This window comes from Oculatella sp. FACHB-28 (assembly GCF_014696015.1).
Lineage (GTDB): Bacteria > Cyanobacteriota > Cyanobacteriia > Elainellales > Elainellaceae > JAAUTN01.
The window spans coordinates 230019-332464 of record NZ_JACJPJ010000035.1; the positions used below are offsets into that span (position 1 = coordinate 230019).

General features: G+C 50.0%; 87 protein-coding genes, 2 tRNA genes, 1 pseudogene and 1 riboswitch. Of the genes and pseudogenes, 44 read left to right on the forward strand and 46 right to left on the reverse strand.

All coding sequences use genetic code 11. The annotated features are described in order from the left end of the window. Positions 1 to 325 precede the first annotated feature (325 nt). Positions 326 to 946 (reverse strand): hypothetical protein, encoded by a 621-nt coding sequence (locus tag H6F88_RS03495; protein WP_190641342.1) that lies wholly within the window; start codon positions 944 to 946, stop codon positions 326 to 328. Positions 947 to 1175: 229 nt separating this feature from the next. On the opposite strand from H6F88_RS03495, the gene H6F88_RS03500 reads away from it, so the two are divergent. The 3 genes from H6F88_RS03500 to H6F88_RS03510 all read left to right on the forward strand — a co-directional run bounded on the left by H6F88_RS03500 (position 1176) and on the right by H6F88_RS03510 (position 2788). Continuing rightward, positions 1176 to 2042 carry an AraC family transcriptional regulator gene (locus H6F88_RS03500; RefSeq protein WP_190641343.1) on the forward strand — a complete coding sequence of 289 codons (867 nt, stop codon included), beginning with the start codon at positions 1176 to 1178 and terminating at the stop codon, positions 2040 to 2042. A gap of 35 nt (positions 2043 to 2077) precedes the next feature. Continuing rightward, positions 2078 to 2587: a DUF3291 domain-containing protein gene (locus H6F88_RS03505; RefSeq protein ID WP_190641344.1), complete on the forward strand. Its 510-nt coding sequence runs from the start codon at positions 2078 to 2080 to the stop codon at positions 2585 to 2587. A gap of 128 nt (positions 2588 to 2715) precedes the next feature. Next, positions 2716 to 2788 (forward strand) — tRNA-Glu (locus H6F88_RS03510). A gap of 134 nt (positions 2789 to 2922) precedes the next feature. Here H6F88_RS03510 and H6F88_RS33855 read toward each other — a convergent pair. Further along, entirely contained in the window at positions 2923 to 3054 is a 132-nt protein-coding gene (locus H6F88_RS33855) for a hypothetical protein (RefSeq protein ID WP_277882137.1), read from the reverse strand. Between the two features lie 81 nt (positions 3055 to 3135). Here H6F88_RS33855 and H6F88_RS03515 point away from each other — a divergent pair, with 81 nt between their 5' ends. The 3 genes from H6F88_RS03515 to H6F88_RS03525 are packed head-to-tail and all read left to right on the forward strand — an operon-like array spanning position 3136 to position 4390. Further along, positions 3136 to 3507, forward strand: a complete 372-nt coding sequence (locus tag H6F88_RS03515) for a response regulator (protein ID WP_190641345.1) — start codon at positions 3136 to 3138, stop codon at positions 3505 to 3507. Between the two features lie 11 nt (positions 3508 to 3518). Then, positions 3519 to 3959 (forward strand): NUDIX domain-containing protein, encoded by a 441-nt coding sequence (locus H6F88_RS03520; protein ID WP_190641346.1) that lies wholly within the window; start codon positions 3519 to 3521, stop codon positions 3957 to 3959. 41 nt (positions 3960 to 4000) lie between these two features. Next, the gene (locus tag H6F88_RS03525) at positions 4001 to 4390 is read left to right on the forward strand and encodes a RidA family protein (protein ID WP_190641347.1); all 390 of its coding nucleotides are present in this window, start codon (positions 4001 to 4003) and stop codon (positions 4388 to 4390) included. A gap of 15 nt (positions 4391 to 4405) precedes the next feature. Here the strand turns inward: H6F88_RS03525 and H6F88_RS03530 are convergent, their stop codons facing one another. Further along, a complete protein-coding gene (locus H6F88_RS03530) occupies positions 4406 to 5170 on the reverse strand; it encodes a YdcF family protein (RefSeq protein WP_190641348.1) in 765 nt (254 codons plus the stop codon). A gap of 356 nt (positions 5171 to 5526) precedes the next feature. Between H6F88_RS03530 and gyrA (H6F88_RS03535) the strand changes: the two genes are divergently transcribed. Together gyrA (H6F88_RS03535) and lnt are read left to right on the forward strand one after the other, a co-directional pair. Then, positions 5527 to 8118 carry a DNA gyrase subunit A gene (gene gyrA / locus H6F88_RS03535; protein ID WP_190641349.1) on the forward strand — a complete coding sequence of 864 codons (2592 nt, stop codon included), beginning with the start codon at positions 5527 to 5529 and terminating at the stop codon, positions 8116 to 8118. 140 nt (positions 8119 to 8258) lie between these two features. After that, complete coding sequence (lnt, locus tag H6F88_RS03540) at positions 8259 to 9794, forward strand: apolipoprotein N-acyltransferase (RefSeq protein WP_190641439.1); 1536 nt, start codon at positions 8259 to 8261, stop codon at positions 9792 to 9794. Between the two features lie 60 nt (positions 9795 to 9854). On the opposite strand, the gene H6F88_RS03545 is transcribed toward lnt, so the two are convergent. The 3 genes from H6F88_RS03545 to H6F88_RS03555 all read right to left on the reverse strand — a co-directional run bounded on the left by H6F88_RS03545 (position 9855) and on the right by H6F88_RS03555 (position 11972). Beyond that, on the reverse strand, positions 9855 to 10334 hold the full coding sequence (locus H6F88_RS03545) for a DUF4278 domain-containing protein (protein ID WP_190641350.1): 480 nt from the start codon (positions 10332 to 10334) through the stop codon (positions 9855 to 9857). 31 nt (positions 10335 to 10365) lie between these two features. Next, a riboswitch (Glutamine riboswitch) is annotated at positions 10366 to 10445 on the reverse strand. Between the two features lie 69 nt (positions 10446 to 10514). After that, the gene (locus H6F88_RS03550; protein ID WP_190641351.1) at positions 10515 to 11069 is read right to left on the reverse strand and encodes a 2'-5' RNA ligase family protein; all 555 of its coding nucleotides are present in this window, start codon (positions 11067 to 11069) and stop codon (positions 10515 to 10517) included. A 39-nt stretch (positions 11070 to 11108) separates the two neighbouring features. Continuing rightward, positions 11109 to 11972: an MnmC family methyltransferase gene (locus tag H6F88_RS03555; protein WP_190641352.1), complete on the reverse strand. Its 864-nt coding sequence runs from the start codon at positions 11970 to 11972 to the stop codon at positions 11109 to 11111. Positions 11973 to 12040: 68 nt separating this feature from the next. Between H6F88_RS03555 and H6F88_RS03560 the strand changes: the two genes are divergently transcribed. Continuing rightward, positions 12041 to 12919 (forward strand): sulfurtransferase, encoded by an 879-nt coding sequence (locus tag H6F88_RS03560; RefSeq protein WP_190641353.1) that lies wholly within the window; start codon positions 12041 to 12043, stop codon positions 12917 to 12919. A 656-nt stretch (positions 12920 to 13575) separates the two neighbouring features. Further along, on the forward strand, positions 13576 to 14094 hold the full coding sequence (locus H6F88_RS03565; protein ID WP_190641354.1) for an NYN domain-containing protein: 519 nt from the start codon (positions 13576 to 13578) through the stop codon (positions 14092 to 14094). A gap of 64 nt (positions 14095 to 14158) precedes the next feature. On the opposite strand, the gene gmk is transcribed toward H6F88_RS03565, so the two are convergent. Beyond that, complete coding sequence (gene gmk / locus H6F88_RS03570) at positions 14159 to 14722, reverse strand: guanylate kinase (RefSeq protein WP_190641355.1); 564 nt, start codon at positions 14720 to 14722, stop codon at positions 14159 to 14161. A gap of 238 nt (positions 14723 to 14960) precedes the next feature. On the opposite strand from gmk, the gene murF reads away from it, so the two are divergent. Beyond that, positions 14961 to 16343 (forward strand): UDP-N-acetylmuramoyl-tripeptide--D-alanyl-D-alanine ligase, encoded by a 1383-nt coding sequence (gene murF, locus H6F88_RS03575; RefSeq protein ID WP_190641356.1) that lies wholly within the window; start codon positions 14961 to 14963, stop codon positions 16341 to 16343. Positions 16344 to 16666: 323 nt separating this feature from the next. Next, the gene (locus H6F88_RS03580) at positions 16667 to 18067 is read left to right on the forward strand and encodes an IctB family putative bicarbonate transporter (protein WP_190641357.1); all 1401 of its coding nucleotides are present in this window, start codon (positions 16667 to 16669) and stop codon (positions 18065 to 18067) included. A gap of 3 nt (positions 18068 to 18070) precedes the next feature. Here the strand turns inward: H6F88_RS03580 and smpB are convergent, their stop codons facing one another. The 3 genes from smpB to H6F88_RS03595 are packed head-to-tail and all read right to left on the reverse strand — an operon-like array spanning position 18071 to position 19468. Further along, entirely contained in the window at positions 18071 to 18538 is a 468-nt protein-coding gene (gene smpB, locus H6F88_RS03585) for an SsrA-binding protein SmpB (RefSeq protein ID WP_190641358.1), read from the reverse strand. 24 nt (positions 18539 to 18562) lie between these two features. Next, a complete protein-coding gene (locus H6F88_RS03590) occupies positions 18563 to 18829 on the reverse strand; it encodes a YciI family protein (protein WP_190641359.1) in 267 nt (88 codons plus the stop codon). 45 nt (positions 18830 to 18874) lie between these two features. Continuing rightward, complete coding sequence (locus H6F88_RS03595) at positions 18875 to 19468, reverse strand: HD domain-containing protein (protein ID WP_190641360.1); 594 nt, start codon at positions 19466 to 19468, stop codon at positions 18875 to 18877. An 80-nt stretch (positions 19469 to 19548) separates the two neighbouring features. Between H6F88_RS03595 and H6F88_RS03600 the strand changes: the two genes are divergently transcribed. After that, a complete protein-coding gene (locus H6F88_RS03600; RefSeq protein ID WP_190641361.1) occupies positions 19549 to 20157 on the forward strand; it encodes an FAD-binding domain-containing protein in 609 nt (202 codons plus the stop codon). A gap of 6 nt (positions 20158 to 20163) precedes the next feature. Here the strand turns inward: H6F88_RS03600 and H6F88_RS03605 are convergent, their stop codons facing one another. The 3 genes from H6F88_RS03605 to rimO all read right to left on the reverse strand — a co-directional run bounded on the left by H6F88_RS03605 (position 20164) and on the right by rimO (position 23916). Then, a complete protein-coding gene (locus H6F88_RS03605; protein ID WP_190641362.1) occupies positions 20164 to 20952 on the reverse strand; it encodes an exonuclease domain-containing protein in 789 nt (262 codons plus the stop codon). A 138-nt stretch (positions 20953 to 21090) separates the two neighbouring features. Then, entirely contained in the window at positions 21091 to 22539 is a 1449-nt protein-coding gene (locus H6F88_RS03610) for a DEAD/DEAH box helicase (RefSeq protein WP_190641363.1), read from the reverse strand. 9 nt (positions 22540 to 22548) lie between these two features. Next, positions 22549 to 23916, reverse strand: a complete 1368-nt coding sequence (rimO, locus tag H6F88_RS03615) for a 30S ribosomal protein S12 methylthiotransferase RimO (RefSeq protein WP_190641364.1) — start codon at positions 23914 to 23916, stop codon at positions 22549 to 22551. A gap of 472 nt (positions 23917 to 24388) precedes the next feature. On the opposite strand from rimO, the gene btpA reads away from it, so the two are divergent. Together btpA and H6F88_RS03625 are read left to right on the forward strand one after the other, a co-directional pair. Further along, positions 24389 to 25246 carry a photosystem I biogenesis protein BtpA gene (gene btpA, locus H6F88_RS03620; protein ID WP_190641365.1) on the forward strand — a complete coding sequence of 286 codons (858 nt, stop codon included), beginning with the start codon at positions 24389 to 24391 and terminating at the stop codon, positions 25244 to 25246. A gap of 125 nt (positions 25247 to 25371) precedes the next feature. Next, complete coding sequence (locus H6F88_RS03625) at positions 25372 to 26304, forward strand: vitamin K epoxide reductase family protein (RefSeq protein ID WP_190641366.1); 933 nt, start codon at positions 25372 to 25374, stop codon at positions 26302 to 26304. A 68-nt stretch (positions 26305 to 26372) separates the two neighbouring features. Here the strand turns inward: H6F88_RS03625 and H6F88_RS03630 are convergent, their stop codons facing one another. After that, complete coding sequence (locus H6F88_RS03630; RefSeq protein WP_190641367.1) at positions 26373 to 28196, reverse strand: ABC transporter ATP-binding protein; 1824 nt, start codon at positions 28194 to 28196, stop codon at positions 26373 to 26375. Between the two features lie 174 nt (positions 28197 to 28370). On the opposite strand from H6F88_RS03630, the gene rpsB reads away from it, so the two are divergent. From rpsB to recG, 4 genes are all read left to right on the forward strand, one after another. Next, positions 28371 to 29162 carry a 30S ribosomal protein S2 gene (gene rpsB / locus H6F88_RS03635; protein WP_190641368.1) on the forward strand — a complete coding sequence of 264 codons (792 nt, stop codon included), beginning with the start codon at positions 28371 to 28373 and terminating at the stop codon, positions 29160 to 29162. 104 nt (positions 29163 to 29266) lie between these two features. After that, entirely contained in the window at positions 29267 to 29926 is a 660-nt protein-coding gene (gene tsf / locus H6F88_RS03640) for a translation elongation factor Ts (protein WP_190641369.1), read from the forward strand. 131 nt (positions 29927 to 30057) lie between these two features. After that, entirely contained in the window at positions 30058 to 31176 is a 1119-nt protein-coding gene (locus tag H6F88_RS03645) for a primosomal protein (protein WP_190641370.1), read from the forward strand. Positions 31177 to 31201: 25 nt separating this feature from the next. Next, a complete protein-coding gene (gene recG, locus H6F88_RS03650; RefSeq protein WP_190641371.1) occupies positions 31202 to 33718 on the forward strand; it encodes an ATP-dependent DNA helicase RecG in 2517 nt (838 codons plus the stop codon). A 200-nt stretch (positions 33719 to 33918) separates the two neighbouring features. Here the strand turns inward: recG and H6F88_RS03655 are convergent, their stop codons facing one another. Both H6F88_RS03655 and H6F88_RS03660 read right to left on the reverse strand, forming a co-directional pair. Then, entirely contained in the window at positions 33919 to 34338 is a 420-nt protein-coding gene (locus tag H6F88_RS03655) for a VOC family protein (protein WP_190641372.1), read from the reverse strand. A gap of 24 nt (positions 34339 to 34362) precedes the next feature. Continuing rightward, complete coding sequence (locus tag H6F88_RS03660) at positions 34363 to 34836, reverse strand: hypothetical protein (RefSeq protein ID WP_190641373.1); 474 nt, start codon at positions 34834 to 34836, stop codon at positions 34363 to 34365. A gap of 317 nt (positions 34837 to 35153) precedes the next feature. On the opposite strand from H6F88_RS03660, the gene hetZ reads away from it, so the two are divergent. The 3 genes from hetZ (at position 35154) to H6F88_RS03675 (ending at position 39741) form a co-directional block, all read left to right on the forward strand. Then, a complete protein-coding gene (gene hetZ / locus H6F88_RS03665; RefSeq protein ID WP_190641374.1) occupies positions 35154 to 36296 on the forward strand; it encodes a heterocyst differentiation protein HetZ in 1143 nt (380 codons plus the stop codon). A 268-nt stretch (positions 36297 to 36564) separates the two neighbouring features. Beyond that, complete coding sequence (locus H6F88_RS03670; RefSeq protein ID WP_199314063.1) at positions 36565 to 37347, forward strand: hypothetical protein; 783 nt, start codon at positions 36565 to 36567, stop codon at positions 37345 to 37347. 87 nt (positions 37348 to 37434) lie between these two features. Then, entirely contained in the window at positions 37435 to 39741 is a 2307-nt protein-coding gene (locus tag H6F88_RS03675; protein WP_190641376.1) for a DUF3488 and DUF4129 domain-containing transglutaminase family protein, read from the forward strand. A gap of 17 nt (positions 39742 to 39758) precedes the next feature. Here H6F88_RS03675 and H6F88_RS03680 read toward each other — a convergent pair whose 3' ends face one another. Next, positions 39759 to 40154 (reverse strand): response regulator, encoded by a 396-nt coding sequence (locus H6F88_RS03680; protein ID WP_190641377.1) that lies wholly within the window; start codon positions 40152 to 40154, stop codon positions 39759 to 39761. A 412-nt stretch (positions 40155 to 40566) separates the two neighbouring features. Here H6F88_RS03680 and H6F88_RS03685 point away from each other — a divergent pair, with 412 nt between their 5' ends. The 3 genes from H6F88_RS03685 to H6F88_RS03695 all read left to right on the forward strand — a co-directional run bounded on the left by H6F88_RS03685 (position 40567) and on the right by H6F88_RS03695 (position 41770). Beyond that, positions 40567 to 41232: a hypothetical protein gene (locus tag H6F88_RS03685; RefSeq protein WP_199333426.1), complete on the forward strand. Its 666-nt coding sequence runs from the start codon at positions 40567 to 40569 to the stop codon at positions 41230 to 41232. A 41-nt stretch (positions 41233 to 41273) separates the two neighbouring features. Continuing rightward, on the forward strand, positions 41274 to 41639 hold the full coding sequence (locus tag H6F88_RS03690; protein WP_190641378.1) for a DUF1818 family protein: 366 nt from the start codon (positions 41274 to 41276) through the stop codon (positions 41637 to 41639). 57 nt (positions 41640 to 41696) lie between these two features. Then, positions 41697 to 41770: transfer RNA gene (locus tag H6F88_RS03695), tRNA-Pro, on the forward strand. A 53-nt stretch (positions 41771 to 41823) separates the two neighbouring features. On the opposite strand, the gene H6F88_RS03700 is transcribed toward H6F88_RS03695, so the two are convergent. The 3 genes from H6F88_RS03700 to H6F88_RS03710 form a co-directional block, all read right to left on the reverse strand. Further along, positions 41824 to 43005, reverse strand: coding sequence for a GNAT family N-acetyltransferase (locus H6F88_RS03700; protein ID WP_190641379.1), 1182 nt, complete (start codon positions 43003 to 43005; stop codon positions 41824 to 41826). A gap of 108 nt (positions 43006 to 43113) precedes the next feature. Beyond that, positions 43114 to 45201, reverse strand: coding sequence for a M23 family metallopeptidase (locus H6F88_RS33100; RefSeq protein WP_242050368.1), 2088 nt, complete (start codon positions 45199 to 45201; stop codon positions 43114 to 43116). Beyond that, complete coding sequence (locus tag H6F88_RS03710; protein WP_190641380.1) at positions 45201 to 45392, reverse strand: hypothetical protein; 192 nt, start codon at positions 45390 to 45392, stop codon at positions 45201 to 45203. The genes H6F88_RS33100 and H6F88_RS03710 overlap by 1 nt, the downstream gene beginning before the upstream one ends. Positions 45393 to 45519: 127 nt before the next feature. Between H6F88_RS03710 and H6F88_RS03715 the strand changes: the two genes are divergently transcribed. Beyond that, complete coding sequence (locus H6F88_RS03715; protein WP_190641381.1) at positions 45520 to 46068, forward strand: GAF domain-containing protein; 549 nt, start codon at positions 45520 to 45522, stop codon at positions 46066 to 46068. Positions 46069 to 46109: 41 nt separating this feature from the next. Here the strand turns inward: H6F88_RS03715 and sds are convergent, their stop codons facing one another. From sds to H6F88_RS03735, 4 genes are all read right to left on the reverse strand, one after another. Next, positions 46110 to 47081, reverse strand: coding sequence for a solanesyl diphosphate synthase (gene sds, locus H6F88_RS03720; protein WP_190641382.1), 972 nt, complete (start codon positions 47079 to 47081; stop codon positions 46110 to 46112). Positions 47082 to 48232: 1151 nt separating this feature from the next. Further along, the gene (gene murI / locus H6F88_RS03725; RefSeq protein ID WP_190641442.1) at positions 48233 to 49048 is read right to left on the reverse strand and encodes a glutamate racemase; all 816 of its coding nucleotides are present in this window, start codon (positions 49046 to 49048) and stop codon (positions 48233 to 48235) included. Positions 49049 to 49223: 175 nt separating this feature from the next. Then, entirely contained in the window at positions 49224 to 51020 is a 1797-nt protein-coding gene (locus tag H6F88_RS03730; RefSeq protein ID WP_190641383.1) for an N-acetylmuramoyl-L-alanine amidase, read from the reverse strand. 616 nt (positions 51021 to 51636) lie between these two features. Next, complete coding sequence (locus H6F88_RS03735; protein WP_190641384.1) at positions 51637 to 52050, reverse strand: ketosteroid isomerase family protein; 414 nt, start codon at positions 52048 to 52050, stop codon at positions 51637 to 51639. 346 nt (positions 52051 to 52396) lie between these two features. On the opposite strand from H6F88_RS03735, the gene queG reads away from it, so the two are divergent. Together queG and H6F88_RS03745 are read left to right on the forward strand one after the other, a co-directional pair. Continuing rightward, positions 52397 to 53392 (forward strand): tRNA epoxyqueuosine(34) reductase QueG, encoded by a 996-nt coding sequence (gene queG / locus H6F88_RS03740; protein WP_190641385.1) that lies wholly within the window; start codon positions 52397 to 52399, stop codon positions 53390 to 53392. A gap of 107 nt (positions 53393 to 53499) precedes the next feature. After that, entirely contained in the window at positions 53500 to 54447 is a 948-nt protein-coding gene (locus H6F88_RS03745; protein ID WP_190641386.1) for a tetratricopeptide repeat protein, read from the forward strand. Between the two features lie 112 nt (positions 54448 to 54559). Here the strand turns inward: H6F88_RS03745 and H6F88_RS03750 are convergent, their stop codons facing one another. Together H6F88_RS03750 and H6F88_RS03755 are read right to left on the reverse strand one after the other, a co-directional pair. Then, positions 54560 to 55669: a glycoside hydrolase family 10 protein gene (locus H6F88_RS03750; protein WP_347277661.1), complete on the reverse strand. Its 1110-nt coding sequence runs from the start codon at positions 55667 to 55669 to the stop codon at positions 54560 to 54562. Between the two features lie 194 nt (positions 55670 to 55863). Then, positions 55864 to 56262: a response regulator gene (locus H6F88_RS03755; RefSeq protein ID WP_190641388.1), complete on the reverse strand. Its 399-nt coding sequence runs from the start codon at positions 56260 to 56262 to the stop codon at positions 55864 to 55866. A 245-nt stretch (positions 56263 to 56507) separates the two neighbouring features. Here H6F88_RS03755 and gyrA (H6F88_RS03760) point away from each other — a divergent pair, with 245 nt between their 5' ends. Then, positions 56508 to 59042 (forward strand): DNA gyrase subunit A, encoded by a 2535-nt coding sequence (gene gyrA / locus H6F88_RS03760; RefSeq protein ID WP_190641389.1) that lies wholly within the window; start codon positions 56508 to 56510, stop codon positions 59040 to 59042. Positions 59043 to 59094: 52 nt separating this feature from the next. Here the strand turns inward: gyrA (H6F88_RS03760) and H6F88_RS03765 are convergent, their stop codons facing one another. Then, positions 59095 to 59289: a hypothetical protein gene (locus H6F88_RS03765; RefSeq protein WP_206756421.1), complete on the reverse strand. Its 195-nt coding sequence runs from the start codon at positions 59287 to 59289 to the stop codon at positions 59095 to 59097. A gap of 509 nt (positions 59290 to 59798) precedes the next feature. Here H6F88_RS03765 and H6F88_RS03770 point away from each other — a divergent pair. After that, positions 59799 to 61121 (forward strand): ABC transporter ATP-binding protein, encoded by a 1323-nt coding sequence (locus H6F88_RS03770; protein WP_347277657.1) that lies wholly within the window; start codon positions 59799 to 59801, stop codon positions 61119 to 61121. 207 nt (positions 61122 to 61328) lie between these two features. Continuing rightward, the gene (locus tag H6F88_RS03775; protein WP_190641391.1) at positions 61329 to 61481 is read left to right on the forward strand and encodes a chlorophyll a/b-binding protein; all 153 of its coding nucleotides are present in this window, start codon (positions 61329 to 61331) and stop codon (positions 61479 to 61481) included. Between the two features lie 140 nt (positions 61482 to 61621). Here H6F88_RS03775 and rpoD read toward each other — a convergent pair whose 3' ends face one another. Beyond that, positions 61622 to 62743, reverse strand: a complete 1122-nt coding sequence (gene rpoD, locus H6F88_RS03780) for an RNA polymerase sigma factor RpoD (protein WP_190641392.1) — start codon at positions 62741 to 62743, stop codon at positions 61622 to 61624. Positions 62744 to 63314: 571 nt separating this feature from the next. Continuing rightward, the gene (locus tag H6F88_RS03785) at positions 63315 to 63872 is read right to left on the reverse strand and encodes a hypothetical protein (RefSeq protein WP_190641393.1); all 558 of its coding nucleotides are present in this window, start codon (positions 63870 to 63872) and stop codon (positions 63315 to 63317) included. 101 nt (positions 63873 to 63973) lie between these two features. Here H6F88_RS03785 and H6F88_RS03790 point away from each other — a divergent pair, with 101 nt between their 5' ends. Together H6F88_RS03790 and H6F88_RS03795 are read left to right on the forward strand one after the other, a co-directional pair. Beyond that, positions 63974 to 64231: a TIGR02450 family Trp-rich protein gene (locus tag H6F88_RS03790; RefSeq protein WP_190641394.1), complete on the forward strand. Its 258-nt coding sequence runs from the start codon at positions 63974 to 63976 to the stop codon at positions 64229 to 64231. Positions 64232 to 64350: 119 nt separating this feature from the next. After that, a complete protein-coding gene (locus H6F88_RS03795; RefSeq protein WP_190641395.1) occupies positions 64351 to 66783 on the forward strand; it encodes a GH116 family glycosyl hydrolase in 2433 nt (810 codons plus the stop codon). A gap of 6 nt (positions 66784 to 66789) precedes the next feature. Here the strand turns inward: H6F88_RS03795 and H6F88_RS03800 are convergent, their stop codons facing one another. After that, positions 66790 to 67395: a hypothetical protein gene (locus tag H6F88_RS03800; protein WP_199333427.1), complete on the reverse strand. Its 606-nt coding sequence runs from the start codon at positions 67393 to 67395 to the stop codon at positions 66790 to 66792. A gap of 256 nt (positions 67396 to 67651) precedes the next feature. Further along, complete coding sequence (locus tag H6F88_RS03805; protein ID WP_190641396.1) at positions 67652 to 70750, reverse strand: valine--tRNA ligase; 3099 nt, start codon at positions 70748 to 70750, stop codon at positions 67652 to 67654. A gap of 185 nt (positions 70751 to 70935) precedes the next feature. On the opposite strand from H6F88_RS03805, the gene H6F88_RS03810 reads away from it, so the two are divergent. Both H6F88_RS03810 and H6F88_RS03815 read left to right on the forward strand, forming a co-directional pair. After that, positions 70936 to 71568, forward strand: a complete 633-nt coding sequence (locus H6F88_RS03810; protein ID WP_199333428.1) for a TIGR04282 family arsenosugar biosynthesis glycosyltransferase — start codon at positions 70936 to 70938, stop codon at positions 71566 to 71568. Further along, positions 71565 to 72278: a TIGR04283 family arsenosugar biosynthesis glycosyltransferase gene (locus H6F88_RS03815; RefSeq protein WP_190641397.1), complete on the forward strand. Its 714-nt coding sequence runs from the start codon at positions 71565 to 71567 to the stop codon at positions 72276 to 72278. The genes H6F88_RS03810 and H6F88_RS03815 overlap by 4 nt, the downstream gene beginning before the upstream one ends. Positions 72279 to 72345: 67 nt before the next feature. Here the strand turns inward: H6F88_RS03815 and H6F88_RS03820 are convergent, their stop codons facing one another. The 3 genes from H6F88_RS03820 to H6F88_RS03830 form a co-directional block, all read right to left on the reverse strand. After that, positions 72346 to 73302 carry a DUF1517 domain-containing protein gene (locus H6F88_RS03820; protein WP_190641398.1) on the reverse strand — a complete coding sequence of 319 codons (957 nt, stop codon included), beginning with the start codon at positions 73300 to 73302 and terminating at the stop codon, positions 72346 to 72348. A 335-nt stretch (positions 73303 to 73637) separates the two neighbouring features. Next, positions 73638 to 73865: a sulfur carrier protein ThiS gene (gene thiS / locus H6F88_RS03825; RefSeq protein WP_190641399.1), complete on the reverse strand. Its 228-nt coding sequence runs from the start codon at positions 73863 to 73865 to the stop codon at positions 73638 to 73640. Positions 73866 to 73895: 30 nt separating this feature from the next. Further along, a complete protein-coding gene (locus tag H6F88_RS03830; RefSeq protein ID WP_190641400.1) occupies positions 73896 to 74978 on the reverse strand; it encodes a thiamine phosphate synthase in 1083 nt (360 codons plus the stop codon). A 200-nt stretch (positions 74979 to 75178) separates the two neighbouring features. Between H6F88_RS03830 and H6F88_RS03835 the strand changes: the two genes are divergently transcribed. From H6F88_RS03835 to H6F88_RS03860, 6 genes are all read left to right on the forward strand, one after another. Beyond that, complete coding sequence (locus H6F88_RS03835; protein ID WP_190641401.1) at positions 75179 to 77440, forward strand: DUF1565 domain-containing protein; 2262 nt, start codon at positions 75179 to 75181, stop codon at positions 77438 to 77440. A 73-nt stretch (positions 77441 to 77513) separates the two neighbouring features. Beyond that, positions 77514 to 78083, forward strand: a complete 570-nt coding sequence (locus tag H6F88_RS03840) for a L,D-transpeptidase family protein (protein ID WP_242050369.1) — start codon at positions 77514 to 77516, stop codon at positions 78081 to 78083. Between the two features lie 45 nt (positions 78084 to 78128). Then, complete coding sequence (gene purS, locus H6F88_RS03845; RefSeq protein WP_190641402.1) at positions 78129 to 78404, forward strand: phosphoribosylformylglycinamidine synthase subunit PurS; 276 nt, start codon at positions 78129 to 78131, stop codon at positions 78402 to 78404. Next, positions 78401 to 79108: a phosphoribosylformylglycinamidine synthase subunit PurQ gene (gene purQ, locus H6F88_RS03850; protein ID WP_190641403.1), complete on the forward strand. Its 708-nt coding sequence runs from the start codon at positions 78401 to 78403 to the stop codon at positions 79106 to 79108. Before purS ends, purQ begins: the two co-directional genes overlap by 4 nt. Positions 79109 to 79112: 4 nt before the next feature. After that, positions 79113 to 79886, forward strand: a complete 774-nt coding sequence (locus H6F88_RS03855) for an HAD family hydrolase (protein WP_190641404.1) — start codon at positions 79113 to 79115, stop codon at positions 79884 to 79886. 117 nt (positions 79887 to 80003) lie between these two features. Then, a complete protein-coding gene (locus H6F88_RS03860) occupies positions 80004 to 80462 on the forward strand; it encodes a GatB/YqeY domain-containing protein (protein ID WP_190641405.1) in 459 nt (152 codons plus the stop codon). On the opposite strand, the gene H6F88_RS03865 is transcribed toward H6F88_RS03860, so the two are convergent. The 5 genes from H6F88_RS03865 to H6F88_RS03885 form a co-directional block, all read right to left on the reverse strand. After that, positions 80459 to 81136 carry a PPC domain-containing protein gene (locus H6F88_RS03865; protein ID WP_190641406.1) on the reverse strand — a complete coding sequence of 226 codons (678 nt, stop codon included), beginning with the start codon at positions 81134 to 81136 and terminating at the stop codon, positions 80459 to 80461. The genes H6F88_RS03860 and H6F88_RS03865 overlap by 4 nt on opposite strands. A 59-nt stretch (positions 81137 to 81195) precedes the next feature. After that, positions 81196 to 81876, reverse strand: coding sequence for a tetratricopeptide repeat protein (locus H6F88_RS03870; RefSeq protein WP_190641407.1), 681 nt, complete (start codon positions 81874 to 81876; stop codon positions 81196 to 81198). A 377-nt stretch (positions 81877 to 82253) separates the two neighbouring features. Then, positions 82254 to 84221: a 5'-nucleotidase C-terminal domain-containing protein gene (locus H6F88_RS03875; protein WP_190641408.1), complete on the reverse strand. Its 1968-nt coding sequence runs from the start codon at positions 84219 to 84221 to the stop codon at positions 82254 to 82256. A 410-nt stretch (positions 84222 to 84631) separates the two neighbouring features. Next, positions 84632 to 84844: a DUF2839 domain-containing protein gene (locus tag H6F88_RS03880; protein ID WP_190641409.1), complete on the reverse strand. Its 213-nt coding sequence runs from the start codon at positions 84842 to 84844 to the stop codon at positions 84632 to 84634. A gap of 147 nt (positions 84845 to 84991) precedes the next feature. Beyond that, entirely contained in the window at positions 84992 to 86581 is a 1590-nt protein-coding gene (locus tag H6F88_RS03885) for a helicase C-terminal domain-containing protein (protein ID WP_190641410.1), read from the reverse strand. A 176-nt stretch (positions 86582 to 86757) separates the two neighbouring features. Here H6F88_RS03885 and H6F88_RS03890 point away from each other — a divergent pair, with 176 nt between their 5' ends. Further along, entirely contained in the window at positions 86758 to 87609 is an 852-nt protein-coding gene (locus H6F88_RS03890; protein ID WP_190641411.1) for a prephenate/arogenate dehydrogenase, read from the forward strand. A gap of 10 nt (positions 87610 to 87619) precedes the next feature. Here H6F88_RS03890 and H6F88_RS03895 read toward each other — a convergent pair whose 3' ends face one another. Then, positions 87620 to 88180 carry a peroxiredoxin gene (locus tag H6F88_RS03895; protein WP_190641412.1) on the reverse strand — a complete coding sequence of 187 codons (561 nt, stop codon included), beginning with the start codon at positions 88178 to 88180 and terminating at the stop codon, positions 87620 to 87622. A 675-nt stretch (positions 88181 to 88855) separates the two neighbouring features. Here H6F88_RS03895 and H6F88_RS03900 point away from each other — a divergent pair. Together H6F88_RS03900 and H6F88_RS03905 are read left to right on the forward strand one after the other, a co-directional pair. After that, a complete protein-coding gene (locus H6F88_RS03900) occupies positions 88856 to 95560 on the forward strand; it encodes a hypothetical protein (RefSeq protein WP_190641413.1) in 6705 nt (2234 codons plus the stop codon). 441 nt (positions 95561 to 96001) lie between these two features. Continuing rightward, a complete protein-coding gene (locus H6F88_RS03905) occupies positions 96002 to 96649 on the forward strand; it encodes a sugar transferase (RefSeq protein WP_242042499.1) in 648 nt (215 codons plus the stop codon). A 117-nt stretch (positions 96650 to 96766) separates the two neighbouring features. On the opposite strand, the gene H6F88_RS03910 is transcribed toward H6F88_RS03905, so the two are convergent. From H6F88_RS03910 to H6F88_RS03935, 6 genes and pseudogenes are all read right to left on the reverse strand, one after another. Further along, entirely contained in the window at positions 96767 to 97816 is a 1050-nt protein-coding gene (locus tag H6F88_RS03910; RefSeq protein ID WP_190641415.1) for a PRC-barrel domain-containing protein, read from the reverse strand. Between the two features lie 266 nt (positions 97817 to 98082). After that, positions 98083 to 99561: an aminobutyraldehyde dehydrogenase gene (locus H6F88_RS03915; RefSeq protein WP_190641416.1), complete on the reverse strand. Its 1479-nt coding sequence runs from the start codon at positions 99559 to 99561 to the stop codon at positions 98083 to 98085. A 173-nt stretch (positions 99562 to 99734) separates the two neighbouring features. Further along, positions 99735 to 100820 carry an ABC transporter ATP-binding protein gene (locus H6F88_RS03920; RefSeq protein WP_190641417.1) on the reverse strand — a complete coding sequence of 362 codons (1086 nt, stop codon included), beginning with the start codon at positions 100818 to 100820 and terminating at the stop codon, positions 99735 to 99737. Between the two features lie 3 nt (positions 100821 to 100823). Next, positions 100824 to 101636 (reverse strand): ABC transporter permease, encoded by an 813-nt coding sequence (locus H6F88_RS03925; protein WP_190641418.1) that lies wholly within the window; start codon positions 101634 to 101636, stop codon positions 100824 to 100826. Continuing rightward, positions 101636 to 102235, reverse strand: a pseudogene (locus H6F88_RS03930) (NAD(P)-binding protein); the annotation flags it as partial. The pseudogene H6F88_RS03930 and the gene H6F88_RS03925, both read right to left, overlap by 1 nt. 8 nt (positions 102236 to 102243) lie before the next feature. Further along, positions 102244 to 102446 (reverse strand): transposase (locus tag H6F88_RS03935; protein ID WP_242050370.1); only part of this gene is annotated, 203 nt, incomplete at its 5' end.

The following is a 102446-nucleotide window of genomic DNA, read 5'->3' on the forward strand; positions in this document are numbered from 1 at the left end:
AGACACTCTACCGGACAATCTTCTGCAAAATCTACCTGCTGAAGTGTGCCTCAAAGCTGGTGGAAGGGGTTGGATTTTTTGTGCGTTTCATCAAGAATCAACTTTTAGAGCAGACTCTAGATTGCTGCCAGGTGTTTCCTGTTGCTGTAGAAATGTAAAAATGTGAGAGACAAAAAGAGCGCTGTGCATCCCTTCCATCCCTCACAAAACTGAGTAATCTTGAAGAAAGTTCGTACCGCAGAAATTCTAATCCTAAAGGTTTTCACCTCTTCTGATGTAGGTTGGGTGGAGCAAAGCGAAACCCAACATTCAGGGCAAACGTAACTTAATTCAAGAACACTGAACCTGTTTCTTGAATCACCAGGGCAGTTTCATCTTCACCTAAATCTGTGGTTTCATCTAAAGTGACTTCCAACACGCCAGGCTCGGCGATCGCTACAGGAGTCACGGTCAACAGCCCTCTATCTTCTCGGTAAAACGTGATTGTGATCGGAGTCGCTAACTCTTGCAATGTCACATCTGAGTCGCCTGCAAGCGATCGCAACTCTGTGTCTTCAATCACCTGATAGCGGATTACAGCAGCCGTTGAATTGATCAGCCTGACGCTGACTGCTCCATTTACAGGAATGACTGCTGTCACAGGTTCTTCAATTTGCTCTGGCGTAGGAGGAAAACTCGTGGGGACACTGGGTACTGGAACTGCTTGGTTAGGAGTTACGGGAGTTTCAGGAGTTGCTGGCACTTGGCTGCTGGCAGCATTGGGAGGGCATCCTTGAGGTGGAGCAACGGTATTGTTGAAGGGCTCTTCGTAAAATACACCAGGGCAGCTATTGACTTGGGCAATCAACTCAGATGCTAGAGCCGGAGAAACTGCCCCGATTCCCGCTAACATGGCACTTGCAGCACCAAGCAACCGGAAATTAACACGTTGGCGATCGCACTGCATTGAAATCTCCTCCAGAACAATAAATATTATTAGCCTTGCTAACCTGTAACCATCTCACGAGTAGCGCTTAATCAATAAGAGAAATTTTTGATGCACCTATAGTAGGAAACTAAAACGACCACTGGAACTATCCCAAGAAGTAAATAGGAACACGCAAGCGGGGTTAGGGTATCTGTACTATTTCCTTGACGATGTGAAACTCTGAAACAGCCAACTTGTTCTTCTAGGTATGACTGACTTAACCCATCGGAAGACAAAATTTTGGATAGCTCCAGAGTTAGGTAACTTGGAGTTATTTCGAGCGACGGCGATTCACTACAGCTATGCTCGTCACTCTCATTCAAGTTATTCGATTGGTTTGATTGAGGCTGGAGTGGGTGGAAACTATTATCGTGGTTCCAGCTACCTTGCCCCTCCTAAAAGCATTGTTTTGATGAATCCAGAGGAGGTTCATACTGGCTATTCTGCTGAAGAACAACCGCTTTCTTATCGAATGCTGTATGCCAACATCGATAGTGTGCAGCAAATTGCGAGTGAGCTTCAGATAAAAGAATTTCCTCACTTTAGAGATGCAGTCATTAAAGATGAAACTTTAGCTAAACAGATTCTTGCGCTGCATATAGCATTGGAGCGATCGCCAGATCGATTAGAACAACAGTCTCTATTCGTAAAAGTTTTATCAGAAATTCTGGCTCACTATGCGGCTGTTAAAGTTCCGTCCTTTCGTGATCGGCAAGAGCATCGAGCTATTCAATTAGTAAAAGAATATTTGCATGACAATCTCAGTACCAATATTTCGCTAGAACAATTGGCAAACCTCACGGGCTTAAACCGTTCTTACTTAATTCGCATTTTTTGTCAGGCTATCGGAATGCCACCCTATACCTATTTGAATCAAGTGCGAGTAGAGAAGGCAAAACAGCTTTTAAGCCAGGAAATGACTCTTGCAGAAGTGGCGATCGCCGTTGGTATGTCTGATCAAAGTCATCTCAATCGTCACTTCAAGCGCATTGTAGGAGTCACCCCTGGTCAATACCGCCAGATAGCCACTGCTGGATGTCAATATCATTCAAGACAAACTAGCCCCAATTCTTAAATACTTGTGGTCAGGTGATTTCGAGGCGACAAACCATGACCACAGCAGAATCTAACGCATTCCAACAGCATCATCTCGCTCAGATCAATATTGCTTTGATGAAAGCGCCCCTCAATGACCCAATCATGGCTGAGTTTGCGACTGCACTAGATCAGGTGAATGCGATCGCCGATCAAAGCCCAGGTTTTGTTTGGCGGCTACAATCCTCATCCGGCAACGCAACTCAGATTCGAGCCTATCCTGACCCGAAAATGTTGATCAATCTCTCAGTCTGGCAAAGTGTAAACCAGCTAAAAACTTACGTTTATCAAAGTCTGCATAGTGAGTTTTTTGTGCGTCGCCGCCAGTGGTTTGAGAAATACCAGGGAGAACACTTCGCCATGTGGTGGGTTCCGGCAGGTCACCTGCCAACTGTAGAAGAAGGTAAAGCCAGGTTGGAGTACCTCTCGCAGCACGGAGATTCAGCCACAGCTTTCACCTTTGCAAAACCTTTCCCTTGCCCCACAGAAAGACCCAATCCTGTACAGCCTGTACAAATTGATTAGCGGCATCCAGCCACAGCGACTCGCAACCCAGGCAGGAAGGCTCCAGAAGCTTAATTCAATTAGTTTTAACTGGGGAGTTGACAGAATCAGTAACCTTCGTTATCTTAATTAAGGTTCACTTAAAGCAAGCCCCCATCGTCTAGAGGCCTAGGACACCTCCCTTTCACGGAGGCGACGGGGATTCGAATTCCCCTGGGGGTATCTTCTAAGTGAGCTTGAAAATCAGCCCTGCAAGCTTGAGAATGGCTTGCAGGGCTGATTTTTTATCAATGGTAAATGTGTGCTAGGGGCAAAGGGGATTGAGGCTTCGGTGGAACGGCTAACTGAAAGAAGGGTTAGTTGCTGAGCCGTAGTGTGCTGATGTGAGGCGATCGCCACTGGTGGTAGAGTAAGAGAGTATCCTGATCAAGAAATAGCTCTTTAAGCAGCAACTTTAGGAGATTTGCGGGAATACTATCGGGGGGCATCCCGGTACGCAGCTTTTGCTAAGAAGACTTTGCTGGGGATTACCCTCTTGATTCACGTATCCTAAAGCCAAGTAAGGATTTATGACTACAGTCCTGGTTGTGGACGATAGCCAAACGGTGCGCCATATGCTCTCAGAACTCCTCATCGACAGCGGTATGAGCGTACTTGAAGCGACTAATGGCTTAGAGGCAAAGCAGCAAATTCAGGCAAAGTTTCCAGACTTGGTCATCACAGATTTGATTATGCCGGAGATGAACGGCTATGAGCTTTGCCGCTGGATTAAGAATGGACCCAAAACACAAAGCATTCCAGTGTTAATTTGTTCCACCAAAAGCGAGGAATTTGACCGCTATTGGGGGATGAAGCAGGGCGCAGATGCCTACATCACCAAACCATTTCATCCGCCAGAAATGGTTCAAACGGTAAAGCGGTTGTTGCGCGCTGAACGTTAAAGGCAAGAACTGTGGCTTACAGAAATCCAACCCCCACCGTTGACATCATCATTGAGATGCGCGATCGCCCCTTTCGCCCCATCGTTTTAATCGAGCGGCTCAATCCCCCGCATGGTTGGGCAATCCCAGGTGGGTTCGTAGATTATGGAGAGTCAGTCGAGACGGCAGCTCAGCGCGAAGCCTTAGAAGAAACGGGTTTAGCAGTAGAGCTAATTGAGCAGTTTCAGGTGTATTCTGATCCAGGGCGCGATCCTCGTCAGCATACGCTAAGTATCGTGTTTATTGCGACTGCCAGTGGGGAGCCAACTGCCCAGGACGATGCTAAGAGCCTCAAGCTTTTTTTACCCTGGGAAGTTCCTCAGAATTTGTGCTTTGACCACGATCGCATCCTCAAAGACTACTGGAATTACCGTCTTTATCAGATACGTCCTCGGCTCCAAATTCCAGGTTGATCAACCTCGATCTCATCAAATCTCAAACTATTTTTGAATCTATGGCGCGAAAAATTATTCAAACGGATCAGGCTCCCGCTCCAGTTGGCCCTTACAATCAGGCGATCGCTGCAACGGGACAGCTAGTCTTTGTAGCTGGGCAAATTCCGCTTGATCCAGTAACAGGTCAAATTGTCGGGGAAGCAGTTGCCGAGCAGACCGAGCGGGCGATCACCAACCTGAAAGCAATTCTTGAAGCTGCCGGATCGACCCTTGAGGATGTGGTTAAAACCACCGTATTTCTGGCAGATATGAACGACTTTGCTGCAATGAATGCGGTCTACGCTCAACACTTTGATGAAGCAACAGCTCCCGCTCGTGCCTGCGTTGAAGTGTCCCGCTTGCCTAAAGACGTGCGGGTAGAAATTGAGTGCATCGCCGTTGTGCCGTAATCAGCGAAACCTGGCTCAGATGATGGGAATGAGTCTTTCTAGACTGGCTCTCGTTTCCGGTGGAAAGAACCGTCCCCTCAACCCGTAGGTGACAAGCCCTGCATATTCTCGTAAGACTAGCGTTGCTTTGCCGCGTCGCCCAACTTCTCTCGGTACAGGGCTAGGAATTGGGGTCACTTCAAATCCTACGCTTTGAAAGGTGAGAAGCGATCGCAGCATGTGAGGGGAGTCTGTAATCAGCAAAATGCGTGTAATTCCCTTGGGTCGGAGTGCTTCTACCGTAAATAGGGCGTTTTCTCGCGTGGTTTGAGAGCAGCCCTCTCCATCCAAGGCAGCATCTGGAATTCCTTGTTCCTCCAGCATTTTCAGCATTGCGGGGGAATCACCCATGCCGCTAGTAAAAATCAACGGCGCTCTGTCAGCCTGCCAGAGTTCGGCAGCCAGCTCAACTCGACTTGGACTGAGTACTGAACCCCTACCCAAAATCACAATCGCATCAGCGTTAGCTCCAGTGTCTTGAGGCAGTAAGCTTACCAGCACCTTCTCTGCCAGATTGACGCTAGGTGGGGCGATCGCCAGACCGTAGATTAGCAGGAGGGAGGCGATCGTCAGATTCAAGATGCGCCGTTGACGGCGACGCAACAGAAGTTGAGCGAATCCCAACAGAATCACCAACCCCAGGGTGATCCGCACAGGATGCATCAACCACTGCGAGATTAATTTAGTGAAGGCTATCCACGAACTGACGGGAAGCGCAGAGCAAACGGCTAAATCTAGCATGGGCAGAGCGGCTCCTTTCAGGAAAAAGTTTTAGATCAGCAAGCAGTTAGCAGCAGGATTCATGAACCTGCAACAAACCCTACAGGCAGTCCATCAAGCTATTGGAGCCTAGAGAATTTTAAGTCCTGTCCGAGTCGAGTCTAGCAAGACAGATAGCAATGTAGCCAGGTTCGCTAGACTTCCCAATTTGCAAGGCTTTTCGGTGTTGCTGTTGGACCCAGAAGGATATCAAAAATGTGCTAAAATTGTATAGCTAAGCAACAAAAATTGGCATTTATTCAGCACAAAGGCAGCCTTATCTTCACTTTTTCAGCTATTAGCTGCCGAAAGCTTACGTTTTTGGAGTTTTTTACCGTATGACCTTCTCCCAGGAGCCGACTCAGGAGCGGATTATTCCCACGGATCTGCGGATTGAGATGTCCCGGTCTTATTTGGAATACGCCATGAGCGTAATCGTAGGACGGGCGCTGCCAGATGCCAGGGATGGTCTTAAGCCTGTCCATCGTCGAATTCTCTATGCCATGCATGAGTTGGGTTTAACACCCGACCGACCGTTTCGGAAGTGCGCCCGTGTGGTTGGGGAAGTTTTAGGTAAATATCACCCGCATGGCGATACGGCGGTTTATGATGCGCTAGTGCGAATGGCGCAAAACTTTTCGATGCGATCGCCCTTGATCAACGGGCACGGCAACTTTGGCTCTATCGACAACGATCCGCCAGCGGCGATGCGATATACCGAGTGTCGCTTGCAGACGCTCACCACCAACGCGCTGCTGCGAGACATCGAGTCTGAAACGGTTGATTTCATTGACAACTTTGATGGCTCTCAGCAGGAGCCAATTGTGCTACCTGCCCGGATTCCTCAGCTTTTGCTCAATGGCTCCTCTGGGATCGCAGTGGGCATGGCGACCAATATTCCACCCCACAACCTGAGCGAACTGATCGACGGCGTGATTGCGCTAGTGCATGATCCTGACATCACTGATGTGGGGCTGATGCAATACATTCCTGGGCCTGATTTCCCAACGGGTGGTCAAATTTTGGGTACGACTGGCATTCGAGAAGCCTACACGACTGGGCGCGGCTCTGTCACGATGCGTGGCGTAGCCTCGATCGAGACGATTGAGCATCGAGGTCGTCCTGATCGCGAAGCAATTATCATCACCGAACTGCCTTTTCAAACCAATAAAGCAGCAATGATCGAAAGAATTGCTGAAATGGTGAACGAGCGCAGGCTAGAAGGCATTTCTGATATTCGGGATGAGAGCGATCGCGACGGCATGAGAATCGTCATTGAGCTAAAGCGTGACGCTTATCCTCGCGTCGTTCTCAACAACCTCTACAAGCAAACTCCGCTCCAGGCAAACTTTGGAGTGAACATGCTGGCGCTGGTGAACGGCGAACCGCAGCTTCTCAGTCTCAAGCAATTCCTTCAAGTATTCCTGGACTTTCGGATTGAGACGATTACCCGCCGCACTCAGTACGAACTCCGTAAGGCAGAAGAACGGGATCACTTGCTGCAAGGTTTGCTGATTGCGCTGGAAAACCTGGATGCAATCATCAACCTGATTCGTCATGCAGCCGATGCTCCAATGGCAAAACAGGAGTTGATCGACTCTTACGGGCTCTCAGAAGCACAGGCAGACGCAATTTTGCAGATGCAGTTGCGCCGATTGACTGCTTTGGAAGCCGAAAAGATCCAGCAGGAACACGACGACCTGCAATCCCGCATTGCTGACCTGCAAGACATCTTGGCGCGACGCGAACGCATTCTGCAAATCGTTGAAACTGAAGTTAATGAGCTAAAAGCAACCCACTCTTCCCCCCGTCGCACGGTGATTGAACGGGCAGATGGTGAAATTGGTGACATTGACTTAATTGCTAATGAGCAAGCGATCATTTTGCTCACCGAGCAGGGCTACATCAAGCGGATGCCTGTGAATACGTTTGAGGCGCAAAGTCGGGCGACTCGCGGTAAGTCAGGCACCCGGATGAAGGAAGACGATGGGGTTGAGCATTTCCTCACCTGCTGCGACCACGACAGCGTTTTGTTCTTTAGCGATCGCGGTGTTGCTTACTGCCTCAAGGCTTACCAAATTCCTACCGCATCTCGGACTGCACGAGGTGTTCCCGTGGTTCAAATGCTGCCGATCCCACGGAATGAAAAGATTACTTCTATCGTCCCGGTCACCGAGTTCAGCGATGACAATTATCTGGTGATGCTGACCCAGAATGGCTACATCAAAAAGACGCAGCTATCAGCATTTAGCAACATTCGAGCCAATGGCTTGATTGCTATTTCACTGGAGGAAGGCGACCAGTTGCGCTGGGTGCGTCGTGCTGGTGCTGCTGACAGCATCATTATCGGATCACGTCAGGGGATGGCGATTCACTTTCGCTCAGACCATGAACAGTTGCGCCCCTTGGGTAGACCCACGCGAGGTGTAAGGGCGATGTCGCTGCGTAAGGGCGATGAGCTGATCAGCATGGACATCCTGCCCAGTCAGGTGGTAGACAGCTTGGTTGAAACCGTTGCTGAATCTGCTGAAGCGATCGAGGTTGAGGCAGAGTTGGAAACGGAAGAACTGGATGTAGAGCTACCTCGCAACCAAGGACCTTGGGCACTGGTAATTACGATGGGTGGGTTAGGCAAACGGGTTCCTGTTTCGCAATTCCGCTTACAAAACCGTGCTGGAATGGGTTTGCGGGCAATCAAGTTCCGCAAGGCAGACGATCGCCTGGCTGCGCTGCAAGTCGTAGGTGAAGATGATGAGCTGATGATGGTGACGAGTCGCGGCATCATTATTCGTCAGGCGGTGAGTGCAATCCCACGTCAGTCGCGTATGGCAACTGGAGTGAGGGTGCAGCGTTTGGATGAAGAGGATGCGATCGCCGCTGTGGCATTGGTGCCACCTCTGAATGAAGCCGAGTTAGAGGAAGGAGAATAGGGATTGAGGATTGGGGGTTAGGAGCTAGGGAGTGACCTGTGTTTAGAGTTGGGAAGCTACGATTGAAGCCATTTCGATTCCTGATCCCCAAATTTCCCAGATACGGCCCAATTGCCTTTGCATTGATCGGTGGCGTTCTGATGGGGCTGACTCCTGCCCCAGTCAACGCTTGGTTCTTAGCTTGGGTTGCTCTGGTTCCTTTATGGGTTCTAGTTGCCAAGTCTTCCAGCCTTAAATCAAAACTTGCTCTTGGCTTTGTCTGGGGGCTTGGGTTTCATGGGCTGGCTTTGTCATGGATTACGGGGTTACATCCACTAACCTGGATGGGTGTTCCCTGGCTGGCAAGTTTGGCGATCGCCCTATTCTGCTGGCTTTTCATTACAGCTTGGGGGGCATTACTGGTTTTGATATGGGCAGGAAGCTTTAAGTTGCTTGAGCGGAGCAACCCGCGGGCAGCCAACGCTAGGTTCTTGCCACTTGTCCGCGTTTTAATGGGTGTCGCTGTTTGGTGTGTTTTAGAAGGCATCTGGAGTTCAGGAGCACTGTGGTGGACATCCCTTTCTTACACTCAAAGCCCACACAATCTGCTGATTCTGCATCTGGGACAACTTACAGGACCATCGGCAGCAACGGCTGCCATTGTTGCGGTTAATGGTTTGCTTGCTGAAGCATGGCTAGCCCGTTCTCACCCTCCTGAGCCGCTACCCTCCCACGCTCATACTTCATCCTCTGATACTTCTGCAAAGCTCTATCTGGCGATCGCTGCTACCCTCCTTCTCGGTCTGCACCTGCTTGGATTCGGCCTGTATAGCCGTCCCTTAACCCAACCCCCGGAAACTGCGGTGAGAGTTGGGCTGATTCAGGGCAACGTTCCTACGCGCATCAAGCTCTACGAAGAAGGAGTGCGCCGAGCTTTCAACGCTTACATGACGGGATATGACATCCTCGCCGACCAGAACGTCGATATTGTCTTCACCCCGGAGGGCGCTCTGCCGATTTACTGGATGCCGTCAATTTATCAAAGCAATCCCGTTTACCAGTCGTTGCTAAACCGGGGAGTGCCGTTGATTTTGGGCAGTTTTGGCAGGCAGGACGAGCAGATTACTCAAAGCTTATTTGCGATCGCAGGTAACGGCGAAATGGTCGGGCGTTACAACAAAGTCAAACTTGTGCCATTGGGTGAGTACATTCCCTTCGGGCAATTTTTGGGTAGCCTGATTAATCGCCTTTCGCCTGTAGAAGCCAGCATGATTCCAGGGGAGCTAGAGCAGCAGTTTGACACACCTGTCGGTAGGGCGATCGCAGGTATTTGTTATGAGTCCGCATTTTCCAAGCTGTTTCGAGTGCAGGCGGCAAACGGCGGAGAATTTATCTTAACGGCGTCCAACAACGATCCCTACAGCTCGACGATGATGTTTCAGCATCATGCACAGGATGTAATGCGGGCGATCGAAACCGATCGCTGGGCAGCAAGAGTGACTAACACGGGCTATTCCGGCATCGTCGATCCGCATGGTAAAACTCGCTGGCTCTCGGACAACAACATCTATGAAATTCATGCCGACACAATTTATCGTCGCCAAACGCGATCGCTCTATGTGCAATGGGGAGACTGGCTAACCCCACTCTTATTGATCTCAGCCCTAACTGTTGGGTTAGGAATACGAATCAACTAAAAAAAGCACCCCGGTTAGGGGTGCCTCATCAGCTTGTTGTTTGAGAGAATCTATCGGCACTTAGCTGAGTGCAGCATGGCTACGATCGTAAGTGGCGGAGAAGCCAGGGTGTACTTTGCCCTGGATGTGATTCCAGTAGTGGGATGCATCAGCCGCAGTCAGCCCAACTTCAGTAGCAAGACGGCTCAGCATTACTTGCTGACGTTGCTTGATCAAACGGTGATGACCCATCATCAAAGAACGAGCACGATCGTCAGTCGAAGCAACCGTAGCAGGAACTAGCTTGGAGTCAGCAGCAACAGCCGCCCCAACGGAAGCAACTGCCCGCTCTTCAGCGTGGTTGACTACAGGGGTAGATGGATTAGTTTGGTATGCAACGCCGCGATAAAACAGATCCAGCGTGGCTTGCAGAACAGGAACTTTTTTGGGATTGCGGAATCGAACGTCTAAACCGCGATACTTGCCAACCGTGTCACTGTGGCTAAACTCTACTGTAGGTGGGTTGTAGTCGTAGCTGACACCGCGATAGGTAAGTTTCATATAAGTCGCCTCCAAGTAGTTGTGGTGATGAGGCGCGTTCCTTCGGGATAAGTCCCTACTTCCGTCTCCCTAACTCAGCGTTTTCGACAAGCTTCGAGAGAGATGAACGATTTATTTCTGTATCTATTGTTACGGTTTTCAGTCTGAATGTCAACCTCTGTGGACAAAAAATTTCGGAAATTACAGATGAAACGGAAATTCTGACCGAATTTGCCAGCGTTGACCGTCGTGGATCAAAAGAGTAAGGCGATCGCCCACAAACTCAAACTCCACCTGGCGCATTTGCAACTCTGTCCAAGCTTGCTTAAACGTTTGTCGGGTGAGATTTCGAGAGGCAACGGTGAGATGGGGCGAAAAGGCGCGCTTGGATTTGGGATCAACAATTTCTAGCGTTTCCTCTAAATGGGTTGCCAAAGCTGTTTGTAGCGCCAGCAGTTCGACCGTCTTTAGCACGTTGATATAGAGAACTCGCGGTGCAAACGCTCCAAATCCAGACAGAGCAACTGGCACCTGCGACTGCTGGTTACCAAATTCGCTTAAAGCTTGTTCTAGCCGAGCAATGTGCTGGAGTTGCCATTGAAAAGGCGGTTGTAAAGTGACATGGGGCAGAGATTTAGAAGTGCGCGTCTGGTAGCGATCGCCCAACTCCTGAATCACCTGACTGGCATACTCCTGAACCTCCAACGGTGGCAATAGCGCAACAAAAAACCGGGGATTAGACGCATCAGATTTCATAGGGAATTGGCGAAGTGTATTATTTTTAATATCCTTCTTTCATTGCTCATCCTTTCCCCACCACCTTTTCTTCCACTGAGAGGTTGATTCTAATGAGCAGGTTTGTTGTTCGATTTGCCGCTGTTGCAGGATCTCTGACGCGGTGGCGGTAAGGGTTGGATCTCGATAGGGAATAGCAGCCCGCGTTAGCAGATGTTCCCGGTCTTGAACAGATAGGGTTGGCAGGGGGGCAAAACTGGCGAGGGTACCGGGCGATCGCCTTCCTACTCCTGGAGTTGAGCTAATTTGCAGACCTGACTCGACTAACGCAGTTCGCACGGCTGCTGCACAGGAGTAAGTTGCTAATTTTCCATCAGGCTTGAGACAGCCCGCGACATGCGCCAAAAATTCTACTGTCCAAAGCTGGGGACAGTGGGGTGGAGAGAAGGGATCAAGGAAAATTGCATCAGCGCGGAAACCAGCCTGACGAATTCGTTGAATCGTTTGGCGTGCATCACCCAGCAGCAGTTGAGCGTGCAGACGATCGCTTTTCCACTTCAGATCAGCGGCGATCGCATTCAACAGTTGCGGAATCGGATCAGCCCAACCCGCTAGCAAGTTGTGGGCGATCGCTGCTTTGGGAACCTCTGGGTTGAGTTCCAGTCCGACCCACTCTACCTGGCAAGCCGGATTGACTGCCCAAATGGTTTCTAACGCAGCCGCTGTGTTGTAGCCTAATCCATAACAAACATCGAGAATGCTGACCGTTGGCTGCTGTGCCTTTAGCGCTAATTGGGTCGGTTGAATAAACTTTTGCTCAGCTTCTAGTCTTGCCCCCTGACGACTGTGAAAGGCTTCGTCAAATTCGGCTGAAAAGAAGGTGAACGAACCGTCTGCCGTTAGTTGAGGCTGGAAATTTACCATCTTGCATCGCTGTTGTAACCGCAGCCATGCGGTTTAGAATATCAGCTTGGATTAAACGGTTATGAAATATGGATATTGATCACCGAGATCAGTTAGTGAGTGGGGTTGTTTCTGCGGAATGGCTATATGAGCATTTGGATGATCCTCAGGTGGCGATCGCTGACTGCCGATTCTCGCTAGCTGATCCAGAGTTAGGACAACGCCAGTACCAGGAAAGCCACATTCCGGGTGCATACTATTTTGACCTGAATCGGGATCTGTCTGGTCCCGTTGGTCAGCATGGTGGGCGGCATCCCCTACCCGATGTGGGCACTCTGACAGAAAAGCTGAGAGCGATTGGAGTCCATTCAAGCAATAGCAGTTTGGAAAATCCTGATTTGGAAAACTTAGGCGAACCAACCCTGGTGGTTGCTTACGATAATTCCCGCTTTGCCTTTGCTGCCCGTTTTTGGTGGCTATTACGCTACTTAGGACATGAGCATGTCGTAATTTTAGAGGGTGGCTTTAGCAATTGGCAGGCAAATTATCCGGTTAGCAATGCCATCCCAGAACCTAAAGTGGGAAGTTTTGTGCCCCATGTACAGGGCGATCGCATCCTCGACATTGAAGCTGTAAAATCGCGCAAAGATCGTCCCGGAGTTGTTTTGGTTGACTCTCGGGAGGGCGATCGCTATCGAGGAGAACGCGAACCGATTGACCCAATCGCAGGACATATTCCAGGAGCCGTCAACTATCCCTGGCAAATGGTGACAACGAGTGAGGGGCAAGTTCGTTCTCTGGCTGAGCAACAGCAGCACTGGGCAGAGCTAGCGCACGTAGAAGAGATCATTGTCTACTGCGGGTCGGGGGTCACCGCTTGTGTCAATTTGTTTTCCTTGGAGATGGCGGGTATTAGAGACGCAAAGCTTTATCCGGGTAGCTGGAGCGATTGGTGCTCTTATCTTTAAGGAAATTCTCCCGATGATCTGTAAGAGCGTTTGCATTTTGCTCAGAAAAGTCTTTGATTGCCCCCTTTTGGGAACTGAAAGCTAAATTTTCACATCTAAAAATAATCTAGTTTCATCATCAGTTGACTCCAATCCCAAAAAATTCCTGACTTTGAAGGAAGCAGGATAAAATACCTATAATAAAGGTGCGCTATAGCTACTTTTCTAGTAGCAGAATTTCTAGACCAATCTACTAACCTATCTCTTACAGATACTACAGATGGATATGGAAAATATCAGCAAACTTGTGTTCGTATGGGCGATCGCAAACGGCAGGAGCAATTTTTGTACATGACATAAATCGGCTCTGCTGTCCGAATTTAGGCAGACTTATTTTTAAATCAAGACTCAATAGATTGATCGATAGCTACAGTTAGCATCAATGGCTACAGTTAGCTCAAATAGGCTGCGAGCGCAGGGCAAAATCAGCTTTTAGTCAGATGCATCAAAAGGCTCAATAACCTTGAGTATCGATGGGCTAGAATACTTTGGTCATAGCCTGGTTATTTAACTCATAGAGCCAAAAGTATTAGATTTAGCAGGTTTCTAAAAGCGAACTGCTAGGACTGAACATTCTAGCCGAACTCTCCGCTATAAAATTTTAGGTCTAAGTTTCTATGTCTATTTCTATGAACCGTCTTTCGATCTTTGTGGACGGGAACAATATGTTCTACGCTCAACAAAAAAATGGTTGGTTTTTTGATCCCAGGAGGGTGTTATCGCATTTTACGAACGATCCTGATGTAATGCTAGTTAATGCCTTCTGGTATACCGGGCTAAAAGATCCGCAGGATCAACGGGGTTTTCGGGATGCTTTAATTAGCCTGGGATATACTGTCCGTTACAAAATTCTCAAAGAGTATTACGACGATAATTCCGGCCGCTATTCGCAAAAAGCAAATTTAGATATTGAAATTGTTGTAGACATGTTTAATACCGTCGATCAATATGATCGCGTCATTTTGTTTAGCGGCGATGGCGATTTTGAGCGAGCGATCGAGTTACTGCGTTCCAAGAATACACATATCACTGTAGTATCCACAGAAGGAATGATTGCTAGAGAACTCCGCAATGCTACGGATCGCTATATTGATTTAAATGATATTCGCAAGCATATTGAAAAGGTCGATAGCTGAAGAATTTTTCAATGAGTCATGGAGCACTGCGCTAATGGCAATGCCCTATGACTCACAACCAAAACTAAATTGCTGCTGCAGAAAATAGAGCAGCTTCCAGCCGATCCAACGCTTTTTCGAGGTTGTCGTTAACGACCTGAAAGTCAAATTCGTCTACTGCTTCCAGTTCTGCTTCTGCTCGTTTCAGCCGCCGCAAAATTGCCTGCTCTGAATCTTGGGCGCGATCGCGCAGGCGATTTTCTAATTCCTGCAATGAAGGCGGCAAGATAAAAATTCGCAGTGCATCAGGAAAGGTTTGGCGAATTTGCCTGGCCCCTTCTAGCTCGATTTCTAGCACGACCCAGCGCCCTTGCTGAATCTGTTGCTCAACTGGACGACGAGGAGTGCCGTAACAATTACCTGCAAACTCAGCCCACTCCAGCAATTCACCCTCTGCAACCATCTGGTCAAACTGAGGGCGGCTGACAAAGTAATAGTGTTGTCCATCTACCTCACCGGGACGCGGAGCACGAGTCGTGACGGAGATGGAAAAGTAAAGGTCGGGATGACGACGCAAAAGCGATCGCAGCAGCGTGCCTTTGCCTACGCCACTTGGTCCAGTGAAAACAACCAGTTTACCTGCTCTCATGTTTTAACCTATCCACTCGATCGCCGTTTTAGTATTTATCCATGTTCATGTAACTTTGGATAGTCTGACAACTCTACAACGCGATCTTTGCCCAAATTTATTTTTAGGGCTTCTCCTAGAAGCCTGCTTTTATCTGGGAAGGACTACGCTTCTTCCCAAATAAAACAGCTTCAAACCCAGGTCTTAGTGTGGCTGGGGGAGCGGTATGATCACAGCTAGCCGTTTTAGGATCTAGTGCATGTCTTTTGGTGCAAGTCTTGCTCAACTGGTTGAAGTTTTGGATGCAGAGCCGCTCAATCTAGCAGAGCCTGAACTAGCAAAAATTGCGATGGGAATTACAACCGACAGCCGCCATGTCGGAGCAGGAGAACTGTTTTTGGCGCTACGGGGCGAACAGTTTGACGGACACACATTCGTTGAGGCAGCCCTTCAGCAAGGCGCGATCGCCGCAGTTGTCGACCGGCAGTCGGTGACATCGGGATTAGGTACAGATACAGAAATACCGCTGCTAGTCGCTGAGGATACGCTGGCAGCTTATCAGGCGATCGCCCGCTGGTGGCGCGAGCAGTTCACGATCCCAGTGATTGCGGTAACTGGCTCTGTAGGCAAAACTACGACCAAAGAATTAATTGCGGCTGTCTTAGCGACTCAAGGATGCGTACTGAAAACTCAGGCAAACTACAACAATGAGATTGGGGTACCTAAAACGCTGCTTCAGCTTGGGCAAGACCATGATTATGCCGTCATCGAGATGGGAATGAGAGGCAGCGGCGAAATTGCTTTACTCACCCAGATTGCCCGACCTGATATTGCTGTAATTACTAACGTTGGCACTGCACACATTGAGCGGCTTGGTTCTGAGCAAGCGATCGCCAATGCAAAATGTGAACTGCTGGCAGAAATGCCCTCGACGGGGATCGCCATTCTCAACCACGACAATATCCGTTTGCTCGAAACAGCAGCACAGGTATGGCAAGGAAAAACAGTCACCTTTGGGCTGGAGGGAGGAGACGTACAGGGGCAACTACTCGACTCGCAAACCCTCCAAGTTGGTGAAATGGCATTCCCGCTGCCTCTGCCTGGTCGCCATAATGCGCTGAATTATTTAGCGGCACTGGCTGTTGCTCAGGTGCTTCAGGTCAACTGGACGCCACTGACCCAAGGGTTGACCCTGGAATTACCAAAAGGACGGGCACAGCGGTATAACTTGCCTAATGACATCGTCATCCTGGATGAAACATACAACGCAGGCGTGGAATCAATGACAGCAGCATTACACCTGCTGGCTCAAACACCAGGACAGCGTCATATCGCAGTTTTAGGCACGATGAAAGAACTGGGCGATCGCTCTCTAGAGCTGCACCATCAAGTTGGTACCGTTGTCCATCAGCTTCGTCTGGATCATCTGCTGATTTTGGCGGAAGAGGCAGAGTCTGAAGCAATGGCAGCAGGTGCAAAAACAGTGCCAGTGGAAAAATTTCTCAGTCATGCGGCACTTTTGGAGAGACTCAAGAGCTTTGTGAAACCGGGCGATCGCCTGCTATTTAAAGCATCCCGTGCTGTAGGGTTGGATCAAGTTGTGGATCAACTCAAATCAGTCACTCTGACTCAGCAAATCTAACTTGTGCTTTTACCCAGGGCTATTCTGCAATAGGAGAAGTTCTACCTCCAAAATAGTTCGGTTGGAAGTCGCGCTATTGCAGATTAATTACAAGGTGGACAAACTGCACCATCACCGCAGTCCTGATCGTCTTGTTTCAACGGTCGCCAGTTGCAGGTTAGCTAGTCATACACTGTGCCTCAATTGTCTGTTTGAACACGAGATCTCAAATCCACCTCGGGTCTCAAACGGTGATATATTCTCTAAAACACATGATGAAGAAGCTACAACAGCAAGTCTTTTGAGTTCAACGCCGCATCACGCAACACCTCACAACATCTTTTATGAATGTCTGGCAACAGATTACTTTGACAAATTTATCGCCTGCCCGTTGGGGCGATGCGAGCTATGCACATCGGCTAGTTGGGCTACTAAGAGAATGGCGGCGAAGTAGCTGGCTGATGCAGCAGGCAGACTTGATTGGGACGCTGTTGGCGATCGCCGTTCTTGCCTTCGCACCCTTCGTCTCAACTACACTCATTGGGGTTTTGCTGATCGCCTGTGCCGGATTTTGGGTGTTGTTAACCCTTTCCGATGAATCAGGAACGGGGTTGACCCCGATTCACCTGCTGGTATTGCTCTACTGGGGAATTGCAGTAATCGCCACAGCCATTTCACCCGTTAGAGCAGATGCTCTTTCAGGGCTAATTAAACTAACGCTGTATCTGCTGCTGTTTGTGTTGCTGGCAAAAGTGCTGCGATCACCCCGACTCCGTTCTTTGCTGATCACAGGCTACCTACTAACCGCTCTGGTAGTGGGTGTCGGCGGCATCCGGCAATGGTTTTTTGGAGCAGCAGCCCTGGCAACTTGGGTCGATGCCGAATCTACGCTAGCGGGCACAACTCGGGTCTACAGCTATCTAGGTAATCCAAACCTGTTAGCCGCTTATCTGTTGCCTGCCTCGATGCTTAGCGCCGCAGCAGTTTTTGCCTGGAAGGGCTGGCTGCCTAAGGCATTGGCAGTCGTGATGGCGCTGGTCAATTCCGCCTGTCTGGTTTTGACCTTTAGTCGGGGCGGATGGATCGGCTTTGTGATCGCTGGCTTTGTGCTGATGATCTTGCTGGTTTACTGGTACAGCGTCTATTTACCGCGAGTCTGGCGACCCTGGGCAATTCCGATTGTGTTGGGCGTTTCGACTGCGTTTGTAATTGTGTCCGTATTTTCGGTTCCTCAACTGCGCGATCGCTTCCTCAGCATCTTTGCCGGGCGGGAAGACAGCAGCAATAACTTCCGCCTCAATGTTTGGGCTGCGGTTCAGAATATGATTCGCGATCGCCCCATACTAGGAATTGGTCCTGGCAACGAAGCTTTTAATCGGGTTTATCCACGCTATCAGCGAGCAGGCTACACGGCTTTAAGTGCCTACTCCGTCTTCCTAGAAATTGCAGTCGAAACTGGTTTCATTGGACTGAGCTGCTTCATCTGGCTGCTGTTAGTCACGCTCAATCAGGGCTGGCTTCAACTTCGGCGACTCCGTAAATTCAACAGCCGTGAAGGATTCTGGTTAATGGCAGCAATCGCCACTCTCTGCGGAATGTTGGCCCACGGCTTAGTCGATACAGTTTGGTATCGTCCCCAAGTCAGCACCCTGTGGTGGTTGATGGTGGCGCTGATTGCTAGCTACTACATGCCGTCAAGGGCGATCGTTGAAGACCAAACTTTTGAGAATGCCGAAGCAGCCTAACGTCTAGTAATTCTTCACTGCCCGATCGATTTCGCGCTTCTCCTGCTTGCGTTTCAGGTCTTCGCGCTTGTCGTGCAGCTTCTTACCTCTGCCCAAGGCGATCGTTACCTTCAGCCAGCCCCGTTTGAGGTAAACCTTCAGCGGCACTAGAGTCAAGCCCTTTTGCTCAACCTGCCCAATCAGCTTACGAATCTCCTGCCCGTGCAGCAGTAGCTTCCGAGTGCGACGTGGATCATGATTGAATATCTGACTGGCACTTTCGTGCGGTGAAATATGCACGTTGTATAGCCATGCTTCACCATTACGAATCAACGCATAGCCATCTCGCAGGTTAATTTTGCCCTGCCGAATCGACTTAACTTCAGTTCCCCTTAGCTCAATCCCTGCTTCGTAAGTCTCTAAAATCTCATAGAGAAAACGGGCCTGGCGATTATCGCTAACAATTTTGTAACCGTCACTACTATCACTCATTACGCACGCTGTGGAGAGATAAATTTACTCAACTACAATGCGCCACTCGTGTAATTCATAAGCGACGCAACCATTTTGGACTAAGGGATCTTGAGCAACGATCGCCTTCGCCTGTTCTAGCGAATCTGCCTTAAATAACAGCATTCCACCGCCAAACTCCGCCCAATAGCCTGTCCGTGCTTTGTGTCCTTTGGCAATCAGGTCTTTGACGTAAGCTTTATGAGCGGGAACAGAGCAGTCAAAAGTGGATTTGTCTACGATACCCTTTTCAATTTTGACAAACCAAGGCATAAGATGGCTTTTTTCTACCGAAATCCAGGATAACCTGAACGGGACTCAGGCGGGGGAGAGATAGCCTGCTGCAACGCAGTCGTCCAACAACTTCTGCACAAATGGCCATAGCTCAGGTGCACCTGTTTCAATGGGGCTGACCCGCTGCTCAACCTGATCGCGATGAATGTTGTGGATTTGCCAGGTGCCCCCTCTCGTGTGCTGATTATGCAATACGGGCTGCAAGCGATCTAGAGCGGCTGCAAATTTCGCCGTAGCGGTTTCTTGCGCCTCAAATTCTTGCCAAATTTTCTTCAACTCAACGCCTTGTTCTGGTGGTAATAGCCCAAACAGCCGAGTCGCCGCCTGTATTTCTCGTTCTGCCTTAGTTTCGTTTCCCTGTAAGTCGTAGCAAAACGTATCTCCTGCATCGATTTCGACCAGATCGTGGATCAGCAGCATCTTGATCGCAGAGAGCAGGTCAACCCCCGCAGGCGCATACTCAATTAGCAAAACTGCCATCAGTGCCAGATGCCAGGAATGTTCTGCACTGTTTTCTCGCCGCGATTCATCAACTAATAAAGTCTGGCGCAAAATTCCCTTAAGCTTGTCAATTTCGATGATGAACTGGATTTGCTGAGAAAGTCGCTCGGTTTGCACGTTAAGCCTTTGGAATTCAACGCCATTAGAATATCAGAGTCGGTGGAGGGAGTTGGGAATGGGCGATCGCTTTGCTGGGCATGAACTGGCGGTTTGGCGCACTGCACTTTATGCATCATCTTATTGACGGCAATTGTCCGATTGACCCCTATCAATGGGCAATGCAAGCGGGTGTAACGCACTGCGTCAATAAAATCTGGACAAGAATTTACAACTCAGAGCAAGTTGTCGTTGATCGCTGTGCTCCCGAGGGTGCATTTATCAAACAATGGGTACCAGAACTGGCAAAGTTACCCGCTGCCGCGCTAGGTTCCCCTGCGGGGATCAAGGGTTATCCTGCTCCTATCCTGAAGTACAAAGCGGTTCGTCAGCGACGAGTACAGCAGCTTCAGCAACAGCGTCAGATTTCTATGAACCAGGAAAACGTGATCCCGCATTTGCCACGACTGCCCAAATCGGTGATCCCGTTCGGGGCAGAGCGATTTAATAGTGAGATCGGTTGGGCAAAGTTGCCGGATATTGACATGTTTCCGTCGCCGCTCGACTTGGATGCGTTGAATATGGAAGGGACGATCGCTCTTCGTACCTGGTTTGTGGCGCACGTGGAGATCAAGCCCCACCAATCTAAGAGGCGATCGAAGAAATCAAAAACATCAGATGGTGTAACTCAGCTGAGTCTGTTGCCTTGAAGTGGCTTACAGCATTGACAACTGACTATCTCCCTGCTGGTCGTAAAAAAACTGCTCCACCTCGCCTCGCTGATACATCGTTGTCACGTCTCTACTGCGCCCTACTTTACGAGAATGAATCCCAGCTGCTTCAAGTCGAGATTGAGCTGTTTTTGAGGAGCAGCCCAACAGTTTAGCGACGTACTTCAGAGGAATTCTCTGCTTAGCAAAACGAGCTAACAGCAACTCATCTGGCTCATTTACAATTTCGGTGAGCAACCGTTCTGCCAAAAGCCAGCAAGCAAGCGTATCTGCCTCAGCTCGATGAGATTTGCCGACCTTAAATTGAAAATATCTCACTAGGTTGGGCAAGCTGCGTGACGGCAAATCGGGCAGCATTAGACGCGAAAGCTGCACGGTACAGAGCTGCTGGTCTTCAGGACGGATAAAAGCTTTTCCCATTCGGGCAAACTCTGCCCGCAAAAATGGATAGTCAAACTCCAGGTTATGCGCCGTCAGGACTCCTTCACCTAGAAGAGGAAGATAGGATGGCAACACATCGGCTGCTACAGGAGCTTGACTGACCATTTCTTGAGTGATGCCCGTAAACTGAACGATTTTTTCGGGGATCGGAGTTTTAGGATTGATTAAATCAGTTTGTTGGTGCAAAACTCCTTCTGCCAGGGTTGCTTGCAAAACCGATATTTCAGTAATTCGATTTGCGGTGGCGATGCTTCCCGTCGTTTCCACATCAACTACTGTCAGCGTTTGCTGACTGACCTGACGATAGTAGCTAAGCAGTTCCTTTGAAAGCACCTGATCCCCATCTCCTTATTGCTGGAAGTTACTCAGTCCAATGAGCAATGCCTAGACCAATGTTTGTCACTCCTTACAAGTAATGGGTAATGGATCACAACAACCCATTACCCATTACCGGTTACCTATTATTCAATCTTACTTCTGAGGAGAAACAGAGGTATGCTGCGATCGCTTAATCGGCTTCGATTTGGGCTGATCTCTATCTCTGTCTCTATCTCCTCTATCTCTCGAACTGCGTCTTGGCTCGTCACTCATCACATCTTCAGAGAAGCCTTGATCAACACGCATCCAAGCAGGGCGAGTCTGGTCATAGGCCATCTGCAATGCAGCAGCAGCGATTGTATGGGGATCATACTCCTCACTCAGTTTTGCCACAATTGGCAAGAAGGATGCCATCCGTTCACCCGACAGTGCTTCCCGGACTTGAGCTTGCAATTTCTCCAGGTGTTGTGCTTCAATCTGAGCGCGAGTGGGGATCGTGCCAAGCTCAAGGCGTTGGCGAATGTGCCGCTCGATGTCTTTTAGCTTGCGCTTATCGAGGGGTTGAACGATCGAGATCGCGGTTCCCTCTTTACCAGCACGTCCAGTCCGACCGATGCGGTGGACATAGTTCTCGACGCTATCAGGTAGATCGTAGTTGACGACGTGAGTTAGGTCTTCCACATGTAAGCCCCGTGCAGCGATGTCGGTTGCAACCACCCAACGCACTTGGCGCTGACGGAAGCGCAGCAATAGCCGCTCTCGCTGAGACTGGCTGAGGTCGCCATGATATTCATCAACGCTGTGACCAGCAGCCTGTAGCTGGCGGGTCAACTCAGCAGCAGCACGACGAGTGCGGACGAAGATCAAAGCTGATTCGGGATCTTCCAGTTCCAAAATGGGCTGCAAAGCTCTCGCCTTTGTCCAGCCGCGTGGCACCATGTAGGCAATCTGGTTAATCCGGGTAGGGGCAGCTTTGGGCTGCTCGACGGTAACCGTAACGGGCGATCGCAAGAACTTAGTTGCCAGTTCCCGAATCGAGGGCTCCATTGTGGCTGAGAAAAACGCAGTCTGCCGCTCACCGGGAGCCTGACTGAGAATCTTCTCAACGTCTTGAATAAAACCCATGTTGAGCATTTCATCGGCTTCGTCCAGTACCAACCAGTTCAACTGGTTGAGCTTCAGGTCGCCCCGGCTAAGCAGGTCAAGTACTCGTCCGGGTGTACCGACAATGATTTGAACACCGCGATGAAGCCGTTGAATTTGGCGATCGATCGCTTGTCCGCCGTAGACAGCCATGATGTGAAGTCTACGGTCTTCCGAGAAACTGCGAATGGATTGGCAAACTTGAACTGCCAATTCACGAGTCGGGGTCAGAATCAGAGCCTGAGTTGCAGAATTGCTAACGTCAATCTGCTCTAGTAGTGGTAGGGAGAAGGCGGCAGTTTTGCCTGTGCCTGTCTGTGCCTGACCTACTACATCTCGACCTGAAAGAAGGTGGGGGATCGCTTGTGCCTGAATAGTAGTTGGGGCTGTGAAACCCAGCTTTTCGAGAAGACGCACACGCGCCTCAGACAGACCTAAGCTATTGAAGGAAAGGGTCATCGAGTCTCCTTAGAATGTACTTGTAGAGACACGGCTGAGCGCGCCTCTCAATTGCGTTTTGGTGTCAGCGACGTAACCGTAAAGGTCGTAGATATCAGCAGCGGTAACCGCTACTGGCACGATTGATCCCAACCGCGCTTCTCCCTGAACGTAAACCAATCCATCTACCTCTGGGGCAAATCGGGCAGACCGGCCAATGAGTTCTCCGGTTTGCGGATTTTCTTGTTCAATCAAGACATCAACAACTTTGTCAATCTCAGCCTGATTCCGTTGAAGAGAAATCGGCTGCTGAATTTGCATCAGCGCATCTCGCCTTGCCTCCATTACGGTTTGGGGCAGTTGGTTGGGCAGAGAATGTGCAGGCGTACCTTCTTCGGGAGAGAAGGTAAACACGCCAACATGGTCAAACTGATGCCGTTTGACGAACTGCATCAAATGTTCAAAATGCAGTTCAGTTTCGCCAGGGAAGCCCACAATGAAGGTCGTTCGTAAAACAGCTTGGGGCAATGCTGCTTTGATCCGTTCAATGATGACATCATTTACCTGTCCTTGCCAGGGGCGGTTCATTGCCCGCAGCACTTCTGGGTGAGAGTGCTGAAGCGGCAAGTCTAGATACGGAAGAACGTTGGGCGTTTCCTGGATTGCTTCAATGACTTTGGGGGTTAATCCGGTCGGATAGGCATAGTGCATCCGAATCCAGGGAACATCGACCTCGCCCAAAGCTCGCAATAACTCAGCAAGCTTGGGTTCGCCATAGAGGTCTAAACCGTAGTTGGTGGTAATTTGAGAAATCAGAATGATCTCCTGCACCCCTTCTGCGGCAAGCTGTTTGGCTTCTGCGACGATGGACTCAATGGAGCGCGATCGCTGCTTCCCCCTCAGGTGAGGAATGATGCAAAACGCACATCGATAGTCGCACCCTTCTGCTACACGCAGATAAGCAACTCCTTCGGTCGTTGTGCGATAGCGAGGAGTTGTTTCATCAGCAATGTAAACTGGCTCGGCAGAAACCTCTTTGACGCGCTCTCCGGCTTCAGCCCGTTGGAGCACCTCAACAATTTTGTGATAGTCTCCAGTCCCAACAACTGCAACGGCCTCAGGCAATTCATCCAACAGCTCTTGCTGAAAGTGCTGTGCCATGCAGCCTGTGATCACAATCTTTTTGTCTGCTTCTGCTAATTCTACCAGGGTGCGGACAGACTCTTCTCGTGCTGCCTGGATGAAGCTACAGGTGTTGACGATGACGAAATCCGCCAGTTCCTCATTGCTGTCTACTTCATAGCCTGCACCGACTAGCAGTCCCAGCATATGTTCGGTGTCTATTCTGTTTTTTTCGCAGCCCAAGTGGGAGACGGCGACGACTGGCTTGTTGCCCATGCAGTTAACGTTCAGTGATTAGGGGTGAATAAGAGTTTCAGGTGCGAGTATGTGGCGATCGCTCAATCTATAAACCAGCCCCTACATCGGGATATCTACATTTCTCAGTGTTAAACATTCAAGCTTAAACGCTCTTTGAAACACTCAGTGCTAAACAGATATCACTAAATCGCAATCGCATCTATCGAGGCTGCTGTTGCCATCTTAACGCAGATTGCACAACATAACTACACAAATCTCAAATTACTCAACCTTATTGTCTAACTCTGGGTGGGTGCAGTGCTTTAAGTCTATTGTCGTTTGGACATGACATTCTGAAAGAGTCGCAAATTTAGCAGCTTGCCGATTGAGGATGGACTATTTGCACGGGTGCATTCGCTGTTAGAGTAGGTTGTAAGCGCAAACGACCAAAGATCGTTCGTGCATCTTTTTTACCAACTGTTCAATAGCACTGAGTCCGAATTCTAGAAACGTGGACTTAAATCAGATTTTCAAGACCGCAAATCCTGTTATTGGTGTTGTTCACCTTTTGCCCCTACCCACTTCTCCTCGGTGGGGCGGGAGTCTCAAAGCCGTTATCGACCGAGCTGAGCAAGAAGCGACTGCACTTGCTTCGGGTGGGGTAGATGGCATCATCGTAGAAAACTTTTTTGATGCGCCATTTGCCAAGGATTGTGTTGATCCCGCAGTTGTGAGCGCCATGAGCTTGGTGGTGCAACGGCTGATGCACATGGTAACGCTGCCAATCGGGATTAATGTACTGCGAAATGATGCTCGAAGCGCACTGGCGATCGCCACTTGCGTCAATGCTCAATTTATCCGCGTCAACGTCCTGACCGGTGTTATGGCAACCGACCAGGGATTGATCGAGGGGCAAGCTCACCAACTGTTACGCTATCGACGTGAGTTGGGCAGTGATGTAAAAATTTTGGCAGACGTGCTGGTCAAACATGCCCGTCCGCTAGGTTCCCCCAACCTGACGACGGCTGTGCAGGAGACGATCGAGCGGGGGTTGGCAGATGGCGTGATTCTATCGGGCTGGGCAACAGGTAGCCCACCTAGCCTGGAAGATCTGGAGCTAGCCAGCGCTGCCGCCAATGGAACTCCTGTATTCATAGGCAGTGGGGCAACTTGGGAAAATATTCCACGACTAATTCAGGCGGCTAATGGTGTAATTGTCTCCAGTTCGCTCAAACGTCGTGGCAAGATCGAGCAGCCGATTGACCCGATTCGCGTTAGCCAGTTTGTTGAAGCGATGCGGCGCAGCGTTTCAGAGAAGGCTCAGTCTCAGCCAATTTCGTCGGTTGCAGTTCCGTCTTATTTGGAATAGGGTTATGCAGCCTTGGAGAGAATTGGTATTACGTACTGAGGCAGTTTGAGCCAGAATAGATCAGTCAGACTGGTTCAAATGTGGTCTTTAAGACAACCTTGACGCAAGTTTTAGAGTGAAACCTTATGAGTCGTACAAGCCGCCGACGTGAAGCCCCCTGGATTCAGCGCAATGCTCGGTACCTGATTGCGGCGATCGCCTCAGTGGGTGCGTTGGGAACAGCTTACCTTACTGCCCTCAAGCTGTTAGGCGATCCTGCTTCCTGTGCTGCTGGATGTGGTCAGGTGCTGTCCAGCCCTTACGCAACTGTTTTTGGGCTACCCCTAACCCTGTTTGGCTTCCTGGCATACACCAGCATGGGACTAATGGCGCTGGCTCCGCTCGTCATTAGTCCCGATAGAAATCGTGAACTTCGCCAAAACCTAGAGAACTGGACGTGGCAATTGCTGTTTGTGGGAGCGGCTGCCATGACAGTATTCAGCGCTTACCTGATGTATCTGTTGGCAGCGGAAATTCAGGCAGTTTGTCCATACTGCATTACCTCTGCTGTCCTTAGTGTTAGCTTGCTGGCACTGACGCTGTTGGGACGTTCCTGGGACGATGTAGGACAAGTCATGTTCACTGGAGTTCTGGTCAGTATGGTGACTCTGGTTGGAACGCTGGGAATTTACTCCGGTATTAACAATCCGGTGACCGCAGAAACATCGTCAGTTCCTGGCGAACCCGGAGACCCAATTACTACTACTTCTGGTCAATCTGAAATTGCTCTAGCTCAACATCTTACCAATATTGGAGCCAAGATGTATGGAGCTTGGTGGTGCCCTCACTGCAACGACCAAAAGCAACTGTTTGGGAAAGAGGCCGCCGCACAGATTACTTATATAGAATGCGATCCGGGCGGTCAAAATCCGCAGACTGCTCTTTGTCAAGCTAATTCTGATAATGTGGCAGGCTATCCCACTTGGGAAATCAACGGGGAGTACTACGGTGGTACCCAAACCCTGGAACAGCTAGCTGATGCATCTGGCTACCAAGGTTCACGAGATTTCAGAAACTAGTCGTTAAGCAGTTGAAAATTCTGCGTAGAGGGGCAAACGACTGTTTGCCCCTCTGTGCTTTCTGCCCATTATCCTTCTTGATAACTTGATGCCTGTAGGCTAAACATTTGCTCATAAAGTCCACCCTGTTCCATCAGTTCATCGTGACTGCCCATTTCGACAATTCGACCGTGTTCCAGGACAACGATGCGATCGGCCATGCGAACGGTGGAGAAACGGTGACTAACCAGGAAGGTCATTTTCCCTTGGGTGAGTTGGCGAAAGCGTTGAAATAGGTCGTATTCGGCGATCGCATCCAAAGCCGCTGTCGGTTCATCCAAGATCAAAATCTGTGCCGGGGTCATAAATGCCCGCGCCAATCCCACCTTTTGCCACTGACCACCTGAGAGATCGGTGCCATTCGGAAAGATTTTGCCCAGCATGGTCTGGTAGCCATAATCCAGCTTGTCAATAATCTCGGCGGCTCCAGCATCTTTAGCGGCTTGCTGAATGCGCGGTTGGTTGGTGTGTTCGCGCAAATCGCCAAAACCGATGTTGTCCTGCACACTCAGGTCGTAGCGGGCAAAGTCTTGAAAGATCACGCCGATGTTGCGCCGCAGGTCAGTCAAGTCAAATCTGGGAAGTGGAATGCCATCCACAGTGATTTCGCCAGAATCCAGATCATAGAATCGGGTTAAAAGCTTAAGCAGCGTGGTTTTACCTGCGCCATTGATCCCGACCAGGGCAATGCTTTCTCCAGGACTGACGGTTAAATTCAGGTTGCGTAATGTTGGTTCTGTTGCCCCTGGATAGGTGAAGGTAACGTTTCGTAATTGCAGCCCCTTCCGCATTGGGTTAGGAAAAGCGAGAGAATTTGGCGGGCTAACAACTTCGGGCTTGAGGTTGAGAAATTCAAAGAACTGCGACACGTAGAGGTTGTATTCGTAGGTCAGCGCCACATTTTCTAAAATGCCCTGAAGCAGAGTTTGCGCTTGCTGAAACGCCCCAGAGTACATGGTCAGATCGCCGACTGTAATCACTCCTCGCACCGTTTGAACAATCACCCAGGCGTAGGCTGCGTAAAAGCCCAGACTGGCGATCGCTCCAATTCCAAAGCGCACCGAGTTTTGCTTAGCTGCCAGTGCCCTCGACTCTTCATTAAAGCCAGCCCGAATCGTTTGCCACTGGTCAAGCAAATGTTGGCTCAGGTTAAACAGTCGCACTTCCTTCACATATTTCTGGTTGAGCAGCACCGTTTGCAGGTAGTCTGCTAATCGCCCGCTCTGGGTTTGGTGACGCAACATCCAAAATCGCCGTCCCGAAAAACTGATCCCCACCCAAAAGGCAGGCACCGAAGTGAGCAACAGCAGCAGCATAATTACTGGGCTAAAACTCAGCAGCAAGGTTAGCAGTCCGGCAAAGCTGACGACCTGCCCAATCAAGGAGTTCAGCGTTCCTAAAACGCGGACGGGGTAAGTGCTGCCGCTCTGCTGGGCACGACTGAGCGTGTCATAAAAATCCGGCAGTTCATAGTGTGCCAGGTCAAGCCGCACTGCTTGCTGGAGCAACACATGGTTGGCGTGAAGCGTAAACTCGTCATTCAAAATGCGAGACACATACTCTTTTGATTTGCTCAACCCCCCTTGCAGGCAGGCTAACCCTAAGCCCAATCCCACCAAGGTAATAAGCGGTATCCAGTCGGTGTCAGGTTTTCCCAGGCTACTAATTACCCGATCGACAATTAGCTTGCTGACGTAGAGTTGTGCGACTGGAATCAGGGCACCCAGTATAGTAATGGCTAAATTGAGCAACAGCCAGCGAGGAGCAGCATCCCAAACCAGGCGAACCAGGCGGGGCGTGTTGGCTACCATTTCCCAGAATCGAGTCTGGGGATCACGTCTAGAATCAGGCATTTAGGAAAGGGGGCGATCGCACTTATCTTTTCCAGCATAGACTTTCAGCCCGTTGGACTTTATGTGCTACCCTAGAACAGTTGTCTAAATTCGCACATCTGGGTTTTCGGGTGTTTCTGACTTTCAGAAATGCTCCCGGATGGAGGAATAACCCGAAAGGAGTTCGGAAAATTTATGCCAGTCGTTTCTTTGGCTCAACTTTTGGAGTCCGGAGTTCACTTTGGGCACCAGACTCGCCGTTGGAATCCCAAGATGTCGCCCTTCATCTACACGGCTCGAAATGGGGTTCACATCATTGACTTGGTGCAAACTGCCCAGTTAATGGAATCGGCCTACACCTACATGCGCACTGCCTCTGAGCAAGGCAAAAAAGTCTTATTTGTGGGCACCAAGCGCCAAGCAGCCGGGATCGTTGCTCAAGAAGCAGCCCGTTGCGGTTCCTACTATGTCAACCAGCGTTGGTTGGGTGGAATGTTAACCAACTGGGCGACGATTAAAACTCGCGTTGATCGGCTTAAGGAACTGGAGCGTCGGCAGGAAACCGGAGCGCTTGATCTTCTACCTAAAAAAGAAGCATCTGTGCTGCGCCGGGAGCTTGAGAAGCTGCAAAAGTATCTCGGCGGCATCAAGGCGATGCGGAAAGTTCCTGACATCGTACTGATCGTTGACCAAAAGCGGGAATACAACGCTGTCCAGGAATGCGAAAAACTAGGAATTCCCATTGTTTCGCTGTTAGACACCAATTGCGACCCTGATGTTGTAGATATTCCGATTCCCGCTAACGATGATGCAATCCGGTCCATTAAGCTAATAGTGGGTCGCTTAGCCGACGCAATCTATGAAGGTCGTCACGGTCAGCTAGAAGCTGAAGAAGACTTTGAGGATTACGAAGGTGCCGAGGGAGACTACGAATACGACGAAAGTGACTTCCCCGACGAAGAGGAAGAAGAGGAATCGCAAGATTAGTTCATGTAAGTTTTGAGTGATGAGTTTCGGGTTTTGATTTCACGCACTACTCGAAACTCAAAATTCAAAACTCAAAATTTTTAAAGTAGAGGGATCTAAGCACAATGGCGGAGATATCTGCAAAACTCGTCAAGGAACTGCGCGAAAAGACGGGCGCAGGCATGATGGACTGCAAAAAAGCCCTCCAAGAGACCGAGGGCGATATGACCAAAGCAGCGGAATGGCTCCGACAAAAGGGCATTACCTCCGCTGAGAAGAAAGCTGGAAAGGTTGCTGCAGAAGGACTGGTTGGCAGCTACATCCACACGGGCGGACGAGTCGGCGTTTTGGTAGAAGTAAACTGCCAGACCGACTTTGTAGCTCGGAACCAGGCTTTCAAAGAGCTAGTACAAAACATCGCAATGCAGATTGCCGCAACTCCTAACGTTGAATACGTCAAGGTAAGCGATATCCCGGCTGAAATTGCGGAAAAAGAAAAGGCGATTGAGATGGGCAGAGATGACCTATCTAATAAGCCAGCTAACATTCGCGAAAAGATTGTTCAGGGGCGGATTGAGAAGCGCCTGAAAGAGCTATCTCTGTTGGACCAGCCCTACATTAAAGATCAGAGCATCACGGTAGAAGAGCTAGTTAAGCAAAACGTAGCTCAACTGGGTGAAAACATTCAGGTACGCCGGTTTTCTCGTTTTGTGTTGGGTGAAGGGATTGAGAAGGAAGAAAGCGATTTTGCGGCTGAAGTTGCTGCCCAAACGGGTACTGCTTAACAGCTAGCTACGTTAGGTCAAGGGATTTGAGTTTGCATCCCAATCGTGAGTTGTAAAAAAGGCAGGTCTAGCGATGCTGATGACCTGTCTTTTTTGTAGTTTTTCTAGAAATGGTTTGAGAGCTTAGGGCTATGGCGGGAGCAGTTGAACGAATTGAGCAAGATATTGCTGCTTTAGATGAGAGGGTGAGGGCGATCGCCCAAGAATTTCACGACACCTACCATCAATATCTCACCAAATTAGGGCAGTCTGTGCGCCAGCAGCTAATCCTGGCTAGCTACCACATTTGCACTAAGGGCTATCCTGAGCGCTTTTTGAAACTGTCCTTTAGCCAGCGGCAAAATCTCCAGCAGTCGCTGCAAAAGCTAGTTCAGCAAGCCCAAGTTCAACTAATTGAGCTGATTGAAGCTGCCTATCTGGAAGTCGCTTCCTCAGATGAGGACGAAGATGAGATAGATGATGAGGTCGAGCCTGATGAAGTAGATGATGCTACGGAACCCGATGAGACGGAACCCGATGAGACGGAAGTAACAGACACACCTGACATTGCTCAAGCTTCGGTTTCAGAACTCCAAACTTCAGAATCCCAAACTTCAGAATCCCAAACCTTAGAATTTCAAGCTTCACAATCTCAGCCTTTAGAATCTCAGCCTTTGAAAGTTGAGTCGTCAGAACTACCTTTGGACCTGGCTTCAAAGGAACAGTCCGAATTTCAAGCTTATGTACCGCCTGAGGTAACGTCTGCTTCTGAAGAGGAATCACCGATCGCTGAAGAGCAGAAACCGACTGCAACGATTGACGTTCTGGATAGCCCAGAGGCAATTGCCTACTGGGAAGAGCGGATCGAAGAGGGTATCGTGGAAATGCTGCAAACCCTTTCTCACGCCGCAAATCGCCTGCTTCAAAAAGCCTCCATTCTGCCTGACAAGTTGCCTGAGCCTGTTCTGGAAGTGGCTGCCAAGTCAGGACTGGCGACAGAAGCCGTCTCCGGACCGCCAAACTTACTGAATCTGCTGGTAGAGACAGACGACGATGACGAGGAAGAATCTGCTGTCACTCACATTATTGCGATTCAACTAAGGTTATCAGAGATTGAATTTAGCGATGCGACCCTTTCGACTTGGCGCAGCAAAATTCGTAGCCTTTTGGCTCGACTGGTTCAGTTGGGGCGACAATATCAGAAAAAGCAGCGAGAACGGGCGATCGCCGAAGCAGAAGATGCCTGGAGATCAAGCTGGTTTGAGAAATAATTGCATTTGAGGAAGCATTGCACAAATGGATTGGCTGCGATTGCAAAAAGCTTTGTCCGTTGAAGCTGAACGAGGCTTCAATGACCTGGTGGGCAACCAGTACCGCTTCAGTGAATTTCTCAACCTCAGTCTGAATCGACCGCCCGTAGAGTTGCCTCCCGCCGAACAGCAGCGCTTGCAGGCGATCGCCACCCGCTTTGCCAGCTATTCAGACCTATCCTTTGCTCAACGCCAACATCTCGTTGCAGACACAAGGCGAACGCTATATCAGGTGCGGCGGGAATTAGAGTCGGGGAAGGGGGATCAGGGATTAGGGGAAGGGGAAGAAGCTTCGGCAGAGAATCTTCACAGCTCAAAATCTTCTGCAAGAACTTCTCAGGCAACCAAGACCAAAACTAAGCTACCTCGTACGGCTCCGCTAGTTGAGCCAAGAACCAAAATTGAGCTTGATCAGGCAGTTACTTACTTGCCGGGAATTGGTGCGAAGAACAGCGAGCGACTGGCAAAGCTAGAAATTTTTACTGTGCGGGATTTGCTCTACTATTACCCGCGTGACCATATTGACTACGCCCGCCAAGTCAACATTCGAGATGCGGCAGAGGGCGAAACGGTAACGCTGGTTGGCACGGTGAAGCGCTGCACCTGTTTCAACAGTCCGCGCAATGCCAAGTTGACCATTTTCGAGCTAATCGTGCGCGACCATACAGGACAAATTAAGCTCAGCAAATTTTTTGCCGGAACTCGTTACCGTAATCGCGGTTGGCAAGAGCAGCAAAAGCGGATGTATCCTCCTGGTGCGGTAGTTGCGGCATCCGGGCTAGTGAAAAAAAGTAAGTACGGCGTAACGCTGGATGACCCGCAAATTGAGGTGATTGACCATGCAGGCAGTTCCATCGAATCGATGAAGGTGGGGCGGGTTGTCCCCATTTACTCGTTGACGGAGGGAGTTGCAGTAGATCTAGTGAGACGAGCGGTGGTTGCAGCGATTCCAGCAGCGGCAAACCTGCAAGACCCGTTGCCAGAAGCATTGCGCGATAAGTATGGGCTGATTGGAGTGCAGGAGGCGATCGCCCACATTCACTTTCCCCCTAGCGGTGAAGCTTTGGATGCTGCCCGTCGCCGACTTGTGTTCGACGAATTCTTTTATCTGCAACTGGGTTTGCTCAAACGTCGAATGAATCAGCGTCAGGAGCAAACTACCGCTATTCTCGCGCCAACGGGTGAGCTAATTAACAATTTCTATCAGGTTTTGCCTTTCACTTTCACCGATGCTCAACAGCGCGTTGTCAACGATATCCTCAACGATCTGCAAAAGCCTGCTCCGATGAATCGTCTGGTGCAGGGAGATGTCGGCTCTGGCAAAACGGTAGTGGCAGTGGTGGCAATTTTGGCAGCAATTCAGTCGGGCTTCCAGGCAGCGCTGATGGCTCCTACGGAAGTTTTGGCAGAGCAGCACTACCGCAAGTTGGTCAGTTGGTTTAACCTGCTGCACCTGCCCGTAGAATTGCTCACTGGCTCTACTAAAACTGCCAAACGCAGGCAAATTCACGCAGATCTGGAAACTGGAGCGCTACCGCTATTGGTCGGCACTCATGCGCTAATTGAAGATCCGGTTCAGTTTCAGCAACTTGGGCTGGTCGTAATTGATGAACAGCATCGATTTGGCGTACAGCAGCGGGCTAGACTTCAGCAAAAGGGAGATCATCCTCACGTGTTGACGATGACAGCGACTCCGATTCCCCGAACGTTAGCACTGACAATGCATGGTGACCTGGATGTAAGCCAGATTGATGAACTGCCGCCCGGACGTAAGGCAATTCAGACAACTGTTTTGGGAGGAAGCGATCGCTCCCATGCCTACGACCTGATCCGCCGCGAAATCGCTCAGGGCAGGCAGGTCTACGTTGTACTGCCGTTGGTCGAAGAATCTGAAAAGCTAGACCTGCGCTCTGCGATCGACGAACATCAGCGGCTCCAGGAAACCATCTTCCCTGAATTTCAGGTCGGTCTGCTGCACGGACGCATGACTTCCGCTGAGAAGGACGAAGCAATCAACCAATTTCGGGACAACCACAGCCAAATTTTGGTTTCTACCACCGTTGTAGAAGTTGGCGTAGACGTTCCTAATGCCACCGTAATGCTGATTGAACACGCCGAGCGGTTCGGACTTTCCCAACTTCACCAACTGCGGGGGCGGGTCGGGCGAGGAGCAGCGCAGTCCTTTTGCCTGCTAATGAGCAGTTCTAAAAACGAAACAGCTCGTCAGCGGCTAAAAGTGCTAGAGCAATCCCAGGATGGCTTCTTTATCTCCGAAATGGATATGCGCTTTCGCGGACCCGGTGAAGTGTTGGGCACCCGCCAATCAGGTCTACCCGATTTTGCCTTGGCTAGTTTGGTCGAAGATCAGGAAGTGCTGGAACTTGCCAGAGAAGCCGCAGAGAAAGTGATTGAAAAAGACCCCACTTTGGATCGCTGGTCACTAATGAAAGCCGAACTCACCTACCGCTATCGTCGCCTTATGGGTGGGGCAATTCTGACTTGAAGAAGGTTAAATAGCAACCGCCTATTGTGGGGCGCAGCATTCGGCAGATAAACCTTGAAGCAAACCAAAGATTCTTGCCCGAATGCTACGCCCTTAGGGGGAATGAGCTGCAAACAGCTAATAGGAATGAAATACAGCAAAACTCACTATCGCAAGCATTTTGGCGTTGGGTTCCGCTTTGCTTCACCCAACCTACGATTTTAGGAGGCAAAAATTGATTCGTCGTGCTGGAAGGCTTTGAATTCTAACGCATTGCCACTGGGGTCAAGGAAAAACAGAGTAGCTTGCTCTCCTACTTCTCCCTTAAAACGAACGTAGGGTTCGATGACGAACTGAATGTTTTGCTGCTTCAGGCGTTCAGCCAGTTCCTTCCACTGCTCCATCTCAAGAATCACGCCCCAGTGACGCACAGGCACGTTCTTGTGATCAACCTGATTTGCCTGAGCATCCCTCACTTCACCAGGGCTAAGATGGGCGGTGACCTGATGTCCAAACAGGTTGAAGTCAATCCATTTATCAGAAGTCCTACCAATAGTGCAGCCCAAAACCTGCTCATAAAAAGTTCTAGTTGCTTCTAAATCTTTGACGGGAAATGCAAGATGGAAAGGTCGAATGGTCATTCTTTAAGCTACCTAGATAACTGGTTAAGCAATGTCAGGAGGCACTTGAGGGGCTGGTTGGGACTGCTGCCACTGCAATTGAATCACATTCTGTAAGTCTGTCCGCTTCACCTCAACGCCGCTAGCAAGATTGCCAGGTGTGTCAAAAAAGATGATGCTATCTGCTGACTTCATCGCCATCATCTGAAACAAAATATGCGTGACGGGCACGGGAATTACAATCACCTCTGGATTCTTGGGTGAGTTCGGACCAGAAGCCGCATCTTTAAGAGTAGGAAAAGCATAAATGACATTTTTCTCAACATCGGGCTGATTGCGGTTGCTCAACGTTGTCATTACCCAACCCTGATCAAGAGTTTGCAGAACGTAATATTCGAGGTGCTTAAGCTGGGCTGCAATCAGCTTGAGTGCAGGTGCAATGGTTTGAACAATTCCCGGAGTTGTGCCGTCAGGGGGCGCATGGTCAATCAGTTCCTGAAGTTGCTGGTCTAAGTCCATGATGACGGTGGCAAAAGGCTCCTGCCTTCCCAGTCTAGACTGATTCAGCCAGAAGCGAGCGCCTTTCTACAGCTGCACCTTTATCATTCAAACACATCCTTCCATAGACTATTCCCATCAAAAAAAGTTGGAGTAGTCTATACTTGCAACGGCTGATTAATCCTTGCCAATTGCTTGCAAGGCAGAATTAAGTGCCAAAAAATGTGCCGTTTAGTCCGGATTCTGGTGAATGAGGGGGATCAGATATAGTGGCGATCGCGTTTGATTGTGTTAGCTTCTTTGTAGCAATTTACCGTCAGGGGGAGAACGTCTAGAGCGTGGAGGCGATTTTTAACCTACTGTTTGATGAATTAAAACAGTCCACTCAAGCGTCTGAGCAGAACTGTCGAGATGTTGCCACCCGGCTCACGGGGGAAGTCACCCGTATTTGTTCAGAAAGTAGGCGTATTCAAGCCTCTGGAGAAGTAGAAACCTGGTCAGTCACATTAGCTCGACATCGCTCAAAGCAATGTTTGAAGTACTATCAGCTAGGCTCCCAGCGGGGACGGGTAGAACTGCACAGTACCCTGAGTGCAGTGATTTACCGCTACATTACCCCACCCCAGGTGCAGTCCAGCTACCAGGCTCGGCTAACGCTGATTGAAGACTTCCTCCAGGGTTTCTATATTGAAGCGCTGAATGCGTTTCGACGAGAAAACCAGATGCCCGCGACCTATCGGCCGCGATCGCTCCTGGAACTGTCTGAATACATGGCTTTCACCGAGCGCTATGGCAAACGGCGAATTCCATTGCCGGGTCGTCGCAGTCAGCAGCTCATCATTCTGCGGGCACAGACCTTCTCCCAGCAGCAGCCGCCCGAAACCTCCGTGGATATGGAGCAAGCCGCCGAAGGCATGTCCGGTGAAAATGAGCGGGGTTGGGGAACTGCCTCAGTGCAGCAGGTGCGAGAGCAAATGGTGGCTCAAGAACCTGAACCTGCGGAGGATGTGCTGCGTCATGCAGTCATTGCAGAATTGATGAACTACCTGGAAGAGCGGCAGCAGACCGACTGTGCAGACTACTTTGCGTTAAGATTACAAGATTTGCCTGCGAATGAAATTGAGGCAATTCTCAAGCTCACGCCCCGCCAGCGAGATTATCTTCAGCAGCGGTTTAAGTATCATCTGATCCGGTTTGCGCTCTCGCATCACTGGGAATTGGTGCATCAATGGCTAGAAGCCGACCTAGAACGTAACTTTGGTTTAACGCCACAGCAGTGGCAATTACTCCAGGATAGAATTACACCACAACAGCTTGAGCTTTTGCGCTTAAAGCAAAAGAGGTTAGCTGATGGGGCGATCGCCCAAGCCTTGGGCTGCACTGCCACACAGGTTCAGAAACAATGGTCGAAACTATTAGAGCAAGCTTGGGAAATACGAAATAATTTAGTATCCGGAGCAGGTGCATCAACCGATGAATAGGGATACAGAAGCCATAAAAAACTTGCTGGCTTGGCTGCTACAGGAACCTAATCCAAACTTTTCAAGGCCATCAGGGGATTCTAGTCAAGAGACTGGTTTAGATGAGTTTGGGGCAGTCGAGCAGCAATTAAATGACTCAGATCCACTCGATTCGGAAGAGGTTAGCATCCCGCCAAGCCAATTCAACGGATCGAATCGTTTTTTCTTTTCAGGGTACCCATTTTCCCCTGGAGAGAGTCAATTATTTGAATCGGGAGATAGACCTGCCGTGCAAGATCGTTTTCATGCTTTGATTCAGCGCCGTTTACGGGCTGAAATCGAACACAAGCCTCCTCTATTCCCCTGGGAGACAGAGGTTTGCGAGTACTTCGACTCAGCGACACCTGACGTAGTTCCGGCTTATTTTTGGACGACTCAGCTTCAAAATCTCAGCCTTCCCATTCCCATGCCTGAAACCATTCTGGCAAATTTGCTAGAGCAGTGCCAGGAAGTGGTGCAAACTTCACTGCGGGAAGGTGCAAAGTTAGTCCAGGCGGTAGAATCCCTGTTTCCAGGGCAGTCTAACGCGCTCAACCAGTTAGCCGGATTGGTACTTGCTTCGCCCAGCCGTTCTGCGGCTGTGGCTTCCCAACCGTCTCGCCTCCAGGAAGGTTTTCCGAGCGACTATGATGTTGCAACTCCGGCTCAACGCATGGCGTTGTCGCTGATTGCTGCTCGTGAAATTATCGAATCTCTGACGCTGACCGTGTCGCCCAGCCAGCCTCAAATAGAGCGCCAGTGGCAGACCGCAGCAGGAGCATTGACGCTCACGGCTGAGTACCAAATCAGCACAGGAAGACTGCGGGTACAAGGTGTGTTACCTTGCCCTGGTAGTCTTCAGTTTCAAGGTGCTGATGCCGAGGCGATCGCCCAGCGGTCTAACCCTGGCAGCCTCAGCGTTGAAATCCCTGACCCAGAACCAGGACAAACCAATCGCCTGGAAGTTCGCCTGGATGGGGCAAACCTGTCTCCGCTGGTCTTTGCCATTCGGTTTGTCACCGAAGCGGAGTAATGCAAGTGAGGGTTACAGGATATAGGGTGTAGGGTATAAAAGAGTTTTCTACTCCCAACCCCTCACACCCAATCCCTAATTCCCTCCATGCCTGCTACCGCTCCTCCTAAGCGATTGCCTCAAAAGTTAATTCGCGCTCAGTGGCAACGGCTGCGAGATTTACCTCTGCCAGAGCCAGAAGACTCAATCCCGCTGCGTGTATTGGTGCAGCTTTTAGTGACGGTTGGCATCATCGCCACAGATGTTGCCTCGCTGGATGTCGCAAACTGGGCGGGGTTGAGTCTTTGGGCTGTGCCGTTGAGTATTGTTGGCGCAACCTGGAGCTACTATCGTCGTCGCAGTCGCAACGTCCCGGTAAAGTTTTGCATTGCGATCGCCATGTTGGTTGCCCTGGCGGCCTTCTTTGTGCAGTTGCTTAATGAGCCAAACGATACCCGGTTGGCGCTGGCTGAGCTACTGATTCAGCTTCAGGTATTCCACAGCTTTGACTTGCCCAGACGCAAAGATCTGGGCTACTCGATGATGATTGGGCTGATCTTGATTGGGGTCGGCGGTACGCTCAGCCAAACTCTTGCCTTTGCCCCACTGCTGTTGCTGTTTTTGGCGATCGCTCTTCCAACACTTATTCTCGACTATCGCTCCCGTTTGGGATTGCAGCCCTCTCGCAGCTTTCGCCGGATTGGAATTGACCTTTCACTCAAGCGTCTCAGTCTATTTTTGCTGGTGACCGTTGCGCTGGGGTTAACAATTTTTGCCTTTTTACCGCGTCTTCCAGGCTATCAGCTGCGGACGTTTCCCGTTAGTTCCCTCATTGAATTTGACGGCGAATTTGACACAAGCAACATCATTAACCCTGGCTATGTTCGAGGCGGCAATGGAGAAGGTACGGGTGGCGGCACAGGAGAAGGTACTGGACAAGGGCCTGGAGAAATTGATGACAACCTTTACTACGGCTTTAACAGTCAAATTAATCAGAACCTGCGTGGGGAGCTAGAGCCTCAAGTTGTAATGCGGGTTCGCTCTCAAGCAGAAGGATTTTGGCGTGTATTGGCGTTTGATCGCTACACCGGGCAAGGTTGGGAAATTTCTCGTAACAGCGAAGAGGAGATCGAGACGCTCAGACGACCCGGTTGGTCGTTGCAGTTCTACATTCCCTGGTCTGTTGCACCCTGGTTGTCAGTCAACAGTCGCACTCGCGAAGTGATCCAAACTTACACAATCATTTCTGACCTGACGAATCTGGTTCCGGTGCTGCATGAACCTAGACAGATTTACTTTCCTACCGAAGAGTTGGCGATTGATGCAGAAGGAGGATTGCGATCGCCCGTTCAACTGGTAGAAGGGGTTACCTACACCGTAATCTCAGAGGTGCCTTATCGCGATCGCACTTTATTGCAAAAGGCATCCACCGATTATCCCAAAACCATTCGTGACTATTATCTAGAAGTGCCAGAGGCGATCGCCGACCGAGTTCGCCAACGCACCCAAGAAATTTTGGCAGCAGCCCCTAATACAGTTACTGCTCCATCTGAGCAAGCTCTTTATCTGGCTCAATACCTTAAGCAGAACTACACCGTTCAACCAGAGTTGCCGTTTCTAGAAGAAGATGAGGATTTGGTAGAAGCCTTCTTGTTTCGTTACCAGGGTGGCTACCCAGATCACTTTTCGACTACTTTAACGATGATGCTTCGATCGATTGGCATTCCAGCAAGACTGGCAGCCGGATTTGGTCCAGGAGAATACAACCCCTTTACTGGGTTTTACGTTATTCGCAACACTGATGCCTATACGGTCACGGAAGTTTTATTTCCAGGTTATGGCTGGTTTGCCTTTGACCCAATTCCCGGACATGAAGTGGTGCCGCCTTCGATCGAAGACTATCAAGTGTTTAGTGTTTTGAAGCAGTTTTGGAACTGGGTTGCCGGATGGCTACCCTCCCCAGTCTCAGGGTTGCTCAATCAACTGTTTGGTTGGATTGCCAGCAGCCTTGGTGGACTGATTCGCTGGGTCGTTTCGCTCTTTTCTAGAGGATGGGTGGGGCTGCTACTGGGATTGGCAGTAGTCACAGGACTCAGCTTCCTAGGCTGGCTCAGTTGGAGTGGTTGGCGGATGTTGCGCTACCGTTATTGGCTGACTCGGCTTCCGCCAATGGAGGCAATCTATCAACAAATGCTGCATTGGTTGGCGATTCAAGGTTTTCGCAAACCATCAACTCAAACTCCACTTGAGTATGCCCGTCAAATTCAACCTCACCATTCGCCTAACCATGCCACAGTGATTGAGGAAATTTCGGATGCTTACGTGAGCTGGCGCTATGGAGGGCGATCGCCTAACCTAACGCGATTGCGTCAGCAACTCAAAAATCTGAGAAGACGGGCACCAAAACGGAAGTAATTGCTTAAATAACGAGATTAAGGGTCAATTTCCTGTTCTATTGACTGTCTGAGATTCATCAAATTGAGGGGCTTAATAAAGTACTGTCGTGCGCCTAGTTCTAGGGCACGTTTTTGCTCTGCCCGAAAGGCAAAAGCTGATATGACAATGACTGGAATGCGCGAAAACATAGAGCTTGCCTGAAGTTGCTCCAGCAACAAATAGCCGCTGATATCAGGAAGTTTTAGATCCAGCAGAATCAGGTCAGGCTGAAAATCTATCACGATTTGTAAGAAATCAAGACCTGTGGCAATACTACTCACTACATAATCATGGTGATCAAGATAGTCCTCCATTAGTTGTCGATTTGCGTCGTCGTCCTCAACCAATAGAATCCGTTTGCCCTCAGCTTTTGGCATTTGAGGATTTGTCATCTTATTTGAAATAGGTGATAGCTTTTTCCTTAAGGGGTTTGTAAGGGGCAGCTTACATTCTCAAAATATTTAGAGAACAGCATTGCAGTTATCTTAAAAGATAGCTCTTAACTTGAAAACAGAATCACCTCTAAATGCTTAATTTAAGTAGAACACTCCACTTATTTAACCCTTTATTAACCTTAAAAGTTTAGCTAAAGAAAGTCCGAAAAGTGCAAATATCCCCTGGGAGGGCATAGCATTTAGTAGATCGAACTTGAAATAGATAGACTGAGAGTTCTTGTCTGATTGCTATTCACCTTACATACTTATAGGTTGCAAACTAGACTTCTCAAACATCCTCATCACCTTTAAAAGTCCAGACAGTTCTTGTAGTTCGACATAATAGAAGTTAGCAACTTCCATATCGGTCATGATGACTCAATCTAAAGTAGTTTCTAGGCGAGTAGTTAGGTTTGCGATCGCCCTGCTGACAACCGCAAGTTTGGTTAGTCTATTTGCCCTGATGCCTGCGCCAGAGTTTGCTGCTCAGCAGCGGCAGTGGTCAGCGCAATGGGGTGGACAACCTGCGATCGCCCAGCAAATTCCTGGTGGGTTACCTGGTGCAACTGAACCCTGGCAGCAGGTTTACCAACTCATCCCAGAGTTGCCACTAGAAAATCATTACGTCAATGCCCGCACGGGAGACCCTAGCCCTAACAATACGCTAGTCAGTCGATTGATTCGCTATCACCTCTATACCAAGAGCCGTCCACCCAACTATCGGCTTGATTGGAAACTGACAATGGCAGACTACTTGGGTGAAAATGACTGGGTACGAGCAGAACTGTACCCTGGTGGAGATACTCTAACCGTTAATCCAATGGAGGGTGATGTGGCTGTAATTCGCAGCCTCAATCGCGCTCAGAGAGACGCTTTGGTTAACGCATTGGTAACTATCTTTAGCAGTGAAGCGAGTACGACGACGGCTCCTGGGCTTCCTGCCGGTTCAGAAGAAGTGACTCCGACGCCTAACCCCAGCAATAACCCAACGATCCTTCAACCTCGTCCGGGAGATGCCCAGCTGTTGCTGCCCTAACCAACGAGTTGCTCAATACAGATACGTACAGTGCTATAACGATGGCCCGTCAAGTAAAAAGTGGCTCTGGCTGGCGGCTAGGCTGGGATGCTGATGCCTCTGAGTTTCGGGGTTTAGTTGGAGGAGATGATTGGGCAATTGAGTTGACTGAGGCAGAGCTAAATGATTTCTGTCGTCTGGCTGCAAAGTTAGCAGAAGCAGTGAGCCGCATTGCGGAAGAACTGATGGACGAGGAAAAGGTTAGCTGTGAGGTTGAAAGCGATTTGCTGTGGCTAGAGGCAGAGGGGTACCCTCAAGCTTTTAGTTTGCGTTTAATGTTGCTTTCGGGTCGTCGTGCAGAAGGATACTGGTCAGAGCAGGCTGTACCTGCACTACTTCAGGCAACTCAGGTCTTAAAAGTCTTTTGAAACTCTCCCTGAGCGCTGCCCAATGCCCATCATTATGCTATGCTTGTTAAGCGACATCGGGGCGTAGCGCAGCTTGGTAGCGCACTACTTTGGGGTAGTAGGGGTCGTGGGTTCAAATCCCGCCGCTCCGATCGCAAAAGAATCCATCCTCTGGGGTGGATTCTTTTTTGCGAAATTTTTCCCTCTAAAAGAAATCGCGCAGCCAGGGATGGGAGCCTGTAAATAGCTGGGTTGCGGTGGCGATCGCTTCCTCTGTTGCTTCTAACTGCCCTAAAAACTGTAGCTCGTGCGGCGAAAACAAGCCTGTGTAGAGGGGCGCTAAGCTGCGAATGTCTAACCGCAACTCCCCTTTGCCCCCTCGGGTGACAGTCCCTTGTCCATTGGCGACTGAAAGAATAAATTTGCCGCTGTTGTCCGGCAGCAATTCATCTTGAACGTCCAGATGCAGTTCAGCTTCAGCCGTAGGGGGATAACCCCGCTTCTCTAAGGCACTGGTTATATTCACAATCCGCAGCAGCCAGCGGTCAGACTCGTGCAGTTTGGCGAATTGTTCTGGCAGCAATAGGGTAAGCGGGTCAATAATAGAGCTGCGCCACCGCACTTTTTCAATCTGGGAACGGTGGTTGGCTAAAAACTTCCAGAAGCTGTACCCGGCCGATGGTGTGAGGACTGCCCAATCTAGCACCACTAGGGTAGCACTGTGGTTGATTTGCTTTTGACTAAAGATGATGTGGCCTTCAGGCTGAGCGGTTTCTCCAAACAGGTAGGCATAAACTGCTTCTGGGGCATCGGGTTTGAGAATTTCCTCCCAAACGGCAGGATGCCGATCCAGGTTACCGTTGTTTGTCTGGGATTGCTGCTGACTAAGCACTTGAAATACTTCAGCAGTTGGAGAATGAATTGGTTGAATGGGTAGCAGCGATCGCTCCTTCACCTGAATGGCTTTAGCCGGAATTTCCCAGGTGCAAAAGCTGCCACCTTGCTCATAGCCAGCTTTGCGGTAAAGCTGCTGAGCTGCTGGATACAGTGCCGAAAGAGCCGCTCCGTTAACATGCAGGTCTTGCAAAGTGTGCTGCATCAGGGCGATCGCTGCACCTGAGCCGCGATACTCCGGGGCAATGCCAACCGCCGCGATGCCAACCATTGGGACTCGCTGGTTGCCAAACCACTGTCCCATTGGCAGAGTTGCCAGTCCACCTGCTAGTTGCCCTGAAGCTCGCAAAGCGCGAAAGTTTTCTAGCCCAACTCGCTTGAAGTAAGTCTCACTGCTACCCGGTGGACTACTAAAGCACTGTTCTAAAATTGCTCCTAGCTGCTGAGCATCTTTGGAGTCAGTCAGAGTTCCGTATTCAAACTGCGATCGCATTAGAACGCCTCTTGAGTTCTACAGCCATCCAACTATAGCTGTAGCTACCAAAGCTACCAAGAAAAGAGGGAGTAGAGCTTTGTCCTGCTCCCTCTTTTCTTTAAGTTCTTACTGCTGTGCTCTGGCGACGGTGAGCGCTCCACTGGCTAGAGGGTCAACTGCAACCCAACCATTGGCAGTGAGTTGTTGCGCCTCAAAGTGTAAGTGTGGACCGGTGGAGTTACCTGTGCTGCCCACCCAACCAATGACGCTGCCTTGTTCAATCCAGGCTCCAGGTTGTACGGCAATGCCAGACAGGTGAGCATAGAGGTTGCGGAGTGCTACGTCCTGATTTTCTAGCACAACGGTTAGACCGTAGCCGCCCATGTAGTCGGCAACGGCAACCCGACCGGACACAGCAGCAACTACAGGAGTACCTTGTGGTGCGCCCAGGTCAACCCCTGCATGGAAGCGGCGATCGCCCGAAATGGGGTGGATGCGCCAGCCAAAGGCAGAAGTTAGTGCTGCCGGAATGGGGAGCGGAAACGCCAGCCCGATTCTACTGAATTGCTGACTCACGGCAGTGGTGACGGAATAGCCTGTGAAGCGTCCTGGTGCAACAGCACAGTTGATGCTGCCTGTAGACGCTGCCAGCACTGCAAAGGGATTTTCAGCTTCAGGTTTTTGCCAGTTTGCATACTGCAGAGGGGCGATCGCATTGACCTTGCCAAACCCTTTATCTACTCCTTCTAAGGGTGAGGACTGTCCCAGGGCGATCGCCCGTGTCGGGTCGGCGATAGACATGCTAGGAACAGTGATGTCTGGCAGGGCTGCTGAGTTAGCTTCTAGATTGGGTTCACCATTCAGTGATTCCATCCTTTCAGACGAAACCTCAGTTGAAGGCATTGGTATAGTCTGCTGGGCTTGCTCAAATTCGCTAGCAGACAGATAAGTCTGTCCTAGAAACATGGAGTCAAAAACAGCAGGAATGGTGGTAATGCCGACTTTATTCAGCAAGTTGTCTAAGGTCGAACCTACGACACGGTCTAGTTTAACCTCACCCCAGCGCTCAGCACTCGGCTTGTGGAGACCTACATCTGCAGATGCCGTTTCTTCAGACTCAATTTCTTGAGAGAAACTGTTCTCTGTCGAGAGAGCAATGGGTTCTTGAGAAACTTGACCCAGTTGCAGCTTCTCCACCTTGGAACTTTGAATCAAGTTGATGGTCTCGTTCGCCGCATTTGAGACGGTGAGCAGCGAAGCAAGCTGCTGGTCAGGTGTAAGGGTGGAGGGGGTAGCAGCAAGCTTGATTCCGCTCAGGTTGACGAAAATTTCCGTTGAGCTGTCTGCTGCCGGAGTCACAGCAGGAACCAGACAGCGATCGCCCTGATACCCAGCCAACCCAGGAGGCAGGGTCCGAGCGCCAATATTGGAATAGCCTGCAACTGGATAGCTTAAGGGGGCAAGGGTCGTGGGTGCTTGAGCGATCGCATCACTTTCCGCTGTTTCGGTCTGTGGCTGCTGAATCGCTACTGCTTCGATTTCTGCAATTTTGGTGAGAACTTGCGTTTGGATTTCTGTGGGTAGAGCAGGATGCTGGGCCACCTGACGCGCCTGGTCAAACTCCCCTACTTCAGCGTAGTGAAGTGCTGAGATAACTAGGTTTTGGCGAAATTCTGCCTCGCGTTCGGGTTTATCTTGCTCAACGATTGCTTCTAGTTTCCCTGCCAGTTCTTGTCTTGCGGTTTCTAGAGCTACAGCATTGGCGATCGTCTCTGCTTCTGCTGGCTCAGCAATTTGAGTTGTCTCAGCTTCTGCCGGTATAGAACCAGCATTTGTCTCTGTGTCAGTGCCAGAGTTGGTATCGCTCTGACTGCCGCCCGATTCTGCTGGTGAAGTTTCTCCAACAGTACTGTTCTGGTCAGCAGACGGTTCAGCTACAGGAGCTACATCTGCTGCACTTGCTGAAGTCGGTTCAACTCTGATTTCTGTCAAAGCAGGCGGTACGACTACTGTCTCTGGCGGTGCAACCACTTCAGGCTGAATCAGCGGTGCAGCATTAGTCTGAACTGTTGAGTCGCTACTTTCTGCAGGTTGAGGGGGAGAAAAGTTGGCATTTGGGTTAGCCAGAAGGGGTAACGCATAGCTTTCGAGCATCGCAGAGGTTACAACAGCCGTTGTAAGGCACTGCCCGATGGGTCTAAAAACTTGCTTCATTAAGAACAAAAAGTAACGCCGCACAGCAATACAAGGGGGGTGAGGGTTGCACTTGCTGACTCAAAGCCATTGCTCAAAGTTTCACAAGTCCTCAGAATGTCATTTCGGGGCTGAATGACCTGAATCCGGTTAATGTCAGCATTCAATTCTGAAAACCGTTGAGCAAAGAATTTGAACCGCAACGCTACCATAACTCTTCCGCCACACGATAGAGTTTGAAGTTTGAGTAAAGACGCTACGGTGTAAAGCGATCGCATCGTTTGAACAGCTGTTCAAACAGCTCGCCATTTCGCTTTTTACCCTGTCTCCTCATCACCTATGTCTAGCCCAACCATTCAAACTGACTTACAAGACGTGTGGCTCCCAGATGAGCCAGATGCCGTTTTCTCGGCTTTGCTACCCGCACTCGGAAAGGTCCTAGAGTGCGATCGCTGCTTTCTCTATCTCCGCAACCCAGAAAGCAAGATGGGCATGGTGCCTTACTGCTGGATTCGCAGCGACGAAATTCCCACCGTCCTAGACTCAGATTGGAAAGCTGAGCCAGAGTCTTTACCTGAAGAAGACCCGCTCTTTGCCGCGGCCCTCCGCACTGAAGCATCCGTTTTTGTCGAAGACGTAGAAACTGCTGACCCCAAAGTGGTTAATGTGGCATTTGAGCAGCGAGAATTTGGTCATCGCGCCCTGATTCACGCTCACCTTTGCCAGGATGGTCAGCTATGGGGCATTTTGCAGCCTTGCGTGTTTGGGCAGCCGAGAGTGTGGACAGATTTAGACCACACGGTGATCGATCAGGTTGTACAGAAAATTACGCCTCTGGCGATCGCCTACATCCAAACTGCTGCAACTGAGTCCGAAGCAGAGATTTGATATAGACGTAACATCCTGTATTGACCTAATACAGAATTGACCTAATACAAGCGGCTAAGAACGTAATCCGCTAGATTAATCAGTGTTTGGCGAGATTCTGAATGAGGCAAGTCACTCAAGTGTTGAACTGCCGCATGAGCGTGCTGAGCAGCTAATTCGCGAGAACGCTCAATTCCCTGGCTGTCTTTGATTAAGGCGATCGCCTGCTCTAAATCTCCATCCTGAGCAAACTCTCGCTCAATTAAGGACTCCAGATAGGGCTTTTCTTCCAAGGCATAGAGAGCAGGTGCAGTTAGATTGCCGCTCTTTAAATCAGACCCAGCAGGCTTACCCAAAGATTCTATCGAACCCGTGAAATCTAAAATATCATCCACAACTTGAAACGCCAAACCAATATGACGACCATAACTATATAGATGCATCGCTAGCTCAGCAGACACACCGCTCAACAGCCCCGCTGCTTTCGCGCTATTAGCAATCAGAGAAGCCGTTTTGTAATAGCTTTTCTCTAAATACGCCTCAATCGATAGGTTTGCTTCAAAGCAACTCAAGCCTTGGAGAATCTCACCCTCTGCCAAGTCCATGATTACTTCAGACAGCAGTTTCACAACTGCCAAATTATCCAAATTTGCCAGATACCAGGAAGACTGAGCAAACAGAAAATCTCCTGCAAGTACCGCAACTCGGTTGCCAAAACTACTGTGAACCGTCGGCACACCGCGTCTTACATCAGACTCATCTACCACATCATCATGTACCAGACTGGCAGTGTGAATCATCTCGGTAATTTCAGCCAACCGACGATGCTTAGGAGAAATATCTTGTTCAGGCATCGTAGCGCGAGAAATCAGCAGAACGATGGCGGGTCTGAGGCGCTTTCCTCCTGCCCCAAACAGGTGTTCTGCGGCAGCATACAAAATAGGATGACGTTCACCAACCAGGTTTTTCAAATTTTCTGTGAGCAGGCGCAGATCCGCTTCAACTGGTGAAAAGAGAGAGGTCGCTGAGGTCATGAATGAGCCGCTTCAGGCGTTAGATTACAAAATTTTACATATCTTAGCTCTATTCTAAGGCAAGCCTTCTGCATCTGAAAGAACAAAGTCTGGGTTCTAGAGTTTTCTATCTCCTGGAGGGGATTTCAGAATATTGATAGCAGTAAGAGTCTACCCTCAAACGGCTAATCAGGCTAATTAGAGTGTGTTACTAGTTCCCTTGCTCGGATTTAATCACATCTGAGTTAGCAGTGAGCTTTATATAAGTGCTCGTTATAAGCAGTTTGTTTTGTCCTAGTTCGATTGCGTCTTTTATTTCGGATTGGAGTTGATGTTCGACAGATGTTTTACAACTCCCCAAAGCAGTATTTTAATAAGCATAAGTACTTAGCAAAAATGTTCTTAGGAACCCGGCTGTCCCAGTCCAGTTTTGATTGTCTAACCTTGTGAAAAAGCCTATTCCAGCCTCATGTAGATTTATTAAGTCTATGAAAGAATGCCCTATTGAAAACCAAAATCCTGTGCTAGGATTTTTATAGAGATTTAAAAGTTTTCAAACTTAACGCGAATAGGGCTACGGCAATTTTGAAGTAGCGGCAAGGGTATAAGGAGTTCTAATTTTGCGCTCCTCTTGCTGTGCCTATCTACTTTCCAATTAAAGCTAGCCAGGTTAGTTCATCAATTATCCAGATTTGGATTGCTGCTGGCAGTCTGAAATGGCTGTTCTCTCGGAACGAGTCTCCTGTTAGATGTATCCTTTAGGTTGCATCCTGCATGGCATGGCTTTGGGAGGACGGAGACAAAATATCTAATTGAAAGCGCAGAGCTTAGGCTTTGGCTTAATTTTGTTTAGTTTGAACTCTGACTTTACTAGGCTGCTAATTATGACGTACAACGGTATTCCATTCATCATCCCAGTCTTGGCAGCAGGCTACCTTCTAGCGGTTTATCTGCTGCTGATGCTTGTACAACGCTTACAGGCTTGAGTACTCTGCTCATCTCAGCACTGCGCTGAGTAAGGGTTGTGCCGTGCATTCAGGAGGCGGGGCGATCGCCGTCACTCCTCTTAAGACTGGACATTTATCGCAACTATCTAGGGGTAGATTATACACCAATTTGTTCTCCTCGTACAGATGTACGATAGCGTTGCTTCAGCATCATGCTGACCTGCGTTAGACTCTGACTGTCTCAGTCAGGTTCACTTGCTCAACAAGAGGCGTACAGCCTAACCACTGAACTGAAACCTGCCTGAAATGATCGGGGTTGCCACTGACACAAAAGCGAGTTGGCAAAGGTGGGCGAGTGCTTTTTAGCCCTAACAGGTCTAGCTCTTGAGCGGCAGCAGCCACTACATGCACAGCCGGATCAACGAGCTGAACGGAGGGCGGCAGAAGAGTTCTTAAGATTGGCGAGAGATGAGGATAGTGGGTACAGCCGTACACGAGCGTGTCGATGTTTTGCTCTAGTAGGGGCGTGAGATATTCCAGTGCGATCGCTCTAGTGTAGGGAGTGTGAATCTGGTTTTGCTCAATCAGCGGCACAAACTCTGGACAACCTACTTGCCAGACTTGAACCGTGCTGTCTGCTTCTAAAATTGCCAGACGGTAGGCATTACTGGCTGTGGTTGCAGGTGTCGCAATTACGCCAACGCGCTTGCCTTGCTGAACAGCAGCCCGTGCCCCTGACAAAATTAGGCGCAGAATTGGCACTTCGATTTCAGCACAGAGCTGATCAATCGCGATCGCATCGCTGGTGTTGCAAGCGACGACGATCATTTTCACGCCTTGCTGACACAGCCAGGTCAGAATTTCTCGGGCAAACTGGAGAATTTCTGCCGCAGAGCGATTGCCGTAGGGCACTCTCGCAGTGTCGCCCACATACAAAATCGACTCGTTGGGCAACTGGCGATACATTTCTCTCAGGACAGTCAGCCCCCCTACCCCGCTGTCAAATACACCAATTCTGGCGCGTTGAGAATTGGTTCCCAGATTTGCTAGAGGGTCGATTGGAGAGCGCTTGGAACCAGCCAGAGAGTGAATGCCGAGTTGGGAGTCTGTTGCTTCAGAGCAAGGATGGGTTTTAGAAGAGTTAGACACAGGGAATTAAACACAGAAAAAGCTGTGAACACAGTAAAGCCTACAGTTAAAAGTTGTAAAGCTTTATCTAAAAGTTTTGCTGAACATAGAGAAGAATGCCACGGGCGATCGCTCCTGCCATCTGGCTACGGTATGCCGGATCACCTAGACGTGGGGCATCATCGCGCCCCGTCACAAACCCAGTTTCTAACAAAACTGCTGGCATAGAAGTATTTCGAATAACATAAAACCTCGCCTGCCGTACTCCTCGATCCGCTGAGCCTGTATTTTGCACCATACTCGCGTGAATAACTTGTGCGAGTCGCAAACCATTATTCGAGTAATAGTAAGTTTCTATGCCATTCACGTCAGGGCGGCTCATGCTGATGGCGTTAGCATGAATACTTACAAACAGGTTGGCGTTGGACCGTTCAGCAATCTGGACACGGGGTTCTAGATCCAGGTCACGATCATCCTGTCGAGTCAGCACAACTTGAATGCCTTGTTGCTCTAGCAGAGAGGCAACTTCCAGGGCGATCGGCAGCACAATATCTTTCTCGCGGATACCGTTAATGCCAATTGCACCTGGATCGGGACCGCCGTGTCCCGGATCGACTACCACGACAATGCGACTGTTGGGTACACCTGGCAAATCAGTGGGTGGATAGCCAGCACGGGGAGGCGTAACAGGAATTGGATTGCCACTAGGGGGGCGCTGACCTGCCCGTTGCAGTTCCAATGAAAGCAATTGTTGGCTGGGCTGATTGACTCCGCTAATGTTTACGCCAGCGGCAGGCTGCACCGAAATCACAACGGTGTCGTTGTCCTCTTGCCGTAGACGAACTCGTCGCAACGGGCTGCTCGCGTCTAATTGAGGACTGTCGACGTTATTAGCAAGTCTTGCATTCGGAATCGTAATTTGATAATCGGCCGTTGCTCGATCCCATCCGGATGTAAAAGTTAGTGGTTGATTCGCCTGAATCAACAGTTGAGAGTTGTTGCTTAGTTGAATGCCTTCGATAGTGGCAGGTTCTGCGGGAGCAGCTTGGGCAACGGGGGGGGCAACACTGGGGGGTTCGTCCTCTCTAGCAAAGCCGCTGGTCGGAATCAGCACAACTCCACCAAATTCGCTGGCTGTGGCTTCCCAATCGATGTTTGGATCGGATAGCTCAAGGGTGACTCTGGCAGTGGGTGGGTCAGATTCAAGTTGACTGATTTGAATTTGCTCTACGCCAAAACGACCTACCGGAATTTCGGCTGCCAGTTGAGATGAAACTGCCGTGTTTTCCAGGTCGAAATAGAGTTCGCGACGGTTACGACTGCGATCGACTTCAATTTCTGGTACTGCCCCGCTGGTGCGAAGGAAAAACCCATCAGGGGTCACTCGCACATTTTCTAGCTGAGTGGCTGCTCCTGAAACCGATGGAGAACTTTCTTGAGGGGTAGATTCACTGGGAGGCTGAGTGGTCACTGAGGGAGGAGATTCAACTCGCTCAGGTGTTGGCAGTTGCACGGTCCATTGGGTGGGTGTTGCTCCTCGTACCTGCACCTGCTGTGGGTCGAGCGTGTATCCAGGGTCAAGCTCAATCACAATACGGGCAGTCTGTGCATCAAATTGTCCAACGCGGACCTCGCGCACTCCACCGCCTACAAGCTGACTCAAGTTTGAGTTGCCCAGGGTGGTTCCTGGCAGGTCGATCACTAACCGAGTTGGGTTAGAAATAAGTTGCGCCCTGGGCTGCACGCCGCTATCTGTAGTGAAGACGAGCTGATTCTGACTTGGATTAAAGCGCCAGAATTGCAGTCGAGCCGCCTCTGCTGGAGAAGCGATAATCAAAGCGCCCACAATACCCAGAAGACTGGGAATTATTCGTTCAAATCTCACGGTCTCAGGTTCTCCTCGTTGCTCTAGTCTCGTCGCTTGGATAGAGACGGTCGGTGTCTTAATAGGTTATTTAACGGTTGCTAATTGTCGTTGTTGGGGGATCGCCTCCGCTAATGTGTAGGAGTAGCTGAGGAACGGTTTGTAGGGGCGTTGGTGAGGGGCTTGAGTTGGGCGATCGCTCTACCTTAGCAATTTCGCAATCAGATTCTGAACTATTTGGGATTTTAGAGTTTGGGATTTTAGAGTTACGATTTTCGATTGCAAAAGTTTTAATGAATTGGTGTTCTGACAATCTATCTGACGCACTGCTCTTTGACAAACTAGTCTGAAAGCGCAGTTTTCATCGTTAGAGTGAACTTAACCCGTAGCTAGCAATCGATTCATGTCGTAGCTGAATATACAGCATGAAACGGAGTTGGGAAACCGAATGCTAGAGTCTCGTCACTTCAACAGATAAATCAGTGCTGGCAAAACATTGCAATGATTGTGCTGCTAGCGTCAGGTGAGTCAAGGTAAGTCACTAGTATTCCCAAACCTATTTCCGCTCAATCCGGAAAAAGATTGCGACCCTTTAAGGATCGCAGTCTCTAAAAATCAGGTATTGCTATTGTTGCCTCTATTGCTTCATGCCCAATAGCTCTTGGGGCGATGCTAGCAGCTTGATTTTGACTGAGAGAATTTCTGACTGAGCGTTCAGCACAAATAGCCAGTTAACATTCACGCTAAACACAGGGGTTTGTACTTTGCCCGTGATTTTGTAGTGAGTTCCGTCCTCCAGGGTCTCGAAGATGCCCTGACGCGGATGAAACTTCATTCCTTTTGCTTCTGCTTGTAGATAATTGGCGATCGCCTCTCCTCCGACCTGGTCTTCATCAAACGGAGGATGCATCACCCCATCTATGGCAAATAAAGCAGCCGTTGCCTGAAAGTCTGTTGAATTTAGAGTCTCAAAATAGTGATAAATGACTGGTTCTGAGATACCTGAAATAGTTTGTTCAGTGGGTGAGATTGTCTCAGGCTTAACAGTCATTGCCAAGGCTCCTCAAAGTTTTTCCAGTTAGGGCTTTATATACAGCATCTTGGTGCTGAGCATTAAGGCAAAAATATCAGACGGAATAGGCGATCGCTTGCTCCATCCGAGAGATCTTGCTAAGAGATCTTGCTAATCTCACGACTCTTAACCGCATTTTGGTGTTGATGCGATCGCAGTTAAATCGAACCCTAATCAACCAACGGAGTGACAAACGCTAGCTTAGTATTAGCGCTGAGAATCCCATAGAAGTGGCTATTAGCGTTTAGCCAAGGGCATAACCTGAAGCTACTCGTTATGAAACATTTGCTTGCAACGTTACAGATCAGACGCGTCTAGAAGAATTATGGATTTAAACAGCCCTACTCCTGTCGCTCCCCCGGCTGTGGACTGCGCTTCCATCAAGCAAACAGCTCTGGATTTAGGCTTTCATAAGGTAGGAATTGCTGCTGTAGTGCTAGCACAAACCACCGACAGTCCAACGACAAAGCCTCTAGATGCTGCAAGTAATGAGGCTTTAGACCGCTGGTTAGCGCAAGGCTACCAGGCAGAGATGGACTGGATGAAAAATCCCAAACGGCAAGACATTCATCGGGTTATGCCCACCGCAAAGTCGGTCATCTGCGTGGCGCTGAACTATTACACTCCTCACGTCCGCCCGGACGGTGAGGAATATGCCAAAATTTCTCGCTATGGTTGGGGACGAGACTATCACAAGGTGATGCACAAAAAGTTGAAGGCGCTGGCCATCTGGCTAGAGGCTCAAGCTGAAGGGGTTCAGGCTCGACCTTACGCCGACACAGGTCCCGTTCAAGACAAGGTCTGGGCAGAAAGAGCCGGAATCGGCTGGATTGCCAAAAATAGCAATGTGATCACGCGGGAGTATGGCTCCTGGGTGTTTTTGGGAGAAGTGTTGACTAATCTGGAATTAGAAAGCGATCGCCCTCACACTCAGCACTGTGGCACCTGCACTCGATGTATTGAGGCTTGTCCTACGGGAGCGATCGCCCAACCTTTTGTCGTCGATGCCAACCGCTGCATTGCCTATCACACTATCGAAAACCGTGCTGAAGAATTGCCAGAGGCGATCGCGCCTCAACTCCAGGGCTGGGTTGCAGGTTGTGACATCTGCCAAGACGTTTGCCCCTGGAATCAGCGCTTTGCCCAACCTACAGATGTAACTGAATTCCAGCCATATCCCCAGAATGTATCTCCAAAACTGATAGAACTGGCTGAACTTTCTGACGAGGAATGGGATCAGCGTTTCCCCGCGTCTGCCCTCCGTCGCATCAAGCCTGCAATGTTGAGGCGGAATGCAAGAGCAAGTTTGGGAGACTATTGAAGTTGATTTTTGTGCGCTTTCACTAGTCTCCCATCTATGAATTTTCTTCCCCGATCGCAGGTAGATGATTTAAGCTAGCTGAAAACCCTCGTAATTCTAGTCAAATTGTGCTTAAGCGTATTTCTTTGCTTTCCTTCCTGGTTCTAGCTGGTCTGTGGGGCGCTGCTCGACCAGTATATGGACAGGCTTTAGTTCCCCACATTGTGCCTTTAGAGGTTGAGCAGCTTGAGCAGCAGGGCTTGAGCTTGGCTCAAGAAGCAGCACAGCTTGCACAGTTTCAGCAGTATGAACCAGCGTTGTCCAGAGCGCAGCTTGCCACTCAATTGGCTCCCGAAAATGCTCAGATCTGGTCATTGTTGGGAAGTCTCTACCTGACTCCCGAAACGCTAGATCTAAACAAGGGTATTTCGGCTTTGCAGCGGGCGCGGCGGCTGGACCCAGAGAATGCAGCAATTTTGTTTGCGCTTGGCTCAGCTTACTTTCAACTAGAAGACTACAACCGCTCGGTGGAATACCTGCGGTCGGGGTTGGCGCTTGACGCGGAAGTGCCAGGTGCGCTGTTTGACCTGGGCAATGCCTACTACAAGCTAAATCAGTTTGACCAGGCGATCGCCCAATACGAAAGAGCAGTAGAGCTAGACGAGGCTTTTTGGCCTGCTACAAATAACATTGGCTTGGTTCTGTATGAGATGGGCGATGTTGAAGGGGCGTTAGAAAAATGGCAGGCAGCCTTAGAAGTTGATGCAAACCAGCCAGAGCCTCAATTTGCGATCGCCGTCGTGACTTACGGTCAGGGCAATGTAGAAGCGGCCGTTCAGCAAGCAGAAACCGCTCTCCGCCAAGATGATCGATACGCCGATGTAGAATTTTTGCGAGAACAGCTTTGGGGCGATCGCTTGCTCAACGATACTCAAGCCCTCCTGCGACTGCCTCAACTTCAGGCGACTTTAGCTCAACTCAGCGGCACTAGTGCAACGACCGTCGAAATTGTGCCAGGTGGAGCTATTCCTGTACCCGACGGTACAGTGCCCAACCAGTCTACTCCTCCCCAGTAATACTATTCCTATAAGAAAGGGCATCCCGCGCTGCGGGATGCCCTTTCTTAAGAGCTATTTGTACAAAGAGAGGGCGTGGGCTTAGCCCACGCCCTCTCTTTGTAAGAGAACACTAGCCCACTCTCGGACGAGTTACAGGCTGGCGAAATAGTGAACGGAAGTCAGCATCGCGATCGCCCAGCGTTTCATAGAAAAAGAACGAAACGCCGGCAAACTGATGCTCTCGGACAGCCTGTACCTGAGTTTGAATTTGCTCCATGCTGACCGGACGATTTCTCAACCCAGTCAAAACGCCAATACCAACAGGAATGTGAGATTTGGCAAGCTGAATTTCTGGACGCTGTAGCTCACTCGTAAACCGCTCAAAATCATCTCGATAGACCTGAACGATTAGCTCTTCGATCAGCCCTCGCCGCTCCCAAGTGAACCAATCCTGCAAGTATGTTTCGTAGGCAAATTCCCAGGGGTTAGGCGACAAAGAAACGATAGCGCGTGGCTTTTGCGCTTTGACCGTGCGGAAAACCTCGGTCATCAAGCTAGTAATCTTATCTGCTCGCCATCTGACCCACTCTAAATCATGAGGATCATTAGGCGGCAAACTGCCCCCATGTTCCTGCTGGTAAAGCCGCACGGTGTAGGGGTCATACCCTAGCTCCACGGGCATACCAAAGTGATCATCAAACTGAATCCCGTCTACATCGTAGTTGGTGACAATTTCGTTAACCAGATCCAGCAGCATTTGCCGCACTTCTGGGTGAGTCGGGTTGAGCCAAACTCGCGGGTGAGTTCCTTCGTAGATGATTTGACTGCCATCTAGCCGATTTGTCACCCAATCAGGATGACGGCTAACCAAATCGGAGTCTGCGGGTGCCATCAGCCCAAACTCAATCCAGGGAATCACGGTCATTCCACGCCGATGACCCCGAATGACGGCTTCAGCCAACATGTCTCTTCTAGCAAGTCCTGGATGCGGATCAATCGATCGCCCCACGACTCGTTCTGCCACCCGACTGGGGTAAAGTGTGTAGCCCCAATTCCAAACGGTGGGATAGATCGTATTAAAGTTCAGCCGCTTCAATCGCTGAATTGCTCGCCCCAGGTTTTCTCTGGAGAACAAAACATCGCTGTCAATGTTGGTTAGCCAGACTCCGCGCAGTTCTGTTGTGGGAGAGGTGAACGGAAGGGTAGATTGAGCGCTAGCCGGGGGCAAAGAATGTCCAATCAGCGCCACTGCCAGTCCCACCCCTAAAAGAACTGTCAGCCACAGCCGGCGATACCCGTTCAAGTTGTCATCCTCACTCTTAAATCTGTCTCAAGTTTGTTGTATTACTCAAGCTGACTCACGCGATCGCTCTAGAGTTTCCTAAAGTTTTCTCAATAAGTTGCCAAAATCTTGGCAAAATAGTACAAGGGTACTTACTCGTTAGGTAGCAATGCCACGATCTGATCAACAAATTTCTGATGATCTACTACGGGTTTGGAGATGTAGTCATCAGCACCGCTCTGCTTTAAAAAGTTTTCGCGATCGCCCTCCATTGCGTGAGCAGTGACCAGAATGATTGGTAAGCTAGCGGTTTGAGGATCAGCCTTCAACATCTGGGTGATTTTAATACCATCTACAGGTTTACCCTGGTAAACACTGCGAGACAGAGAAACATCCATCAGAATAATATCTGCTCCCCTAGCGTGGGCAATTTCCATGACTTCATCCACGTTCTCTGTATGCTTAACCGCTAATCCACCGCGTTTGGTCAAAATCTTGGAGAAAACACGAGCATTGATCAAGTCATCCTCCACAATTAAAACAGTTTTCATGGCGCTTTCCTTTTTAGTTAATCTCAGGATGAAGCATGTTCAAGCCCTACGGTTTGATACTACTGCGAAATTTACCTTAAACCGCTCAGCCAAGTTAGTGAAACTAGCCAACCCTTTATACCTTAATCTCTATCTTTGCAAGATATTTACACAGACCTATTGTTTGCGATCGCCTAAATTAGCTTACTGAGCTTGTAGGACAGTTACAGGACAAGTGATTCGGAATTTCAGAAGGAAAAGAACTCATGGCTAAGCAGCTTGACATGCTCCCCTCAGGACAAGTAATTGCAACCGCACTGCATACGGAGGTGCAGCGGTCGTACTTAGAATACGCCATGAGTGTAATCGTAGGTCGTGCCCTGCCCGACGTGCGAGATGGGCTTAAACCCGTACATCGGCGCATTCTCTACGCTATGCACGAATTGGGTTTGACCCCCGATCGCCCCTACCGCAAATGTGCCCGCGTCGTTGGAGACGTGTTGGGTAAATATCACCCGCACGGCGACCAGGCTGTTTACGATGCCCTGGTGCGAATGGTGCAGGATTTCTCTAGTCGCTATCCGCTGCTGGCAGGTCACGGCAACTTTGGCTCGGTAGACAACGACCCGCCAGCCGCAATGCGCTACACCGAAACGCGGCTTGCCTCCATTGGCAACGAAGCGCTGCTGACGGAGATTGGGGAAGCAACCGTTAACTTTATTGGCAACTTCGACAACTCTCAACAAGAGCCCATTGTCCTGCCAGCCCAATTGCCTTTCCTGCTACTGAATGGCTCCTCTGGTATCGCAGTAGGCATGGCGACCAACATTCCGCCTCATAACTTGGGAGAGGTGATTGATGGTTTAATTGCGCTGATCGATCGCCCCGATTTATCGGACGAACAGTTGCTCTCGCTGATTCCCGGACCAGACTTTCCCACGGGTGGGGAAATTGTCGGTACTGAAGGCATTCGAGAAGCCTACCTGACCGGACGAGGCAGCATTCCCATTCGAGGAATTGCTCAGTTTGAAGATGTGCAGGTGGGTCGAGGGCGGCACCGCCGGAATGCGATCATCATCACGGAGCTACCCTACCAGGTGAATAAAGCTGCCTGGATTGAGAAAATTGCTGAGTTAGTTAACCAGGGCAGAATCGAGGGAATCGCCGACATTCGAGATGAGAGCGATCGCGACGGAATGCGCGTCGTAATTGAGCTCAAGCGTGAAGCACAAGCACAGCGAATTCTTGACAAACTCTACAAACTCACGCCGCTCCAGAGCAACTTTGGCGTAATTTTGCTGGCTCTGACGGACGGGCAGCCTCGCCAGATGACCCTGCGCGACTTGCTGCAGCACTTCCTCACTTTTCGGGAAGAAACGCTCACTCGTCAGTACACCTATGAGTTGCAAAAAGCTGAAAGCGAAGTTCACTTACTGGAAGGTTCGCTAACTGCTCTGGAGAATCTGGATGCAGTCATTGAAATTTTGCGGAACGCGCCGGACGGCAGTACAGCTAAGCTGACGCTTCAAGAGCGATTTGAGTTTAGCGATCGCCAAGCTGACGCAATTCTTGCCATGCCTCTACGCCGTCTCACCGGGCTAGAGCGGCAAAAACTGCAAGACAATTTTGACCAACTGACTCAGCGAATGCAAGAGCTACGCGAACTGCTCAACAATCGGCGAGAGTTACTCAAGGCGCTAAAAAAAGACCTGCGTACTCTCAAGCGCAAGTACACTGACCAACGCCGTACCCGCATTCAAACCGAAGCAGAACGAGCTAAAGAATCAAAGCGTCTGGCAGAAACGACAGTTGCAGAAGTCGAGACTGAGCAAGAAGTCGTTTTAGAATTTACCCACCGAGGCTATGTCCGTCGCTTGACTCCAAGAGCCTATAAGCGACAGCAGTCTCAGGAAACTCAGAATGGCGCAACGCTAATCGAGGGAGATTTTACCGTTAAGGTACAGACTGCAACGACCAAGCAAGAACTACTGATCCTGACTCGCAGCGGTAAAGCTTATACCACTCTAGTGGGCGACATTCCCCAAACGCCTAGAAACTCCAAGGGAACGCCACTGATTACGCTTTTGCCATCGGCAGCGCATGGTGATCCAGAAACCATCATTGATCAGTTTATTGTGTCTGATGCGATCGCCAATCACGACCTGATCATGCTGACCCGTCAAGGCAGAATCAAACGCCTGCCTCTATCGGAGTTTGCTAACCTGACTGGACGTGGACTGACTGCTCTCAAACTCAAAGAGGGCGACGAGCTACTGTACGTCATTCCCGTCGAAGCCGGAGAACATCTTGTTCTGGCAACGTCAGGTGGTCGAATGCTGCGATTTGAAGTGAGTGATCAGCAGATCCCAGTTCAAAGCCGTACTGCACAAGGCTCAGCCGCAATTCGATTAGGCAAGCAGGAAAGGTTGGTTGGCTGTGTAGCACTCCAAGTCAAGGATGAAGTCTTCCTGGTTTCGGCTAACGGCTATGGAAAACGAATGCCTGTTAGCGCCTTGCGGCTCGCTAACTGTGGAGATTTGGGACTTCAGGCAATCCAGTTTGCCACTAAGACCGATACGTTAGTCGGAATTACCCCTGCGCTACCGGGAACAGATGCAACGCTGCTAACAGACGCAGATCGATTGGTGCTGTTGCCTTTAGCAAAGGTTGCGGTACAGGGCAAAGATGGCGGGGGCGATCGCCTCTTTAAGTCCAACAAGCGTGAAAAAGTCGTGACCGCAACGATTGTGTCGTCCAGAACTGATGAGCAAAGCGATGGCATGGACTCCGAAGAGTCTTAGTGAAAAGCTCTAGATGAGAAATTCTAGTTAAAGCTGCGATCGCTCGAAATCATTACTTCTGGGAAATTTGGTGGCTTAGGTGCGGGTGCATTTGAGAATAGTAAGTGTAGAGGGCAACCGCCTCTTGCTTATTCTCAACGGCATACTGCACTCTAATTCCATCTCCAAGCTGAATCACCAGACACAAACCAGAACCTTCGTCCTCTGCTCTTGCGCCGGTAAGCAGTTTCTTTTCCATGAGAAGCATGGGTCACTCCTAAAAAGCGAATGTTAAACACCAAAGTGACACCCTGATCGGTAGCTTTTTACTCAAACAGCCGAATGAGAATGATTCTTTAGAATCTCCGCCTCAATTTCCGTCTGATCAGCAAAAAATGTAGAAGCACGTAATGAATTCGATCGCATTTTGAATGAAACTAGTGGTCGGTTTGCTCAAGTCTTGGCTGGCGTTAGACTCAATTTTTACCTGCCAGAACTGTGAGACTAACTCAACTAAATTAGATTCAGCCGCTTCGTAACGCTTTCCGTAACCGGCCTTATCAAGTTGCACCCTCACAATAGCTGAATCACCTCTCAGTGTAAGCACTCATTCAGGTGAACTCGTCCGGCCATGTGTATAAGGGTTGACCCCCCTAAAGAGAGGTTTTGTCAGGTTATTCAGATAGATGCCGCTACTACTTTTCAGACAGCAAGGCTATTTTTTGAAGCAATAGGGGAAAATAAGCTGAAACACTAAACACTAAGCGTGGGTTCACTGTGGCGCAGGTTGTTCTAGAGAACGTCTACAAAAGTTTTCTCCGGCATCAAAGCAGACAAACTAGCTTTGTGGCGGCAGGCGCTCTCGTGCCGCCTGTCGAAGAAGCACTGGCTGAAACGCCAACGACCGCTTCAATGGTGAATGTCTTACGACGCATCAACCTGGAGGTCAAGGATGGCGAATTTATGGTGTTGGTGGGACCATCCGGTTGTGGCAAAAGTACTCTACTGAGACTGATTGCCGGATTGGAGCAAGTAACGGGTGGCAATATCTGGGTAGGCGATCACCAGGTCAATGACCTGCCGCCCAAGCAACGCGACATCGCCATGGTGTTCCAAAACTATGCGCTCTATCCCCACATGACGGTTTACGACAACTTGGCATTTGGGCTACGCCGCACGAAGGCAGTGCACAACTCTGCTTCATCTCAAACTCTAAATGCCGAAGCTCAAACCAATCGCTTTGCCTGGACAGAAACTTTTTTGACCACGCTTACCCGTCCCCTGCCAAAACAATTGCGCTACTGGTCGCAGCAGGAGCGGGAAATTGATCGACGAATTCGCACCGTTGCCCAAATCTTGCAAATTGAACCGCTGCTCGATCGCCTGCCAAAACAGCTTTCAGGCGGACAAAAACAGCGGGTTGCTTTGGGACGGGCAATGGCACGAAACCCTCAAGTGTTTTTGATGGACGAGCCGTTGTCTAACCTGGATGCCAAGCTCCGTACCGAAACCCGTGCCCAAATCGTCAACCTTCAGCGCAAGCTGGGTACCACAACCATTTACGTCACCCACGACCAGGTTGAAGCCATGACGATGGGCGATCGCATTGCCGTGATGAACGCCGGGCAAATTCAGCAAATTGCTGCGCCGCTAGAACTCTACAACCGACCTGCCAATCGGTTTGTGGCAGAGTTCATCGGTTCACCGCAGATGAATTTTTTGCCCGTTCAGGTCAAGGCACCGCTCCTGATAACCCATCCGCAGTTTCGGCTAACTCTCCCTCAAAGCTGGGAAACTGCACTGAGTCAATATGATGGGCGATCGCTCACACTTGGCATCCGTCCCGAACACCTGAGCCTTAGCGTTGCCGCTCCCAAAAACATTCCCGTTCGAGTAGAGCGGCTTGAAGCGCTGGGTAATGAGACTCAACTGGTCTTAAATTTAATCGAATCTGCTACTCCATCTGAGCCAACCGTTTTAAGAGCGCGAGTCGAGCCAGACCGAAGGGTCAGGTTGGGAGAAGAACTATGGCTAGCGATCGCCACCGACAAAATCCACTTATTTGACGCCCGGACGGGAGAGGCGATCACTCACCATTAGGCTACTCCCGATTCAGTTCTCCGATTTTGCACTCTCCGATCTTGCACTCTCCGATCTTGCATACACTGCACCAAAGCGCCTTTTCATCTAAAGCACTTGTAGACGAAATATGCATGAAGCTGCCCGGTAGATTGTTGCGACTTACAAAGCTGGTGGTTACATTAGTTAACAAAGGTCGGCGAACTATTGCAAATTGGAGTTCAAGTTATGCAGAACGATAACCGCAACGCATGGAACTGGGGCTTCACTCGTGGAGCCGAAACTTGGAACGGTCGTCTAGCGATGATCGGCTTCGCTTCTGCTGTCATCCTTGAATATGTCTCTGGTCAAGGTGTGCTTCATTTTTGGGGACTGATGTAGTGTCTATCCAGGCGCTGCTTGCACTGCAAGTCAGGTAATTGCAAAGCTACAAGAAAAGTGCCCCTACATTCGTGGGGGCACTTTTTTATTCCTTGGAACGTCAAATAGGGAGGTACATCTCCCTACTTCCAGACAAGTTCTTAACGGATATATTCCTTCAAAACGCTGTTGCGGTTTGGATGACGTAACTTCCGAAGCGCTTTTGCTTCAATCTGACGAATCCGCTCACGGGTGACGTTGAAGATTTGACCGATTTCTTCCAGGGTCTTCATCCGTCCGTCGTCTAGACCATAACGTAGGCGCAACACATCACGCTCACGCGGGCTCAGGGTGCCCAAAACGCTTTCCAGGTCTTCCCGCAGCAAGTTCTTAGAAACTTGATCTTCAGGGGTTTCACCATCAGACTCGATAAAGTCGCCCAGGCGAGAATCTTCTTCCTTACCGATCGGAGTTTCTAGGGAGATGGGCAATTGAGCCGACTTAGCAATAAAGCGCAGTTTCTCAATCGTCATTTCCATCCGAGTTGCAATTTCTTCCTCGGTAGGTTTCCGTCCCATTTCTTGAGAAAGCAATTTTGTAGTTTTCTTAATTCGAGAAATGGTTTCGTAGAGGTGGACGGGAAGACGAATGGTACGAGATTGATCAGCGATCGCCCGTGTAATTGCCTGACGAATCCACCAAGTTGCATAGGTGGAAAACTTGTAACCCTTTTCATGGTCGAACTTTTCAGCCGCCCGAATCAAACCTAAGCTGCCTTCCTGAATTAAGTCCTGGAAGGAAAGACCCCGGTTCATGTACTTTTTGGCGATCGAAACCACCAATCGAAGGTTTGACTGAACCATCTTGTCCTTTGCCCGACGACCTACATGCAGGCGATGCCGAAAAGCAGGGAGAGGCATATCAACCGCGCTAGCCCATTCTTTGTCGAAAGGCTCACGCTCCAGATCCTGGACAAGCTGCTCACGAATTCTTTCAAGCTCAAGTAAATCTGCAATCTTACGAGCAAGTTCAATTTCTTCGTCTGCTCTCAGGAGTCGAATTCGACCGATTTCCTGTAAATAGAGCCGGATCGAATCCTCAGTGTAGTGTTTCTTTTTTGCTTGTGCCCGACGACGGTTGGTCTTTCCTTTAGTGACCTTTCCATCCTCTTCATCAGGCTGAGCATCAAAGATTTCGTCTCGATCATCTCCGTCCTCAATCAAAAGCTCTAGCTCGCTTTCGGGCTGGTCAATGGTTTCGAGTACGTCGTTAGCCTGGGTCATGCCGCGCTCCTCATGCTCCTTAGGTCAAAAGTCAAAGGCTTGTAAAAAACAGAAGGATAACATGAACTGCCTCTTTTGATGGAGGAATGTTCATGAATTTTCTTAGACGATAGTTTGGACTCTTGCTATTCAGATTTTTAATTTAGTGTAGGCGGAGATTTCGTTCTCGCCTATACCAATCAGCAAGAGAACCAGTGCTTTGGATTTAGCACACAGTAATCAACAAGGCATACTTCTCCCAAGACATTCAGCATCGGGTAGAGGCACCAAGATGTAATTTGCCCTGCGAGTTTCGCAAAGATGTCTCCGATTGTAGCTTTTCTCACAAAATTTGCACGCCTTGATCTGAATTCTTGTTGCGAAAGGTGCTAATTGGTATCGCCCTTTCTAGAAAAGTCAGCGTTTCATAATAGTCCAGCCAGGGTGGTGTCCTAAAAATTAAACGATACTTACAAGGTTAACGAGGTTTTAGGCGGAGTTTGTTGTGATAAATAGCCTAACCAGATTCAGCCATTCTAATGAATCTCGGCAAAAAAAGGACAATAGTCTACAAAAATGTCTCAACTTAAGCTTATTTCTGCTGAGTCGTACCTGTACTGGGTTGAAGCGCTTTAAGCTGCTTAGCAAAAAGTCCGGCTCCCGTCCCAATTACAGCTAGTGAAAAGCCAAAGGTGCCTGCCCAGGATTGGTTCTCAAGCTGTAGCTGCAACTTTACCCGCTCAGGAGTTTGGAGAAATCGGTTGATATCTTCCGTTACCTCAGTTTTCCAGTCTCGTTGTGTTGGGGAAGAGCTGGTCAAAGGAATTTCGCCTGCATGGGTAAGCAAAACAACTTGATAGCCAACGTGGTAATGATGGCGGTGTAGTTGTGCCAGCTTTGCTTCGTGTAAATCGGTTAGCGCTATTTCTTGAGTGGTAGAGGCGAGAGGTCTATAGGTTGTTAGCTTACAGACTCCGTCGGAAGTCGTGTCTGCCATAAGCGAAGCTTGACGGTGACAGGTTAAGGTTGTGAAGCCACCCACACCCATCAGTACAATACCTGTCATTGAAAGCAGAACACCCAGTAGCCATACTCCCCCTGGTCGAGGAACGGAATAGTTTTTAGACTTAATTGGTTCTAGAATGACCATATTTTGAAATTTTTGAGTCAATGTCTGCTGTTGACGCTTGCTCTCCTGCGTTCTCTAAATATGGCATTGTCACTGAGGGGGACATCACACTAAGTAGATAGATGCTTAAGAAACAGAAATTTCCTTACCTTGTAGGTTCTAGATGGACAGCCCAACAAACGACTTGGGGTTGGCGGCACTTTCAGGTGGTTAATCGTAAAAATGAGGGACGTTGGGTGTTTGCTGAGATGGTTGCAGCCTGTGACCCATCGGTTCGCTTTTGGCTGAATGCAAAACAGCTTAAGGATAGGGAGTTGTGGTTGGCGGGATGGCAATCGTTGCAGGAGAGGGGAGAGGAAGAGATAAGAGATGAAGGATGAGCAAGGCTTGCTTATTCTTGGGATGATTTTGAATGTAAACTTTCAGCTTTGCGTTCAAAGTCACTCAATTGTTAAGCAATGCTGAAGAGGAAGGGAAGGTTGGGCGGTAGAATTTTGGGATGAAAAATTTGCATTTGCCTGCTGAAATTCCTGGTTGTTCCTGGAAGCGTCCGATTGGTCAGGGGTGGAAATCGCCCTATAGGGTTCGCTATGAGAGTAATTTGGACGATGGTCCCTGGCACGGAATGCCTTTGGGTGGGTTTGGGGCTGGCTGTATTGGTCGTTCTTCCCGAGGAGATTTTAATCTCTGGCACATTGATGGCGGAGAGCATGTGTTTCAATCGATGCCCGCTTGCCAATTCAGTGTGTTTGAACAAGCAGAGGAGCGGGCTGCTGAGGCTTATGCGCTCTGTACTCAATTGCCTGACGATGGAAGTTTGAGCGCGTGGCAGTGGTATCCCGATCGGGCGGAAACTAGCACGACAGGGGAGTATCATGCGCTCTATCCACGAAGTTGGTTTGTTTATCAGAATGTGTTTCAGGCGACGCTGACTTGTGAGCAGTTTTCGCCAGTTTGGGCGAAGAATTATCAGGAGACGAGCTATCCGATCGCCATTTTTGAGTGGACGGCACACAATCCAACTGACCGACCGCTAACGCTGAGCATTATGCTGACCTGGCAAAACATGGCGGGTTGGTTTACAAATATGCTCAAGTCGCCCAAGGTGCAGGTGCGGGATGACGGTAGCCCAGTTTATCAATATCAGCCGCGTTTAGGTGAGAGCAACGGCAATTTTAACCAGTGGAAAAGCGATCGCCACTTTGCAGGCTGCTTGATGGATCAGTCCGATCGCCAGGAAACACCTCAAGAAGGTGATGGACAGTGGGCGATTGCTACCCTAACAAACCCTAATGCAGAAACCTTTTACAATACTCGCTGGAACCCGGCTGGAGATGGAGCAGAACTCTGGCAGTCATTCTCTAAGGATGGTTCGCTGCAAAGTGTAGATGATCCAACTCCGGCTGCTGATGGTGAGCAGGTTGGCGTGGCGATCGCCGTTCGTTTTACTCTGGCTCCGGGTGAAAACCGAAAAATTCCGTTTGTGTTGAGTTGGGATTTTCCGGTAACGGAGTTTGCCACTGGGATTAATTATTTTCGTCGCTACACAGACTTCTTTGGAACTAGCGGCAAGACTGCCTGGGCGATCGCTCAGACTGCTCTCGACTTATACCCCACTTGGCAGCAGCAAATTCAGACTTGGCAGCAGCCGATTTTGGATGACCAGGATTTGCCCGACTGGTTCAAGATGGCGCTGTTTAATGAGCTTTATGACTTGGCTAGCGGCGGGACGCTCTGGAGTGCAGCAAGCGATCGCGATCCAGTAGGTCAGTTTGCGGTGTTGGAATGTCTTGACTACCGTTGGTATGAAAGCCTGGATGTGAGGCTCTACGGTTCTTTTGCGCTAATGATGCTCTGGCCGGAGCTAGACAAATCGGTGCTGAGAGCTTTTGCGAGAGCTATTCCGGCAGCAGACGATACGCCGCGTGTGATTGGCTACTACTACACGAATGGGGCAGAAAGTCCGATCGCCGTTCGCAAAGCTGAAAACGCTACGCCCCATGACTTGGGCGCACCCAACGAACATCCTTGGGAAAAGACTAACTACACTAGCTATCAAGACTGCAACCTGTGGAAGGATTTGGGCTGTGACTTCGTTTTGCAGGTTTACCGAAATTTTGTTTTAACGGGTAGTACGGATTATGAATTTTTGATAGAGTGCTGGCCCGCAATTGAGCGGGCGCTCGCCTATCTTAAAACCTTTGACCTGGATAACGATGGCATTCCCGAGAACTCTGGTGCGCCCGACCAAACCTTTGATGACTGGCGGTTACAGGGAGTTAGCGCTTACTGTGGCGGACTGTGGATTGCGGCACTAGAGGCAGCGATCGCCATTGGTCAACTCTTGCAGCAATCAGATCCAGCCAATCCCCAATCCCTAGCCCCCAACTCCCAATCCCTAATTTCCACCTACCAGACTTGGCTTACCCAATCCCGCCCCCTCTATCAGGAGAAGCTCTGGAACGGACAGTACTACCGTCTCGATAGTGGCAGTGGTTCTGATGTCGTGATGGCAGATCAGCTTTGCGGACAGTTTTATGCCCGCCTGCTAAAACTGCCTGACGTTGTGCCTACCGATTGTGTGCGGTCTGCTTTAGAAGCAGTTTACGAGGCTTGCTTCCTCAAATTTCACGATGGCAAATTTGGCGCAGCGAATGGAGTCAGACCAGATGGTTCTCCCGTTAATCCCAAGGACACTCATCCGCTAGAAGTTTGGACAGGCATCAATTTTGGCTTGGCTGCCTTCCTGGTACAGATGGATATGAAAGATGAGGCGTTGCAAATTACCGAAGCTGTAGTCCGGCAAGTTTATGAAAACGGGCTACAGTTTCGCACACCAGAAGCGATCACCTCTGCTGGCACTTTTCGGGCTAGCCATTATCTCCGAGCAATGGCTATCTGGCTGATTTATGGAGTTTTGCGCCGCTTTTAGTTAGGCTTAGTTTGCTGAAGTATTGGTCTTGAGCTGAGCGGCTTTCAGCTCAAGCTGCTTTTTTTCAAGCTCAAGTTGGTTTTTTTCTTGCTTCAAAGTTTCTTCAAGCTCTAGAATTTGGTCACGCTGAGCTTTTAGTTCTAACAGGTCTTGAATTTGCTTTTTTTCAAGCTCAAGCTGCTTTTTTTCTCGCTTCAGGTTTTCTTCTAGCTCTTGAATCTGGTCACGCCGAGCTTCCATTTCTAGAGCACGTCGCCCAAGCTCCTGGCTCTGTAGCGTGAGTGATTGTCGCCACTGTTCGGCCCGCTGTACTTCCTGCTGCAAAATTTCTGGGGTTACACCCGTTGCTAGATATTGCTGAATGATTTCAGTCAGCCAGTCTGCTGCATCCTGGATGTTTTCAACTTGTCGCAAATCATTCAGCTGAACTAGTAAAAGTGCCCCTTTACCCAGATCACATCCCTCTGCATAGACAGTATTATCTTCTTCAGAGAAAATTGCCCAGGCATGTTCGGCTTTTTGGTATGCAAGCAGTTGCAGTTTCGTCTTGCCGACAGCGTCTTTTTCCTGCACCTGAGCCAAATAGAGCATTTCAGCAACAAGATTAACCAATTCTTGAATGACAGTATATCTTCATATCTTGTCTGACACCCAGCTAAAGATGTCTCGATTCTGTGAAGATATTCGAGTGGAGTCGAGGGAAGCCATTTATAAGAAGCAGGGGAATTACCTGATGCTTACAACCACCCTTTAACACCTTAGCGGGACCTGATCCGGATTAAATGGTGTGGCTTACTGAATTTATTAAGGGAGCCTGATGTTTTCTGAAGACTAACCCTACTCAGTGAAAGCCACAACCATCACAGGGTTAGAGACGGCTGATGCGATCGCGCAAAATCTCTGCCTGCTTCTCCGCCTCAGCGAGTGAATTCCTGGCTGCCTGAACCACATCTGCCGGAGCTTTATCAACAAATTTAGGATTGCTGAGGCGATCGCGCAGGATCTGGCTTTCGGACTCTGCTTTCGCTAAATCCTTTTTCAGCTTAGCTTGCAGCGCTTCTACATCCACTACGCCTTCCAGCGGAATGAGAACCTGCACCGTGCCCACGACTCCGGCGATCATCTGCTGCTGGGGCAGCTTTTCGACCGTCAGCGTTTGGGTGGGAGTTATGGGTTGTGGCAGAGGCTCTTGAGGATTGGAAGATGACGACATTTTGCCTGCAACTTGCGCTGTCACTGCGTCGAGTTGTTCGGCAAAGCCCTGACGGTCGGTCGCACGGATCAAGAAGCGGTAGATAAACCAGATGGTATACCCTAACCCAATCAGCTCCAGGAAGGGCGAGATCAGCAGCAGGCTATCTACAGCATCCAGCACACCCAGTGTAACTTTGACGACAATCAGCAGCGCCAGAATTAATCCCAGAGCGATCGCCGGTTTGCGGTACGGACTGAGTGTCTGGGTGCTAGGTTTGAGCGGACGTGGAACCACAGGACGTTCGATCGCTTCAATGGTCAAATTCTCAACTTTGGCTAGGTCTTTGATGTAGTCCTGCCCTGCGGTAAGGATTTGCTGTTCGCGATCGCTCTCTGTCTGCAAGTTCGTTTGAATCTTTACCCCTGGCTTGATGTCTGCCTCAGCCCGCAAGTTGCGAACCGTGCGAATGGTGCCAATTAATAGGTCAAACTGCGCTTCCAGATCAGCATCAATCAGGCTTTCGTCTACTTCAGGGTAAGCCTGAAGTGCCAAGTACCGATTTTCTTCAGCCTGCGTGAGCGTATGCCAAACTTCCTCGGTGATGTGCGGCATAAACGGATGCAGCAGCCGCAGGATGCCGTCTAGCACATGGGCCAGCGTCTGCTGAGCAATTTCCCTAGATTTCAGCTCGGCTGGGCTGACTTCTGCCGACTGTGCCTTGAACAGTCTGGACTTAACCAGCTCAATGTACCAGTCGCAGAAATCGCCCCAGATGAACTCATACAGTCCTTTGGCGGCTTCACCCAAACCGTAGTTGTCGATGTCGTCGCGAGTTTGGCGAACTACCTGGTTGTAGCGAGAGAGAATCCAGCGATCGCTCAATTCCAACTCATCCGCCTGAGGTTTGCCCAACTGCTTTGGCGTTTTGCCGTCCAGATTCATCATCACAAACCGAGAAGCATTCCACAGCTTGTTGGTAAAGTTGCGCGATGCTTCGACTGAAACCGATTCGTCGGTCTTGCGGTTATATTCTAGGCGAATATCTTGCCCTGCACCCGCTACTTCCCGAATCAGCGTGTAGCGCAGTGCGTCAGTGCCGTATTTGTCGATTAGAATCAGCGGGTCAATGCCGTTATTTGCTGACTTTGACATCTTTTTGTTGTTTTCATCCCGCACCAGACCGTGAATGTAAACCGTGCTGAACGGCATCTTTCCGGTAAAGTGCCCTGCCATCATCGTCATCCGCGCCACCCAGAAAAAGATGATGTCAAATCCTGTAACCAGCGTTGTGGTGGGGTAGTAGCGCTCTAGGTCGGGTGTTTGCTCAGGCCAGCCCATAGTTGAGAAGGGCCATAAACCGGATGAAAACCAGGTATCTAGCACATCAGGGTCTTGGGCAAGCTGAACGTCATCGCCAAATTGCTGTCGTGCTTGCTCCCAAGCATTTGCTTCGCTAGTGGCGACGACAAAGGGCGTGTCATCGGTAATCTGACCGTCAGTTCTATTGATTGCGTACCAGGCGGGAATTTGGTGCCCCCACCAGAGCTGGCGAGAAATGCACCAGTCTTTCAGGCTAACCAACCAATCCCGATACACCTTCGTCCAGCGTTCGGGTACGAAAACGGGATCGTCCTGCTGATCGAGAAATTCCAGCGCTCGGTCTGCCATAGGGCGAATTTTGACAAACCACTGGGTAGACAGCAGCGGCTCGATGGGGACTTTGCCGCGATCGCTATAGGGCACTGTGTGGCGATAGTCCTCTACTTTCACCAGGAAGCCTTCCTCTTCCAGGCGCTTCACCACGTTCTTCCTTGCCTCAAACCGATCCTGTCCCTCAAATGGGCCTGCGTTGGCGTTAAGTGACCCGTCCTTGTTCATGATGTTGATGAAAGACAGGTTGTGGCGTTTGCCCATCTCAAAGTCATTCAGGTCGTGGGCTGGTGTGATTTTCACACAGCCCGTACCAAAGCTGGAATCGACGTATTCATCTGCAATAATCGGAATTTCACGCCCCATAATTGGCAGTGTCAGCGTCTTGCCTACCAGATGCTTATAGCGCTCGTCCTTGGGATTGACCGCTACAGCAGTATCGCCCAGCATTGTCTCAGGGCGAGTGGTTGCCACTTCAACAGAACCGGAGCCGTCCGTCAGCGGATAGCGGAAATGCCAGAGGTGCCCGTTGACTTCCTGATTTTCCACCTCCAAGTCAGACACGGCAGATTGGCTGGCAGGACACCAGTTCACCAAATATTGGCCGCGATAGATTAGCCCTTCGTTGTAGAGACGTGAGAAGGCTTCCAGGACTGCTTTGGAAAGACCCTCATCCATCGTGAAGCGTTCGCGTGACCAATCTACGGAAACGCCTAGCCGCCGCAGTTGTCCCACGATGGTGCCGCCTGATTCTTTCTTCCATTCCCAAGCCCGTTCCAGGAAGGCTTCGCGTCCGACCTCGTCACGGGTTTTGCCTTGCGATCGCAACTCCCGCTCTAGGATTGTTTGCACCGCAATGCTGGCGTGGTCAGTTCCCGGTAGCCACAGAGTATTGCGCCCGATCATCCGGTGATAGCGCACCAGCGTATCGATCAGGGCATTTTCAAAGGCGTGACCCATGTGCAAGCTGCCTGTGACGTTGGGCGGCGGAATCACGACGCAATACGGCTCACCCGGTTGATTAGGGTCTGCTTTAAAGACCTGATCTTCCTCCCAGTGCTGTTGCCATTTAGCTTCAGTCAAGGAGGGGTCGTATTGGCTGGGCAAGTTGGTTGCAGTCATGAAGGAAGTGGGAAAGTAAAAGGGCAAGCTCTTCAGTTTACTTAAAATTTTGCCATGAGCGATCGCCAAGCTGCTCATCGAGAATTGTTTGGGTAAGCAGCGAAAAGGCGCAGACAGGGCTCATTTTCAGCTAAAACTCATCTAGGGTAAATACACTGCTGTTTAAGAATGAAATCAGGATTAAGTTGACAGAGACAAACCATCTGATAGTTTTTACCCGATATCCAGAAGTTGGCAAAACTAAAACTCGCTTAATTCCAGCCTTAGGGGCAGCGGGCGCGGCCGCACTTCAGCGGCAGATGACAGAATTCACTCTGAAACGGGTGGAGAAGCTAGCTCAGCAGCAGGACAGGTTAAATTCCCCTCTATCTGTGGAAATTAGATTTGCGGGAGGCGATCGCTCCCTCATGCAAGACTGGCTTGGTTCTCGCTGGAGCTATCAGCCCCAGGCTTCAGGTGATCTAGGAGAACGAATGCGGCTTGCGTTTCAGTCTGCATTTGAGACGGGTAGCAAGCATGTTGTGACGATTGGGATAGATTGTCCCGAACTGGATTCTGCCACGCTAGCACAAGCGTTTCAGGCATTGCAGGATCACGATTTGGTCTTAGGTCCAGCAACCGATGGGGGCTACTATTTGATTGGGCTGCGTTCCTTGATTCCAGAGCTATTTAGCGGAATTGACTGGGGAACTGACCAAGTTTTTCGGCAAACTATAGCAGTCGCGAAGGCAAAGGAATTGGCGATCGCGACTCTTGCCCCGCTCACGGATGTTGATCACCCAGAAGACCTACCCATCTGGGAGGCAACCCAAGCGTGAGGCATTCCCCCAAAATTTCTCCTTCCCCAAAAATCTCCATCATCATCCCAGTGCTGAATGAGGCAAATGTGATTCAGCAGATCCTCGACCAGATTCGCACTTCTGCCGTAGAAATCATCGTTGTGGACGGTGGCAGTCATGATCGAACCGTTGAAATTGTGAAATCTTTGGGCGATCGCGTCATTCACTCAAGACCAGGGCGAGCCTATCAAATGAACGCTGGGGCAAGAGCCGCAAGCGGGGAGATTTTGCTGTTTCTCCATGCCGATACTCGGTTGCCAAAGGAATTCGCTGGTCTGATCTGCCAAACGTTAGCTCAACCCAAAACGATCGCCGGGGCGTTCGCGCTGAGGATTGACGGGCAGAATCCAGGACTCAGGTTGGTGGAGTGGGGGGTAAATATGCGATCGCGCTACTTCCAAATGCCCTATGGCGATCAGGCACTATTTCTGAAAGCAGAAACCTTTCATCGCCTTGGCGGCTTTCCAGAACTACCAATCATGGAAGATTTTGAGTTAGTTCGGCGGCTGCGCCGAAAGGGGAAGGTAGCGATCGCCCCTGCCTCGGTCCTCACCTCAGCCCGACGCTGGGAAAAGCTAGGGGTTATGAGAACGACGCTGCTTAACCAGGTGATCATTGCAGCTTACTTGCTGGGAATTTCGCCAGAGAAGATTGTGAGATGGTATCGGGGCGATCGCCGCCCTCGCTAGATATAAAACCGGGGATTGTAGAAAGCTATAGCTCTACAATCCCCGGTTTTGCATTACCTGAACTAGATTAGATCAACTTCAGGTCAGGATATTCGGTCAACAGATCTTCAGAGGAGAGCGTATCGTTCTCGTCTTGAGGAGTCCAAAGTACCTCAACCGCCAAAAGCTGCTCACTAGGAATCGCTCCAATCTGGCTTAAGGCACGGCGCAGGTCTTGCGTGTTGTTCACAGCAGGGAGCTGCAACTTGTTCTGGGTAGCAACTAGGAGTGTGGCGACGATGTATTCGCCCGGTGCTGCCTGAACTAATTCGCCACCTGGTTCAGCCTTAACTAACGCACTTTGACTTGCTTGTCGAAGCTGGTTGTTAACGTTAGAGAGCGTTTCCTCGCTAAACTTGCTGCGCTCTGCCAGAGCCAAGCGATTGAACTGAGCCTCAGCTGCTTCCAGACGTGCCTGCTGATTTTCAGCCGCACCATAAACCCAGTATTCGGGATGGCGCATGAGAGACAGGGTTGTCTCTTGAAGAACTTGAGCTAAGCCCTCAGAGGAGCCTGTGTCGGCTGATCTGGCAATGCGATCGAAGTCAGTTTGCAGGGTTCGAGCATTTGCTAGGAGACCCACCTGCACCCGTGCGACCGAGATTGAGGGACTGCTGCTGCTATAGCCTATTCCGTCTTCACCACCCTGAATTTGACGGAAGCTGCGAACCAGGAAGCTGGCAACTGACAGGAAAATCAAAATTGAGAACAAACCGCCAAAACCACCGCCCACGCCAAAGAAGGGGATGATGAAAGGGAAGCCAAAACCGCCACCAGGATAGTATCCACCACCTGGAGGAGCATAGGTGCGGCTAGGGGGTGCATAGGTGCGGCTCGGTGCAGCTCTAAAACTACCGCCGCCAATACGACCACCTCTAGCTGCTAGGGCACCATCTGCCTGACTGAAAACCAGGGTAATGACTAAGCTAGCGAGGAGTAACGGTTTGAGAAGGGGTTTGATCAGTGCAAACAGTTTCTTGTACATAAGACTGTGCCTATCCAAGCTGAATTTAAAACTATATTTGGCTCTGGCTCTTCCAGTGGTTTTCTTAGGTGTTCTTTATGTTTTCGCAACTTATCGAGACAACTAGCAACGGGCTAGAAACTCTTGTTCACGGTTACCTGGAAGAATCCAGCTCCACCACCCAAGGGTGAGCGACCCATTTAATGAACTGCTTGTTAAGCAATCGTTACAAGTCACCACCTCTTTACTGTATCGCCTTCTAAGCCTTACAGGAAGCAAGCTTAAGGCAGATTTTAGGTGGATAACCGTACCCGTATAGACTGAGGAATCTCTAGGAAAATTTGCTGGTTTTGCATTTAGCCACCGCCAACGATGGTGACAATCTCAAGGCGATCGCCCTCTTGAATTTCCGTTTCCTGCCAAAACTGGCGGTGCAAAATCTCGCCGTTATACTCCACTGCTACCAGGCGCGGATTCATGTTTAACTGTTCCAAAAATTGGGGCAACGGAGTATGAGGCGCACAGGCTTTCGGCTCCCCATTCACTTGCAGCGAAATAGAGTTTGAATTAGAAGCGTTAGACATGGCCTAAATCAATGCCTGAATAATTCTGAATCAATGAACATGACTACGGGTATCGCTTTCTCGAATTGTTTGGATTCGGGCTAGCTGGGAGACAAAGTATTGGGTGATTAAGGTGGGCTGCTCTGCCTGCATGATGGAACGAACTACAGCAACTCGTTCTGCACGGGCAGACAGCACTTCACTCAAGTTGTCAGTGTCAATGCCGCCGATCGCAAACCAGGGAATGCGAGCATGTTCAGCTGCGTAGCGAACGTATTCCGGACCTGCGGCAGCTTTACCCGCTTTAGTAGGAGTCTCGTAAACTGGCCCAACGCCAACATAGTCTGCGCCTTCTCGCAATGCCCGATGCAGTTCATCTGGATTGGTCGTAGAACGTCCTACTAGGCGCTGCGGCCCTAAAATTTGTCGAGCTAATGAAATGGGAATGTCTTGTTGTCCTAAATGCACTCCGTCTGCGTCTACAGCTAAAGCTAAGTCAACCCGATCATTCATGATGAACAGGGCGTCGTAACGGTGACAGATTTGCTTCAGCTTTTCGGCGGTGTGAATGCGGGTGGTGTCATCTGCGTTTTTATCGCGGTACTGCACCAGGCTTAGCCCACCCTGAAGGGCAGCTTCAACGACTGAGAAGAGATTGTCAGCGGGAGAGGTGACGAGGTAGAGGTGCGATCGCCTCAATTTCTGATGTCGCTGATGTCCCATCAGGTCGCTTTCGAGTGTGTAGACCCGATAGCGAATCTGCTTACAGGCGGCTGACAGGTCAGCATGATAGACCTTGCCATATTCCTCCAGTACCCGTAGGGCTTCCTGAATACGGCAGAAATTAGCCACCAATACGTCTCGCAAGCTAGAACGCTGTTCTTCTTGCGGGTGGGTTAGTTCTGTTCCTGGGTCGCCTGGGGTGTCTCGTGCCGTGCGAATTTCAAAACTGTGCCAGCGTGCTAACTCCTGCCGCAGATGCTTACACTCGTCGGTGAATTTGGTGCTATTTAACCCAAATCGACACCATTCTTCAACGATTCTCAACCCTTCACGGGCGCGGTCTAAATTGGCATCTAAAATTCGGTAGATCGCAGACTCCGAGAGCTTTTGCTGGCTATGTGTCTCACCCATCACAACATTCCTATTAATTACTCATCCTAACAGCCGAACGGAATTTGCTAATTGATGGTGATTGTTTCTAGTTGCAAAAAAGTTACAAAAACCTCTAGCTGATTGGCGCTGAATGTATTAAAACTGTTGCAATCGTGATCAGATGGTAAGTCTGCCGTTTGTTGTGGTGCCGATGGTTCCTGGTGTCGGGAGGACAGTTAATGAGCGTTGTTTGTTGCCCCAATCCGCAAGATATGTTCTTTAGCGTATCGATGTTGCCCGTTCGAGCGCTGGTGCAGTTAGGGTGGGTTGCCGCAGTTGTAGTTAGCATGGGAGGTATGAGTGCGGTCGCTCCCCTCAGCACTCAAGCCCAAACCATTCCCCAGACCCAACCAAACTCGATTGAGATTGCTCAAGCATCGGCTCCAAGCTCAGCGAATCTGTTATTCGTCAACCCGACTTTGGGCAACGATAGCAATAACGGCAGCAGCCAGCAAAACGCCCTGCGAACGATTACCCAGGCACTTCAGAATGCACAATCTAACACAGTCATTTTGCTGTCACCAGGAACTTACAGAGCTGAGTCAGGAGAAACCTTTCCACTGGAGCTGAAGGCTGGTGTGACGATTCAAGGAGAGCCGGGAGCAAGGGGACGAGGAATTGTGATTCAGGGCGGAGGAACGTTTCTCAGCCGGACTTCTGCTAGCCAGAACGTGACGATTTTGGGCGAAGACGAAGCAGTGTTAACGGGAGTCACTGTGATGAATCCTAACCCTCGCGGTTATGGGCTGTGGATTGAGTCGAGCAGTCCGACGGTAAACAACAATACTTTCACGGGCAGCAGCCACGACGGCATTTCAGTAACGGGAAATAGCGCTCCGGTGATTCGTGGCAATGCTTTTGTTCAAAATGGGGCCAATGGCATCACCGTTTATGGCACGTCTCGCCCGGAAATTCGAGAAAACGTGTTTGAACGAACCGGATTTGGCATCAACGTAAACGAGAATGCAGCGCCGCTAATCGTCGGCAATCAAATTCGTCAAAATCAGGACGGCATTGTGGTGCAAGAAAATGCCCGTCCGACGCTGCGAGACAACGTAATTGAGTCCAACCGCCGGGATGGACTGGTGGCGATCGCCCAATCTTTTCCTGACTTAGGCACAGCAAACGAACCAGGCAACAACCAATTTCGTGACAATGCCCGTCAGGACGTAAACGCTAGTGCGACCAGTCAAGAAATTCCAGCATTTGGCAATCAGATAGCGAGCGATCGCACCACCGGACGAGTTGATTTGACTGGCGTTGCTCCTGCTCCTGCTGCTCCTGCTGCCCGTCCTGTACCCGTTGCACGCCAGCCCCTCCCTGTACCGTCTGCGATCCCACCTGCAACTCCATCTTCTACAACCTCGTCGGCTCCTGCTCCTGTGAGTCAACCTGCACCCTCCCCCGTTGCCACTCGTCCAACGGCTCCACCTAACTCAGAGGCAGGCTTTTCAGCCTTACCAAATTTAGAATCTGCACCAGCAGTCACACTCTCTCAGCCTCCAGCTTCTCAGCCTCCAGCTTCTCAATCTTCAGTTGCCCGACCTCCTGTCTCTCGACCTTCAGCTTCCCAACCTTCCGCCATTTCAGCCCAACCCCCTACTCCAGCAGCAATTCGCCCGAATGTAGCTATTCCCAGCACTGCTGATGCAGTCGAAATTCCGGTACCGCCACCATCAACTCAAATAACGCCCCCTGCCCGGAACCAGTCCCCTGCTCGACCCGGACAGACTACCCAATCTGCTCCAACTACCCAATCTGCTCCAACTGTCCGACCTGAGCAGACTGTCCGACCTGAGCAAACTGCCCGACCACAGGTGCCTGCCCGGACAACTGCGGCAACTGTTCCTGCTGCAGATGCGCCAATTGAAATTCCCGTGCTGCCGCCTTCCAGTTCTTCTACACCCGCTCCGGCAGCGCAACCGATGCGAGAAGTTGTTGTGAGCCGTTCACCAGAGCGATCGCCCGGTGCCCCTTCCAACCGGACTGCAACTGCAACTGATGCTCCTATTGAGATTCCGGTGCCCCCTCCGGCTAGCGGTATGCCGACTCCTGCTCAAGCTCCTGTAGCTCCCAGGGCAGCAAATCCGGTGCGTTCTGCCAACCTGTTGCCTGTGCCGAGTGGGAATATTCCAGTTGGTAACATTGGCAGTTTGCCAACTGTATCGGCGGCAAACAGTTCTTACAACCGCACCAGCATCTTGGGTAGTGGCAGCTACAGCGGCGGTGCGGCGTTTGTGCGCTATCGAGTTTTGGTGGAGGCGGATAGTGAGAGTATGCAGTCAGAAGTGCGATCGGTCGTTCCGGGTGCGTTCCGTACCTATGCCAACGGTCGAACGATGATGCAGGCAGGGGCGTTTGGCGATCGCTCCCTTGCTGATGAAGCGGCCCAAATGCTAAACAGAAGCGGTTTTAGAGCAATGGTTCAGCCCGTAGACTGAGCCTTGATCTTTGCCAAAACCCTATTTTTTGAGGCAACCTAGTAGGTAAGGGTTACTGACCTGGATAGGGTTAATGGCAAGGAACGAACTCCTCTCTCGCAGCTTTATGTTTCTCAGCTTTGCCACCGCAAGTTTATTGATTGCGGCGCAGTGGCAAGTGGGTTCGACTGCCTCATTTAGTATTAAACTTCCCGGTTCTGCATCAGAGACAAGGATGCTTGCGGCTCATGCAAACGTTTCGACTGCGGCAGCAAGGACCGTTCGTTTAGTCATCGATTTGAGCGATCGCGAAGTTTCGGTTTACAAACAGGACAAACTGCACGCCACCTACCCCGTAGCAGTGGGGCAGGCAGGTTGGGAAACGCCAACGGGCACGTTTCGTGTGACAGACATGGAGCCTCGCCCAAATTGGCAGCACCCGATTACCAAGCAGGTGATTCCGCCTGGACCAGACAACCCGTTGGGTTCGCGCTGGATTGGCTTTTGGGCAGACGACAGTAGCCAAATTGGGTTCCACGGCACCAACCAGGAAGACGGCATTGGACAGGCAATTTCCCACGGCTGTGTCCGAATGCTAAACCGAGACATTGAAGCAATGTTTGCTCAGGTTGCAGTTGGCACAACTGTCGTCGTTAAGCCCTAAGATGCTTAGCAGAACCCGTTTCTCAAAGTTGCTCCAAGAAAAACTGTGACTCAAACTTACCAGGCTCGAATCTATGTTACGCTCCGCCCTTCAGTTCTCGATCCGGCAGGTACGGCTGTGCAGTCGGGGCTAAAGCATCTCGGCTACGACAACGTTGAGCGCATCAGAATCGGCAAATACGTTGAGCTAACCCTGACCGCCGCAGATGAAGCCTCCGCCAAACAGCAGCTTGATCGGATGTGTGACCAACTGCTGGCGAATCCAGTGATTGAAAATTATCGGTTTGAATTACTAGAAACGGCAGAGGCTAAGAGTTTATGAAATTTGGTGTGATTGTTTTTCCTGGTTCTAATTGCGATCGCGACGTAGCAATGGTGATGCGGGATTTGCTAAATCAGCCAACCCGAATGGTGTGGCATGAGGAAAGCGACCTGTCCGACCTGGATGTGATTATCATTCCGGGTGGCTTTAGCTATGGTGATTATTTGCGCTGTGGGGCGATCGCCCGCTTTTCACCCGCTCTGCAAGCTACCGTGCGTCATGCAGAACAAGGCAAGCTGGTGATGGGAATTTGCAATGGCTTTCAGGTGTTGACCGAAGCTGGACTATTGCCCGGAGCGCTGATGCGAAATCGCGATTTGCACTTTATTTGCGATCGCGTCTCCCTCAAAGTAGAGCGCACCGATCTACCCTGGACACAGGCATATCAAAAAGGGCAAGTCATTACCTTGCCGATTGCTCATGGTGAAGGCTGCTACTATGCCGATGCAGACACCCTGGCAGCGCTAGAAGCCAACGGACAGGTGCTATTCCGCTATTGCGATGCCTCTGGTGCAGTAACCGCAGCATCCAATTGCAACGGCTCTCTCAACAACATTGCTGGCATCTGTAACCGTCAGGGAAACGTGCTGGGAATGATGCCTCACCCTGAAAGAGCATCCGACCCAGCCTTGGGCAATACAGACGGCAGAAAACTGTTTGAAGGGGTGTTACTAGGATTGGGAGCGATTGGGGTGAAGGGATAGGGTCATGCCACTTATTCCTCTATCTCAAGCTTCCCAGAACAAGCTAAAGCAGGTTCGCCTGATTGCGACCGACATGGACGGTACGCTAACTCACCAGGGGAAGTTCACAGCAAACTTGCTGCAAGCCCTGCAAGAACTGGCGATCGCCAACATTCCAGTTCTCATTGTGACGGGACGTTCGGCGGGTTGGGTAAATGGACTGGTGAGTTATTTGCCTGTTGTGGGCGCGATCGCTGAAAATGGCGGCTTGGCTTACTTTCAGCCTGATATTAGTGAGATGGTTGTACCCATCCCCAATTTGATTGAGCATCGTCAAAAGCTAGCCCAGACCTTTGCAGATTTGCAAACTCACTTTCCTCATCTGGAAGAATCTGGTGATAATCGCTTTCGCCTCAGCGACTGGACATTTGATATCCAAAAACTCACCGAGACGGAATTACAGTTTTTGAGCGATCGCTGTCAGGCTCAAGGTTGGAGCTTTACCTATAGCACTGTGCAATGTCACATTAAAACGCTGCATCAGGATAAAGCGATCGCTCTCACTCATGTTTTGCAGCATCATTTTGCTGATGTGCAACCTGACCAGGTATTAACCATTGGTGACAGTCCTAATGATGAGAGCTTATTCGATAGCGATCGCTTTCCCCTTTCTGTCGGTGTAGCAAATGTGCTGCACTATCGCGATCGCCTGATTCATCAGCCTGCCTTTGTTACCCATGCCGCTGAAGCAGAGGGCTTTTGTGAAGTCGCCAGAAACGTGATCGAAGCCAATTGTTGATATCAGGTGTAAGGGCGATCGCGTCAAATGTCCAATAATGTCCAATATAGTTGTGCTAGTCTTGCAGGGATATATTCTCTGAAGTAGATCGCCTACTTGAATAACTACGAGAAACCGATGAGTCTAAAAGATCGAATTACAGAAGATATCAAAACGGCGATGAAGGCGAAAGATAAGACTCGCCTGGAAACGGTTCGTAGTATCAAAAAAGTATTGCTAGAAAAAGAAGTGAGTGTTCGTCCTCAAGGGCAAACCGAACTAAACGAAACTCAAGAGCTTGAAGTGCTTGCTCAGCTTGCCAAACAGCGGCGAGACTCAATCGAACAATATCAAAAAGCTGGACGAACTGATTTAGCCGATCAAGAAGCCCAAGAACTCACCATCATAGAAGAATACCTGCCTCAACAACTCTCAGACGAGGAAGTGAGCCAGGTAATCGATGAAGTAATTTCTAGAACTGGAGCCAGTTCTGCAAAAGATATGGGGAAGGTGATGGGCCCCGTGATGCAGCAACTTAAAGGTCGGGCTGACGGGCAAAAAATTCAGGCAATGGTGAAAACCAAACTGAACGGTTAGTACTGTGGTGTCTCTAAGTACGTCAGTTGTTCGCGAACCAGTTGGGCATTTGCTGTGTCACCTGCTTGCTCATACAGCTCGATTGCCCGTTCGTAGCTCTCTACGATCGCCTCACGCTCTTCGGGACGAAGCTGCTGAGCTTGCGCTTGGAGTACATCTGCCCGGTCTAGATGAATTGCAGGCTGGCTAGAGTCAATCCGAATTGCTTCATCAAAAGCGGCGATCGCTGCTGCATAGTTGCCTTCCTGTCGAGCGGCAATACCCCGGTAATAAGCTTGGTCGTAAGCGGTCGCATCAGCAACTACCAGTTCATAGCTACCACCTGTGCCAGAGAGAGAACGCGCAACCACTTTGTAAGTGCCGCTGGTTGGCAATGTGTAGACAATTGTAGAATTTAGTCCGCGAGCATAGTCGTCGTTATAGGCGATTTCTGCTCCATTGGGGTCGAGCAGCGTCAGCGTCGTATCAAAGTCTGGGCTGGTGACGGTGATCATCACAGACTGTCCTGCTTCTCCAGAGAAAGTATGTTCGCCTTCAGACGAACGTAATGTCCCCTCCTGCTCTAGCAAAGCTTGAGCACGAGCCGGGTACGCAGGTAACAACAATGTGCCACTGAGCAAGGTTGCAGCAGCCATTAATACACCGATTTTTCTGAGCCGGAGTTGGTCAATCATGAAAAGTAGCCTCAAATGAGTCTTGTGATAGTTAGGAGAAATGGATGTAAGAATCCCTCTTAAAAAGGCATCGGCTCAGGAGGAGGAGACGACTGGAGAAACTGAACGTAGTCTCGGTAAGACTGGGCTGAGTCCACTTCTCCCCGCTCTTCGTACAGGTCGGCTGCCCGCTCAAAATCAGCGATCGCTGCTTCGGTATTCTCTCCTGTTGCGAGGTAAGCATTACCGCGATCAATGTAGGCAGAGGGCTCAGCCGGGTCAATCTCGATCGCTTCCCCAAAGGCGGCGATCGCCTCAGTAAAGCTGCCTGCTTGATATAGCGTTGTTGCTGAAGCGTAAGCTTGCTCATACTCTGTCGCAGGGTTCACTGTAACCGTGTACGCTCCACCATTTCCGGCAAAAGAGCGCACAATAACTCGGTACTCACCATTGCTAGGTAAAGTTGCAATAATTCGAGAATTTAGGCTACCGCCGAAATCATCGTTAAAGGCAATTTCTTGCTCACCCGGACCCACCAGGGCTAAGGTTGTATCGAAATCGGCGCTAGTCAGGTTGATGGTGACTGTTTGACCTTCAGTGCCCGAAAAAGTGTATTCATTTTGGGCAGGTTGAATCGTGCCCTGCTGCCGAAAAATTTCATCAGCGTGAGCTTGACGGGGTAGCGCAAGTAGTGAGCCGCCAAAAGCAACTGTCATCGCCAGCATGAAACCTAGTTTTTTAGGTTGCAGCCATCTGTTCATAAAAACGTACCTTCTAGTTGTGGATTCTGGAGTGTGGATGAATGTGGACTTGAAGATAGCCCGGTTCTAGTTACTTCAACAGGAACTGAAGCATTTCCTGATAAATACCGCAGTATGAAGCAGTTCTCGGTTGACGAATCAATATTTCTCGGATAAGCAATCTGAAGCTTTGTTGAGATGGCAATTTATTGTGCTGTGAAGGCGATCGCATATCGGCCTCAAGATAGCCAAAACACTGCTCTACCAGCAGAAAGAGAAATACCCGGTAGATTACCGGGTATCAGGAACAGAAAAGAAATTACCTTGCAGCTAGCAAAGCCCTAATAAGAGTGAATAGACACTCACCCCACAAAGGTGAAAAATTCCTGCAAAACCTCTTAAGCTTTGCGCTTGCGCTGCCGGAGGGAACCTGCACCTAGCGCTCCAAACATTAGCATCGCCAGTGCAGAAGTGGGTTCTGGCACGGAGACACTTGGATCACCAGGTTCATCAGGTTCACCAGGTTCGCCAGGTTTACCGGGTTCGCCAGGTTCACTTGGCTCAGTCGGAATTTGATCCGTGGGAATTTCACCGACAAAGATGCGAGTGCTTGCATCTTCAGAATAGTCTTCTGCAGTAATTTCACCGCTCAGCACGCTGCTTACATAATCTTCAAGAGCTTGCTGGTAGGTAGTGCCCAAGTTGATAAAATCAGCACCACCAAAGGGATATTCATCCCCACCTCTAGCTAAGAAGTCGATTGTTGCAATGGAAATGTTGGGTGCGCCAGAGACAACTTGCCCGTCTTCCACAATCACAGTACCGTCGTTCAAAGTCACAGTTTTGACGCGTGTGCCAGTGGTTGTAATCTCGCCTGTTACATCATCTGTAACCTGAGCTGTACCCGTCAGATCATAGGCAAACTTAAATCCAGAGATTTGGGCAAACCGTCCGTCTGTATTTTCAACATTTGAAACAGCATTTTCCAGAATCAGTTTAAGTCGCTCTGCACTGACATCTGGCACGATGCTGACGAAGTTTGCAAACGGCAGAATGCTGAAAGTATCTAACTCTGTAAAATCACCTGCTGAGATGATGGAGTTATTCCGAATGCCGCCTCCGTTCTGCAGAGCAATGGTAGGAGCCTCAACGCCAAAATCATCTGCCAGGTCTGTGCCTGTTGCAAGTAGGGCGTCAGCAATCAGGTTGCCCAAGTTGGTTTCTTGGGTTCTTACTCCAGGTGTCCCAGCAGTGAAGTCGCCTCGCTGCCCGTCCAAGTCTACTTCGCTAGTTGCCAGGACGTTTTCTGCCAACGCTTCAACAGATTCCTGAACAGGCGCGATCGCCTCCGCTTGTACACTGGGGTCAGGCGCAATCCCATCTTCTGCAAAAACACGAACAGGGCTACCGTTAAAGGAAACTACCTTCCCGGCATCGTCAAATTCAATCTCAAGTTGCCCAATATACTCATATCCTCCTGTCGTCGTGACTACAGGAATCGCATCACCATCAGCATTCGTTGCTTCTAGCGGGAAAGGTCCAAAGGGTGCCGTGGTAGCGTCAGCAGGTAACAGAGGGTTGCCAGGATTTGCCAATAGTTCTTGACCGCCCCCAGAGACAATCACATCAATGCCGCTCAATTCTGAGGCAAGCGCTACGTCATTGTTAATGGACTGTAGCTGTGTCGTCAAAATGATTTTATTAACACCTTGAGCTTCTAGAGCATCAATCTCTGCCTGCACTTCTGCGGCAACATCGTTAGGATTTTCGACAGTTACATTGCGAGGACTGGAGATGAAGGGAAGTTCAGGCGTGATGGCTCCGATGATACCGATTCTCTCTCCGCCTTTTTCGACGATTACGCTACTAGCAACTCGTCCTTGATCAACCAACGCTTGAAGCTGTGGTTCACCGCTGAAGTCTAAGTTTGCTGCCAAGAAGGGCACAGGAGTACTGAACTGATCGCTACTGATGAAGTCAGCCAGAATTTCTGGTCCAAAATCAAAGTCGTGGTTGCCGAGGGCGATCGCATCGTAGCCAACTGCATCTAAGACAGCAGCGTCGTAAAACATGCCATCCTCAAGACTGGCATTGAAAGTTGTTCCTGGCAGAATGTTGTCGCCAGAGGCAATTGTGACGACTGCATCTGTGGTTGCGCTTGCTCTTAGCTGATTAATCAGCGTAGTAAATCGGGCAGCTCCTGCAATCTCACCATTGTCGCCAGCAGGCAAAAGCCTAGACTCAGCATCATTGTTTTGCAGAAGCGTCAGTGTAAACGCCTGCGCCGGATCAGAACTCAGCAAACCGACCAGACTAACGACACCCGCAGTCAAAACTGAGGGTCTTATGAACTTGTAGATAGTCATGAAGTTTCTCCCTATCCATGAATTTGCGGGAACCCTTCATGAAGCTATCGAGTTGAGGTTAAGTAGAGGTGTATTGAGGTTAAGCAAAGACCAAGAGATCAAGAATTTACTTAATCTTTATTCATCTATCTGTAGCTTTACTGCAACTTCACAAAAGTTGCCAGACATCCCCATAACCTCACTTGAAGTTCAACTAATCGAGGGTGATCGAGCAGTGTGGTCATTAGGCAGTGTTTTAAAACCTTTTGATTCTCCTTGACCCTCCTTAAAAAGGAGGGAACTAAACCGCTCAGAGTTCTCCTTGAAAAGGGGGAATTAAGGGGATCTTCAAGGTTAGGGCATTCACCCCAGGCTTTTAAAACAGGCCCTAGGGAGATTAGTATCAGGTACTCATTACCACTGAGCCATACTCAGTTGACTTCCCACCAGCCCAAGCCAGGACCAAGGAATCGAACCACAACCCAGTAAGCAACCAAAAGACCAATCCCAACCCATGCGCCACGGGTGCTGAGGTTGACGAACTGGCGGGCTTGACTCTTTTTGATCGGCAGCCACGAAAGGATATTCTCTTCCTGTCCGTACTTATCCCCCAGAGATTCCTTGCGGCGTTTTGCGTCTCCCATGTCTCTATCCCATCGAGTCTCACTAAACGTAGTCTGATGCTGATAATAACGTTTTGTCAGGAGCGATAGCCGTGAGTAAAGGGGGAATGAAAGTAAAGAAGTTTTGAGTTAATGCCAATTTCCTTTAATGCTGCCTTTTTTAGAACGCTAGTCAAACATGGAATAGTCTAGTTGAGTAAACAATCCAGGATCGACATAGTCAATACGGGCGAGGGGACTGAGGGCTGAAAGCACTTGATGTCCGTAGCTGCGATGGTTGACTCGGTTGTCGAGCAGGGCCACAACGCCCTGGGATTCACGCACAGGGGCGATCGCCCGCTGCAATTCGCTCAGCGCTTCGGGCAAGAGATAAAGTCGGAACCAGTCCTGGCGATGCTTTTTGTAATAAGCCACTCGACCCGCCACCAACGGTTCTTCCAAAGAGGGAATCGGTAATGTGGCAATTACCAGCAGATGAGGCGCAGGCAAGACGGCTTGATTTTGTCGCCAAAATTCCCAACCTGTAACCAAAATGCCGTGATCATCAAGGCAAGTTTTTTCAACTTGAACCCGTGAACCAAACTCGGCCGCCAACACTGAGCCAACCTGGGCTTTCAGCGGTACGTCACCAATCAGTACAACGGTCAGACCTTGCCCAGCCGTGCTGAGTCCTAGAAGCTCTCGCATCTCCTGCATTAGCGCAGGCTGGAAATGGGGGGTGTTGGGCATGGGTAGCCCATCGGGCAGGTAAAGCTGAATTAGCTCATTCTGGCGATCAGGCGAAAACTTGATGCAGGTCAGATCCTCTAAACCGACGCGCTGCCGATACATAGTTGCTTCTGGCTCTAAGTCCAGGGCACCGCCGATCAGCACGACGGGCTGTTTTGTCCAGATGGGGGTTAACGCGGTTGCCACTTCTGCTGGGCCACAGTGGAGAGAAAATTGACCTTGCCGTCTAGCAATTTCTGTCCAGGTGAATTGGTTTTCGGACTGCAAGCCTTGCCAGAAGTGATTCCAGGTTTCAGGCAGACAGCGCGATCGCCGCTCATTCTCATTCTGTGCAACCACACCATCCAGCGCAGCAGATGCTGCATTAGCAGTCTGTAAAGCTTCATGTAGCGAGTGCAAAATCTCCAGTTCTGGCGGTTCAACCAGATAGCAATTATAAGGATTAGCAGGATGCTGAAAGATCGAGCGCGTCAACTGCACTCTGGCATCACGAATCAGTTCTGCCTGGTCAGGGCACGCCAGCATTAGCTGATCCCAATCCTGCGGCTGAATGTTGACGGTCAACAAATCGCGTGCCCAGATCTCTAAATCATCTACGCCGTCTAGAAGGGTGGGAATGCCATCGGGAAAGCGGCCCTGAGCAAACAGCCGATCGGTCAACCAGGACTGAGGAGAAGTCAGCAGCAGCCCTTCAAAATCTTTGCTGGGCCAGCGATCGCCCGTCTGAATTGCCTTGTGAGTCGGAATCCACTGTCTCAGGCGCGGAATCTCAACCATCAGGAGCCGCTGCTGCACGGCTTCGGGTACCACCAAAATTGCAGAGCCTTGCCACAGCAGGGCAGGCATCAAGTAGCTAAGGCGGTAGCGCCCATGATAGCCAGAAGGAGTCCCCGCTTGAATCAACGCACTCCGCCCCAAGCGCAATGCACGGGCAACTAGCCGAGCCATTGTCAAATGGTGCGGCCAATAGGGTTCGCCCTGCTCTCGCAGGAAAGCGCGGAGTTGCTGGTGGACTTCTACCTCAATCACGAGCCTGGAGTTTTTCCACTAACGAATGAACTTCATTGTGACACAAACCCTAAGACTCGCCATCCGCTACCATAAGTCCACTTGACTGAATGAGTGTATTCAGATTTTTGTGTAAATGTGGGCATTCTGCCCGCATTTACACAAAAATCAAATCAGTCTCACTCAATGGATTGGTTATGAATATTGGGATTGTTGGGCTGGGTTTAATTGGTGGATCGCTAGCGTTAGATTTGCGGCATCAGCACACGATTTTTGGAGTCAGCCGTCGTCCTGAAACCTGTGAGCAGGCGATTGCCCGTCAAATCGTCGATCATGCCAGTCCCGACCTGGCACTCATGGCAAAAGCAGATGTAGTATTTCTTTGCACGCCACTGGGAGCAATCGAGTCTACCGTGACGCAACTGCTCCCTCATTTTTCCTCCAGCACCATCCTCACGGATGTAGGTTCGGTCAAGGGATCGGTGGTCAGGGCGATCGCTCCCCACTGGCAAAATTTCGTAGGCGGACACCCAATGGCGGGTACTGCCGAGAGCGGACTGGATGCGGCTCTGACAGGTTTATTCGTCAATCGACCTTACGTACTCACCCCGATTGACAGCACCCCCGCTAAAGCTGTAGAAACTGTGGCAGAACTAGCGCGATCGCTCCAAGCGCAGGTTTACCACTGTTCTCCTGAAGCTCACGATCGGGCAGTTGCCTGGATTTCTCACTTGCCTGTAATGGTTAGCGCTAGCCTAATTGCTACCTGCTTGAGTGAATCCAGTGCAGAAGTCTTAGCTTTAGCTCAATCGATCGCTAGTTCTGGCTTTCGAGATACTAGCCGCGTTGGTGGCGGCAACCCCGAATTGGGCAGAATGATGGCGGAATACAACCAAGATGAACTGGTGCGATCGCTCCACGCCTACCGTCACCAGCTTGATCAGGTCATTACCCAAATTGAGCAATCAGATTGGAATTCAGTGCAGCAGCTACTCACCCAAACCCAAACCGCCCGTCCTCAGTTTTTGTCAGACTCAGAAAAGGAATAACTTCTAAAGCTCATGCAGCGCTGGAAGCAACTCCCTGTAATTCGTCCAGTCGGGTCAGCACTTCAGTGCTGTGAATTGCTGGCTGTACGCCGATATAGCGCTCCCGCAAAATGCCTTCTGGGTCAATCAAGTAGGTGTGCCGCAGCGAAACGTAACCTAGCCAGGAACCGTATGCCTTGCTAACTGCACCGTCCACGTCAGCCAACAGCGGGAACCGCAGACCCTCAGCGTCACAAAACTCAGCATGAGAATCGACATCATCGGCACTGATACCTAAAATCTGCGTATTCCTTTCCTGATACTGAGGTAGATCTTGCTGAAACCGACGCGCCTCTAACGTGCAACCGGACGTGAAATCTTTGGGATAGAAATAAACTACAACCCACTGCCCGCGATAGTCAGATAGCGAAATTTCACCATCACCTGTATTGGTTGGCAAAGTAAATCCTGGGGCAGGCTGGTCGAGCGGTGGCTGCGTTCCGCCCAAAGCCAGGGCAGATGGTGTAAAGCCGAGAGTGATTAGCGTGAAGCAACAAACAAAGAGAAGATGGAGCAGAAGGCGACGCGACATAGGCAAGGGGTGAGCAAATCACAACTGTGGGGTTAAGTTAACATAATTTTACAGAAATCTAGATGACTTCCACAGTTGATAAGTTTTTTAGAAGAAGTTGCGCGTTTGTTTGATCAACAACTGGGCTGATCTTCTAAGTAAAGAGATAGAACTTACTTAGATGGCGATCGCCATGCCACAAACTCAGCCATCAGTTAATATCTTTAACACCGTGCATTTGCCATATAGCCGCCCATACAGCAACCTCCAAAAGGTTGGTGAGAATAAAAGAGGCTTGATTTGCCCAAATTTTCATAAGCCATCTCACAAATCATTTAGGGCTGCTATAGTTTGTGAGATGAATCAGACCTTAGGTGAAAATGTGTTGCATTTCGCGCGCATAGTACCTGTTTCCAGAAGCTAGATATAAACTGAGTAACGATAGACTGCAACTCCTCATAGACTAAACTTCATCGCTTTAGAATCGAGGCAGTGTTAAGCCAAGTTACGTCAGCAACTTGATTTGATCAATTTGACTGAAGAAACTGAAAGTCTTTCAGCAAACTCGACAGTCCATGTATCTTCAGAATGGCTTCTCTGCTACTTCTGAAAGATCTAGCCCTAATATTTAAAGCAGTAGCGGTGGCCCTGTTTTGGCTCCTACAGACCTGCATCATTTTAGTCAGGGATTTTATTGTGACTCCTCAAAAAGCTCAAATTCAAGCACTGATTAATGACATCGATAGAGTATTGGGTAAAGCCAGTCCTCGGTTGCCTTGGGTTATGTCCGGAGACGCAACCCAACAACGTCAAGTTTTAGAGCAAACTCGCAACTATTTAATTGCTCTTCAACAACAGGTGTCTGCGCCAGAATTTGAGCCAAGTAGTACGGGTGGTGATCTAGTTGCTTATGGTGCTTCAGCATCGTTGGGCGGTCAGCCGCAACCAGGACAGGGCGCAACTGTAGAATCAGCACAGCAAGTTTTGCAGGCTGTCTTGGAGGAGATGAGCTATTTGCGGGCAAACGTGATGCAGCCATTGCGCTCAGACATTGAGGAGATGAGCCAGCGGCGAGAGAGCTTAGTTCAGGAGATCAAACAGCTTGAAGCCGAGCGACAGCAATATGCGTTGCCCCAATCTGATGAGTTTTTCCAAACCTTAAGGGCACGTTTGCGAGAAGACCTGGCTGGGCAAATGACCCAAATGGTAGCCAGCCTGGAATCTGACAATGCAGAAATGGCTTTGAGAGCGGCGGATGAAGAGGGCGATTTAGAAGTATCGTCTCAGTCTTTGTTGACCCCCGCTCAACGCCTGAAACAGTTGCAAGCGATCCAGTCTCAGTCAGACCAACTGATTCTTAAGCTAGACACTACGCTTAGGGTTGTGTTTGACTCGCTCCAGGATAGTGTAAAGAGCTATCAAGAATCTCTAGGGCAGGGGCTTGAGCGAATGCACGGCTTTGGGCAGCAGGGTGAGGCTATGTTTGCCGCCTTGATGAGCCGCTTGGCTGGAGAATTGGGACGAGGAGCTTCTTCTTACCTTCAATCTTCAATTGAAACAACTGATTGGGAGCCGCGCCCAACTCTACAAGGAGCCGATCAACCAGTCTCATCTGGAATAACCCCCACCGATACGGTCGAGGACACCCTACCCCAACCTGGTCAGGTAACTGGAGAAGACCAATTAACTTCAGCAGATCAACTCTCTACTGAGCAGGTGAGTGATGCTGAAATTGACAAGTTATTGAATGAACTGAATGAGATCGCTCCTTCCACAGCTTCAGATCAGACTTCGGAGCAAACTAACTTAGAAGACTCAATGTCTGCTTCTGCGGCTTCCGTTGACCCTGTTACTGATGCCGAACTAGAAGATCTTGACCTGCTGACCTTTGAGCTAGATGATTTGCCCTTGGAGGTTCCCCCTGATGCTGATGACACTACAGCATTCCAGGTCAGTGAGGACTTTCAACTGACTGAAGCAGGGATATCCACTTTTCCAGAGTCTTCGTCAGCAGAGAATACTACTCTGTTTCAGAACGATCAATTTGAGTTTCCGTTTGATGAGCCTGCTGCTGCTGATGCCAATGAGACAAATCTCACAGCCGCAGCTTCAGAACCACAGATTGCGGATTTAGATTCAGCCCTCGATCTGCTCAATCAGCTTAGCGTTGAGCTGCATGAAGAGCCTGGTGAAGACGAGCCAGAGTCAACGCCCGTCATTTTAGAGTCAGCGATTGTTCCCGAACCGCCTGACGAAGATGAATCTGAATTGCCCTCAACAGATTCGGTGGAGATGTCTGCGGCACCTGTTGCCTCACCCGACAACCTTTACAACCAGCTTGATGATTTCTATCAGAACATATTCGGTGCAGGTGAGAATGCCGCTGCTGAACAGTCTGAAGCTCGACTAACTGACCTTTCTCCCAGTGAATTAGCGGCTGATTTAGGCGTTGAGCCGATTGCCACGCCGACTTCCCCAGAGCCAGTGCAAGAAGCAAATATTCCTGGAGATCTAGTGAATGAAAGCAGTGAACAGGCGATCGCTCCCCTAGACGATGCGTTTCTCAGCAGCGAACTGAGCGATGAACTATTTGGTGGGTTGGGCGATCCATCTGAGTCAGTCGACGATACACTGCTTTCCCTTCCGCCAGAGGTTCTGGTGGATGAAACTTCAACAGACCAACCCTTAGAAGACTTTCCGCTCGACTTGGGGCTAGAAGATTTTCCACTGACCGATTTGTTGAGTGAAACTGATCTGTTGAGTGAAACTGATTTGTTGAGTGAACCGGACAGCATTTCTGCCGAAGTTCCAGAGATGTCTTTGGCAGATGAGGAAATTCTGCCTGTTGTAGAAGATGAATCTGAGGATGTCACAGAAGAATTATTGCCTCCGCCTCAGGCACAACCCACTCCTCCAGATGAAATAGATACGATTGCTAATCTGTCTGATTTACTGGGCTCGACTCCTGCTGAAGTTGAGCCTGAGATGCAACCTGAGCTTACGGTTCAGCCTGAGGCGATCGCTCCCGTTGAAGATACCTACATCACGGCCGCTCCCGACGAAGACTTGCTGGTGACCGAAGAATCTCAAACCGATCCTCGCGTTGATCTTCAGCTCGATCCAGATGTCCTTGAGCAGTTGACGGCTGACCTATCTAATCTAGAAGGTTTGCAGGGCAGCAACCTTTCTGCCTTAGAAGCAGATTTAGAAACGACCGAGTCACCAGATTGGACCTTCGTAGACTGGGATGAAACAGAACCTGCGGTCGAGCCACCTCCAGCACTAGCTCCAGAGCCACTTTTAGAAGATACAGATTTCCTGGAACCAGAGATCGAGGCAGTTGAACCTGTCGTTGAGCCTTTACCCGAAGACTCAATTGAGGCGATCGTCTCCCCTGATGTGACTCCCTCTAGTTCTTCTGAAACACCCGACACGATTGACGATCTGTTTTTCCCCGATACCTCAGATTTATCGGATTTGCTTTCCTATCAAGAAGCTCTTGCTGCTGAAGTCGCCGATCAGGAAATTAGCTCATTTGAGGACGAGGAGCTAGGAGATTTTGGCGATCGAGAATTAGATACCTTTACTAGCGGCTCCTTTACTGGTGGATTGAGTACAGAACTGCCACTGCTGGATCAGAACACGACCCTGTCCGATCTGTTTAGCCCTGAGCCTGATTTATCCACCGAATCAGATCTAGAACTAGAAGATGATCTGCTAGCTGATGATTTTGAAGATCTAACTTCCCCAGCTTCGTCTCAACGAGAAACCACCTTAGAAGAACTGTTTGCGATCGCTGAAGTCGATACTGCGGCTCCGCCACCCCCCCCTTCAGAGACAGAAACTTCTGACGTATTTGACCCGTCATTTGAGCAAAGCTCAGCAGAATCTTCCCAGCCCGACTACGACCTTGCGCTAGAAGACTTGTTTGCGCTACCTCCAGATGACCTCGATGCAGCACCTCTTCCAGAGGGAGAATATGTGCCGACCGAGCAGGATGAGCTTCAGTTTACAGAGCCTCCAAGTTCTTCCTGGACAAGTGAAACAACGCTGGAGGGGCTATTTGACCTGCCAGGTTCCGAAGCTGCCCAACCCTCAGTTGAAATCCAAGAGCTGACCTTAAATGATTTTGTTCAAGAGGTTGCTGCTCCGGACGATGTGCCTGTTTCTCCTAGTCCGTCTGATCCGCTCGATGAATCCAGCTCAGCAGTGTTGGACTTTGCGGACTTTGAAAATCTAGAACCAGAGCAACCAAACATCCAAGAAGAACCTGATACATTCACCCTGGAAGGACTGGATAGCCTATTCGAAGAGGTGTCTGAAGCAGAATCACAATCTTCCGCAGCACCCTCTGATGAGCTTGACCTATCTACTGACTTTGAGCCATCTCCAGAACTGCAGGCTGCTTCTGAAGATTGGACGCTAGAGAATGTTTTTGCTGAACCCGAACCGTCCGTCGAGTATGGCTCTGCAACTGATTTAGATTTTGATTTTCTAGAAGCAGTTCCGCCTGTCGAGTATGGATCTACAACCGATTTATACACTGCCGACTTAGACTCATTAGATCTGCCTGATGTAGAGTATGGCTCTGCAACGGATCTGCCATCTTTTGAAGTGGATTCTGAGCCTGAAGCAATTTCCTCTCCTGATCTTGATTTTCTGGGAATAGAACCAACAGACCCTGAAGACGCTGAAAAAAAAACTCTAAATTCAGACCTGACGGAGGTATCTGAACCTGATTTAGAGTTTACGGATGTGAATTTTGCGGATGCAGAGTTTGCAGAACTCACCTCAGACTTAGTCACTGAACCTGAGCCAGAAACAGAGCTCGAAGTCTTGCCAGATGACAGTTCAGATGACAACTTAAGTTACCCCAGTGCTATAGAGGAGTCTGCGGAGCTTGAGTTGCCTGAGCTAGAGCCAGAGATAGTTTCTGGAGCAGAACTTGAGTTACCTGAGCTAGAGCCAGTCCCTGAGGCAGAACTTGAGTTACCTGAGCTAGAGCCAGTCCCTGAGGCAGAACTTGAGTTACCTGAGCTAGAGCCAGAGATAGCTCCTGAAGCAGAGCTTGAGTTCGCGTTAGAGAATGGTCTGACTAATTCGACAATTGCCTCGGCAGATGACATTTCGGCTGAATTGTCAGTCGAAGCGCCTATTGATATTCCTGAAGCTCCTACCGAAATCTCGGAAGAAGAGGGAGTAGACGATTGGAGCGATCGCCTTCCTGCTGATTTTGACCCATCTGACCTTCCTGCTGCCAGATTGGATGATGCTAACCCCTTCCCTGATATTGCATTGCTTGATCCTGGTTTTGGGCTATCAGGTTTGGAGTCAGGACTGCAAGGTGAAATTCCACCATCTGGAGAATCAGCCGAAGAACCAGTTGCTAAAGACTGGTATCTAGGAATCGATTTTGGCACAACCGGTATTTCTGCCGTTTTGCTCAACCGCTCAACCTGCGAACTTTACCCCATCTATTGGTCAGAGGCACGACCCCAAGATCAGGGCGGCTTCGTCGCAGATAAGTCTTTTCGGTTGCCTGCGATCGCCTATCTATCAACCGGACGCGACACTCCAATAGATCCCAATCTGCCATCCCCAAACCAGGATCAGGCTGCCGTCACCTCAGTCGCAATTGGCTCTCTCGCCCTTGACCTTAACCAGCGCAACCAGTCTGGCGATGCAAACTTCGACGCAGATTCTTGGAGGCTATTGCTGCGGGACTTTAAGCCCTATCTGAGTATTGGCGTTCCCCATTATTCTCCTCAAACATCAGGCTGGGAGCCTGTTTTACAGTGGTCTGATCAGCATCAGCTAGAGATGAGTTGGCTGCACCAGGCGTTACAAACGCTGTTGGCGACCCTCAGTCATCATCGCTTGTCTACTCCCGCGCACTCAGCTCTAAGCTGTGCAGCCGTTGGACTAGATGCAGCAACGTTCCAGACTGCTCTACGGCAGCTTGCTGGTGTAGTCATGGGCTACCCCGCCCATTGGTCAGATACCTACAGCTTCAACATTCGAGAAGCAGTACTGGGAGCCAGATTGGTTGCCCATCCAGAGCAAATCTTCTTTATTGAAGATGCGATCGCCACTCTCCTATCGGGACTACGCAGTTCAGACGGTCGAGCCGTTGTACTGCCCAACAATCTTTCTCAAAAACCCTACCTCTACAACACCGATTGGCAAGGCAGCACCCTGGTAATTAGCGCTGGGGCAAGTGTGACTGAGATGGCACTCGTTGACTTGCCTAGCGCTCTGCAAAATCTCACCTACCAAGATTTCACCTTACGCAGCCTTCCCTATGCCGGAAAAGCGCTCGACCAAGACATCATTTGCCAACTGCTGTATCCTACCTGGTCACGCCAACCCCGTCGTTCTGACACTGCTTCTGAAGGTTACACGCTTAGCTCAGGACAAACTCCTAAATCTGGTGCATTTGTAGATGGCTGGCACTGGCAACCAACCGAATCTAACTCTGAAACCATGACCTGGGCAAGTTTAGAACTAGAAAACTTAACTCTGCCCTCTGCTGGAGAGCCAGACCCCGTCAACCGACAGCGGCTACAGCAGCGGCTTGAAAGCTCACCCATGGGTCAAAGCCTACTGGACGCTGCAAGGTACCTGAAACTCATTTTGCAGCAGCAAGATCGGTTCAATCTAGAATTGGGCGATCAGCAGTGGACGGTGATGCGCCGAGAGTTGGGTAGCCGTGTGCTGCTGCCGTACATTCAGCGGCTAAACCGAGAATTAAATGCTTTGCTGACTCAGAGCGGTGTACCGATTCAATCGATTAATCAAGTGGTTTGTACGGGTGGTACAGCTTCCTTTGGGGCGATCGCCCGCTGGCTCAGGCAAAAGCTGCCAAATGCCACCATCATTCAAGACACCTACACTAACAGTCGGGCTGGTTCCACCCAGGAAAGCCGCCTTCCTACCTGTAGCCGAGTTGCGTATGGGCTAGCAACCTTACCTCTTCATCCCCAGGTACTCAACTTACCCCGGCAGCAATACAGCGACTATTTCCTGTTGATGGAATTGCTCAGAGCATTTCCTGACCAACCCCTCTCCCTCTCTCAAATCATGCAGATGCTAGAACGGCGGGGTATCAATACTCAAGCTTGCCGTTTGCACATCCTGGCTCTTCTAGAAGGACATCTTCCTCCTGGTTTGGTGCCCACTGAAAAGCACGCTGATTTGCTCGCTCAACAATCCAAGCAAAATCCAGATTACCAAATGCTACTGGCAGCTCCATTGTTCCAAAAGCTCGACAGCCAAACCTATCGTCCTAATTACCAGCAGTGGAATCACTTCCGCAGTTATCTCAGCACCATTACAGCCAGCACCCACCAAAAGCTGTCAGAGCCTCTCACCGTTGGGCTGAGCGTTTCTACTCAGGAATAAGCCTCAATAGAAGGTGCTGTTAAGCGTAAAAATAGACTTCCTGCATGAATCATTTTTTGAAGTGCGAATGGGGGCGCGGCTTAGCCGTGCCCCCATTCGCACTAAAGGTCTATATCCAAATCCAACTGAGCGAGTTGAGCAATGCCGTGGAGTGATTAGACATTACGCCATAGCGCTTATACAATTTTTATTTGCCAAACCCTAGATTTAACCTTGGCAAAAGCAGTTTTTTACGGAAGTTCAGTACATTAGAACTTTATAAAACTCCAATCCAGTTCAAAGATTGGGCAAATGCAATCTATTTCCCTGGCTCGATCCAAGAGTTGCCTCTTATATTTACAGAAGGTTGACTTTCAGCCGACTGACCTGTAGAGGAGATGACCGCGAATCGTGATTACCACTTCCAACCCTCCTTCTTCCTTGTTAACTCACTCACCTGCGCTGACTCACTTGAATGAGATCATTGCCTCTTCCGCAGAGGTGCATCCTTCTGTAAATAGTAAGGCTAAGCGCCTGATTGATATCCTGGGAGCGCTGGTTGGTCTAGCAATCACTGCCCTTGTGGCAATCCCAGTGGCGATCGCCGTCCAGTTTGATAACCCTGGCCCAATCTTCTACAGCCAAATCCGTTGTGGACTGAACGGCAACACCTTCCGCATTTGGAAGTTTCGCTCAATGGTTATCGAAGCTGATGCTCTAAAGCACCTGGTTCACAATCAGGCAAAGGGCAGCATTTTCAAAAACCGCAATGACCCCCGCGTCACCAGAGTCGGTCGCTTCTTACGCCGTACTAGCCTGGATGAATTGCCCCAATTTTGGAATGTTCTCAAAGGGGAAATGAGTTTAGTTGGCACCCGTCCCCCAACCGTAGATGAAGTGATGAAGTACAAGCGCCATCACTACAAGCGTCTACTGGTTAGACCTGGAATCACCGGGGAATGGCAGGCTAACGGGCGCTCTACCGTCGAGGATTTTGAAGACATCGTCAAAATGGACATCGCCTACCAGACAAAGTGGTCAATTGGCTACGACATTGCCCTCATCTGGAAAACAATTCAGGCAGTCCTAAATAAAAGTGGAGCTTACTAAAGCTTGCATCTAAGCTTGGTTGAAGCATGAATCTACAGGCGCACTGGAACCAGTGCGCCTTTTTTGTCTAGATTTCACGGGTGTTTCACAAAAGCCCTCAGCCAATTCTGATCAGCCTCAGATCCAAGGTTCATCATCGTCATCAGTAGGTTGATCAGATTGAGCAGATTGATCTGGTTCATCGGAGCGATCGCCCCAATAATCTGAATCTACTGCCTTTGCCTTATTGGAAGAGATCGTTGAATCTGATGGAGTTGTGTCTGGTGCTGGTGGTGAACTGCTTGAGGCATGTTTCACGTCCGGATCAAAGATTTCTTCAGCCTGCACGGTTAACGTTTGAATGCCTTCTTCTACCTGTTTGCCTAGTGTTTGAGTCCTTTCTTTAAGCTGCTCTGCTAGGGTTTGGCTTTTTTCCTTTGCCTGTTGAGCTATGGTTTGAGATTCAGCCTTAATCTGTTCGCCAAACGTTTGCGCTCTGTCCTTTGCCTGCTGAGAGAGGAAATGGGCACGTTCTTTTGCCTGTTCTGCTAACGTTTGTAGCCGTTCTTTGGCTCCTCCAGTAGCAGATTGGGCGCGTTGGGTGAGCGATCGCCACTCCTGGGTTGCCTGCACATAATCCTCCTTGAGCACGTCCCCGGCCTTCGTCAGCCTTTGCTTAATGCCTTCCCGATACAGCGCACATTTGTGAGCCGTGGTTTCTGAAACCAGCACTCGCTTACTGCCAACGCTCAAAATTTGTGTAGGCGGAAGCTGATACACATCCCCTGCAATGCCGCCCCAACCGCTAGAGATGAACAGGTATTGCGTAATCGCTCCCGTTTTCAGGTTAAACAAATAATCGGTGATTCTGCCAATTTTGTTGCCTGCATCGCTCCAAATTTCGTGACCAATCACAGATTCCAGCTTTCGTACCTTATCGGCATCTGTTTCTTCTGGCTGCCCTTGGGTCAAAACCCCGTTTGTACCCAAGGTTGAAAGTTGGGCTAGCTTAAATGCTGTCTTTTTAGCTCCCAAGAAGCCCGACTTGCAGACAAACCCCAACACTTGATGTTTAGGAGGATGCATCCACAGCACTTCGACTCGTCCTAATTCTTCCAGGCTGTTGCGGTCAAGCACTAGCTGATTCAGCAACTCACTTTGCTTGATTACCTCTGGTCGAGTAGTCATACAGCCCCAAGGTCAAACTATTTCTCGCATCCCCTCAAGTCTATCCTAGAGGCTGGTTCCATCTTTAAAGCTGTAGGTTGGGTGAAGCAAAGCGAACCCTAACAATCGCAGGTATCCCGGTGTTGGGTTCCGCTGCACTTCACCCAACCTACAAAAAGAAAATCCCCAGCCGAAGCCAGGGATTAAATCAGGGTGCATCTACCATTCCTTTATTCCCTATACACCCCTTCTATCAGGAAAGTTTTCGGCAAAGTTAGAAAATTATTCTAATTTGCTTCTCCTAAAACAATAGCGTGCCAGGGTTTGCGCTGTTCTCCAGTGTTGTCAAACACAACATGCTTGACGACGGTGTATTCCTCCAGCGCGTAGTAGGACATATCCTTGCCAATGCCACTTTCCTTGAAACCGCCATGAGGCATTTCACTGGCGATCGGGATGTGGTCATTGACCCAGACCGTACCGCACTCCATCGCTGCTGACATTCGCATGGCTCGCTGCACGTTGAGCGTCCAAACGCTGCCTGCCAATCCGTAGGGCGTATTGTTTGCCAACTTGATTGCCTCAGCCTCGTCTGAGAAGCGATTGACTACCACGACTGGACCAAAGATTTCTTCACGCACACAGTTTGAACCCTCGGGAGCATCTACCAAAATGGTGGGTGGGTAGTAGAAACCTTCACTTTCCGGTAGTTCGCCACCTAGTGCCACCTTAATTCCCTGCTGGCGGGCTTCTTCGACATAGCCTTTGACCTTGAGCCGCTGAGTTTCGCTGACCAGCGGACCGATGTCTGTCCCTTCCTCAAACGGGTTACCGACCTTCACCTGTTTGGACAGATCAATAAAGCGGTTAAGGAACTGGTCAAATGCCTCGTTTTGCACATAAATTCGAGTGGCAGCAGTGCAGTCTTGCCCGCTGTTGACGTAGGAGGCTGCTACTGCCCCATGCGCTGCTGCCTCAACGTCCGCATCAGCGAAGACGACAAAAGGTGCTTTGCCGCCCAATTCTAGGGTGACGCGTTTGACCATTGGGCTGGCGAGTTCGGCGATGCGCTTACCCGTGCGAGTACTGCCCGTGAAGCTGATCATACGGGTGTTGGGATGGGTACAAATTGCTTCACCAACCTCGGCTCCCCCCGTGACGACGTTGATCAATCCAGCAGGGAAGCCAGAGTCGAGGGCAATCTTAGCCAGTTCAATCGTAGTGACAGGCGTATTGGGTGCGGGCTTAATTACAACGGCGTTGCCTGCTGCCAGGGCTGGCCCAAGCTTCCAAATTGCCATCATGAAGGGATAGTTCCAGGGGGTAATTGCACCGACTACGCCGATGGGTTCACGCCGAATCATGCTGGTGTAGCCACCGATGTAGCTTCCGGCAGCGGCACCTTCTTGCCGACGCAGCACTGAGGCAAAGTAGCGCAGGTTGTCGATCGCAAAGGGAATGTCGCCTTCAACAGTTAGCTTCAGCGGCTTACCAGAATTTTGGCTTTCCAGCCTTGCCAATTCTTCGCTTTTAGCTTCCAGGGCATCACATAGTTTCAGCAGTGCTGCGCTGCGTTCTCCATAGGAAAGGGCGGCCCAGGCGACTTGCGCTTGTTTAGCGATCGCCACCGCCTGATCAACATCTGCCTTACTTCCCAAAGCAACCGTTGCAAACACTTGTCCAGTTGCAGGATCAATTAGATCTTCGCTGCCTATAGAGACGAGTTCTTCTCCAATCACCATTGGATAATGAATCAGCTTGTCCATAAAAACCTCTTGAATCAATGAAGAGTTAAAAATTCAAAGTGCAAAATTTGTAGAGTAGCGGTATCGGTAGGGGCGAAGCATTCGGTTACAATCTTGCAACTAAAGCACAATTCTTTTGCCGACTGCTTCGCCCGTACACCAAACTAGTGCTTCTTTCCGAAACGGGGTCAGTATTAGTCAGGGAGAAGGATGCAGTCGTTAGCATTCCAGGAAAGGGACTGTTCGGGGCTGAGGTCTGCGGTTGAGCTGAGTTGAGTGACGGTGAGTAATCCGATGGGCGTTTCGACCTTAAGTTCAACGAGTTGACCAACATAGGTAACACTAGCAACTTTGCCAGAAAGTTGATTGTCTGCTTTAGCAGTCTTAGCAGTTTCACCCAGGCACAGTCGTTCTGGACGAACCATCAGGGTTACAGCGTCGCCAATAGTGGGCGATCGCTCCGTCAATGTGACCCAAATCTTCGTTCCGCTAACCTCAACAGCAGCCGTTTCTCCGTTTGCTTCTAGAACTGTGCCTTTGAGAAAATTGGCTTTACCAATGAACTGAGCTACAAACAGCGAAGTGGGGCGATCGTAAATTTGCTTAGGAGTGCCAATTTGCTGCACTTGACCGTTGTGCATCACGGCAATGCGATCGGACAGCGCTAGCGCTTCCTCCTGGTCGTGAGTCACGTAGATGAAGGTAAGATTTGTTTGCTTTTGCAGATCGCGTAGCTCCTGACGCACTTCCTCCCGAATTTTGGCATCCAGGGCAGACAGCGGTTCGTCCAGGAGTAACACTTTGGGACGGCTGATCAACGCCCTTGCCAGGGCAACTCGCTGTTGCTGTCCGCCAGAAAGTTGTGAAGGACGGCGATCGCCCATTCCTTTTAACTGAAACATCCGCAACGATTCCTCCACCCGCTCAGCAACTTCAGCCCGATTAGTTTTGGCAATTCGCAGCGGATAGGCAATATTCTCAGCCACCGTCAAATGCGGAAACAGGGCATAGCTTTGAAACACGGTATGCACATTACGCCGATAGGGAGGCTGCTCCGTCACCTCCTCTCCGCCAATCCAAACTCGTCCATACTCAGGAATCTCAAATCCCCCAATCAACCGCAAAGTTGTTGTTTTGCCAGACCCGCTCGACCCCAACAGTGAGTAAAACTCTCCGGGCTGCACGTCAATCGTCACATCCCGCGCTGCAAAAATTTCCCCCGCTGCCGTCGGGTAAATCTTACTCACCCCTTCCAAATAAACAACGCTACCATCCCTCATTCTTCATCCCTCATCCCTTCCCACAACCCACTGACTCAGCAACACAATTCCCGTACTTGCTATTAATACCAGTGTCGCAACTGCGGCGATTTCTGGGGTAATGTCTGTTCGCAATCTGCCCCAGATTTCCATTGGTAGTGTATTGTCTCGCCCAGTCAGAAAAATCGTCACGACCACCTCATCAAACGATAGGGTGAACGCCAGCAGCGCCCCTGAAACGATCGCACTGCGAATGTAAGGGAAGATTACACCGCGAAAAACTTGGGCTGGTTTTGCTCCCAAATCGTAGGCAGCTTCCTCTAGGCTCCGAGGAAACTGAGACAGTCGCGTCAAAATTGGCCCTAGCGCCACCGGCAGCCCAAATACGGCGTGCCCTAAAATCACTGTCCACAAGGAAAGCTCAAGCCCCAGGCTGGAAAAGTAAGCCAGCATTGCTACTCCTGTGACCACTCCAGGCAACAGAATGGGCAAATTTAACGCAATCCGAAAACTGGTTTTGCCGAAGAACTGATAGCGGTAAATTGCAAAAGCAGCTAGCAGCCCAAATGCAGTTGCCAAAAGGGTTGCCATTGCTGCTACTTGCAGCGAATTCCAGAGGGAGAGACGCAGGGAGCGATCGCCAAACGCCATCTCATACCAGTTAATAGTGAATCCCTTAAACGGCAGCGACAGAATTGCCGAATCATTAAAACTGATGAAGATAAGAGTGGCGATCGGCAAATACAGAAAAGCGTAAACCAGGATTGTCCAGAGAGTTAAAAGCCAGGGTTGCTGCTGAGTGTGGCGTTTTTCCGTTGAAGAGGGAGCATTAGTCATTAGTAGTTAAGCTGCATCGCCAACGGAGCCGGGTTGACACGCCAAAGCTGCTCTAAATGGGTAGCGGGCACCGTTAGATACAAAACATCTCCTGCATCTAGACTAACTTCTAGCAAATCCCATCCATGAATAGTTTGGCAGCGAGTTTCAAGATAAAGCGGTACAAAATCAGCCGTCATCGCTGCTTCTTTCACTCGCCGACCACAAAAAGGATGCCCTGGTGTAATGATGGTCGCTAGCGCTACCCACAAACTATCAGCCGTCATCCCATTTCCCAAGACTCTCCCACCCAGGGCTGCTGCTGCAAAAGAAGGAGCCGCAAGTTCGGCTGGGCTCAGAACCGCCTCAAAATCAAATACTTGCTGAGCCAGTGGCGCAAATTGGGGATCTTGATTGCGGACGATCACAGGTAATTTAGGAGCAAGTCCCTTGGCAGTTAGGGCAATTTCCAGGTTAGCCACATCATCGCTGGTGACAGCCAAAAGAGCTTCAGCTTCAGCAACATTGGCAGATTCCAGAGTCGCGAGAACGCTAGCATCTCCCTGAATCACCGGCACTTTAAGCGAGTGGGCAACATTCAAAAAACGATTGTTAACGTCAATTCGGCTTAAGCAAACGCAGGCAGAGCAGTGTCAATGAGCAGGGAGGGCTTCTTGGGTTGGTGGCAGTAGGCGATCAAGCCACAGACTAAGTTTACCAGGCAGTTGACGGGGGAGCGATGGCGGGAATGCTCAATCTGAGAAATGTTCTTAAGCTGGTCAATTACAGATTCAATGACCGCTCGTCGGCGCAGCAGCAGCTTATCACTCA

What these genes read in the sequence shown, in the direction of transcription:
- H6F88_RS03495 (WP_190641342.1), bottom strand. Translation starts at nt 946, where the DNA reads ATGCAGTGCGATCGCCAACGTGTTAATTTCCGGTTGCTTGGTGCTGCA.
- H6F88_RS03500 (WP_190641343.1), top strand. Translation starts at nt 1,176, where the DNA reads ATGACTGACTTAACCCATCGGAAGACAAAATTTTGGATAGCTCCAGAG.
- H6F88_RS03505 (WP_190641344.1), top strand. Translation starts at nt 2,078, where the DNA reads ATGACCACAGCAGAATCTAACGCATTCCAACAGCATCATCTCGCTCAG.
- H6F88_RS33855 (WP_277882137.1), bottom strand. Translation starts at nt 3,054, where the DNA reads ATGCCCCCCGATAGTATTCCCGCAAATCTCCTAAAGTTGCTGCTTAAA.
- H6F88_RS03515 (WP_190641345.1), top strand. Translation starts at nt 3,136, where the DNA reads ATGACTACAGTCCTGGTTGTGGACGATAGCCAAACGGTGCGCCATATG.
- H6F88_RS03525 (WP_190641347.1), top strand. Translation starts at nt 4,001, where the DNA reads ATGGCGCGAAAAATTATTCAAACGGATCAGGCTCCCGCTCCAGTTGGC.
- H6F88_RS03530 (WP_190641348.1), bottom strand. Translation starts at nt 5,170, where the DNA reads ATGCTAGATTTAGCCGTTTGCTCTGCGCTTCCCGTCAGTTCGTGGATA.
- gyrA (WP_190641349.1), top strand. Translation starts at nt 5,527, where the DNA reads ATGACCTTCTCCCAGGAGCCGACTCAGGAGCGGATTATTCCCACGGAT.
- lnt (WP_190641439.1), top strand. Translation starts at nt 8,259, where the DNA reads ATGGGGCTGACTCCTGCCCCAGTCAACGCTTGGTTCTTAGCTTGGGTT.
- H6F88_RS03545 (WP_190641350.1), bottom strand. Translation starts at nt 10,334, where the DNA reads ATGAAACTTACCTATCGCGGTGTCAGCTACGACTACAACCCACCTACA.
- H6F88_RS03550 (WP_190641351.1), bottom strand. Translation starts at nt 11,069, where the DNA reads ATGAAATCTGATGCGTCTAATCCCCGGTTTTTTGTTGCGCTATTGCCA.
- H6F88_RS03555 (WP_190641352.1), bottom strand. Translation starts at nt 11,972, where the DNA reads ATGGTAAATTTCCAGCCTCAACTAACGGCAGACGGTTCGTTCACCTTC.
- H6F88_RS03560 (WP_190641353.1), top strand. Translation starts at nt 12,041, where the DNA reads ATGGATATTGATCACCGAGATCAGTTAGTGAGTGGGGTTGTTTCTGCG.
- H6F88_RS03565 (WP_190641354.1), top strand. Translation starts at nt 13,576, where the DNA reads ATGTCTATTTCTATGAACCGTCTTTCGATCTTTGTGGACGGGAACAAT.
- gmk (WP_190641355.1), bottom strand. Translation starts at nt 14,722, where the DNA reads ATGAGAGCAGGTAAACTGGTTGTTTTCACTGGACCAAGTGGCGTAGGC.
- murF (WP_190641356.1), top strand. Translation starts at nt 14,961, where the DNA reads ATGTCTTTTGGTGCAAGTCTTGCTCAACTGGTTGAAGTTTTGGATGCA.
- H6F88_RS03580 (WP_190641357.1), top strand. Translation starts at nt 16,667, where the DNA reads ATGAATGTCTGGCAACAGATTACTTTGACAAATTTATCGCCTGCCCGT.
- smpB (WP_190641358.1), bottom strand. Translation starts at nt 18,538, where the DNA reads ATGAGTGATAGTAGTGACGGTTACAAAATTGTTAGCGATAATCGCCAG.
- H6F88_RS03590 (WP_190641359.1), bottom strand. Translation starts at nt 18,829, where the DNA reads ATGCCTTGGTTTGTCAAAATTGAAAAGGGTATCGTAGACAAATCCACT.
- H6F88_RS03600 (WP_190641361.1), top strand. Translation starts at nt 19,549, where the DNA reads ATGAACTGGCGGTTTGGCGCACTGCACTTTATGCATCATCTTATTGAC.
- H6F88_RS03610 (WP_190641363.1), bottom strand. Translation starts at nt 22,539, where the DNA reads ATGACCCTTTCCTTCAATAGCTTAGGTCTGTCTGAGGCGCGTGTGCGT.
- rimO (WP_190641364.1), bottom strand. Translation starts at nt 23,916, where the DNA reads ATGGGCAACAAGCCAGTCGTCGCCGTCTCCCACTTGGGCTGCGAAAAA.
- H6F88_RS03625 (WP_190641366.1), top strand. Translation starts at nt 25,372, where the DNA reads ATGAGTCGTACAAGCCGCCGACGTGAAGCCCCCTGGATTCAGCGCAAT.
- H6F88_RS03630 (WP_190641367.1), bottom strand. Translation starts at nt 28,196, where the DNA reads ATGCCTGATTCTAGACGTGATCCCCAGACTCGATTCTGGGAAATGGTA.
- rpsB (WP_190641368.1), top strand. Translation starts at nt 28,371, where the DNA reads ATGCCAGTCGTTTCTTTGGCTCAACTTTTGGAGTCCGGAGTTCACTTT.
- tsf (WP_190641369.1), top strand. Translation starts at nt 29,267, where the DNA reads ATGGCGGAGATATCTGCAAAACTCGTCAAGGAACTGCGCGAAAAGACG.
- H6F88_RS03645 (WP_190641370.1), top strand. Translation starts at nt 30,058, where the DNA reads ATGGCGGGAGCAGTTGAACGAATTGAGCAAGATATTGCTGCTTTAGAT.
- recG (WP_190641371.1), top strand. Translation starts at nt 31,202, where the DNA reads ATGGATTGGCTGCGATTGCAAAAAGCTTTGTCCGTTGAAGCTGAACGA.
- H6F88_RS03655 (WP_190641372.1), bottom strand. Translation starts at nt 34,338, where the DNA reads ATGACCATTCGACCTTTCCATCTTGCATTTCCCGTCAAAGATTTAGAA.
- H6F88_RS03660 (WP_190641373.1), bottom strand. Translation starts at nt 34,836, where the DNA reads ATGGACTTAGACCAGCAACTTCAGGAACTGATTGACCATGCGCCCCCT.
- H6F88_RS03675 (WP_190641376.1), top strand. Translation starts at nt 37,435, where the DNA reads ATGCCTGCTACCGCTCCTCCTAAGCGATTGCCTCAAAAGTTAATTCGC.
- H6F88_RS03680 (WP_190641377.1), bottom strand. Translation starts at nt 40,154, where the DNA reads ATGACAAATCCTCAAATGCCAAAAGCTGAGGGCAAACGGATTCTATTG.
- H6F88_RS03685 (WP_199333426.1), top strand. Translation starts at nt 40,567, where the DNA reads ATGATGACTCAATCTAAAGTAGTTTCTAGGCGAGTAGTTAGGTTTGCG.
- H6F88_RS03690 (WP_190641378.1), top strand. Translation starts at nt 41,274, where the DNA reads ATGGCCCGTCAAGTAAAAAGTGGCTCTGGCTGGCGGCTAGGCTGGGAT.
- H6F88_RS03700 (WP_190641379.1), bottom strand. Translation starts at nt 43,005, where the DNA reads ATGCGATCGCAGTTTGAATACGGAACTCTGACTGACTCCAAAGATGCT.
- H6F88_RS33100 (WP_242050368.1), bottom strand. Translation starts at nt 45,201, where the DNA reads ATGAAGCAAGTTTTTAGACCCATCGGGCAGTGCCTTACAACGGCTGTT.
- H6F88_RS03710 (WP_190641380.1), bottom strand. Translation starts at nt 45,392, where the DNA reads ATGGTAGCGTTGCGGTTCAAATTCTTTGCTCAACGGTTTTCAGAATTG.
- H6F88_RS03715 (WP_190641381.1), top strand. Translation starts at nt 45,520, where the DNA reads ATGTCTAGCCCAACCATTCAAACTGACTTACAAGACGTGTGGCTCCCA.
- sds (WP_190641382.1), bottom strand. Translation starts at nt 47,081, where the DNA reads ATGACCTCAGCGACCTCTCTCTTTTCACCAGTTGAAGCGGATCTGCGC.
- H6F88_RS03735 (WP_190641384.1), bottom strand. Translation starts at nt 52,050, where the DNA reads ATGACTGTTAAGCCTGAGACAATCTCACCCACTGAACAAACTATTTCA.
- queG (WP_190641385.1), top strand. Translation starts at nt 52,397, where the DNA reads ATGGATTTAAACAGCCCTACTCCTGTCGCTCCCCCGGCTGTGGACTGC.
- H6F88_RS03755 (WP_190641388.1), bottom strand. Translation starts at nt 56,262, where the DNA reads ATGAAAACTGTTTTAATTGTGGAGGATGACTTGATCAATGCTCGTGTT.
- gyrA (WP_190641389.1), top strand. Translation starts at nt 56,508, where the DNA reads ATGGCTAAGCAGCTTGACATGCTCCCCTCAGGACAAGTAATTGCAACC.
- H6F88_RS03765 (WP_206756421.1), bottom strand. Translation starts at nt 59,289, where the DNA reads ATGCTTCTCATGGAAAAGAAACTGCTTACCGGCGCAAGAGCAGAGGAC.
- H6F88_RS03775 (WP_190641391.1), top strand. Translation starts at nt 61,329, where the DNA reads ATGCAGAACGATAACCGCAACGCATGGAACTGGGGCTTCACTCGTGGA.
- rpoD (WP_190641392.1), bottom strand. Translation starts at nt 62,743, where the DNA reads ATGACCCAGGCTAACGACGTACTCGAAACCATTGACCAGCCCGAAAGC.
- H6F88_RS03785 (WP_190641393.1), bottom strand. Translation starts at nt 63,872, where the DNA reads ATGGTCATTCTAGAACCAATTAAGTCTAAAAACTATTCCGTTCCTCGA.
- H6F88_RS03790 (WP_190641394.1), top strand. Translation starts at nt 63,974, where the DNA reads ATGCTTAAGAAACAGAAATTTCCTTACCTTGTAGGTTCTAGATGGACA.
- H6F88_RS03795 (WP_190641395.1), top strand. Translation starts at nt 64,351, where the DNA reads ATGAAAAATTTGCATTTGCCTGCTGAAATTCCTGGTTGTTCCTGGAAG.
- H6F88_RS03805 (WP_190641396.1), bottom strand. Translation starts at nt 70,750, where the DNA reads ATGACTGCAACCAACTTGCCCAGCCAATACGACCCCTCCTTGACTGAA.
- H6F88_RS03820 (WP_190641398.1), bottom strand. Translation starts at nt 73,302, where the DNA reads ATGTACAAGAAACTGTTTGCACTGATCAAACCCCTTCTCAAACCGTTA.
- thiS (WP_190641399.1), bottom strand. Translation starts at nt 73,865, where the DNA reads ATGTCTAACGCTTCTAATTCAAACTCTATTTCGCTGCAAGTGAATGGG.
- H6F88_RS03830 (WP_190641400.1), bottom strand. Translation starts at nt 74,978, where the DNA reads ATGGGTGAGACACATAGCCAGCAAAAGCTCTCGGAGTCTGCGATCTAC.
- H6F88_RS03835 (WP_190641401.1), top strand. Translation starts at nt 75,179, where the DNA reads ATGAGCGTTGTTTGTTGCCCCAATCCGCAAGATATGTTCTTTAGCGTA.
- H6F88_RS03840 (WP_242050369.1), top strand. Translation starts at nt 77,514, where the DNA reads ATGGCAAGGAACGAACTCCTCTCTCGCAGCTTTATGTTTCTCAGCTTT.
- purQ (WP_190641403.1), top strand. Translation starts at nt 78,401, where the DNA reads ATGAAATTTGGTGTGATTGTTTTTCCTGGTTCTAATTGCGATCGCGAC.
- H6F88_RS03855 (WP_190641404.1), top strand. Translation starts at nt 79,113, where the DNA reads ATGCCACTTATTCCTCTATCTCAAGCTTCCCAGAACAAGCTAAAGCAG.
- H6F88_RS03860 (WP_190641405.1), top strand. Translation starts at nt 80,004, where the DNA reads ATGAGTCTAAAAGATCGAATTACAGAAGATATCAAAACGGCGATGAAG.
- H6F88_RS03865 (WP_190641406.1), bottom strand. Translation starts at nt 81,136, where the DNA reads ATGATTGACCAACTCCGGCTCAGAAAAATCGGTGTATTAATGGCTGCT.
- H6F88_RS03870 (WP_190641407.1), bottom strand. Translation starts at nt 81,876, where the DNA reads ATGAACAGATGGCTGCAACCTAAAAAACTAGGTTTCATGCTGGCGATG.
- H6F88_RS03875 (WP_190641408.1), bottom strand. Translation starts at nt 84,221, where the DNA reads ATGACTATCTACAAGTTCATAAGACCCTCAGTTTTGACTGCGGGTGTC.
- H6F88_RS03880 (WP_190641409.1), bottom strand. Translation starts at nt 84,844, where the DNA reads ATGGGAGACGCAAAACGCCGCAAGGAATCTCTGGGGGATAAGTACGGA.
- H6F88_RS03890 (WP_190641411.1), top strand. Translation starts at nt 86,758, where the DNA reads ATGAATATTGGGATTGTTGGGCTGGGTTTAATTGGTGGATCGCTAGCG.
- H6F88_RS03895 (WP_190641412.1), bottom strand. Translation starts at nt 88,180, where the DNA reads ATGTCGCGTCGCCTTCTGCTCCATCTTCTCTTTGTTTGTTGCTTCACG.
- H6F88_RS03910 (WP_190641415.1), bottom strand. Translation starts at nt 97,816, where the DNA reads ATGACTACTCGACCAGAGGTAATCAAGCAAAGTGAGTTGCTGAATCAG.
- H6F88_RS03915 (WP_190641416.1), bottom strand. Translation starts at nt 99,561, where the DNA reads ATGGACAAGCTGATTCATTATCCAATGGTGATTGGAGAAGAACTCGTC.
- H6F88_RS03920 (WP_190641417.1), bottom strand. Translation starts at nt 100,820, where the DNA reads ATGAGGGATGGTAGCGTTGTTTATTTGGAAGGGGTGAGTAAGATTTAC.
- H6F88_RS03925 (WP_190641418.1), bottom strand. Translation starts at nt 101,636, where the DNA reads ATGACTAATGCTCCCTCTTCAACGGAAAAACGCCACACTCAGCAGCAA.